The organism is Leptospira yasudae, assembly GCF_003545925.1.
GTDB classification, from domain to species: Bacteria; Spirochaetota; Leptospiria; order Leptospirales; family Leptospiraceae; genus Leptospira; species Leptospira yasudae.
The window spans coordinates 325,858-441,200 of the sequence record NZ_QHCU01000004.1 but is presented as its reverse complement, the minus strand read 5'-3'; the positions used below and the strand labels follow the sequence as shown (position 1 = coordinate 441,200).

Annotated in this window: 98 protein-coding genes (2 of these 98 only partly in view); 49 read left to right on the top strand and 49 right to left on the bottom strand. The window is 46.8% G+C overall.

Translation table 11 applies throughout. The annotated features are described in order from the left end of the window. Positions 1–377 carry the 5' portion of an LA_2490 family SGNH/GDSL-type esterase gene (locus DLM76_RS13615; protein ID WP_118965517.1) on the bottom strand. Its footprint begins 988 nt before the window's first position, so the window shows 377 of its 1,365 coding nt (coding positions 1–377); the start codon lies at positions 375–377; its stop codon lies off the left edge, out of view. A gap of 321 nt (positions 378–698) precedes the next feature. Between DLM76_RS13615 and trxB the strand changes: the two genes are divergently transcribed. Further along, positions 699–1,646 (top strand): thioredoxin-disulfide reductase, encoded by a 948-nt coding sequence (gene trxB / locus DLM76_RS13610; RefSeq protein WP_118955776.1) that lies wholly within the window; start codon positions 699–701, stop codon positions 1,644–1,646. A gap of 163 nt (positions 1,647–1,809) precedes the next feature. On the opposite strand, the gene DLM76_RS13605 is transcribed toward trxB, so the two are convergent. Next, complete coding sequence (locus tag DLM76_RS13605) at positions 1,810–2,562, bottom strand: hypothetical protein (protein WP_118965516.1); 753 nt, start codon at positions 2,560–2,562, stop codon at positions 1,810–1,812. A 53-nt stretch (positions 2,563–2,615) separates the two neighbouring features. Further along, complete coding sequence (locus DLM76_RS13600; protein ID WP_118965611.1) at positions 2,616–3,524, bottom strand: early set domain-containing protein; 909 nt, start codon at positions 3,522–3,524, stop codon at positions 2,616–2,618. Positions 3,525–3,679: 155 nt separating this feature from the next. Between DLM76_RS13600 and DLM76_RS13595 the strand changes: the two genes are divergently transcribed. Continuing rightward, the gene (locus tag DLM76_RS13595; protein ID WP_118965515.1) at positions 3,680–7,396 is read left to right on the top strand and encodes a tetratricopeptide repeat protein; all 3,717 of its coding nucleotides are present in this window, start codon (positions 3,680–3,682) and stop codon (positions 7,394–7,396) included. A 245-nt stretch (positions 7,397–7,641) separates the two neighbouring features. Here the strand turns inward: DLM76_RS13595 and DLM76_RS13590 are convergent, their stop codons facing one another. After that, entirely contained in the window at positions 7,642–8,178 is a 537-nt protein-coding gene (locus DLM76_RS13590) for a hypothetical protein (protein WP_118965514.1), read from the bottom strand. Between the two features lie 147 nt (positions 8,179–8,325). Here DLM76_RS13590 and serA point away from each other — a divergent pair, with 147 nt between their 5' ends. The 4 genes from serA (at position 8,326) to DLM76_RS13570 (ending at position 10,932) form a co-directional block, all read left to right on the top strand. Then, positions 8,326–9,549 carry a phosphoglycerate dehydrogenase gene (gene serA / locus DLM76_RS13585; RefSeq protein ID WP_118955786.1) on the top strand — a complete coding sequence of 408 codons (1,224 nt, stop codon included), beginning with the start codon at positions 8,326–8,328 and terminating at the stop codon, positions 9,547–9,549. 134 nt (positions 9,550–9,683) lie between these two features. Then, a complete protein-coding gene (locus tag DLM76_RS13580) occupies positions 9,684–9,989 on the top strand; it encodes a PilZ domain-containing protein (RefSeq protein ID WP_118955787.1) in 306 nt (101 codons plus the stop codon). Between the two features lie 177 nt (positions 9,990–10,166). Continuing rightward, positions 10,167–10,373, top strand: coding sequence for a hypothetical protein (locus DLM76_RS13575; protein ID WP_118965513.1), 207 nt, complete (start codon positions 10,167–10,169; stop codon positions 10,371–10,373). 109 nt (positions 10,374–10,482) lie between these two features. Next, complete coding sequence (locus DLM76_RS13570) at positions 10,483–10,932, top strand: PaaI family thioesterase (RefSeq protein ID WP_118965512.1); 450 nt, start codon at positions 10,483–10,485, stop codon at positions 10,930–10,932. 117 nt (positions 10,933–11,049) lie between these two features. Here DLM76_RS13570 and DLM76_RS13565 read toward each other — a convergent pair whose 3' ends face one another. The 7 genes from DLM76_RS13565 to DLM76_RS13535 form a co-directional block, all read right to left on the bottom strand. After that, positions 11,050–11,265, bottom strand: coding sequence for a hypothetical protein (locus DLM76_RS13565; RefSeq protein ID WP_010574598.1), 216 nt, complete (start codon positions 11,263–11,265; stop codon positions 11,050–11,052). 101 nt (positions 11,266–11,366) lie between these two features. Continuing rightward, on the bottom strand, positions 11,367–12,677 hold the full coding sequence (locus DLM76_RS13560; protein ID WP_167450769.1) for an LIC11996 family lipoprotein: 1,311 nt from the start codon (positions 12,675–12,677) through the stop codon (positions 11,367–11,369). Positions 12,678–12,686: 9 nt separating this feature from the next. Beyond that, on the bottom strand, positions 12,687–13,532 hold the full coding sequence (locus tag DLM76_RS13555; RefSeq protein WP_429946423.1) for an LA_0442/LA_0875 N-terminal domain-containing protein: 846 nt from the start codon (positions 13,530–13,532) through the stop codon (positions 12,687–12,689). 263 nt (positions 13,533–13,795) lie between these two features. Then, the gene (locus DLM76_RS13550; RefSeq protein ID WP_429946422.1) at positions 13,796–14,839 is read right to left on the bottom strand and encodes a YncE family protein; all 1,044 of its coding nucleotides are present in this window, start codon (positions 14,837–14,839) and stop codon (positions 13,796–13,798) included. 661 nt (positions 14,840–15,500) lie between these two features. Next, complete coding sequence (locus tag DLM76_RS13545) at positions 15,501–16,382, bottom strand: alpha/beta fold hydrolase (protein ID WP_118965511.1); 882 nt, start codon at positions 16,380–16,382, stop codon at positions 15,501–15,503. 1 nt (position 16,383) lies between these two features. After that, positions 16,384–16,848 carry a DUF309 domain-containing protein gene (locus DLM76_RS13540; protein ID WP_118955790.1) on the bottom strand — a complete coding sequence of 155 codons (465 nt, stop codon included), beginning with the start codon at positions 16,846–16,848 and terminating at the stop codon, positions 16,384–16,386. Beyond that, on the bottom strand, positions 16,838–18,373 hold the full coding sequence (locus tag DLM76_RS13535) for an aldo/keto reductase (protein WP_118965510.1): 1,536 nt from the start codon (positions 18,371–18,373) through the stop codon (positions 16,838–16,840). Before DLM76_RS13535 ends, DLM76_RS13540 begins: the two co-directional genes overlap by 11 nt. Positions 18,374–18,645: 272 nt before the next feature. On the opposite strand from DLM76_RS13535, the gene DLM76_RS13530 reads away from it, so the two are divergent. The 4 genes from DLM76_RS13530 (at position 18,646) to DLM76_RS13515 (ending at position 22,696) form a co-directional block, all read left to right on the top strand. Continuing rightward, positions 18,646–19,326, top strand: a complete 681-nt coding sequence (locus DLM76_RS13530) for a succinate:quinone oxidoreductase (protein ID WP_118955792.1) — start codon at positions 18,646–18,648, stop codon at positions 19,324–19,326. Between the two features lie 18 nt (positions 19,327–19,344). Then, on the top strand, positions 19,345–21,258 hold the full coding sequence (locus DLM76_RS13525; RefSeq protein WP_118955793.1) for a fumarate reductase/succinate dehydrogenase flavoprotein subunit: 1,914 nt from the start codon (positions 19,345–19,347) through the stop codon (positions 21,256–21,258). Then, on the top strand, positions 21,258–21,989 hold the full coding sequence (locus DLM76_RS13520; RefSeq protein ID WP_100736761.1) for a succinate dehydrogenase/fumarate reductase iron-sulfur subunit: 732 nt from the start codon (positions 21,258–21,260) through the stop codon (positions 21,987–21,989). The genes DLM76_RS13525 and DLM76_RS13520 overlap by 1 nt, the downstream gene beginning before the upstream one ends. Positions 21,990–22,294: 305 nt before the next feature. Then, a complete protein-coding gene (locus DLM76_RS13515; RefSeq protein WP_147455800.1) occupies positions 22,295–22,696 on the top strand; it encodes a nuclear transport factor 2 family protein in 402 nt (133 codons plus the stop codon). A 199-nt stretch (positions 22,697–22,895) separates the two neighbouring features. Here DLM76_RS13515 and DLM76_RS13510 read toward each other — a convergent pair whose 3' ends face one another. Next, positions 22,896–23,873: a 1-aminocyclopropane-1-carboxylate deaminase gene (locus tag DLM76_RS13510; protein WP_118965508.1), complete on the bottom strand. Its 978-nt coding sequence runs from the start codon at positions 23,871–23,873 to the stop codon at positions 22,896–22,898. Positions 23,874–23,937: 64 nt separating this feature from the next. On the opposite strand from DLM76_RS13510, the gene DLM76_RS13505 reads away from it, so the two are divergent. Next, complete coding sequence (locus DLM76_RS13505) at positions 23,938–24,390, top strand: hypothetical protein (RefSeq protein WP_147455799.1); 453 nt, start codon at positions 23,938–23,940, stop codon at positions 24,388–24,390. Positions 24,391–24,453: 63 nt separating this feature from the next. Here the strand turns inward: DLM76_RS13505 and lepA are convergent, their stop codons facing one another. From lepA to DLM76_RS13490, 3 genes are all read right to left on the bottom strand, one after another. Beyond that, complete coding sequence (gene lepA / locus DLM76_RS13500; RefSeq protein WP_118955797.1) at positions 24,454–26,259, bottom strand: translation elongation factor 4; 1,806 nt, start codon at positions 26,257–26,259, stop codon at positions 24,454–24,456. Between the two features lie 88 nt (positions 26,260–26,347). Continuing rightward, positions 26,348–27,190: a class D beta-lactamase gene (blaOXA, locus tag DLM76_RS13495; protein ID WP_118965506.1), complete on the bottom strand. Its 843-nt coding sequence runs from the start codon at positions 27,188–27,190 to the stop codon at positions 26,348–26,350. Positions 27,191–27,296: 106 nt separating this feature from the next. Next, positions 27,297–28,004, bottom strand: a complete 708-nt coding sequence (locus tag DLM76_RS13490) for a DUF6989 domain-containing protein (protein ID WP_118965505.1) — start codon at positions 28,002–28,004, stop codon at positions 27,297–27,299. Between the two features lie 361 nt (positions 28,005–28,365). Here DLM76_RS13490 and eno point away from each other — a divergent pair, with 361 nt between their 5' ends. The 7 genes from eno to lcpA are packed head-to-tail and all read left to right on the top strand — an operon-like array spanning position 28,366 to position 33,273. After that, positions 28,366–29,664 carry a phosphopyruvate hydratase gene (gene eno / locus DLM76_RS13480; RefSeq protein WP_118955801.1) on the top strand — a complete coding sequence of 433 codons (1,299 nt, stop codon included), beginning with the start codon at positions 28,366–28,368 and terminating at the stop codon, positions 29,662–29,664. Positions 29,665–29,677: 13 nt separating this feature from the next. Then, positions 29,678–30,136 (top strand): septum formation initiator family protein, encoded by a 459-nt coding sequence (locus tag DLM76_RS13475; protein ID WP_118955802.1) that lies wholly within the window; start codon positions 29,678–29,680, stop codon positions 30,134–30,136. Between the two features lie 14 nt (positions 30,137–30,150). Then, complete coding sequence (locus tag DLM76_RS13470) at positions 30,151–30,744, top strand: ATP-dependent Clp protease proteolytic subunit (protein WP_118955803.1); 594 nt, start codon at positions 30,151–30,153, stop codon at positions 30,742–30,744. A gap of 11 nt (positions 30,745–30,755) precedes the next feature. Beyond that, positions 30,756–31,115, top strand: a complete 360-nt coding sequence (locus DLM76_RS13465) for a hypothetical protein (protein WP_118965504.1) — start codon at positions 30,756–30,758, stop codon at positions 31,113–31,115. Between the two features lie 22 nt (positions 31,116–31,137). Beyond that, on the top strand, positions 31,138–32,151 hold the full coding sequence (locus DLM76_RS13460) for a YheT family hydrolase (RefSeq protein ID WP_118965503.1): 1,014 nt from the start codon (positions 31,138–31,140) through the stop codon (positions 32,149–32,151). Positions 32,152–32,162: 11 nt separating this feature from the next. Then, positions 32,163–32,720, top strand: coding sequence for a DUF4416 family protein (locus tag DLM76_RS13455; protein WP_118955806.1), 558 nt, complete (start codon positions 32,163–32,165; stop codon positions 32,718–32,720). Further along, a complete protein-coding gene (gene lcpA, locus DLM76_RS13450; protein ID WP_118955807.1) occupies positions 32,695–33,273 on the top strand; it encodes a complement regulator-acquiring protein LcpA in 579 nt (192 codons plus the stop codon). Before DLM76_RS13455 ends, lcpA begins: the two co-directional genes overlap by 26 nt. A 302-nt stretch (positions 33,274–33,575) precedes the next feature. On the opposite strand, the gene DLM76_RS13445 is transcribed toward lcpA, so the two are convergent. Both DLM76_RS13445 and DLM76_RS13440 read right to left on the bottom strand, forming a co-directional pair. Further along, positions 33,576–34,322, bottom strand: a complete 747-nt coding sequence (locus DLM76_RS13445) for a diacylglycerol/polyprenol kinase family protein (RefSeq protein ID WP_118965502.1) — start codon at positions 34,320–34,322, stop codon at positions 33,576–33,578. Positions 34,323–34,328: 6 nt separating this feature from the next. After that, positions 34,329–34,685, bottom strand: a complete 357-nt coding sequence (locus tag DLM76_RS13440) for an STAS domain-containing protein (protein WP_118955809.1) — start codon at positions 34,683–34,685, stop codon at positions 34,329–34,331. Positions 34,686–34,729: 44 nt separating this feature from the next. On the opposite strand from DLM76_RS13440, the gene DLM76_RS13435 reads away from it, so the two are divergent. The 4 genes from DLM76_RS13435 to DLM76_RS13420 all read left to right on the top strand — a co-directional run bounded on the left by DLM76_RS13435 (position 34,730) and on the right by DLM76_RS13420 (position 37,993). Continuing rightward, positions 34,730–35,371, top strand: coding sequence for a hypothetical protein (locus tag DLM76_RS13435; RefSeq protein WP_118965607.1), 642 nt, complete (start codon positions 34,730–34,732; stop codon positions 35,369–35,371). A 3-nt stretch (positions 35,372–35,374) separates the two neighbouring features. Further along, positions 35,375–35,728, top strand: coding sequence for a hypothetical protein (locus DLM76_RS13430; RefSeq protein WP_118955810.1), 354 nt, complete (start codon positions 35,375–35,377; stop codon positions 35,726–35,728). A gap of 18 nt (positions 35,729–35,746) precedes the next feature. Continuing rightward, positions 35,747–37,225, top strand: a complete 1,479-nt coding sequence (locus tag DLM76_RS13425) for an LIC12015 family putative lipoprotein (protein ID WP_118965501.1) — start codon at positions 35,747–35,749, stop codon at positions 37,223–37,225. A gap of 360 nt (positions 37,226–37,585) precedes the next feature. Next, positions 37,586–37,993 carry a helix-turn-helix domain-containing protein gene (locus DLM76_RS13420; protein WP_118956062.1) on the top strand — a complete coding sequence of 136 codons (408 nt, stop codon included), beginning with the start codon at positions 37,586–37,588 and terminating at the stop codon, positions 37,991–37,993. 214 nt (positions 37,994–38,207) lie between these two features. Here DLM76_RS13420 and clpB read toward each other — a convergent pair whose 3' ends face one another. Next, positions 38,208–40,784, bottom strand: a complete 2,577-nt coding sequence (gene clpB / locus DLM76_RS13415) for an ATP-dependent chaperone ClpB (protein WP_118965500.1) — start codon at positions 40,782–40,784, stop codon at positions 38,208–38,210. 544 nt (positions 40,785–41,328) lie between these two features. Between clpB and DLM76_RS13405 the strand changes: the two genes are divergently transcribed. From DLM76_RS13405 to DLM76_RS13395, 3 genes are all read left to right on the top strand, one after another. After that, on the top strand, positions 41,329–42,936 hold the full coding sequence (locus DLM76_RS13405; protein WP_118965498.1) for a sodium:neurotransmitter symporter family protein: 1,608 nt from the start codon (positions 41,329–41,331) through the stop codon (positions 42,934–42,936). 121 nt (positions 42,937–43,057) lie between these two features. Next, positions 43,058–45,034 carry an ATP-dependent DNA helicase gene (locus DLM76_RS13400; protein WP_118965497.1) on the top strand — a complete coding sequence of 659 codons (1,977 nt, stop codon included), beginning with the start codon at positions 43,058–43,060 and terminating at the stop codon, positions 45,032–45,034. Positions 45,035–45,067: 33 nt separating this feature from the next. Next, positions 45,068–45,937, top strand: a complete 870-nt coding sequence (locus DLM76_RS13395; protein WP_118965606.1) for a TP0624 family protein — start codon at positions 45,068–45,070, stop codon at positions 45,935–45,937. 743 nt (positions 45,938–46,680) lie between these two features. On the opposite strand, the gene DLM76_RS13385 is transcribed toward DLM76_RS13395, so the two are convergent. Both DLM76_RS13385 and asnS read right to left on the bottom strand, forming a co-directional pair. Then, positions 46,681–47,472, bottom strand: a complete 792-nt coding sequence (locus tag DLM76_RS13385; protein ID WP_118965495.1) for a tetratricopeptide repeat protein — start codon at positions 47,470–47,472, stop codon at positions 46,681–46,683. Between the two features lie 132 nt (positions 47,473–47,604). Beyond that, positions 47,605–48,912: an asparagine--tRNA ligase gene (asnS, locus tag DLM76_RS13380; RefSeq protein WP_118965494.1), complete on the bottom strand. Its 1,308-nt coding sequence runs from the start codon at positions 48,910–48,912 to the stop codon at positions 47,605–47,607. Positions 48,913–48,993: 81 nt separating this feature from the next. On the opposite strand from asnS, the gene folD reads away from it, so the two are divergent. From folD to DLM76_RS13355, 5 genes are all read left to right on the top strand, one after another. Further along, positions 48,994–49,848: a bifunctional methylenetetrahydrofolate dehydrogenase/methenyltetrahydrofolate cyclohydrolase FolD gene (folD, locus tag DLM76_RS13375; protein ID WP_118965493.1), complete on the top strand. Its 855-nt coding sequence runs from the start codon at positions 48,994–48,996 to the stop codon at positions 49,846–49,848. A 15-nt stretch (positions 49,849–49,863) separates the two neighbouring features. Beyond that, positions 49,864–50,829 (top strand): acetylxylan esterase, encoded by a 966-nt coding sequence (locus tag DLM76_RS13370; RefSeq protein WP_118955821.1) that lies wholly within the window; start codon positions 49,864–49,866, stop codon positions 50,827–50,829. After that, positions 50,826–52,241: a cysteine--tRNA ligase gene (gene cysS, locus DLM76_RS13365; protein ID WP_118965492.1), complete on the top strand. Its 1,416-nt coding sequence runs from the start codon at positions 50,826–50,828 to the stop codon at positions 52,239–52,241. Before DLM76_RS13370 ends, cysS begins: the two co-directional genes overlap by 4 nt. Then, a complete protein-coding gene (gene rlmB / locus DLM76_RS13360) occupies positions 52,226–52,984 on the top strand; it encodes a 23S rRNA (guanosine(2251)-2'-O)-methyltransferase RlmB (protein WP_118965491.1) in 759 nt (252 codons plus the stop codon). Before cysS ends, rlmB begins: the two co-directional genes overlap by 16 nt. A 345-nt stretch (positions 52,985–53,329) precedes the next feature. Beyond that, the gene (locus tag DLM76_RS13355; RefSeq protein WP_118956064.1) at positions 53,330–54,475 is read left to right on the top strand and encodes an esterase/lipase family protein; all 1,146 of its coding nucleotides are present in this window, start codon (positions 53,330–53,332) and stop codon (positions 54,473–54,475) included. Positions 54,476–54,486: 11 nt separating this feature from the next. On the opposite strand, the gene hisF is transcribed toward DLM76_RS13355, so the two are convergent. The 10 genes from hisF to hisD are packed head-to-tail and all read right to left on the bottom strand — an operon-like array spanning position 54,487 to position 68,842. After that, positions 54,487–55,257: an imidazole glycerol phosphate synthase subunit HisF gene (gene hisF / locus DLM76_RS13350; protein WP_118965490.1), complete on the bottom strand. Its 771-nt coding sequence runs from the start codon at positions 55,255–55,257 to the stop codon at positions 54,487–54,489. After that, entirely contained in the window at positions 55,254–56,717 is a 1,464-nt protein-coding gene (gatA, locus tag DLM76_RS13345; RefSeq protein ID WP_118965489.1) for an Asp-tRNA(Asn)/Glu-tRNA(Gln) amidotransferase subunit GatA, read from the bottom strand. Before gatA ends, hisF begins: the two co-directional genes overlap by 4 nt. Further along, entirely contained in the window at positions 56,714–57,004 is a 291-nt protein-coding gene (gene gatC / locus DLM76_RS13340; RefSeq protein ID WP_118955828.1) for an Asp-tRNA(Asn)/Glu-tRNA(Gln) amidotransferase subunit GatC, read from the bottom strand. Before gatC ends, gatA begins: the two co-directional genes overlap by 4 nt. A 26-nt stretch (positions 57,005–57,030) precedes the next feature. Next, positions 57,031–58,446, bottom strand: coding sequence for an undecaprenyl-phosphate glucose phosphotransferase (locus DLM76_RS13335; protein WP_118955829.1), 1,416 nt, complete (start codon positions 58,444–58,446; stop codon positions 57,031–57,033). 1 nt (position 58,447) lies between these two features. Then, positions 58,448–61,438: an LPS-assembly protein LptD gene (locus DLM76_RS13330; protein ID WP_118965488.1), complete on the bottom strand. Its 2,991-nt coding sequence runs from the start codon at positions 61,436–61,438 to the stop codon at positions 58,448–58,450. Between the two features lie 40 nt (positions 61,439–61,478). After that, positions 61,479–62,327, bottom strand: coding sequence for an undecaprenyl-diphosphate phosphatase (locus DLM76_RS13325; RefSeq protein WP_118965487.1), 849 nt, complete (start codon positions 62,325–62,327; stop codon positions 61,479–61,481). A gap of 6 nt (positions 62,328–62,333) precedes the next feature. Beyond that, positions 62,334–63,065: a lipoprotein LipL31 gene (locus tag DLM76_RS13320; RefSeq protein ID WP_118955832.1), complete on the bottom strand. Its 732-nt coding sequence runs from the start codon at positions 63,063–63,065 to the stop codon at positions 62,334–62,336. 48 nt (positions 63,066–63,113) lie between these two features. Then, on the bottom strand, positions 63,114–66,692 hold the full coding sequence (mfd, locus tag DLM76_RS13315) for a transcription-repair coupling factor (protein WP_118965486.1): 3,579 nt from the start codon (positions 66,690–66,692) through the stop codon (positions 63,114–63,116). Continuing rightward, entirely contained in the window at positions 66,689–67,546 is an 858-nt protein-coding gene (gene panC / locus DLM76_RS13310) for a pantoate--beta-alanine ligase (RefSeq protein WP_118956065.1), read from the bottom strand. The genes mfd and panC overlap by 4 nt, the downstream gene beginning before the upstream one ends. Positions 67,547–67,561: 15 nt before the next feature. Next, positions 67,562–68,842, bottom strand: coding sequence for a histidinol dehydrogenase (gene hisD, locus DLM76_RS13305; protein WP_118955834.1), 1,281 nt, complete (start codon positions 68,840–68,842; stop codon positions 67,562–67,564). A 100-nt stretch (positions 68,843–68,942) separates the two neighbouring features. Here hisD and DLM76_RS13300 point away from each other — a divergent pair, with 100 nt between their 5' ends. Beyond that, positions 68,943–69,704, top strand: coding sequence for an exodeoxyribonuclease III (locus tag DLM76_RS13300; RefSeq protein ID WP_118965485.1), 762 nt, complete (start codon positions 68,943–68,945; stop codon positions 69,702–69,704). A gap of 272 nt (positions 69,705–69,976) precedes the next feature. Here the strand turns inward: DLM76_RS13300 and DLM76_RS13295 are convergent, their stop codons facing one another. Further along, positions 69,977–70,231, bottom strand: coding sequence for a hypothetical protein (locus tag DLM76_RS13295; RefSeq protein ID WP_118955836.1), 255 nt, complete (start codon positions 70,229–70,231; stop codon positions 69,977–69,979). Positions 70,232–70,535: 304 nt separating this feature from the next. On the opposite strand from DLM76_RS13295, the gene DLM76_RS13285 reads away from it, so the two are divergent. Next, the gene (locus tag DLM76_RS13285) at positions 70,536–70,922 is read left to right on the top strand and encodes a DUF302 domain-containing protein (RefSeq protein WP_118965484.1); all 387 of its coding nucleotides are present in this window, start codon (positions 70,536–70,538) and stop codon (positions 70,920–70,922) included. A gap of 69 nt (positions 70,923–70,991) precedes the next feature. Here DLM76_RS13285 and DLM76_RS13280 read toward each other — a convergent pair whose 3' ends face one another. Then, entirely contained in the window at positions 70,992–71,444 is a 453-nt protein-coding gene (locus tag DLM76_RS13280) for a hypothetical protein (protein WP_118955839.1), read from the bottom strand. 298 nt (positions 71,445–71,742) lie between these two features. Between DLM76_RS13280 and DLM76_RS13275 the strand changes: the two genes are divergently transcribed. After that, a complete protein-coding gene (locus DLM76_RS13275) occupies positions 71,743–72,870 on the top strand; it encodes an AraC family transcriptional regulator (RefSeq protein WP_118955840.1) in 1,128 nt (375 codons plus the stop codon). Between the two features lie 103 nt (positions 72,871–72,973). Next, a complete protein-coding gene (locus DLM76_RS13270; protein WP_118965483.1) occupies positions 72,974–73,831 on the top strand; it encodes a sterol desaturase family protein in 858 nt (285 codons plus the stop codon). A gap of 205 nt (positions 73,832–74,036) precedes the next feature. Here DLM76_RS13270 and DLM76_RS13265 read toward each other — a convergent pair whose 3' ends face one another. Further along, positions 74,037–74,927 carry an alpha/beta fold hydrolase gene (locus DLM76_RS13265; RefSeq protein WP_118965482.1) on the bottom strand — a complete coding sequence of 297 codons (891 nt, stop codon included), beginning with the start codon at positions 74,925–74,927 and terminating at the stop codon, positions 74,037–74,039. Positions 74,928–75,181: 254 nt separating this feature from the next. Here DLM76_RS13265 and DLM76_RS13260 point away from each other — a divergent pair, with 254 nt between their 5' ends. Further along, complete coding sequence (locus DLM76_RS13260; RefSeq protein ID WP_118965481.1) at positions 75,182–76,573, top strand: glycerate kinase type-2 family protein; 1,392 nt, start codon at positions 75,182–75,184, stop codon at positions 76,571–76,573. Here the strand turns inward: DLM76_RS13260 and DLM76_RS13255 are convergent. Next, positions 76,570–77,562, bottom strand: a complete 993-nt coding sequence (locus tag DLM76_RS13255; RefSeq protein ID WP_118956066.1) for a GGDEF domain-containing response regulator — start codon at positions 77,560–77,562, stop codon at positions 76,570–76,572. The genes DLM76_RS13260 and DLM76_RS13255 overlap by 4 nt on opposite strands. A 138-nt stretch (positions 77,563–77,700) precedes the next feature. Between DLM76_RS13255 and DLM76_RS13250 the strand changes: the two genes are divergently transcribed. The 3 genes from DLM76_RS13250 to DLM76_RS13240 all read left to right on the top strand — a co-directional run bounded on the left by DLM76_RS13250 (position 77,701) and on the right by DLM76_RS13240 (position 79,091). After that, positions 77,701–78,111 carry a hypothetical protein gene (locus DLM76_RS13250; protein WP_118965480.1) on the top strand — a complete coding sequence of 137 codons (411 nt, stop codon included), beginning with the start codon at positions 77,701–77,703 and terminating at the stop codon, positions 78,109–78,111. Positions 78,112–78,178: 67 nt separating this feature from the next. Then, complete coding sequence (locus DLM76_RS13245; protein ID WP_118965479.1) at positions 78,179–78,646, top strand: four-helix bundle copper-binding protein; 468 nt, start codon at positions 78,179–78,181, stop codon at positions 78,644–78,646. A 13-nt stretch (positions 78,647–78,659) separates the two neighbouring features. After that, a complete protein-coding gene (locus DLM76_RS13240) occupies positions 78,660–79,091 on the top strand; it encodes an LIC13259 family plasminogen/vitronectin/complement-binding protein (RefSeq protein ID WP_118965478.1) in 432 nt (143 codons plus the stop codon). 38 nt (positions 79,092–79,129) lie between these two features. On the opposite strand, the gene DLM76_RS13235 is transcribed toward DLM76_RS13240, so the two are convergent. From DLM76_RS13235 to DLM76_RS13225, 3 genes are all read right to left on the bottom strand, one after another. After that, complete coding sequence (locus DLM76_RS13235) at positions 79,130–80,566, bottom strand: histidine kinase dimerization/phosphoacceptor domain -containing protein (RefSeq protein WP_118965477.1); 1,437 nt, start codon at positions 80,564–80,566, stop codon at positions 79,130–79,132. 18 nt (positions 80,567–80,584) lie between these two features. Beyond that, positions 80,585–81,685 (bottom strand): sensor histidine kinase, encoded by a 1,101-nt coding sequence (locus DLM76_RS13230; protein WP_174714644.1) that lies wholly within the window; start codon positions 81,683–81,685, stop codon positions 80,585–80,587. A gap of 619 nt (positions 81,686–82,304) precedes the next feature. Beyond that, entirely contained in the window at positions 82,305–82,763 is a 459-nt protein-coding gene (locus tag DLM76_RS13225) for a peptidylprolyl isomerase (protein WP_118955848.1), read from the bottom strand. Between the two features lie 191 nt (positions 82,764–82,954). On the opposite strand from DLM76_RS13225, the gene DLM76_RS13220 reads away from it, so the two are divergent. From DLM76_RS13220 to DLM76_RS13205, 4 genes are read left to right on the top strand one after another with little or no spacing between them, the layout of a single operon-like run. Further along, on the top strand, positions 82,955–85,870 hold the full coding sequence (locus DLM76_RS13220; protein WP_118965476.1) for an adenylate/guanylate cyclase domain-containing protein: 2,916 nt from the start codon (positions 82,955–82,957) through the stop codon (positions 85,868–85,870). Beyond that, positions 85,854–87,971: a FecR family protein gene (locus DLM76_RS13215; protein ID WP_118965475.1), complete on the top strand. Its 2,118-nt coding sequence runs from the start codon at positions 85,854–85,856 to the stop codon at positions 87,969–87,971. Before DLM76_RS13220 ends, DLM76_RS13215 begins: the two co-directional genes overlap by 17 nt. Continuing rightward, a complete protein-coding gene (locus DLM76_RS13210) occupies positions 87,961–89,100 on the top strand; it encodes an LIC11435 family protein (protein ID WP_118965474.1) in 1,140 nt (379 codons plus the stop codon). The genes DLM76_RS13215 and DLM76_RS13210 overlap by 11 nt, the downstream gene beginning before the upstream one ends. A 35-nt stretch (positions 89,101–89,135) precedes the next feature. After that, complete coding sequence (locus DLM76_RS13205; RefSeq protein WP_118965473.1) at positions 89,136–91,505, top strand: hypothetical protein; 2,370 nt, start codon at positions 89,136–89,138, stop codon at positions 91,503–91,505. A 15-nt stretch (positions 91,506–91,520) separates the two neighbouring features. Here DLM76_RS13205 and DLM76_RS13200 read toward each other — a convergent pair whose 3' ends face one another. After that, positions 91,521–93,392, bottom strand: a complete 1,872-nt coding sequence (locus DLM76_RS13200; RefSeq protein ID WP_118965472.1) for an ABC-F family ATP-binding cassette domain-containing protein — start codon at positions 93,390–93,392, stop codon at positions 91,521–91,523. A 45-nt stretch (positions 93,393–93,437) separates the two neighbouring features. After that, positions 93,438–94,850 (bottom strand): sensor histidine kinase, encoded by a 1,413-nt coding sequence (locus tag DLM76_RS13195; RefSeq protein WP_118955854.1) that lies wholly within the window; start codon positions 94,848–94,850, stop codon positions 93,438–93,440. 252 nt (positions 94,851–95,102) lie between these two features. Here DLM76_RS13195 and DLM76_RS13190 point away from each other — a divergent pair, with 252 nt between their 5' ends. Continuing rightward, entirely contained in the window at positions 95,103–98,168 is a 3,066-nt protein-coding gene (locus tag DLM76_RS13190; protein ID WP_118965471.1) for a PAS domain-containing hybrid sensor histidine kinase/response regulator, read from the top strand. Between the two features lie 7 nt (positions 98,169–98,175). Here DLM76_RS13190 and DLM76_RS13185 read toward each other — a convergent pair whose 3' ends face one another. From DLM76_RS13185 to DLM76_RS13175, 3 genes are all read right to left on the bottom strand, one after another. Then, positions 98,176–99,117 carry an alpha/beta fold hydrolase gene (locus DLM76_RS13185; protein WP_118965604.1) on the bottom strand — a complete coding sequence of 314 codons (942 nt, stop codon included), beginning with the start codon at positions 99,115–99,117 and terminating at the stop codon, positions 98,176–98,178. 59 nt (positions 99,118–99,176) lie between these two features. Continuing rightward, entirely contained in the window at positions 99,177–99,653 is a 477-nt protein-coding gene (locus DLM76_RS13180) for a Crp/Fnr family transcriptional regulator (RefSeq protein WP_118955856.1), read from the bottom strand. Between the two features lie 87 nt (positions 99,654–99,740). Then, a complete protein-coding gene (locus DLM76_RS13175) occupies positions 99,741–101,057 on the bottom strand; it encodes a sensor histidine kinase (protein WP_118965470.1) in 1,317 nt (438 codons plus the stop codon). 232 nt (positions 101,058–101,289) lie between these two features. Here DLM76_RS13175 and DLM76_RS13165 point away from each other — a divergent pair, with 232 nt between their 5' ends. Genes DLM76_RS13165 through DLM76_RS13155 form a run of 3 tightly spaced genes read left to right on the top strand, consistent with a single transcriptional unit; the run spans position 101,290 to position 103,830 of the window. Beyond that, positions 101,290–102,516, top strand: a complete 1,227-nt coding sequence (locus DLM76_RS13165; RefSeq protein ID WP_118965468.1) for a DUF445 domain-containing protein — start codon at positions 101,290–101,292, stop codon at positions 102,514–102,516. A 7-nt stretch (positions 102,517–102,523) separates the two neighbouring features. After that, a complete protein-coding gene (locus DLM76_RS13160) occupies positions 102,524–102,829 on the top strand; it encodes a hypothetical protein (protein WP_118965467.1) in 306 nt (101 codons plus the stop codon). Next, entirely contained in the window at positions 102,826–103,830 is a 1,005-nt protein-coding gene (locus DLM76_RS13155; protein WP_118965466.1) for an alpha/beta fold hydrolase, read from the top strand. The genes DLM76_RS13160 and DLM76_RS13155 overlap by 4 nt, the downstream gene beginning before the upstream one ends. Before the next feature lie 118 nt (positions 103,831–103,948). Here DLM76_RS13155 and pgsW read toward each other — a convergent pair whose 3' ends face one another. The 7 genes from pgsW to DLM76_RS13120 all read right to left on the bottom strand — a co-directional run bounded on the left by pgsW (position 103,949) and on the right by DLM76_RS13120 (position 110,028). After that, complete coding sequence (gene pgsW / locus DLM76_RS13150) at positions 103,949–105,064, bottom strand: poly-gamma-glutamate system protein (protein WP_429946420.1); 1,116 nt, start codon at positions 105,062–105,064, stop codon at positions 103,949–103,951. Next, on the bottom strand, positions 105,061–105,519 hold the full coding sequence (pgsC, locus tag DLM76_RS13145) for a poly-gamma-glutamate biosynthesis protein PgsC (protein WP_118965465.1): 459 nt from the start codon (positions 105,517–105,519) through the stop codon (positions 105,061–105,063). Before pgsC ends, pgsW begins: the two co-directional genes overlap by 4 nt. Beyond that, positions 105,507–106,667, bottom strand: a complete 1,161-nt coding sequence (gene pgsB / locus DLM76_RS13140) for a poly-gamma-glutamate synthase PgsB (protein WP_118965464.1) — start codon at positions 106,665–106,667, stop codon at positions 105,507–105,509. The genes pgsC and pgsB overlap by 13 nt, the downstream gene beginning before the upstream one ends. Positions 106,668–106,674: 7 nt before the next feature. Continuing rightward, positions 106,675–107,937 (bottom strand): SpoIIE family protein phosphatase, encoded by a 1,263-nt coding sequence (locus tag DLM76_RS13135; protein ID WP_118965463.1) that lies wholly within the window; start codon positions 107,935–107,937, stop codon positions 106,675–106,677. 67 nt (positions 107,938–108,004) lie between these two features. Next, complete coding sequence (locus DLM76_RS13130) at positions 108,005–109,126, bottom strand: PAS domain-containing sensor histidine kinase (RefSeq protein WP_118965462.1); 1,122 nt, start codon at positions 109,124–109,126, stop codon at positions 108,005–108,007. A 117-nt stretch (positions 109,127–109,243) separates the two neighbouring features. Then, complete coding sequence (locus DLM76_RS13125) at positions 109,244–109,633, bottom strand: FKBP-type peptidyl-prolyl cis-trans isomerase (RefSeq protein WP_118955865.1); 390 nt, start codon at positions 109,631–109,633, stop codon at positions 109,244–109,246. Continuing rightward, positions 109,630–110,028, bottom strand: coding sequence for an RNA recognition motif domain-containing protein (locus tag DLM76_RS13120; protein ID WP_118955866.1), 399 nt, complete (start codon positions 110,026–110,028; stop codon positions 109,630–109,632). Before DLM76_RS13120 ends, DLM76_RS13125 begins: the two co-directional genes overlap by 4 nt. Before the next feature lie 116 nt (positions 110,029–110,144). On the opposite strand from DLM76_RS13120, the gene DLM76_RS13115 reads away from it, so the two are divergent. The 3 genes from DLM76_RS13115 to DLM76_RS13105 all read left to right on the top strand — a co-directional run. After that, positions 110,145–111,191: a serine/threonine protein kinase gene (locus DLM76_RS13115; RefSeq protein WP_118965461.1), complete on the top strand. Its 1,047-nt coding sequence runs from the start codon at positions 110,145–110,147 to the stop codon at positions 111,189–111,191. A gap of 159 nt (positions 111,192–111,350) precedes the next feature. After that, positions 111,351–113,645, top strand: a complete 2,295-nt coding sequence (locus DLM76_RS13110) for an inorganic phosphate transporter (RefSeq protein WP_118955868.1) — start codon at positions 111,351–111,353, stop codon at positions 113,643–113,645. 246 nt (positions 113,646–113,891) lie between these two features. After that, on the top strand, positions 113,892–115,343 hold the 5' portion of the coding sequence (locus DLM76_RS13105) for a TonB-dependent receptor family protein (RefSeq protein WP_429945159.1). It continues 1,005 nt past the right edge of the window; only the first 1,452 of its 2,457 coding nucleotides appear in the window; the start codon lies at positions 113,892–113,894; its stop codon lies beyond the right edge, outside the window.

Below are 115,343 nucleotides of genomic sequence, written 5' to 3'. Positions count from 1 at the left end.
CTGCGTCCCCCCTTCAACTCGATTCCGTTGAGTTGATGACAGAACGTGTCCTCATCCGAAACTCCGAATCCCATCACGAGACTGTCTCCCAAACAAGCGAGCTTCGGTTTTTCGGGATCTGCTTCTTCCAATCCGCGCATTCCTAAGGAATTGGTTCTGAATCTTCCTTCCCACTTTCCGGCAAAATGACGGATATAAATGTCCTGATTGGGAGCTAAATCGACGTAATAGATGGGATTGTATCGATGGAGAATCTTCTGATCTCTGTAAAACTGCAAAGAAGGCGCTTTGAGAAGATTGAGAAGTATTTCCGTTCCTAAGAATACAAGGACGAAGAACGCAAGGACTTGCCCTGCCCGGATGAAGAATCCTTTCATGGATACAGGAAAGGTTGGAATAGAAGGCTCGTGTGGCAAGCGAATTCTCCGGTTTTACCAAGGGGTCCGGTGAACGCGCGCCAGAGATTGGAGCGACGCGGAACGCGGTCACTGCGTGACCGCAGCGAAGCGAAGTCGCGAAAAGCTCGGTCCTTTCGATCTTCGATCGAAAGGAGGCGCCCAATGAACCCCGATTTGCTCGGAATCAAAACAGTCTTTTTATAAAAACTTTTAAAATTCTTTCTCAAAAAAAGGATCGTCTTTACAACGGTTGAGTCTAAAAATAAATCAAGTTTAGAATCATTCTAATTCGAGGATACAATGGCCCACAAAATAGTCATTATCGGTTCCGGACCCGCCGGACATACCGCGGCGATTTATGCCGCACGTGCAAATTTGAACCCTGTTATGTACGAGGGCTTTATGGCCGGTGGAATCGCCGCGGGCGGACAACTTACCACCACCACCGAGGTCGAAAACTTTCCCGGCTTTCCCGCCGGAATCGACGGTACACAATTGACCCAACTCTTCCGCGAACAATCCATCAAATACGGAACTACGATTCACACCCAGACCATCACCAAGGTGGATTTTTCTTCCCGTCCGTTTAAACTTTGGTCCGACGACGAACTCATCGAAGCCGAGGCCGTCATCATCGCGACCGGAGCCACTGCGAAGCGGATGCATGTAAGCGGAGAAGATACGTACTGGCAACGGGGTATTTCCGCGTGCGCCGTCTGCGACGGCGCACTCCCGATTTATCGAAACAAAGAACTCGCCGTGGTCGGCGGCGGCGACTCAGCGGTGGAAGAAGCGTCCCACCTGACGAAGTTTGCTTCCAAAGTTTATCTCGTTCATAGAAGAGATTCTTTACGAGCTTCCAAGATCATGCAGAAACGCGCGACCACGCATCCTAAGATCGAAATCATCTGGAACTCGCAAGTGCAGGAAGCGAAAGGAGACGGAAAGAATTTAACCATGCTCACTCTGCAAGACACGGTCAACGGTCAAAAGAAAGAACTCGCCGTGGGCGGTCTTTTTTATGCGATCGGTCACAAACCGAACACGGATATCTTTGAAGGAATTTTGGATCTGGACGAGACCGGTTATATCAAAACCGTTCCCGGAACGACTCAAACCAGCGTTGAAGGCGTGTTTGCGGCCGGAGATGTTCAGGATAAAGTGTATCGTCAAGCGATCACCGCCGCAGGCTCGGGTTGTATGGCCGCGCTCGAAGCGGAACGTTGGCTGGAATCCAGAGAAGAATAAGAATTTTAGAAGATTCTAATCAACAAAAAAGGGAATCCTTTCGGGTTCCCTTTTTTATCGGATCTGGATTTTCTCAAAACGATATATCGACCGCGCTTGCACAATCACGTCGCCGCAAAGCGTCTAACGTAGATACGATCTTCAAAACTTTATGCGATCCGGCTCAAGGCCGATCGACCAACATTCCTCTTCCGTTTCGAATATCATAAATATAGAATGTAATTTCCGGGAGCTTCGGAGCAGCGGACTGTTTTTTCTTTTTCGGTTCCTCTTTTTCCTCTTCGAGGGAAACGATCATCACCAATCGTTCCTTGCCGGAGGAAGGAAGAATTTTTTCCAAGGAATACTTTCTCGGAAGTACCCCGACCAAACTGGCCGAGATCGGATTGTAAACGAAAACCTGTTTGCGGTCTCTTTGATTTAAAAATCCGTCCTTGTTCGTATCCTCGGTCATACCGATCAGAATCAAATTTTTGCCTGTGGAAATTCCGTATGCGAGCACCGAATCCGTTTCGGATTCCTCCGTCGTTTCGCCGATCCCGGCCTCTTTTTCTCGATCCGTTCCGGTGAAGTAATCCCAGATATAGACGTTGCGGTTGAAGAGTTTGCGGGGATTCCCCGATTCAAGATCGATTACGGTGAGATTTCTCGCGTGGTTCAAAGTCTTTCTCGGACCGGCCACGGTTTCTCTGGAAAGTTCGAACGGATAAAAAAGGAAACGTTCCCAAAGAACGACGGAATGATTGAGCAGATCTCCGCTTCGGTCCGCGGGCGTCAAAGGTTCTTCTTTCGAGGAACCGGGTTCGACCAACTCGACCCCGCGATCCAATATGAACCAGCTTTTAGAGAGAGTGAATACGAGAATCCCGACTACGATGATCCCGAACGCATACACTCCCAAGCGGACTTTTTCCATGATGTGTAGAAAAAAGCCCGGGAAAAGCCCCGGTCAATGAAAAAAAGATTCTCTTATTTCGCTTCCAAAGCGTACGAACGTTCGGGAACCGTAAGATACGAAGAAATTTCTCCCGTATCTTCCCGAAGTCTGGTGTTTTGATTGAACGTGTCCAAGATGATCTTTCCGTCTCGAACGAAGTTGTAGAGATAGGTTCCCGGTTTCATCTTCTTGATGAGAGTGAACACGTCCTTTTCTTTTTTAAGAACGTCCTCTTCGGGGTCCCAGTGATTGAAGTCCCCTACCAGCGTAATCATCTCCGCGTCCGGCGCATAAATTCGAAACTCTACGGTTCTATATTCCAATTCTTCAAAGGGAGAATCTTCCAAGATCCTCGTGGTCACGTGTTTGTCCGGACCGGACGGAATCGCAACGAGTCGGGAAACCAAGGAACCGTCCCCGTCTTCCACCGAATCCGAGTTAGACGGGTCGTGCGTAAACAGACCGTCGACTCGGAACTTGTATTCTAAAATTTTCAATTCTTCGCGGATCGTGTCCCTGCTTTCGGGATTGTAGACGGTGTAAAAAACTCCGTGGTCGTTCTTCTTCAGCGGAATACATCTCCAAAGCGAAAAATTTCCGCAGACGGAAACGTCTTCGTTTTCGATTCCTTCAAAGGTGAAAAGAATTCCGCGGTTCAGTAGTTTTCCCGTTTCCAAAGACAAGGATGAATCGATGTAACGGATATAACGCGGAGCCACGGCCCGTTTCAACTTCTCCATTTGCCAATAGTAGTAGATCTTTTCTTTTTCCACCGGCTCCAAGAAGTCCTCGTAGTCTTCGGACGAAAAGGAACCGATCCAATTTCCTGCGTCGTCCGCTCCGATGGCAACGGTGATGGTCAATAGAAGTGCGAGTAAAACTTTTGTAGTAGGGATCGATTTCATTCTGAATAAAAGTTCGATCAGTTTTCGAAAAAGCATAAGGCAAATCCGGAAAATCACTTCCAAAGAAACCGAACCGACCGTGTTATAGGACATAAAACTTTTTTTCGATTCGGGACGTTTTTGAGGGGATTCAGGAAGAGTTTTTTCCTTGGAGAATCGAGAAGCATTCCGATATAATTTATCAGGATATCATGGCAGAGGCGAATTCTACCCCATTGAGCGAAGCGGAATTAGAACAAGTTCGTTCTATTCTCCAGCCTCTTTCCAAAAACCCGGATATTTCGGAAGAACTCAATCCGATGCTTTCCGTTTTCCGTCAGAAGATGGGATACGGATCGCAAATGCCTTCCCTCGACGAGGAAGAAGAAACCGAAGAACCGACTACTCCTACCGCGGAAGCGGGAGACGAAGAATCGGACGAGGATTTTGAAGAACCGCAAAGACCGCAAAAGCCTCCTGCAAAAGTATTCGAAGACGACGATATCGATTTAGACGAACTCTTAGCGGAGCCGAAAGCTGCGGCTCCCGCCGATGATTTTTCCTTTGAGGAAGAATCACCTGCACCTTCCGCGGACGCGGGCGATCCGTTTGCCGACTTCGGAATGGACGCGGAACCCGCTTCTACCGCTTCGGAAGATTCCGACGCGTTCGGTGATTTCGGACTTCCGGAAGAACCCAGTTCCACTCCTTCCGATGATTTTTCTTTCGGAGACGAAAGCCCCGCTCCTTCCGCCGACGCGGGAGATCCGTTTGCGGGCTTAGATGAAATGACCGGAGGAACTCCTTCCTCCGACGATCCGTTCGCGGGAATGGGAGATACGACTTCGGGAGAATCCGATCCGTTCGGCGGTTCCGATTTCGGTTCGACTCCAATGGACGACGACTTCGGTTCAACTCCTTCCAGTTCCGACGCGGACCCGTTCGGAGATATGGACTCCTTTACTTCCACACCGGAACCGAGCGGCGGGGATTCCGATCCGTTCGCAGGAATGGGCGGCCTTGAAACGCAAGGCGGCGGTGAGGGCGACTTCGGACTTTCCGGTTCGGAACCGTCCGGTGGCGGAGATTCTTTCGACGACTTCATGTCTTCTTCCCCAACCCCATCCGGCGGCGGAGACGATGATTTTTTCAGTTCCCCTGCGGACTCCGGTCCTTCTCCGGGAGAATCGGACCCGTTTGCCGACTTCGGCGATATGGGTGCGCCTGCGGGACAAGATCCGTTTTCGGATCTTGCTTCTTCCGCTACGGTTTCGGAAGATCCGTTCGCGGATTTCGTTCCTTCCACCGAAGAAGACACGTTATCCGACATCCCGGCCGGAGGAGATTCTTCCTTTGAATCCTTTAGTCCCGACTTGGACAGCGATGTAGGCGGCGACGATTTCGATTCTGGAAGTTCCTTCGGTCTCGAAGCGGACTTACAAGGCCTTGCCAGCGATGAAAAACAGGACATCGACAAGGGCCTCAAAGACGAAGAACTCGCGATCATTCAAAAGGAAATTCTCCGTTACCCGCCCACTCTGCGCCGCGCGGTCATCGACGCGATCGTTCAAGATCGACTTACGCCGAGAGATCAAAAAGGTCTATTAGAACTTATTAAAATAGAAAGTTCTCCGGAGGAAATCGCGGATTTCCTTTCGGGAGTTTTGGGAGAAACGATTTCCGTTTCTCAGAGAATGAGCGGTTTCTCCAAAGACGGGGTTCCGATCATCTCCACCGATCCTCTCTACACAAAAGAAGGATTACAAAGACAAAGAAAGGCGATCCGCAGAACGATCATCGGGATCGCCGCCGGTATTTTTCTCGTGGTCGGCGGAACGTTATTTTACAGAAATTTCATCATCCCGAATCAGGCGGCTCAGTATTACGAACAAGGTCTGACCTTGATCCGCGAAGCCGGAGCGTATCCGAAAAACAGCGAGTCCCGCAAAAAGAAATTCTTTGAAGCGGAAGAATCCTTTGCGAGAGGAGAAAACATTCTCCCGAACCACCTCAAGTATTTGAACCTCTACGGCGTGGAATATACGCGGGTCGAAGAATACGACCGCGCCTTTGAAAAATTATTCGGTAAGGTCAGCCCCGATTTCGGCGCGGGCGGCGAAGAACCTTCTTCCAACGCTTGGGACAAACGCGAGAAAGTCCCCATCATAACACTTGCCAAAGGTCAGATTTGGGATAACGGAAAACTTCCGATCGCCGGGAAAATCGGAAACGAAAACCGCATGGTTCTCGTCGCTCAAGACGGAATTCAAAGAAAGATCATGAAGGCCGGAGCCTACATCGTGATGCGTCTGGAAAAACAAACGCACGACAATCCTACGTATAAGAATTTGGGAAGATTCCATTCTTCCATTATGCCTTCCTTCACCGAAACTTCTCTCGGAGGCGGAAAGTATAAGAACGATCAACTCGCGATCAACTTTTTCAAACAGGTGTATACGGACGGAAACGAACCGTATGACGAGGAATCCACCGCAGGAATCGCAAAAATCTATTACAACCGGAGAGAATTCGGTAAGGCCGCGTCCTTTTACAACAAGATCGTGGAAATCGATCCTTCCAGTCCCGTCGGCCAAGGCGGCCTCCTCTCCACGTATATCGAAATGTGGAAAGAAGACGGAAATCCTCAGTTCGTCATCAATCATCACAGACAGATCAAGAACAACTTGGACATAGAGAAAAAACTTTCTCTGCACGTCCTTTCCAAACTCGCGTCCTTCTACACCGATCTGAACAAAAAAGAATTACGGATTCGTTATAATATCAATCCGATGGATCAGGTTTCGGGAATGGAAGTCAACGACAACGCCCTCGAGATTTTGGATCTGATCTATCATAAAACGGAAGAAGATCCCGTCACGGGAGTCGAAATCGACGGCTCGGAATACGCGGAAGGTTATTATCAAAGAGGAAGATACTTCGCTTCGATCAAGGAATCGATTCAAGCCAGAAGATTTTTCGAAAAGGCCGCGACGCTCGATCCAGCGCATTATCTCGCTTCCACGGAACTCGCGGAAAACGCGATCCGTCTCGCGAACTTCGGCGAAGCCGACAAACTGTTAAACGAATCCCTCAAACGATTCGAGAATTACAAACAAAGTTACGGCGCGAGAGAAGAAGACGAAACGTTGATTCAAGGAAACGTCGGACGTATTTATTTCGACAAGGCGAGAATCCAATACTTGTCCGCGGCCGGAATTCACGAAAAAGATAAGATCACCGAATTTCCGGGCCGCAAGATCTATCCGTTCCGCGCGAGAGCCGCGATGGACGCGATCGCAAAAACGAGATCCATGGAACTTAAAAATTCTTTGGACGGTTTTTCCAAAGCGGAAGCGGTTCAAACCGACGAAAACGAATTCACTCTCATCCGCAGATGGAGAACTCCGCTCCCTGCCGGAATTCAAAGAGAACTTCGTTACTTCAAAGGTTGGGTGGATTATATGAGCGGAGATTTTGCCGCTTCGCTCAACGAATGGTCCGGTTTCGAAGACGAGGACGAATACAACCATTCCACCCTTCTCATGGGAAAAGCGAACGCGTTTTATTACACCGGTCAATACAAAGCGAGCCTCGGAAATTATCTCAAGGTTCAAGACGACATGGAAGAAAAATTGTTGAATATGGGCCTTCCGAAACCGGATGATCCGTATCACCAAGAAGTCTACCAGACGTTAGTCGCCGCTTACAACAACATCGGAGCGGTTTATGAAAAACAGGGAAACACCGCAGAGGCTCTGAAACATTACTGGAAAGCGATCGAAACCGCGAGAAAGATCAACGAAGTCTCCGAAATAGCGATGTCGAACAAGGACTTAATGTTTAAAAAAGAAGCGATCGGACAAGACCCGCTTCTCGAAGACTGGCTTTCCCCTACGCTCGACAGCGTAAAGAAGTTGGCGAGAGAATAGGAACGTTTACTTGGCTTTTTTTGCGAATCTTTATAACCGTATTCGAGAATTGAAGTCGAGAAGGATTTCGAATCAAAAGAATCGGCTGCGAATTGTTCAAATGTTCCGACAAGAATCCTACTTTTTACTTGCAAAAAGTAGGATTCTTTAGTATAAAAACCATTCCACCGCCACCCCCACCCAAAGTTAGGGTGGGCCAGGTTTTACGGAAAGATCCTCGCAACTGCGAAAAAAAGAATCCTGAATTAAAGATTTAGAATATTCAATTTTGCTTGCGCGTCCAGCTTCTCCCGAAGCGACTTCAAAAGCGATTGGAGCCTTGCGATTTCCCCCTTGCTCAAAAGCTGGTTCGTGGTTTTTTCCCGGGACGAAAAGCTGAACGTGATTTCTTTTGCGGCGAGAATCTTCTCGGAGACGTCGGCGGGAACCAAGGAAGAAATTCTCATGGAATCGGAATAATCGGTTCCCACCTTTCTCAAGTTGAACCAGGTTCCGTCGAGTTTCAGGGAAACCCCGATCGGAAAACTTACCTCGAAGGAACTCAAGAAATAATCCAGGTAAACCGTCTTTTCGCCGTTCGGATTCTTATACACTCCCCGAAACGTAAGGGATTTCGTGTCGCCTTGCGAGCAGAAAACGTGAAATCCGGGACAGAGAGGATCGGAATGAAAGAGAACTTGCTCCAAGGCCGGTTCGGGGGTTTGACGGATGGATTCGCTCGAACAGGCGATTCCCCAAACTACGGCGAAAGAAAGAATGAGTGCGGAAACTGAAATTTTCAAAAAGGATCTCCCGGGATTTTTCCCCCAATTTTTCCGGCCTACCGGAGATTTGAAAGAAAATTCCGATCCTCATCCGCGCTGCCGCGCCGCGGGAAAAATTCAATTTTCAGGGAAGCGCACACTTGAAACCCTGGTTAGGTACTACCTATGATTTCATTTCCAAAAGATAAGATCAACGTCCTCCTTCTTGAGAACGTCCACCAGGACGCACACGATATGTTTAAGAAAGACGGTTTCAACGTCCGTCTTCTTCCCGCGGCTTTTTCGGAAAAAGAGCTTTTGAATGAAATCGAAAACATCCACGTTTTGGGAATTCGAAGCAAAACGAACGTAACCCCTCCGGTTCTGGAAAAGGCGAAACGTCTTTTGACGATCGGCTGTTTCTGCATCGGGACCAATCAGGTGGATCTCGCCGGAGCCGAAAAGAAGGGAATTCCGGTTTTTAACGCGCCATACTCCAACACACGTTCCGTTGCGGAACTCGTCATCTCGGAAGTCATCATGCTCGCGAGAAGAGTTCCCGATCATATACGAAACACTCACTCCGGAATCTGGAATAAGATTTCTAAAAACTGTTTCGAGGTCCGCGGTAAAACCTTGGGAATCGTCGGCTACGGCCATATAGGAAGTCAGGTTTCCGTACTCGCCGAAGCGATGGGAATGAAAGTCATCTATTACGATGTGCAAACCGTTCTTCCTCTCGGGAACGCAACTCCCGCGGACAGTTACGAGGAGCTTTTGAGAAACTCGGACTTCATCTCGTTTCACGTTCCCGAAACTCCGCAGACGATGAATCTGTACGGGAAGAAGGAAATTGAAATCACGAAAAAAGGCGCGTATATGATCAATCTTTCCCGTGGAAAGGTGGTCGATCTGGAAGCGTTAGCCGCCGCGATCAAATCCGGTCATATCGCGGGCGCGGGAATCGACGTGTTCCCCGAAGAACCCGAGTCGAACAACGATCCGTTCCTAACACCGATGCAAAACCTGCCTAACGTGATCCTAACACCGCATATCGGAGGAAGCACGGAAGAAGCGCAAAGAAACATCGGTTCCGAGGTCGCAAGCAAACTGCTCAAGTTCGTAAACAACGGATCAACGACATTCTCCGTAAACTTTCCGAACTTGGAAATCACTCCGTTGCCTACCGGACAGTATAGAATTCTCAACGTACACAAAAATCAACCCGGCTTTTTGAAGGACATCAACTCCATGGTTTCCGAAATCGGAGCGAATATCAGCTCTCAGCACTTGGGAACGAGCGCGGAAATCGGATATTTATCCATGGTGATCGACAAGTCCGTCGGAGACGAACTCAAGGAAAAAATCGAAAAACATCCTTTTTCGATCAAAACTCGGATTCTTTACTGAACATTCTGCCTTTGTGCAAAGCAATTTGCCGAAAAGAAAATATAATGGAAATGTAATATAAAAAACATTCCATTGAGAAAGAATTTTTTGAATTTTGCTTGATTGAATGGAACCGAATTTCGTATTATTGTGCCATGCACTATAACAGAATTCCAAACACAATCACCGTCTACCTGAACGAATTAGCCGATCAGAGCCTGCGATTGGCTGATAACATTCTGAAAGGTCTGCTGCACAGAACCGATTCTCCCGTCGAGCCGGGAACGGTTTTGGAACTGAAACTCGGAACGATCAGTCTCTCCGGAGGAATTCAAATTCCGGTCAAAGTGATTCGCTGCGAGAAAATCTCCGGTTCGGAATACGATCTGTATTTGAATTATACGGAACGGGATTTTAACAAGGTTCAAGAAATCGAAGATCTGATTCGCGATCTTTCTTAAAGAAGAATCTTGATTCTTCTTTAAGAAATGTAGGAACTCATACAAGTCTTGAAATGTAGCACAACGTTTCGATTTGTCGGACCAATCACCGCTTTTAAAAACCAATCGACTTTCTAAAGATTCCGACACGCGAGGACTTCCAATCCTCGTGGAAAACCATGGACCGTCCGAATTTTCATGATTTCCTATCCTGGAATGCATCCTGCAACTCCCCTGATGACTACGATCTTCGCCGGTCTCGGAAGGGAACTTCATTTGTTTACGGAAGAATCGCATGCGATCATTCTCGCGGGGGCCATTCTTTCCATTTTGGTAAACCCTCTTCTTTTTACCGCGTTAGGAAGGATCAACGGAAATCTACCGGCCGATCCCGAATCGGCGTAGAATCAAACGTTCTTCACAGGGATGGAAGCTCAGTCGTTCATTCTCAAAAACGAGTCAATGGGCCGCTCAGTCTTGACAGAAATTCCTCGGCTTCGGAATTTAACGATATATGAACGCATTATTTTTAGAATTACCGGAATCGGATTCTCCCGAATTTGCAGCGTATTTCGGATCCAGGGACCGATTTTCTGAAAAGGTAGGTTACAAAGCTCTCTCCGCCAGTCCCGGTAAAAGTGAATACGAGATCGAAACGGACGAATCCTTTTTCAATCCGGTCGGTTCCCTGCACGGAGGAGTTTTGTTTTCGGCGATGGACAGTTCCGCGGGAGCCGCTGTTGCCGCTTGGATCAAGGCGTCTGGTCGAACGTTTAAGTTTATGGCGACCGCAAGTGCGGAGATCAAATATCTAAAAGGAGTGAAATCCGAAAAGATCAAGATCGTTACGGAAATCACCGAACACAAAGGATCCGTGGTAAAACTGTTATCCAAATCCTTAAACGAACAGGACGAAACCGTCGCGGAACTTCATTCCGTTTGGGTCGTTAAATTCGAAGATTGATTCGGTTTCTTCCGCCGATTCTTCCGGACGCGAAGGTCCTTCGCGTCTTTCTTCCGTTTTTCTAATTTAGAATTTTTGAATCCATCGGAACCGTTGATTCAGACGGATTCGATTTTGTTAAGCGACAAAGAATTCGGCGCGGCTGATGCTCGCGAGTTCCACGGCGCTGCTCAAATTTTTGGAAGGGAAATACACGATCTGCTCCCCGACCATTTTACGATTGCGATCCAATTCCACACGAGAACCGTCTTTAAGATGCAGGACGATATCGATCCCGCGGTAGTTGATATATCTTTCTAACTGACTCTTAAACTTTGCACCCTGTTCTTGCATGGAAACATCCTTAAAAATTGTTGAAAGGATGTTCTAGGAGTACGGAGGAAAGTACAAGCTTTTTTTTACGAATGAGACAAAATTTTTTTATGTGAACCTTTTTATTCCGAAGTCAGCGGGATCGTTTCCTGCAAGGTCCAAGTCGCTCCGTCATCCGTGGAAATATAATGTTTCAAACCGTCCCCTTCGATGTTCACAAAGTTATGCAGCTTGTCTCCTCCGGTTGTCGTCGCATAAAACCCAAGGGCGGCCGTCTGACTCGGAACCGGATCAAACGGATAACCCGGCGCCGGCAAGGCTAAAGATGTCTGACTGAGCTGCGTCCAAGTGGCACCCAAGTCGCTACTTTTAAACGCATAGGGAGTCGAATTTCCGCCCGCGTTGGCGATAAACGTGAGATACGAAAACGACCCGTTTACGAAACCTCGAACCGGGTAGATGGAATCGGTGCTCGAGATCGCAGACAACGCTATCGCTTGTTGATACGAGTTTCCCGGAGAAGTCAATCCCCCCATAGAAGTCAAATCCCCGTACGTAGAAGTGATTCTTACAGTACCGGCCCCGTGTTCGAGATAATGCGATTGAGTCCCGATTGGAGAAAGAAAGAAACTGCTCGGACCGGAATTCGTATAAGCGCCGGTTTTATAGTTGGATACGAGAGCGATCGGAGTCGGTCCGCCAAAGGCCGCAATCCCCCCGTTGGTGGAATAGAACTGATACGTGGTACCGCTGATCGAATCCGCACACCAACCCACGGAACTGTTATTGTAGACGTTGGTGCACGAAGTGGGCACCGGACCCGTAATCGTTTGCAGGTTGGTAAAATCGCTGTTCGTATTGTAGCAGGTGGTCGTACTTCCGGACTTTTGACAAAAGACGAGTTTTTCCACCGCGCCGACGTTAAATGGTCCGAAACCTACGATCGGAGCGTCCGGAACCGGAGGAGTAAACTGCGTAAAGGTCAATTTGGTTCCGGCACCGGGAAGACTCAGGCCGACCCAGTAATAATAATTATGAACGCCCGTTGTCTCCAGAACTTCGAAAAGGATCGCGTATTTGTTCGTGATGTTCCCTGCCGTGTAGCCGTAACCCACCATGCTGGTAATTTGTCCGCCGACCATAGGCACGTTCGTCGGAATCATAATCGTTCCGTTCTGACTAGCGATGATCAGATCGATTCTGCTTCGGGAATCATCCGCACCGAAATTTCTGCGCACATACGAAACGTAGACGTCCAATCCCGCGGGTCGAAACGCGGAATACTGATTGATCATAAAGTTCGTGTAGCCGGTCGCCCCTGAAAACAGCGTCCGCAGAATACTCAAATTCCCCGTAGGATCAAATTGACTCTCTTCGAATTTATAACAGTTCAGAAGAAGAGAAAGCATTAGAATAGAATAATATTTTTTCATACGATCCCCTTAAAAAAACCAGTTGTATCGAGCTTCCGCTCTCCATCCGAGAGCGTTGCCGGAGTTCGCGTTCAACGGATTCATTTCTCTCATCGAGTCCAATTGTAACCCCTTTGTTCGAATTGCGCCATCCGGAGTTACTGCGATTTCCTCCTTTTCCCATTCTACACCCGTAAAATACGAATGAGTGAGCTGAATCAAGTAAATCAGGGCGGTCCCGGCCGCCATGATTTGATAGTCTTCGATCGATTTTTTGTAAGCGGATCGTTTATCGCCTACATAAGCTTCTCCGAACAATAGATTTCCGGAAACCTGTCCGTACAACGACGCCTCGTCGTAGGCCGCCTTTTTACTTTCGATCTGTTTTGCGGCAAGTCCCGTCGCAACCACTCCGGTCCAAAACAAGGCTCCGTAAACGATCGCCGTTTTTTTCCGCTCCGCCTTGTAATGACCCCAACCCGGAAGAACAGCGGATCTCCAAACAAGACTCCAACGGCTTCTCGTTCCCGAGGCATTCACCGGCGGTTTGATGACGACCGCCTCCTCTTCGATTCGTTTTTTTTCTTCGGCCGATTTGGCTTCGCGGATTTTCGTCTCTTCTTCCTGGCGGATTCGTTTCGCTTCGTCTTCGTTTACGTCTCGGTAGATGACCTTGAGAATGCTCCGCTTGGAAATCGTCTGTACGCTTCCGTCTGCGGCTCGTACGGTGATTGCCTTTTCGTTTTGACCGGTGACTTCTCCCTTGAGAGAGGTTCCGTTTTTCAGAAGAATCGTCTGCGCGCTCCAGAGAGGCATCGAAAAAAACAGACAGAGGAAGAGAACGGATCGAAATGAGAAAATTGTGAAGCGCTTCAAAAAAAACTCCGCCGGAAAAATTGGGAAAAGGATCCTCCCCTCTTACAAAGAGAACGGATATTCCTTTCCCGAGAATCTTAACGGAGCATAAAGGTTCTTATCAATAACTTTTTGTAGGCGCCGGGTGGTATTCGTCTAATGATTTGCCGTTTGAGTTTTGAAAATTCTAGCATCCGCGAAAAAGTCAGGTCACTGGCATTCCTATTCCGAAAGTAGAATCGCAAATATCGCCTTTTTTTCGTTCCTACTCCAATCCGCCAGAATCAAGGATTGACTATAGTCAAATTAGGATTCGTTCCTGTAGTAAAACTGGAAGCGGCCAGCGTACCATTGATATAATTTCCGTTCGTTGCATTAAAGTAAGTTACCGTATTACTAAAATAGTTTGCAACGTACAAGATGTTGGCGGACGGATTGTATTCGACCCACTTTGGATTGTTTCCCGTAACGAAACTAGAGGCAGCCAACGTGCCGTTGATATAATTCCCATTTGTCGCATTGAAATAAGTTACCGTGTTACCGGTATTGTTCGTAACGTATAAAATGTTGGCGGTTGGGTTGACTGCGGCGCCCCACGGACCGGCACCCGTAACAAAACTGGAGGCGGCCAATGTGCCGTTAATATAGTTTCCGTTTGTTGCATTGAAGTAAGTTACCGTATTACTACCGGAGTTTATCACGTATAGAATGTTGGCGGAAGGATTGTATAGAACTCGGGTCGGACCTGCTCCCGTAACGAAACTAGAGGCGGCCAACGCACCGTTAATATAATTCCCGTTTGTCGCGTTAAAGTAAGTTACGTTATTACTATTAAAGTTCGTAACATATAAGATGTTGGCGGTTGGATTGACTTCAAGACCCCACGACATTCCTCCTAACTGCGTGGCAAAACTGGAAGCCGCTAAAGAGCCGTTGATATAATTTCCGTTCGTTGCGTTGAAGTAGGTAACCGTGTCCGAAATTCGATTTATGACGTATAAGATATTGGCGGATGGATTGACTGCGACCGACAACGCGCTGTTTCCCGTAACAAAACTGGAAGCGGCCAGGGAGCCGTTGAGATAATCCCCATTCGTTGCATTGAAATAAGTTACCGTATTCGAGTTGATATTCGTAACATACAAGAGGTTCGCGGACGGATTGACCGCGACTCCCCAAGGATTTGCGCCTGTAGTAAAACTGGAGTTTGCCAGAGTTCCGTTGAGATAGCTTCCATTGGTCGCGTTGAAATAGGTTACCGTATTCGAATTTTCATTTGTAGCATACAGTAAGTTGGGGGCAACTGTTCCGGAATTTCTGGCATTCAACAAAATTATATCCAACAACAACGTATGCGGGTTACACATTTCGTCCCAGAGCGAACATTCAAATGAAGAACATCGGGTTGCAAAAATTAGAATACAACAGAATACTAAAACGATTTTCATTTTTATACGATAAAAGATCACTACTTTGTCCTCTTCAATTTCAAAGTTTTTCATCCATTAGATTCAAAAGAAATACAACAAACGAAACAAAAATGTATCGTAAGTCAAAACGTCTTTCGAATCAGCCTTTCTTCGTTCGACAGTGAATTTTAGAGGAAAACCATCAATAGTAAAAAAACTGAAACTTGTTCACCTTTATTCGTCTTTATAAAAAAATGATTATATAACAACATTACCAAAATAGAATAAACTCGTAGAAACTCTTCGAAAACCCAAACCTTTCCTTTTGAAAGCATTCAACTTATCATCTGGAGATCAAAATTTCAAGACGCGTCTCACAATCGGTCTTCCATTTGAGTTTGATCCAATTTTGAAAATAGAAGCGAATAGTTGTATTCCGAGATTACGGCTTAAGAAAATTGATCAATACATTTGCTAAGTATCGGAAGGTTATTAAGGAGAAATTTCACTGGCTGCCATGAGTCCAAATCTTTTCCCTTAAACTTTTTATACCGGTTTTGCCGAGGCTCTTAAAAGCGGTTCAACCGACCGCAATCAATCCGTGTTTCGAATAGAATTCGCTTAACAACGACTCGAGTTTTTCGGGTTGGTCGTGATGCATGTTGTGACCCGCGTTTTCCATCTCGATATATTCAAGATGTCTAAAATGGGAAAGAATTTCCTCCCGATTTTCGGGCATCAAATGCGTTTCCTTTCCGTAGATGATCAAGGTCGGGGAATCGATACATTCCCAGAGATGTCTCGTGAGATACGGTGAAAATACGAAGGGAAATCCGCGTTTGTACAAAGGATCGTTTTTCCATTGATATCCTGAATCCGTTTTTTTGGAAAGATAGACCGCAAGATCGCGAACCTTTTCCAAACTCAAACGCGGATAAACGGGCTTTAAACGAAGAGTCAGTTCGTCCACGCTCGCAAAACTCTTATTCTTTCGTTCCTTGGTTCCGACCTCGTTGTTTTCCAACGTGTCGAGCCAGGCTTTCAGACGTTTCTTTTCGAACTCGGGAGATTGAATCGACATGAAGCCTTCCAAACAAACGATGCTCAAAACCCGTTCCGGATAGATTCCCGCAAAACGCGCTCCGATTCCTCCTCCCATCGAATGACCCAAAATATGAAACGTTTCGGGAAGAAATCGGGAAATGAACGTCTTCACGTCTACGAGCGTTTGGATGAAATGATAATTCCCCTCGCGAAGCCAATCGGAATCCCCGTGACCTCTATAATCAAATCGATATATATCGAAATGTTGGGATAAGAACGGGAACTGATACAGAAACGTATCGGACGCGTCCTGAAATCCGTGGAACAAAAGGATCGCGTTGTTCTTTCCGTTCTTATGGATTTTATAGGAAAGATTGTATCCGCCGGATTGAAAAAAGCCGCTTTCGATTTCGCCCATATCAGCCTCTGAATAATTCCCGCCAGTCTTTCGGAAGCCGAGGAATCCTGAAAGCAGAAACTCTTTCTGCGTGAAGTTCGTCCCCGTCGTAAAGACCCAAAATCGATTCCAGATCGGAAATCAGATCTAACGTTACCTTTTTTCCAAGTCCGTTTAACGCGGAAGAATTTAAAACGGATTCCAATTTTTCCTTCGCCTTTTCCGCCTGCATACGCGAGCCGCGTCCGTTGGGTTTCACGTAAATCTTGTGTAATGAAACGGAAAGCTGGATCAACGCCTGCAAAAAAGTTTTTCGAGGTCCGAAATCCTTTTTCCATTGGAATTCCAAAACCTCGTGCGCCTCGAAATACTTTCCCTCGTGAAACAACCGTTCCGCGTTTTGATAAGCGAAGTCGATCGTGAGTTCGGGATCGTTCGTCGAAGTGATATGTTCGAACAGGGCGACGATTTCGGGATCAAACTTCAAAACGTTTCCAATCCTCGATTCGAATCGCGGAAAGAGCGGCCCCGAACGAAAGAACCGCGTCCTCCACATACGTTTTCTTTCTCATTCCGAGCAGCACCGTTCCTTCCCGCAGCGAAGAATGCAGTAGATGCAACGCGATTCCGGAAAGATTCCAACCTTGATACTGCGGATAGTATTTTAGAATCTTCTCATAAACGGAGGTTCGATCCTGAACGTTCTTCTGGAATACGTATTGCTCCAGGATCGGAAGAGCCCTGTTTAAGATCTCGATGTATTCCCCTTGTTTTGCCGGACCGGAGATCGTTTCCACTTGAGAAATCAGCTGCTGCACGATCGGAATCACTGTGCGTTCTAGAAATTGATTCAGATGATCCTGATTCTGAAACTGATCCAAATACGGCTCCGTAACCGAACGAAACGTATATTTGTACGAACCCGCGGGAAGAAGGGAAAGAATCGTGGCTTCCTGCGCATAAATTCCGTTCAATTCTTCTTTTAAAAGATCGAGAATGCCCTCTCCGCTTTTTTTCGGATCATAAGAAAGTCTGAATATACTTCCCGAGTGCGAAATCGCGTTCAAAGGGCGATTGATCAAGGGAAGAAGTCCGTTTTCCCGAATGATTTCCACAAGGCTTTTGCCCTCGAATTGCGGTTCGAGAAAACCGATTTCCAAAAGATTGGCCGGAAACTGAACGACGGCAAAGCCGGATTCTTCAAGACCGAGTTCGTTTTGCACTTCCTTTGCGATCCGCAGAACGCGCAGCAAGGAAGTCGCCGTATATTTCTGCGGATCTTCCGGAAACGTATTGGAAGAAATTCCGTAATAGAGAATTTTACCTTCCTTTCTTTTTTGTTCCAGGAACCGGAAAGCGTTCTTAATTCTTTCGTAATATTGTTCGATCGCCTTTTCTTTCGGAACGTTATGCTTCTCCCGATCCATCAAAAAGTATTCCGGGTTGTGAAGCAGGAACACGTCCACGGTTTCCAGTCCGAGACGTTTCAAAGAACGTTCGAGTTGATCCTCTAAAAAACCCGGATGAACGCAGTGATAACATCCTTCGGAGTAATACGTGATCTCCGGAAATTCTTTGTTTTGTTTTTCCAGTTCGGTTACGATCTGAAGATTTCTTCCTTGGATATAACCGGCCTTCGTGACGAGGAAAACGTCTTCGCGCTTCAATTCTCCCTTTGCGATTTTTTTACGGAGAACCTTTCCGATTAAACTTTCGCTTTCACCGTTTCCGTAATTGGAGGAAGTGTCGATCACGTTGAATCCCTGAGACAACGAAAGCTCCAAAGCGGATTCGTGTTCGGGAGATTCGAGTCCGACTCGGTAACATCCGAACGCGATTCGGGAAAGGGTTCGTCCCCGAAACGTATAATATGGATTTAAAGTTTTCGTATCGTCCGGATATTTTTTTCGAAGGGGAGAATGCTCCGCAAATTCTTTCGTGGCTTGCGCGTTTGACTCGCCTTTCAATTTGTCTTTTTGATACAATGTTTGGAATGGATCGGATGCGTTCATGATCGTTTCTTTCGATTCTCTCGAAACTCCTTCGTTACGCGATGCACAAAATTCTCAAGGGTGTGAATTGGACACAAGTTGGTTTCTAATTGAGAAGGAATCTTAATAACTTTCGATTCCGGTATCAATTTTTTCCGCTCAAAATAAAAATGCTTTTCGTCCCAACTCGCTTTTTTACCCTAATTTAAGAAAGCGGGCTTCAAATCCCATCTTTCCGAATCATTCTAATTTTTCGATGAATTCTTTCCACCAAACAAACAGGAGAAAATGTAATGGATTTTAAGGCTGGATATCTCCGGTCTTCCATCGGGAGAAAAACTCTCGTGGCAGTGACCGGACTCGTTTATTTCGGCTTTGTGGTTGTTCATATGTTGGGAAATCTTCAGATCTTCCTAGGACAAGAAAAAATCAACGCATATGGCCAATCGCTTAGGGACATCGAACCCCTTCTCTGGGTAGCCAGAATCATTCTGATCGTTAGCTTTATCATACACGTTTACTACGCGATAAAACTCTCAATCGAAAACAAACAAGCTCGCCCGGTCGCCTACGCAAAACAGTACACGGTTCAAGCGTCCCTCGCTTCCAGAACCATGGCGCTGACGGGACTTTTAATTTTTTCCTTCATCGTGTATCATCTTCTCCACTTTACACTCGGAGTCACCAATCCGGATCATTTCGCGATGACCGATTCCAAAGGAAGACACGACGTTTTTACGATGGTAATTCTCGGCTTTCAAAATCCGATCGTCGCGGGTTCTTACATCTTCGCGATGGTGCTTCTCGCTTCCCATATCAGCCACGGAGTCGCGAGCGTGTTTCAAACCTTGGGTTTGAGCACTCCCGAATTGAGCGGCAAGATCAAAGCGGGCGCAATCCTTTTCGCTTTGATCATCTTTATTGGAAACACTTCTATCCCGCTTTCGATTTTGCTGGGATACGTTCACCCGTAATTCTTTGGAGAAACTTTCATGAGTTTAGATTCTAAAATTCCAAACGGCCCGATTGAGAAAAAATGGTCCAATCATAAGGCCGACATCAAGCTGGTTAACCCGGCCAACAAAAGAAAATTCAACATCATCGTAGTCGGTTCCGGTCTTGCAGGAGCTTCCGCTTCCGCGACTCTCGCAGAACTCGGTTACAACGTAAAGACCTTCTGCTTTCAAGACAGCCCTCGTAGAGCGCACAGTATCGCGGCTCAGGGCGGGATCAACGCGGCGAAGAATTATCAGAACGACGGGGACTCCGTTCATCGTTTGTTCTACGATACTGTAAAAGGCGGGGACTTCCGTGCAAGAGAAGCGAATGTTCACCGTTTGGCGGAAGTTTCCGTAAACATCATCGATCAGTGCGTGGCACAAGGCGTTCCTTTCGCGAGAGAATACGGCGGACATCTTTCCAACCGTTCCTTCGGCGGGGCGCAAGTTTCCAGAACCTTCTACGCAAAAGGTCAAACCGGACAACAGCTTCTTTTAGGAGCGTATTCCGCGCTTTCGCGTCAGATCGGACTCGGCGCGGTGAAGATGTATCCTAGAACCGAGATGGTCGAGTTGATCGTAGTCGACGGTCACGCAAAAGGAATCGTGGTTCGCGATCTCGTAACGGGAAAACTTTCCACTCACATGGCGGACGCAGTCGTTCTCGGAACGGGCGGATATGGAAACGTGTTCTTTCTTTCCACAAACGCGAAAGGCTGTAACGTAACCGCGACTTGGAAGGCTCACAAAAAAGGCGCCTTCTTCGCCAACCCTTGTTATACGCAAATTCACCCGACTTGTATTCCTGTCTCCGGAGATCATCAGTCCAAACTGACTTTGATGTCCGAGTCTCTCCGAAACGACGGAAGAATTTGGGTTCCGAAAAAGAAAGGCGATACGCGCAATCCTGCGGACATTCCCGAAAGTGAAAGAGACTACTACCTCGAAAGAAAGTATCCGAGCTACGGAAATCTTTCTCCTCGCGACATCGCTTCCCGCGCGGCAAAAGAAGCCTGCGACGCGGGACTGGGTGTCGGAGAATCCGGTCAAGGCGTGTATCTCGACTTTGCGGACGCGATTCGTCGTCTCGGCGAACCGAAGATCCGCGACCGTTACGAAAACCTCTTCCAGATGTACGAGCAAATTACCGGTGAGAACCCATACAAACAACCGATGAGAATTTATCCTGCGGTTCACTATACGATGGGCGGTCTTTGGGTGGATTACAACCTGATGAGCAACCTCCCCGGTCTGTTCGTAATCGGCGAAGCGAACTTCTCCGATCACGGAGCGAACCGTCTCGGAGCTTCTGCTCTGATGCAGGGTCTTGCGGACGGATATTTCATTCTTCCTTATACGATCGGAAACTATCTCGCAGGAGCGGGCTTCAACTCTCGTCCGAGCGAAGATCATCCGGAAGCGAAGAAGGCTCTTTCCGACGCGGAAGAAACCACGAAAAAACTTCTTTCCATCAACGGAAAAAGAACCGTGGATTCTTTCCATAGACAACTCGGAAAACTGATGTGGGACAAATGCGGAATGGCGCGGAACGACAAGGGTCTGAAAGAAGCGTTAGCCGAAATCCCGAAGATCAGAGAAGAATTCTGGCAAAACGTAAACGTTCCTGGAAGCGGAGCGGAACTCAACCAGTCGCTTGAAAAAGCGGGAAGAGTCGCGGACTTCTTGGAATTCGGCGAACTTCTTTGCCTCGACGCACTTACCAGAGAAGAATCCTGCGGAGGTCACTTCCGCGAAGAATACCAAGAAGAAGGAGAAGCGAAACGGAACGACGATAAGTTCTGTCACGCGACCGCTTGGGAATTCAACGGAGTCGGTAAAAAACCAACCGAACACAGAGAAAAACTGGAGTTCGAAAACGTTCACCTCGCTACAAGGAGTTATAAATAATGGATCTGAAACTCAAAGTCTGGAGACAAAAAAGCGGAGAAGAAAAGGGAAAGATCGTAGACTACGATGCGAAAGATATTTCCCCGAACATGTCCTTTTTGGAAATGCTCGACGTGGTCAACGAAGAACTCATCACAAAGGGAGACGATCCGATCGCTTTCGAACACGATTGTCGCGAGGGAATCTGCGGTTCCTGCAACCTGATGATCAACGGACAAGCGCACGGACCGCACCAAGGTGTGACTTCCTGCCAGTTGCACATGCGTTCCTTCAAAGACGGTGATACCGTTTACGTGGAACCGTGGAGAGCCAAGGCTTTTCCAGTCATCAAGGATCTCGTAGTCGATAGAAGCGCGTTTGATCGAATCATCCAATCCGGCGGATTTATCAGCATCAACACCGGAGGAGCTCCGGACGCAAACGCATTACCGATTCCTAAAGTGGATGCGGACGTTGCGATGGACGCCGCGACTTGTATCGGTTGCGGAGCTTGCGTCGCTTCCTGCAAAAACGCAAGCGCGATGTTGTTCGTTTCCGCAAAGATCACTCACCTCGGATTGTTACCGCAAGGAAAAGTGGAACAAAAAGAGCGCGTGAAAAAGATGATCAACGCGATGGACGCGGAAGGTTTCGGAAACTGCACGAACCAATACGAGTGCGAAGCGGTATGTCCGAAATCGATCAAGAGAGATTTTATCCGTACGATGAACCGGGATTACATCCTCTCTTAAACGATCGCAAAAGATTTCGAAAACGGTTTTTAAAGACCTTCCGGTTTTCTTGAAAAAGCAATCCGTTTGCCGCTTCCTGAAAACGAAAGAAGCGGATCTTTAAAAACCAAATTCCGAAAAGCCGCTTTTACAAAGCGGCTTTTTTTATGACGCACAACCCGCCTTGATCGATATAAATGATCTTCCAAAAGAAGAACGAATCGTTCGTTATTCGAAATCATTCATCGGACTGTCAATTTATAGAAACGCGAAACTCCGATTCAAGATTCGGTTGCGATTTTCGGAATCTTTCCGACACTCCGATCATGAATCGATACAGACAAACGATCACGACTTATTTGGATTTACTTTCCAATTTTGCGGTGGAACCGAAGGAATTCGAAAGCGTCCTTCATCCCGAGATATTACAAACGGAATATCCAAACGCTCTCACCAAAAAAGTGACGATCAGCAATTGGGACGACTTATTTCGAAGAATGCCCGCAGGGAAAAATCTCCTAAAACGGCAAATCTTCCGAATACAAAATTATCTCGAAAGCGGCGACACGGTCGTAGTCGAAGCGGATTGGAAAGCTACGATTCGAGCCGACTTAGGACCTTTCAAAGCGGATCAGAATCTCAAGGCGTATTTCTGCATGATCTTCGAATTCAAGGAGAATCAGATCTATCGTCAGAAAAACTACGATTGTTTCGAACCGTTCGCGTAACAAAAGTTAGGACGGCAACGGATTCGAGCGATGAAAACAGAAATTACTTCCACAAAAGAAAATTAAGAAGTCAGCGAGACAAAACGAACCGATCGAAAGAATACCGGAGTCACCGAACTTATCTTTTTTAAGATCGATTCATTCGGTAACGGACCCTCCATCGAGCGAAAAAAAAATTTCGCGATTGCGAGAATCCCCATCAAAACGTTTCGATAAACGGATCTAAAAAATTCAACAGACCGCCTTGATGGATATAAAGCGTGTTTCCTTTCCAGAATCCCGAATCGATTCGTTTTTCAACGGTCAAAAGCGAAATCCCTGAATAGATCGGTTCGATCGGAATTCCTGTCTTCCTGTAAAAAGAATTCGAATATTCTAAAATACGATTGTGCCTAGAACCGAAACCGGAAGAAAATTCCGGGGAAAGAATTTTATCGCCTTCGATCTGAAATCCGTGAAAACCGAGAAATTTCTTCTTTTCTTCGAGCCATTCCATCATCTTCGATCGAGAAAGACCAACGGAGATTCCGTAAATCGGAATCGAATTTCCGAAATACCGGCTTGCTGAAAGCCAAGTCAGCCCCGAACCAAGATCCAAAACGATACGCTCGTACTTCGAAATCTGAATCCGCTCCCAAAGAGAATCGAGACCGATCGCTGCCGCACGGCTGAGCCCGTATTCGGGAATCAAACGAAAGTCCTTCCAAGGAGAATCATTCCGAATGGGAGCTTTGTTTCGCGAATCTTCCTCCGAAAAAAAGTTCTCCGTATCAATCGAATCTGCGGACAGGGCTTTGATTCTCTCTTTCCATTCCCTTCGGGAAGGGAAAATTTCCAATTTGTGAGAATTCCATTTTACGAGGACGGAATTTGCCGTCGTCAAAGACCGATTACGAGCATAAGCGATCGTATGAACCTCATATCCGAAAACGCGAAATAAATAGGAAAATGCGCCGAGCGCGTTGCTATGCAACTCACCCTGAAGTAATACGGAGCGGACTTTTTGTACGTTCAACGCGGAATGAAACCCGAAAAACTTTCGAACCTTGGTTCCGATGCTAAAAGCAAGACGACCGTCGAGCAGGATAAAAAGTCCTTTGCTCAGATCAGGGTCCAATGCGCGGACTTCAATGGGTGAAACGACCGAATCGACAAGAATTTCTTGCAACGTTTTCAAACACGGACATCTTCTTGGGATCCTTCGGCCCTTTCAAAGCGTATTTTATCGATCGGAGATATAAATGAAAAAATATTTACTGCATGTCCCAAAACTTGATTTTACTTCATCACAAAAGTTAAGTTGTACGTTTCTGTATAGGTTCTTAATTCGAAGACTGTTGTTCATGTCCGCAGCGATCTTGGGATTTATAACGGAAGGTTGCATTTCTAAGGAAATCACCCGGCAACAATGTTTGAGATTTGAAATCGGAATGAGCAAAGAAGAAGTCACGAAAATCGTTGGTTTAACGACTACGATCCTTCCGCGATTTGAGGTCATAATCGAGGATTTTTTAAAAGATGAGGGAGGCTCTAACTCCGGAAATTCCCAAATGCACTCCGAACCAGCGGAAATGTGGCGTTTTTCAATCGTTGGACCAAGAATGACCGGATTCGATTCAGAGCCCTTACCTGATCCCGGAATTTGCGAAGTTTTTTTCCAGAACGAAAAAGTTCATCTGATATTGACCTTTTGAGCGACAGCGGGCGTTTCTCTTTCGTCTCAATACCGAACGCCGCTATAAGGACCAATGATATCCTTAATTTCCCGTCTTCAACACGGCCAAGAAGGCTTCTTGCGGGATTTCCACGTTTCCGATCTGCTTCATCCGCTTCTTCCCTTCTTTCTGTTTCTCTAAGAGTTTCTTTTTACGAGTGATGTCCCCGCCGTAACACTTCGCGGTTACGTTTTTGCGAAGCGCTGAAATACTTTCTCGTGCGAGGATCTTTCCACCCACGGCGGCTTGGATCGGAATCATAAACTGATGTCTTGGAATCAGATCCTTCAGCTTTTCGATGATTTCTCTTCCTCTTTGTTCGGCTTTCGTTCTGTGAACGATCATAGAAAGAGCGTCGACGGGTTCTCCGTTTACGAGGATGTCCATCTTCACGAGCTGGGAAGCCTTATAACCGGAAGGTTCGTAGTCAAGAGAAGCGTAACCGCGCGTAAAAGACTTTAGTTTATCATAAAATTCGAAAATAAGTTCGGCAAGAGGAAGTTCGTACGTGAGCTGAACCTTATCCTGAGTCAGATACACCGTATCCAACTGAATCCCCCGTTTGTCCATCGCGAGAGCCATGATGTTTCCCACGTATTCGTTCGGAGTGATGACGGTCGCTTTCACATACGGTTCTTCCGTGGATTCGATCGTGATCGGTTCGGGAAAGCGGGAAGGGTTGTCGATTTCCTCAACGGTTCCATCCTTACTTCGAATGATGTATTTAACCGAAGGAGCGGTCGTGATCAGATCGAGATTGAATTCTCGTTCCAATCTTTCCTGAACGATCTCCATGTGTAAAAGTCCGAGATAGCCCACGCGAAAACCGAATCCGAGCGCGACGGAACTTTCTTTTTCAAACACGAGAGCCGCATCGTTTAACTTGAGTTTTTCGATCGCGTCCACGAGTTCGTCGAACTGTTCTCCGTTGATCGGAAACAAACCGGCAAAAACCATCGGTTTCGCTTCCTTATAACCGGGAATGGATTCCTTCGTCGGATTGGAAAATAACGTAACGGTATCGCCCGTTTTTGCATCGGAAACTTTTTTGATTCCCGCGATGATATATCCCACTTCTCCCGCGCCCAAACTGTCTTTCGGAGTTAAGGTGATTCTGTTGATTCCGACCTCGTTTACCGTGAAGTCTTTGCCCGTGCTCATCATCAAAATCCGATCGCCCTTTTTGATCGAACCGTCAAACACGCGGATCTTAATCACGACTCCCATATACGGATCAAAGTAAGAATCGTAAACAAGAGCTTTGAGAGGTCCGTTCGGATCTCCTTTCGGAGCGGGAATTTCCTTTGTGATCGCTTCTAAAACCGCCTTCACGTTCAGACCGGTCTTTGCGGAAATCGCGACGGCCTTTTCCGAGTCGAGTCCCAGACTCTCTTCGATTTGAACCTTGGTCTTTTCGACGTCGGCCGCGGGAAGATCGATCTTGTTCATCACAGGAAGAATTTCAAGATCCTGCTCCATCGCAAGATATAGGTTCGCCAAAGTCTGGGCTTCCACGCCTTGACTCGCGTCTACGATCAGAAGAACTCCCTCGCAGGCTTTGAGAGAACGCGAAACTTCATACGTGAAGTCCACGTGCCCCGGAGTGTCCAGAAGATTCATGATGTATGTATGTCCGTCGTCTGCGAGATAATCAAAGGTAGCGTTGTTGGCCTTGATCGTGATCCCTCTTTCCCGCTCGATATCCATCGAATCCAAAATCTGATCCTTTTTGGTTCGATCGTTCGTAACTTGACCGATCTCTAAAAGTCGGTCCGCCAAGGTGGATTTACCGTGGTCGATATGCGCGATGATGGAAAAGTTACGGATGAATTGCTGTTTATCAGTCATGAGGGTACAATCCGATGATTTTCGACGAAGGGTTCCCCTGAAAAGCAAAATCCGGGACGGGATTTAAAAATGCGAGGCGATCCAACGATCAGCGAAAACGAATCGAACGATTCGGAATCAAACGCAGGTCCTGCAAGGTTTGTAAAAGAATTTCTTTCCGAAGACGCAAGTCCTCCTGTCCTCGAACGTCAAGATTGAGAGCGAAAAACCAAACGTCGTTTCCATTTTCCAAATACCCCACATACCAACCGACTTGCGGTTCCGTAGTCGCCCAACCGGTTTTCGCATACAGGGAGAATTCGGATTCGTCCGAGACGAGAAAAATCCTTCGAAGGGTTTCGTAGTCTTGCGGTTGAAAGCCCAATTCCTTCCGGTAAAGTCGTTTTAAAAAACGGATCTGCTCCCGAGCGGAAATTCTCAGATCTCTTTCGAGCCAAAACGTACGGACGTTGGTTCCGGTTTTCCCGTTTCCATATTCAATATTTTGCAAGTAGCGATCGTATTTTTTCAGACCGATTTTCTGCGCGAGTTCCTGATAACACCAGACGCAGCTTTTTTGAAACGCGGACAGGAGAGAATGATCCCGGTTCCAATCCTCGAACGGATATTTCGTTCCGTTCCATCGAAACACCGTGGCTCGTTCGTCCGCGACATTCTCCCGGAGGGCGATCAGAGTATTCAAAATTTTGAAAGTGGACGCAGGTAAAAATCTCCGTTCCGAACGTTCCATGTCGTGAATCCATTCCCTGCTTCCATCCAAAGAACTCACGATCAAGGTTCCGGAAATTCCGTGAGAAGCAAAACCTCGATCCACGGGCGGAAGCGTTTTACAAAAACCGAATGGAATCAAAAGAAGAAGAAAGACAAAACTCGGAAAGAAAAAACGGATCGGTCCGCAAATCGGTTTCAAAAAACTGCAAATTTGATTCATACAAACGGAATTAAATAATCAAAATCAAGGGGCGAATTCAATTCGACAAAGCCTCATCCAAGAGTCGGCGAATTTTTTCCAAAAGACTAAGATTCGAACCAACCGTTTAAAGCGGCGCGGCCGACGAGGAAGCGACCTTCGCACTTCCTTCCAACAAAAGAAAGAAAAATCCCAAAGCGCCTAAATAAACGAACATCGTCAAAAACGCCCAAAGGATTTTTTCCGGTAGGGAAGAATACGCGCAAACGTCGTACGCATAACAAGCAAAGACGGCGAGAATGAATTCGGGCGCTAAAACGTAGACCGCCACGTGATCGATCATCCAGACGTTCTTAGCAAACCAAACCGGAATCAGATAGGAAACTTCTTCCGAAACTAAAAAGACGACGAAAGCGACCAAACCGCCTAAAAGATAGCTTTGGAGCGCCGGTCCCTCGGGAAAACGTTTGCGAAATCGAACAGAAACGAATGTGGATCCGAACAACGGAATGACCCAAAGCCCCGCCATATAACCGGAAACCGTTCCGATTTTCGGAAATCCATCCGCGGGAAATTCGACGACTCCGAGAATCTGCGATAAAAACCAATCCGGAAAAATCTGAAGACAACTCAAGGGGAAAAGAAAAAACCAAAGATCGGTCCAGCGTTCGTGCGCCCAGATTCTCGCGAACAAAAGGATTCCCACGTTGTAACCCAAGACGAGCGCGAACATTCTCCAGCCGCTCGAAACGTTTCCCGGAACGAACAAGATGGGAATACTAAGTGCAAAAAATAGAATATGAAATACAAGAGCGTGTTTTTCGGAAAGTTTCATATATCGAGCGATCCTTAGAGAGTGAGATAGCCAACGAACAGCGGAGCGTCGTGAGTTGCTTCCAACAACGTTGGAAAAGCAAGCGATCCCTATCTTGCCAACCTATCTTGCGACCCTTAGGGAGCAAGATTGAGTTTTATTTTTATTCTTTGTGTAAGCAAAGATGAGCGAACACAGAACGAAATCACTGAAAATCCGCGGAGCAAAGAAAATGGAAACCGACCAACAAATCGCGAGCAATCCATTTTTTCGTTTCCCGCTTGATTTCTTAGATACGGACCGTTTAATAACCCTGACTCCGATCGAAATCGCGAACCGCGATTCTCAGACGGAAACCATATAGAGAATCTCAGGAAATAAAATGTCTCATAACTCTCAAATTCAGAAAATTCACGCTCGGGAAATTATCGATTCCCGTGGAAATCCGACCGTTGAGGTGGATGTAACTCTTGCGGACGGTTCCTTTGGTAGAGCCGCAGTTCCTTCCGGTGCATCGACCGGCGAGTACGAAGCAGTGGAACTCAGAGACGGCGACAAACACCGTTATCTCGGAAAAGGCGTTCTCAAAGCGGTCGAACACGTAAATATAAAAATTCAGGAAGTCCTTAAGGGAGAAGACGGACTCGATCAAAATCGAATCGACCAACTGATGCTCGACGCAGACGGAACAAAGAACAAGGGAAAACTCGGAGCCAACGCGATCCTCGGAACTTCCCTCGCGGTTGCCAGAGCGGCGGCGGCTCATTCCAAACTTCCACTCTACCGTTATATCGGCGGGAACTTTGCCCGTGAACTTCCGGTTCCGATGATGAACATCATCAACGGCGGTGCGCACGCGGACAACAACGTGGACTTTCAGGAATTTATGATTCTTCCCGTGGGAGCGAAAAGTTTCCGCGAAGGACTCCGGATGGGAGCGGAAGTATTCCATTCTTTGAAATCCGTACTCAAAGGAAAGAAATTGAATACCGCGGTCGGCGACGAAGGCGGTTTTGCGCCGGACCTGACGAGCAACGTGGAAGCGATCGAAGTCATTCTCCAGGCGATCGAAAAAGCCGGATACAAACCCGAAAAAGACGTTTTATTAGGTCTCGACGCGGCTTCTTCCGAGTTTTACGACAAAAGCAAAAAGAAATACGTACTCGGTGCCGAAAATAATAAGGAATTCTCCAGCGCCGAACTCGTGGATTATTATGCGAACTTGGTTTCCAAGTATCCGATCATCACCATCGAAGACGGTCTGGATGAAAACGACTGGGAAGGTTGGAAACTTCTTTCCGATAAGATCGGCAAGAAAGTGCAGCTCGTAGGAGACGATCTTTTTGTGACGAACATAGAGAAACTCTCCAAGGGAATCGCTTCCGGCGTGGGAAATTCCATTCTGATCAAAGTGAATCAGATCGGTTCCCTTTCGGAAACTCTCGCTTCCATCGAAATGGCGAAAAAAGCGAAGTACACGAATGTCGTGAGCCATCGAAGCGGAGAAACCGAAGACGTTACGATCTCTCACATCGCGGTTGCGACTAACGCGGGTCAGATCAAAACGGGTTCGCTTTCCAGAACGGATCGAATCGCGAAATACAACGAGCTTCTCCGTATCGAAGAAGAACTCGGAAAGTCCGCGGTTTATAAAGGCAGGGACACTTTTTACAACCTGTAAACGGGTAAAATTTATGACTTCTCTTTCGACAAAAGTCTTTTGGTTCTCTTGTTTTCTCGCGGGACTGTTTTATTTCATCGTCCTGGGAGAATCCGGAATCGTCGTGCGTTCCCAACTCGAAGAAACGCTCGCGTCCTTACAGTTGGACGTGGAAAGACTTGCCTATGAGAATAGACAGTTGGAAGAGAAGCAGAAAATTTTAAAAAACGATCAAGCCGCTCTCGAAAGGGAAGCGCGCCGTTTTTATCTTCTGAGCGAAAACGCTCATATCGTAAAATTTCGGGAAATTTCGAACTCGAGCGAACTCAAACCGATCTTGGCTTCCAGACTGAACGCGTTCCGTCCCGGGAAACAATTTCCGGTTCCGCCCATTCATTTTATTCGGATTTTCTACGCAATCTTCGCTAGTTTTACCTGTATTGGAGTTTTCATAAAAATGAGGAAGAAGAAACTGGACTTTACCAACTACTAAGGAAAGGTTCAGGAATGCCAGAAACAGAAAAAATCACGGAAGTATTCGAAGAACTCACAGGAAGTAAAATCTCCAAAAATTTCCTCGACCACAGAAAGATTTTTCTCTGGGGTCCGGTAACCGACGAATCGTCCAAGGACCTTGTCGGGAAACTCCTCTACCTGGAAATGAAAGATCCGGGTAAACCGATCACGTTTTATATCAATAGCCCCGGCGGTGTCGTCACTTCCGGAATGACCGTATTCGATACGATCAAAATGATTACTTCTCCGGTTCACACAGTATGTATGGGAATGGCCGCATCCATGGGATCGGTTCTTCTCGCTGCGGGAAAAAAGGGAGAACGCTCCATTTGGCCGAACGGAAAAGTGATGATTCACCAACCGAGCATCGGCGGACAAATCGTCGCTCCCGCGACCGATTTGAAAATCCACGCGGAAGAAATTCTCAAGACGAAAGCGAAGTTGAATCAGATTCTCGCGGACGCTTGCGGACATCCCGTTTCCAAATTGGAAGAAGATACGGATCGCGACTACTACATGGACGCGGAAGAAGCGATCAAATACGGAATCGTAGATAAACTCGCGACCAAGATCGATTTCAACTAAGCGGTTTTCCCTTGTCCAAAACGATCTCTTTAGAGGCATTCTTAAAAGAATTTTTAGCCTCCCCTCAACCGAAGGGTAGAAATCCGGAAGAGGATCAGAACCTGAGCGACCTCTTCCTGGAATTCTCCTCTCTTTTATTTTTAGAAGGAGAAGAAGAGGAGACCAAGGAAGAAGTTCTCATCAAGGACATCGGCTCCTTCGAACTAGACGAGTTCGTGAATTTTTATCTTTCCGACATGCACCCGGACGATTCAGCGATCGTAAAACGGGGAATCGATTTTTTACGCAGACTTCATAAGTTCGCGAAAAAGACGGTTCATATCAACAAAGAACAAATGGAAGACTGGGACGAATTCTTTAAGGAACTCTAAACTTCACGTTAGTCTTCCTTTTATGAACTCCCACCCTTTCAAACCGAAACGTTTCTTAAAAGGCAAACACCTTCAAACCGTTTATAGCACGTTCTTTCCTCCTGTAAACCGGCTCAGAACCGAATTTTACGTGGAGGATATTCTGCTCGAGCTATCGGACGGATCGGGAGACGCGCTCTGGCTCGAACACAATCCTCCGATCGCAAACTATTCTTCCTCCGGTCCGGCCTGGAACGGAATTTATATCGTGATGATTCACGGGATGGAAGGAACTTCGGACAGTTCGTATTTGGTAAGTCTCGCACAAACCGCGCTTCTGAAAGGATACGGATGCGTTCGGATGAATCTCAGAAACTGCGGACGCGGTCAGGGATTTTCCAAAGGAACGTATAACATCGGTCAGACGAAGGACGTTCAGGATGTGATCGATTTCGTATGGGAAAAACTTTCGCATCGGATTTTCCTCTCCGGCTTTTCTCTCTCCGCGAGTTTGGTGCTCAAGTATTTAGGCGAACGGAGAAACCATAAGGTCGAGGCGTTTTCGTCCACCAACCCTCCTCTCGATCTTTTCAAAGGATGTGAATTCATCGATTCCATCGAAGGAAGATTCTATCGGGATCGATTCGTTTCCGAATTCCGCAAAAAAATCAAAAACAAGGTCATTCAACTTCCCCCGGAACTGGAAAAGAACGCGTTTCAGACGAAAACTTTTTACGAGTTCGACGATCGAGTTACGGCTCCGTTTTTCGGATATAAGGGCGCGGAAGAATACTATCGGGATTGTTCCAGCAACCAATTCATTCCCGAGATTCGACATCCCGGAATCGTGATTCATTCCGAGGATGATCCGGTCGTTCCTCCGTTCGATTGGGAAAAAATTCCTTGGGAAAAACTACCGCATATTCAAACCATTCTCAGCCCGAAAGGCGGGCACGTAGGCTTTTTAACGGACCCGACTCCGGAAATCCCGGACGGAAGATGGTTGAATAAAATTATTCTGGATTATTTCGATTCGAAAGCGAAACCTGGAAGCTGATTTTTAACCCGATGAATTCCTCTAAAAAGAATCCTCCACCCCAAGGAAAATTGACGCGCCCGCCCGGCGCTTCGTTTTTTATCGTGGTCGCTTACGAAGACGCGGAGATGTTCTATTCGATCAAGGCCAAAACCGAAAAGAAATTTTCGGCCACCCTTTATGAAAGCAATCCTATGCCTACTTGGCAAGATCCGGACGCGGATCTATGGAATCAGTTTCCGGGAAGAAACACGAAGATCCTTTCCTTCAAACGAAGAATTCACAGAGAGGAACTTCCTTCGATTCAAAAGGAATGCCTCGCGATCCAAAACGCCGCGGTGGAAAAAGACAGCGGGGTTCGGATCTTTCCCGGATATCTCTGCAATCATTCCGTAGTCGTTTCGAGCATTCAGGACGACTTTCATCGGATCTACCTGTTCAACGGAGTTTATGCGGAAACGATCTACAATTATCAGAAACAGAAGATGGTCGCTCGTGAAACGGCGCCTTCCTTTTTCAAAACTCCGGAAGCGGTCTATTTTTTCACAAGTTTAAGAGAATCCTATGTCCAAAACATCAACAAAAACTAATATTCTATTTTCTGCATTCGTTTCCGCACTGATTGCAACCGGGGCCTGCGCTCCTTCCGCGCTCGAAATCACGACGATCACACTTTGCGACCATTTCAATCGAACGGGAGAATGTCTCGAACCCGTCGAAAAGAATCATCACTACAAAGTGGAAATCCCGAACAACAGAAAACCCGATACTTGGGAGAAGTTAGCGAACTACCTTTACTTTCACGCAAGGGAAACTCCCGGGTTTATCGTTCGCTTCAATCGAAAGCTGACTCCTTCCGAATCCAAAGCGATCAAGGATTCGTATTACGCGACGATGAGTCTTTCGGGAACCGTGGAACGAATGGAAGGTTTCGAAATGGGAGAAGACTGGGTCGGTTCGTTTCAATACTTAGGTTCGATGATCAAGGACAAACTCAAAAAAGAAAATCGTCTCGGTTCGTTCCCGTATACGAACACGATTTTTCCGGCCGAAGTCGAATTTCGATTTAATTCTTCCTTGTTTGAAGGAAGTGAAAAGACGAAGATCAATTTGAGTTTTACGGTGCTTCCTCCGGAGAAGTGACAGCTCGAGTTCCGGAATTTCGTAGGAACTCCTACAATCTCACAGCAAACGGCTCTTGGAGAAAGAGTTTGCCTCGAATTCCGGTAAGATTTCGTTAGAAATCCAGAATGTTCCGACAGGAATTCTGAATTGTGCTGGAGTTGATGCAGATTTTCTGATATATGAGGATTTGCACGAGGTTTTCCCGCCACCTCTCCCCTCCACCCAAAAACTAGGGTGGGGCCGGTTTGTATCACGAAAAATTCATCCTACAAAGAGCATGTTCTCCTGTGATCTATTTAGGAGGGAACCACGTCGAACCTTCAAATCTTCAAAAACAATTCGGCCGGATTCAAAAAAATCGTGGAAGGTTCCACGCCCAACACAAGCCACGCGGTAAACCCCAGAACGAGCGCGGAAACGGCCGGAATCAAAAGATTGTCGTCGATCAATCCGTTCCAATACGTACCACAATAGAGTTCGGTCACCGCAGAAATCAAAATCGCGGGAACCAAGAAAATTAGGTTATTATAAAATACGAATCCTTCCGCTTTCAGAAAATTCTGTTTCCCGTACGTATCCGAGAGATACATAAACACGAATCCTACGATCGCACAAGCGATGATAAACGCAACGATCCCTTCTACGGACTTACCGTTGGAAAACCTTCTTCTTCCGTAAAACGTTCCCACCCAAGCCGCGGTCGGATCACCGATCACAAGAAACAACATGGAAAGAATGGAAATCTCCGGAGGGAACAAAAAGACCACGAACGTGCAGGAAAGAAAATACGGAAGAGTTCCGTTGAGTCTCGTTTTTTCCTCTTCCTTCATCAGAATCCCCGCGATGGACAAAAAGAACTTCTGAAAACCGGGAAAACGAAACCGAAGATATTCCAGAATCAGAATGATCCCTAGACAAAGAACCAGCACGACCGAAACGACCGCGCGAGTCGCATTCAAAAGTTCGAATGCGCCTTGAAATACGTCCAGATAATAACAGACAGGAACGATCAACCCGAGAAGATGCCAAAGTTTACGAGCGTAATTGAATCGAATCGAATTTGTCACGATTGCCTACCTATTGTTTTTCATCGTCATTTTCAAAGCGGACTCTTCGTCGGGAGCGATTAAAAAAAGTCCGTTGAGCGCCGCCATCTTGATCGCATTCTTAACCGAATCGGTCGGATGGATCAAGACCAATTTGTTACGCGAAGTGAAGCTGAGCTGATTCATTTCCTTCAAAGACTGAATCCCTCGCGAAGAGATCAAACTCACCTCTTCCAGATCCAGAATCACCGGACCGGAACGAATCGACAAAGAAAGCTGTTCTCTGAATTTTTTTTCGGTAAATGAGTTGATCGAACCCTGAAGCTTCATAACTTGAACGTTGTCTATTTTTTCCGTAGAAATGATGATTTCGTTCAGAATCATACTGCTTGGAAAGACAGTCTATGAGCGTTTCATCCGTAAGACAAATGGTTTTTCTTTTCTTATCCGTTCTATTTTTGATTTTGAGGTCCTATTCCTTTCTCTCTCCGGGAGCGGTCATTTTAAGTCTTTCCGTCCTATTCTTCCGCAAAAAAGGAACCGGCTCCGAAACATCGAATCTCGAACTGCCCCTTTCCATTCTCACACTGTTATTTCTCGCCATAGGCGGATTAGACGGTTCCACGCCGGGGGATCTTTTGGATCTGATCTGTATCCACTGCTCCAGAATTCTCGCGCTCAAACGAGACGGAGGCTTTCGAACGGATCTTTCCGAACGAAAACCGCGTTTCACCGAAGGATTCCTCAAGGACCCGAAGTTGTTTCGGGAAGGAATTCTCCTCTTATTCTTTCTAATCGCCGGATTTCGAATCTGGTATCAATGGAACTTCGAGTTTTGGGATGAAATCGGCGTTCTCTATCTTCTCAAAGCGGGACTTTTAACCTGTGCTTTAGGGTTTCTGCATTTTCGTTCGGAAGAAAACCGTCTCAAAACTCTGTTCTTCCTGTTTTTCGTTCTTTGCGCCCTATTCGTTCATCCTTCCCAGGGAATTCTGAATTTTTCCTACTTTCATTTATTTTCATTCTTGCAAACCGACCTGGAATCGAAAAAGATCAACGTTGGGAATTGAAGGATGAAGGTAAAGGTAGCCCATCTTTTTCGTAAGATTGAAGAAGTGGACCGAGACATACTCGAACTGGGCAAGATCCAGGAAAGAATTTCCTCGGATCGGGATTATTCCGGAATTCTAAAGGATTCCATTCAAAAAGAAATGGAAAACCTGGAAGCCGGAAAGGCCGAGATTCTCTCTCTAAAAATCAAAGAAGAACCCGGTAAAACGGGGCTCTTGAAAAATTCCGGAAAATCTTCGCCTGCCGAGATGAAAAATCTATACAGTTCCCGCGAAAAAAATCTGACTCGGGAAATCTCCGTTGAAATCCCGGATCCCAAACCTCAGACAACCCGTAAAACAATTCACAAATACTAAGATTCAAAGACAACTTCCATGAAACAAAAGACTCTATCTCTAACCATTCTTTCCCTACTCGTACTGTTTGCGATCAGCTGCAGTAGAGATTCGGACGTTCTCGCTTCTTTCAAATCGGGAACCATAACCCGCGAGGAACTCAGGGCGTATTACAAACTCCGCGGAGTCGAACCCGATGCGAATAACGCTTCGATCGCGACTCAGGCTAAAATCGTGGAAGAACTCGGAATTCAGAAAATCGCAGAAGCGAACAACAACAATACGAACGTCGTTACGAAAGACGAATACGCGAGAATCATGGCTTTCGTAGAACCTCAGGTTCTGTTCAACGACTATAGAAAACAATTCTCCGAAAAATTGATGAACTCCGGAATGCTTCAATTCGCGTTCGGAAGAATTCTTTTCGTAAAAGCGACTCCGGACGCTGCGGCAAAAGCGAACGGTCTGCTTCAGCAAATCCAAGCGATTCGATCCGACAAAGAAGTCGCCGAATTCATCTCCAAAAACACGGATGAAGCGCAAAGAAAAGCGATCGGAGGAAGACTCGAACCGCATTGTATCAACTGCGGAGACGATCCTTTTACGGCGATCTTAAAGGAAGCTGCGGATCAAAAAGGAAACTTCATCCTCAAGGAAGCGCAAGGAAATTATTATATTCTCAGAGTGGAAAGAATCGAAAGAATCTATCCTAAGAAGATCGATAAATTCTTCCAAAACGAATTGGATAAACTGAAAACCCTCGCGGTTAAATTCGTTTCCAAAGAAGGAATCAGCGAAGACGAAAAGAACGCGGCGAAATTTTATTCCGACTTAGTCGTGAATGAAAGAGCGAATCAAACCGCGGAACACTACGGAAACCGCTTCTTAAAAGAATCCTGGAAGAAGGAAATGGATGCACTGAGAGAAAAGAGCGGTTTGAAAATCACCGATCTGACTCCCGAGTTCATTAAAACTCTGAAGCCGGATACGATTCTTTTCGAAGACAAAACAGGCGCTAAATTCGCATTCAAAGATCTATTGGTTGAATTCAACAAGATCGCTCCGATCCTTCAAAAACGCAAAGCGACTCCGGAAGAAGAAAAGAACGATCAACTTTCTTTCTATACGCAGATTTATCTTCCGATCAGAATCTCCGCCGAATCCAAAGAAGTGCAGGCTTTAAAGGATACGAAGGAATTCAAAAAGACTCTTCCTCTTCTCGGAAGATCGGTTCTGTTTATGTTAATCCGAAATCGTTCCACCGATGGAGAAGTGAACGTAACCGAAAAAGAGATTCGAGACACGTATGAAGCGGGCAAACTCTATGCGTATTCCAAACCTTCCGCATCCAATCCGAACGAAAGAGTTCCCGAGGATTTCGGCAAAGTTAGGGAGAGAATCAAACAAGAGTTAGTCGAGTCCAGAAAACAGTCCATTTTTCAAGACTATTTGTCAAAGCTGAAGTCGGAAAACGAATTCAAAATCGCTTCCGAAAGTTTAAAAGCGGGACAAATCTAAATATCGAACCCCGGTTTCTCGACGAATGCCGGGGTTTTTTCTTTTCTTTTTCTGGAGTTTTTTTGGAAAAACTAACCGTAGTTAGGGGAACCCCCCTAAAATACATTCAAAAAACATAAAATACAGATCGCCGTTTGCTCCTTCTTTCTCCTAAATTCGAAAGAATTTATTTCCAATCGCAATTCCACAGATAACTACTTTCGCTTATTGTTCGATTTATTGGCAATAACCCTTTCGGATTACTTAATCATAACATCCTAATCTTGTGTTGAGGGGGTATTGGAAATTTTTTCTTGAATTTCCGCTTATTCAAAATACCCTGGTTGATGAGAGGGGAATTGAATGAAAAACCACATTTACATGCTGCGTAAAAAACGAAGCATTAAACAATACGATATGGCGAGAGCGCTCGGAGTTTCTCCAAGCTATCTTTCGAAGATCGAAACGGGAAGCCAGGACCCTACAGAAAAGTTCAAACAAGCCTGTGCAAAATATTTGAAAACCACTCTTGAAAAATTGTTTAACGAGCAAGCCGTAGAAGACGTTTATCCTGAATTTACGGAAGGCCTTACCAACAGACTCTGGGCGAAACGCAGAGAGTTGGGAATTAAACAATACGATATGGCAAAAAAACTGAAGGTATCCACTCCCTTTCTTTCGAAAGTGGAACTCGGACTTTTGGAGCCGCCTGAAGATTTTAAAACGCTGGCGTCCAAAGCATTAAAGATGAAAAAAGAAGAACTTTTCCTTCAAAAAGTCGAATATTAAAAAAGGGTTAAATTCCTAAAGAGAAAGGGAAGCGCCGAGCTTCCCTTTTTTGTGTACGGATCGATCGAATCTGAATTTCGGATTCGTTTATCGTCGCATCGAACTCCTAAGAGAGTCGTCTTTGCGATCGTATCGCAGGTTCCGGCTCCGTTGCGACAAAAAGCCTGATTCGTATCGATGATAGTTTAGAACGCGGGAGGAGCGCCGCCGTTTGTTAAACGACGGTCACCTTTCCTTGTTTGTAATCCACGGTTACGTTTTGACCTTCCGAGAATTCTCCGTTTAAGATATAACGGCTGAGGGCGTTCCCTACTTCTCTTTGGATCAAACGTTTGAGAGGTCTTGCACCGTATTCCGCGTCAAAACCGGCTCTGGAGACGTAGTCCTTGAGTCCGTTCGTAAACGTTACGTTCAATCCGTTCTCCTTCGCTTTCTGACGAAGCGCTTCTAGCTGGATATCCGCGATCTTGTGAATCACCGAATCCGTGATCGAATGAAACAAAATCACTTCGTCGATCCGATTTAGAAACTCCGGTTTGAATTGTTGTTTCAAACGCTGCTCCACCAATCGCTCCTTTTCCTCCGAATTGTATTCGGAAGATCCGAGAATATCCGATCCGATATTGGAAGTAAGAATGATCACAGTGTTCTTAAAGTCCACGTTCCTTCCCTTACCGTCGGTCAGCCGTCCTTCGTCCAAAATCTGCAGAAAGATATTGAATACGTCCGGATTCGCCTTTTCGATCTCGTCGAAAAGAATCAAAGAATACGGCCTTCTTCGAACGGCTTCTGTCAGTTGTCCGCCTTCGTCGTAACCGACGTATCCCGGAGGCGCTCCGATCAATCTCGCAACGGAATGGGCTTCCATGTATTCGCTCATATCGATCCGGTGCATCGCATTCGCGTCGTCGAACAGAAATTCGGCGAGGGCCTTTGCGGTTTCCGTTTTCCCCACACCGGTCGGTCCTAAGAACAAGAAAGTTCCAACCGGTCGGTTCGGGTCCGCGATTCCCGCTCGAGATCTTTGAACCGCTTCGGACACGAGTCGCAAAGCGTGATCCTGCCCGATCACTTTGGTTTTCAACGCGTCTTCCATCAGAAGAAGTTTGGCTCGTTCTCCTTGCAACATTTTGGAAACCGGAATTCCGGTCCAACGAGAGACGATGTTCGCGATGTCTTCTTCGGAAACTTCTTCCTTTAAGAGGCGAGAAGTTCCTTCCTGTTTTTTCAGTTCCTCGTTGGCGGCTTCCATTTCCTTTTGCAGATCGACGAGTTTTCCGTATCGAATTTCCGCGACTCGGTTGATTTCCCCTCTTCGTTCCGCTTCGGCTTCGAGATTCTTATACTTCTCGATCTCTTCCTTGATTTGTTTCAAACGGGAGATTTTCGATTTTTCCAAATCCCATCTCGCTTTCAATGTCTGAAAGGTTTGTTCCTGTTCCGCAAGATCCTTTTCCAAAGTCTTCAATCTTTCTTTGGATGCCGGGTCTTGTTCCTTTTTCAAGGCTTCCCGTTCGATCTTTAAGGATTGAATCCGTTTGCTCGAACGATCCAATTCTTCCGGCATGGAATCGATCTCGATTCTCATCTTGGAAGAAGCTTCGTCGATCAAGTCTACCGCTTTATCGGGAAGAAAACGATCCGCGATATACCGGTTCGAAAGAGTCGCCGCCGCGATCAATGCCGAATCCAAAATTCGAATTCCGTGATGCAGTTCGTAACGACCTTTGAGTCCTCGAAGAATCGTAACGGTTTCTTCGACCGAAGGTTCTTTGACATACACGGGTTGGAATCTTCGTTCGAGGGCCGCGTCCTTTTCGATGTATTTCTGATATTCCTTCAGAGTGGTCGCACCGATACAACGGAGTTCTCCCCGGGCAAGCATAGGTTTGAGCATATTAGAAGCGTCTAATGCACCTTCGGTGGCCCCCGCGCCTACGAGAGTATGAATCTCGTCGATGAAAAGAATCACCTCTCCGTCGCTGGATTTGACCTCGTCGAGAAGAGCCTTCAATCGATCTTCGAATTCTCCTCTGTATTTTGCCCCAGCGATCATAGAACCGAGATCGAGCGTATACAAGGTTTTGTTTTTGATCCCTTCGGGGACTTCCCCCTGAACGATCTTGTTGGCGAGTCCTTCCACGATCGCGGTTTTACCCACACCGGGTTCTCCGATGAGAACCGGATTGTTTTTGGTTCTTCTCGAAAGAACCTGAATCGTTCTGCGGATTTCCTCGTCTCTTCCGATGACCGGATCGAGTTTTCCCTGTTTTGCAAGTTCGTTTAAATTCTTCGCGTATTTCGCGAGCGCGTCCGTTTTTCCTTCCGGTGAATCGTCCATAATCGTTTTTCCTTTCCGATTTTCCAAAGTAATCTTTAGTAATTTAGAATATTCTAATCCTAAGCGGTTGAATTCCTGTTTAAGAGGACCCGTTCCGCTCTTCATCAATCCGAGAAGAATATGATCCGTAGATAAATATTCGTCCTTGAATTCCTTTCTGATTTCATCCGCAGCCTTTAACAGCGCGACCGCGGATCGGGAAAAGCCTACCTCCGCGGAAGAACCCGCGACTTTCGGAAGTCTTCCCAGGGCCTCTTCGGTTCTTGCTAAAAAGGTTTTCGCATTCAGATTGAGTTTAGCCAACAACAGAGGCGCCAGTCCGTCGGATTGATCGAGGACTTCCCGAATGATATGTTCCTCTCCGATCTCAGGGTTCCCCGACTTCTCGGCCAGGGATTGCGCGTTGTGAAGCGCTTCGTTGAGTTTTGCCGTTAGTTTATCGAGTTTCATACGATGATTTTTCCGTTTTTCAGATTTCTGCTCAGTTTAGAATTTAGACGTTTGTTCAGTCGAAAATTCTTATTTTTTCTGCCATATTGACATTTATCAAAGTTTGCTCGCTCAGGAAGCCAATTTCGGGTTGTGGGAACTCCTCCAATTCCATAAACCATCCGATTCTACGGCTTAATCCTTGTAGGAACTCATACGATTGGCCGAACACAGGTTTTTTCATCGCCTGAATTCTTGTGGGAACTCATACGATTCCACCGAACTCCGGTTTTCATCGCCTGAATTCTTGTAGGAACGTGGGAACTCCCACCATTCGTTCCAGGCAATAGCCTCCTGTTTTTCAATTCTACCAGAACTCCCGGAATCTCCTTTTCCTTCTCTTCTTGAATTGTAAAAACGTAGGAACTCCCACATTCTTCTTCATTGCGTTTCCGATTTCTAAAAGCGATGGAGTTCCTACATTTTATGTCCCGTTTTTTACGGATCGCTCCGCTTTTCTTTTGACAGAGAGGAGTTTGGCGTACGTTTTGCAAGAACCGACAGTATGAGCAAGGAACCCCCCAAAGAAAGCTGGAAATCCAGAACCGGATTGATTCTCACCGTGGCAAGCGGAGCAATCGGTCTCGGTAACTTTATCCGATTCCCCGGACAAGCCGTGGCAAACGGCGGAGGGGCCTTTATGGTCCCTTACATCATCAGCTTCATTTTGGTCGGGATTCCCGTCTGCATCACGGAATGGATTATGGGGAGAATGGGAGGTCGCACCGGTCACAGCGCGCCCTTCCTTTTCAAAAGTTTCCTCTCCGGTTTTCCGCTTCGAATCGTCGGAGCGATCGGCGTAACCGTTCCGATTCTCATCTATGTATATTACGTTTTTATTGAGGCTTGGTGTCTCGCCTACTCCTTCGAATTTTTAACGGGACAAATCCGATTCAACGCAAGCGGAAACGTTCCTCAATCCGAAATCATTCAAGCCGCGGGAAATTATTATCTGGATATCACAGGCGCGCGCGCGAACGGAAACGCGATTTCAGGTAAAATTTTTTACGCAACCTTAACCTGCTTCGTATTGAACTTCGCCCTTGTTTACCGCGGCATTTCCAAAGGAATCGAAACCTTCGCCAGGATCGCGGTTCCTCTTATGCTCGTTTGTTCCGCGGTCATTTTAGTTCGAGTTCTAACGTTAGACAATATCGACCTCGGTTTAGGAAAGATGTGGAACCCGGATTGGTCCGCTCTCTTGAAATCGGAAGTCTGGATCGCCGCAGCGGGTCAGATCTTTTTCACGCTTTCCGCCGGTTTCGGAATCGCTCTCGTATTTTCGAGTTATCTAAAACGGGACAACGACGTGGTTCTTTCCTCGTTATCCGCCGCATCGTTAAACGAATTCGTGGAAGTCGCGATCGGAGGAATGGTGACGATCCCGGTCGCCTATCTCTTCTTAGGCGGTTCGATCACTCAGTTCGGTATGTTCGGTATGGGGTTTATCGCGCTTCCTTCCGTATTTTCTCTTATGCCCGGCGGAGAATTCTTCGGAGCGATTTGGTTCTTCGTTCTTTTTCTAGCCGCGATCACGTCCTCCGTCACGATGCTCCAACCCGGAATCATCTTTTTGGAAGAATCCTTCGGTATCCGCAGACATACTTCTACCTTGATCCTATTCTTATTCACCGGAAGCCTTTGTTTTCCGATCTTGTATTTCAACGAAAACTTCCAAGCCTTGGAACTCGCCGACTTTTGGATCGGCACGATTCTAATCTTTATTTTGGCGAGCATTCAGATCTTTATCTTCGGTTGGAAGGTCGGAGCCAAAAAAGGTTTGGAGGATGGAAACGAAGGATCTCATCTCGAACTTCCGAAATTTTTCTGGTTCGTGATCCAATACGTAACTCCCGCGTTTTTGCTCGTGATCTTTATAGCATTTCTCTTCCAAAACCTGCCAGGCCATTTTGACCGAATGAATTCGGATACGATAATCGCCCAAGGAATCGCAAAAGGACAAAGTTTCACTCAGGAAATGGTCGAAGCCGTAAAGTTGCAAGCCTTGATATCGAAATCGGTTTTTTTCGGAATATTGGTCGTTTTTAGTCTGATCGTGCTTCTCGTACACTACGCGTTGGTATATAAAGAAAAGAGAGGACAAACGCAATGATGTTCTTAGCGCAAACGGAGGGCCTAAATTGGCAGGGAATGTCGATTATGATTCTTTCCCTGTTCTTGGTGACGGCGCTTTCCGTTTTTTGCATATTCAAACTTTTTAAAACTCGAAACCATTGAACCGTTCTACGCAATACTTCGATAAGCTTTCCGCGATCTGGGACGATTTCGAGCCCAGAAAGGGACAGATTCAACTTTCGCAAAAAATCGAAGAATCCCTGTTCAACGGAACCCATCTCATCGCCGAGGCGGGAACCGGGGTCGGAAAATCGCTCGCCTATTTGATTCCTGCCGCGCTCGCATCGATCGAACGCGAGGAACCAGTCGTCATTTCCACGGAAACAAAGTCCCTGCAACAACAGCTTTTGTTAAAGGACATTCCGATGGTTTCCCGAATCTTGGGGACCGATCTCCGAGCCGAAGTCGCGATGGGAGCATCCAACTACGTCTGCAAACGAAAGATGAATCACGTTCTTCGAGACGGAACGTTCGGACCGGAGATGATTCCTCATATAGGCGCTTTCAACGAGTGGATCAGAACGACGGAGTCCGGAAGAAAACAGGAATTTACCGGAACGGCTTCGTATGATTTTTGGAATAAGATCACTCGAGAAGCGGACAACTGTCTCGGAAGAAACTGTCCGAACTTTTCCCATTCGTATTATTTTTTGGAACGGGAAAAGTGGAAACGAAGCAATATCCTGATCGTCAACCATCACCTTCTCGCGGCGCATATCGCAAGCGACTTCAACATTCTTCCCGAATTCAGCCGGGTGATTTTGGACGAAGCGCATAACTTTCCGGATATTATCGGTTCCTCCTTTCGTCAGGAAATCCGTTCTCAAGAAATTCAAAAACTTTTACAGCAGATCTGGCTTCCGAATAAGAACACCGGTATCGCAGTTTCTCTTTCGTCGACCGCGCTCAAGGATCTTGTCACCAAAGCGGGAGAAGCTCTGACTACTTTCTTTAACGCGTTATCCGGAGAAGTTCCTCTGAATTTTTACAGCCCGCAGAGAATCAAACGTCCACTCCGTTTGGATCGGGGCGCGTTTGCCGCCGTACTCGCGGAGATTACGGAGATTCTTCAGAAACATCTTTCCAAACTTTCCAAGGACAGCGACGACATCACCGAAAAGGAATCCGCTCTCGTCTTAGAGATGTTAGCCGGCAGAATGGAAGAGATCGCGGTCGGTTTGGAAACCTTCCGTCTCGTGGACGATGCGAGTCTCGTGTATTGGATCGAACCTCCCGATCAAAACTCGAAAGAGATCTATTATAAAATTTGCATGGAACCTCTGAGTCCGGACGAAATCATCCGGGACTTGTTCGCTTCCCGTATGCAATCCGTCGTTTTTACATCGGCGACCCTTTCGACGAGCGGAAGCGATTTTAAATATTTCAAAAAGAAGATCGGGGATCTTCCCACCGCAAACATTACGGTCCCTTCTCCCTTTCCGTATCAAAAGAACGCGCTCTTGTATGTTCCGAGAGAGATCCGAGACCCCGTCGGAGATCCGGACGGGTATCACGCCGACCTTGCAAAACAAATTCTTTGGCTCATCGAGTTGACGCAAGGCAATACGTTCGTTCTTTTTACTTCGTTTAAATCTTTGAAGGTCGTATATGAGGCGATTCGTCCCCATACGAATCTTCCCTTATTCTCTCAATCCGATCTCGGACCGGACGGGGCCAAACAGATGTATCTGGAAACTCCGAACAGCGTGCTTTTCGGGGTCTCGACGTTTTGGCAAGGGATCGACATTCGGGGGGACAAACTCCAATCGGTGATCATCGCCAAACTTCCGTTCCAGGTTCCGAACGATCCCGTTCTCGAAACCAAAAGTGAGAAGCTGAAGGAATCCGGCGGAAATCCGTTCGTCGAGCTGCAGCTTCCGTATGCCTGCACCGTTTTGAAACAAGGGTTCGGCCGTTTGATCCGCTCCGGAACGGATACGGGAATCGTTTCGATTTTGGATCCGAGAATGTTCACAAAGACCTATGGAAAGGATCTTTTGAAGTCCCTTCCGCCCGCGAAACTCGTTCAGAATCGGGAAGATTTAAGCAGAGAATTCGCCAATCTGCCGAAATAAATAGAAGACGCATTTCTATTTTTGAGAACGCAGATGAAGAATTCTTTAACCCGTTTTATTCCGATCCTTCTTCCCTTACTCCTTCCGATCCATACCTCTTTCTCCTTTGAAAGCAGGGATTTTACGGACACGGTCACCGATTGGAAGAAGGGTGAGATTCAGAAAATTCTTTCCTTTAAACTTCCGAAGCTGACCTACTCCGTCGAAGACTCGGATTGGGGTAAGGAGAATACGGCGAGAAATCTCACCGAGGCGAGAAAGAAGGCTTCTTTGCAAGCGGAAGAGGAACTAAAGAAATTTCTTTTCCGAAAGATCGATACGGTCAAGTTGGACGCGGAATTCACTCTTCGTGAAAAGATCAAAGAAGACTCGATGTTTCGCGAAGTCTTCAATCAGATCTACGAAATCGAACCCATCTTTACAACGGTCAACTTCGTCGAAAATCAAGCGGTCGCGAAAGGGGTCATTCGGTTCAAAGGGAAACGCGGAATTCTCAATTACGTTTTTCTTTCGTATGAAACCGAAAGTTTTCCGGAATATCCGGCTCCCACTCTCGCCGCCGAGTTCACGTCTTTGATCGTGGATGCGAGACATTTAAAATTGGAAACGGCTTTGTTTCCGGAGGTTCTTTCCGAAGAAGGAAACAGTTTGTATTCTCCGTATTTCGTTCCAAAGGAAAACGTTGTGCGAAACGGCTATGTGAGTTATATGAAAACTCCCGAGGAAGCGTTTCGTTCTCCGATCGCGGGCACCAAACCGTATTTCGTTACCGCGTTAGGCGTCACCGGCCATTATCCGGTCAATCCGGTGATCGCGGGCGAGGACGCAAGAAAACTTCTGGCTTCTCCGAAAACGAAGACGGCGTTGAAAAATTGTAAGGTGATTATTTTAAAGGATAAGTGAGGATTTTTCGGAGATCCGATTCGAAAATTTTCAAGTGATTTTTAGGATTTGTAGGAGTTCCTACAATGTTCAGATCTGAGAATTTTTCTTGCAAATAGTATGATTTTCTGATATAGGAGATTTGCCGTAATTTTCCCGCAAAGCCCGCCTCCACCACCCGACTTCGGGCGGGGGCGCCCTGCTATCACGAGAAAATCGTCGGAACTACGACAGGGAATTTCGACGCCGAATTTGTTCCCCTCAAAGATTGTTTGTAAATCTTGAGATTCCTTCCCCGATATCGATCTTTAAAAATTTCCAAAAATCGAACGGAATCTCATATCTTGTCCATTCAACCGGGACATCCTCGGCCGAATACGCGCCGGTTCCGTCGCAATCAAGCTTTGCGCGCATTTCTTGTAAAACGACTTCCTCCGATTCGAAAAGACGATACCGAAAATATTCTCCGCAATCTCCCATTCCTCTGTAGATGAAAGTTCATTTCGGATTTGAGTTGAGTGAAGACGTTTTGGAGGACTGAAATTCTCGGATGAAAGAAAAAGAAGAAAGGAAATTATTTTTGGATGGTTGTCCGAACGTTTCTTTCACGAACCAAAAATGAACGATTGAAATTCCGAAAACGATCGGAAGTAAAAAAAGAACCGAGCTTTTATAAAACCAATTCGTTTCATAAAACTCGGTTCTTCGATGCGATTCAAAAAGAAAAAACGTTTCGATCCGTTGTCTTAGTTTGAATCGCTCGTTTAACCGTGAACGGCTACGAGTTCGCTGAAGATCTCTTCCGCCTTTTTGAAGTTTTCGGAAAACAAATACGCGAATCCCAATTCGATTCGTTCTTGAACCGTAAGGCTTTTGCGTTTGGCTTCCATCTTAGGAATGCTTGCGATTTTTTCGGAAAATTCCTTCTTCTTATCGTCGAAGCTCGGAAGTTCTTCGTAACCCGGAATTTTTTCGAGTACGGATTTCGCCTCGTCGAATTTTCCGAGATGAACGAGCGCGAGTCCGAGCGCACCCATCACGTCCCTTTCTTCGGTAAGACGTTTTGCATTCTCCGCAAAAACTTGAATCGATTCCTTGTAGTTTCGGAGATGATAGTTGGAAAAGAATTCCGCCTTGCAGAAGTAATCGTTGGAAAAACGGGCCTTGTAAAGGGAAATCAATTCGAGAACGGTTTTGAAATCGACCGCGTCTTCGCTCGTCAAAATTCCGGTGCGTAAGATCGCGTAAGAAACGGGAACCGATGTCGTTTTAAAATAGGCGTAAAACTTCTTCGCCGCTTCGCGAAACTTTCCCGCTTCCTTCAACAGATAGGCTTCCAAAAGAGGGGAAAGAACGGAGGAACCTTTCAAGAAATAATTGATTCCATGATCGGAACCGGATTCAAAGCCAGCAATTCCACTCAGATGATTTAAAAAAACGTGATTCGGATTATTCTTTGCGATCTCGATCACTTCTTCATAAGAACCCGTTTCGAATAATTCCCAAGCGGACTCTTCAATGGAAGACGGATTGGATACTGCTAAATTCTGACCCATACGATACCTCTCTTTTTCTTATCGGATGGGCGGGGAGAATTCAGCTTAAAAAAAAAGTGAATCGCGTTAACTCAAGCGTCGCTCTCTGAACTCAGCATCTCGCTCCCTACGGGTCGCTCGACAGATCCCGTTTCATGGATAAAGTCGTTCCATCATCCTCGGGAACGGAATACATTCCCGGACGTGCTGCAATCCGCAGATCCAGGCGATCATTCGTTCCGAACCGAGCCCGAATCCGGAATGAGGAACCGATCCGTATTTTCGCAGATCCAGATACCAATCATAGGATTCCACTGGAAGTTTTTCCTCCTGCAGACGATGAACGATGTTTTCGTAATTTTCTTCCCGTTCCGATCCGCCGATGATTTCACCCACTCCGTCCGGCGCGATTAAGTCGGCGTTCAAGACCGTTTTCGGATCTTCGGGATTCACCTTCATGTAAAAGGCCTTCGCTTCTCTCGGATACTTTTGGATGAAAACGGGTCCGCCGAATTCGGTCGTGAGCATCTGTTCTCTTTCGGAATTGATGTCGTCTCCCCAAACGATGTCTTCCCCTTTCGACTGAAGAATTTCGAGCGCCTTCGTATAATCGATCACCGGAAAATCTTTTTCGAGATACGCAAGCAGCGGCGCAGGATCCCGCTCCAATACCTTTAGGTCCTGCAAAGAATTTTGAACGGTCTCTTGGATGATCGTCTTTACGAAGTCTTCCTGCAACTTCAAGTTCTCCGCGTGGCTCGCAAACGCCACTTCCGCTTCCACCATCCAAAATTCCGTCAAGTGTCTGCGCGTCTTACTCTTCTCCGCGCGAAACGTAGGTCCGTAACAAAAGACTTTATTGTGCGCGAAGATCGCCGTTTCCAAATACAACTGTCCGGTCTGCGCAAGATACGCGTTCCCCAAATCGAAATATTCCGTGGAAAACAAAGTGCCCGCGCTTTCTCCCACAGAACCGGTGAGAATCGGAGTATCGATCAAAAGAAATTGTCTTTCATGAAAGTATTTGCGGATCGCGAACGAAAGATTGTCTCTCACGCGAAGGATCGCGAGTTGTTTGGAGGAACGCAACCAGAGATGGCGTTGCGAAATCAAAAAATCGATCCCGTGTTCCTTCGGAGTGATCGGATAATTTTCGGATTCTCCCACGATGCGGATCGAATCCATCACGAGTTCGAAACCGATCGGAGATTTTTCGTTGCGCACGAGTTTGCCCGTAACCGCTACGGAAGTTTCCTGACGGAGATGTTTTACGGTTTGAAAGACTTCTTCGCCGAGGATTTCTTTTTCGGCCAGCACCTGGAGAATTCTTCCGCTGTTTCTTAAAGAGATAAACTGTCTTGCGTTGCTCCCCCGGATTCCGTGAACCCAACCTTGGACGACTACCGTACGATCCACGTATGTTTCTAATTCATGATTACTGACGATCGGTGTTTCAGACATGAACCCATTTTACGGTTTCGGTTGGTTCGGAAAGGATATTTTTTACCTGACAGAGAAGTCGGTTCCGAAATCCTGAGAAGTATGAATCCGGTTCTCTTAGATGGTAAAAAACTCTCCGAAAAAATCAGGGATGGAATTCGTTCCGAGATCGAAGAACGAAAAGCGAAGAATCTTAGAATTCCAAAACTCGCCACGATCCTAGTCGGAAACAACCCCGCTTCCGAAACCTACGTTGCGATGAAGGTCAAAGCCTGTCATTCCGTGGGAATGGGTTCGGAGATGATCCGTTTGGGAGAAACAACCACAACGGAAGAATTACTCGCAGTCATCGATAAACTCAACGCCGACGATAGCGTGGACGGAATCTTACTCCAACATCCTTCTCCTCCTCAGATCGACGAAAGAGCCGCCTTTGATCGGATCGCTCTTCACAAGGATGTGGACGGGGTCACCACTCTTTCTTTCGGAAAACTATCGATGGGAGTAGAAACCTATCTTCCCTGCACTCCGTACGGTATGGTTCTTTTACTGAAGGAATACGGAATCGAGGTCGCCGGGAAGAACGCGGTCGTGGTCGGTCGGTCTCCGATTCTCGGCAAACCGATGGCGATGCTTCTCACAGAGATGAACGCGACGGTTACGCTTTGTCATTCTAAAACCCAAAATCTTCCGGAGATCGTTCGTAGGGCGGATATCATCGTGGGTGCGGTCGGAAAACCGGAATTCATCAAGGCGGATTGGATTTCCAAAGGAGCGGTTCTTTTGGACGCGGGTTACAATCCGGGGAATGTGGGCGATATCGAAATTTCAAAAGCGAAAGACCATTCTTCCCATTACACTCCCGTTCCGGGCGGTGTGGGTCCGATGACGATCGCAGTACTTCTGCTACAGACGCTGTATTCGGCAAAAGAACACTTTACACCACCGGTAAAGTGAAAACGATGTTTCCAGATGGCGATCAGTTTTGACGAATGTTTTCAAACCTATCCGGAGCTTCACAGCCCTAGCGACCTCGACGAATTTTGGGCCGAGGCGATCCGGGATTTAAAAAACTTTCCGATTAAAAAACAATCCAAGGCTCTTCTCAAAGGTTCCATTATCAAGGAAACGATCTACGATATTTCCTTTCAGTCTTGGCAAAACGCGACCTTGAACGGAACCCTCGTCATTCCCCGAAAACGGGGAGATCTTCCCGTCGTGGTTTATTTTCACGATTACGGAAAAGACAGACCCGCAATCATCAAAGGACTTACCGAAACCGGGGTCGCACAACTCATCATCGATCTCCGCGGACACGGTTCGCAACTGGTTCGTCCCGAACTAAAAGAGGGAGAAGTCGCCGATCCGGATTGGACGCCCGGTTATTTTTCCAAAGGTCTCGACGGAAGAGACGCCTTCTTCATGAAAGGTCTCTATCTCGACGTGATCCGCGCCGTGGAATTTTTAAGACTCACGGACGGAATCGACGGCGACAAGATCATCCTCGCCGGAAAATCGATGGGAGCGTCCCTCGCCGCGTTCGGCGCCGCGTTTACGAACCGGATCAAAGGACTCATCTTAGAAACTCCGAACTTCTGTCATATAGACGACAACCAGCTCAAACTCGAAAAAAGCTGGATGAAGGAAGTCAACGCTCAGTTGAACAGTTCGAAAACCAAAAAGAGCGCGATGAAAAAGAGTTTAGCATATTATGATAGTATAAACTTTGCGAAGAAGATTAAGATTCCTACGCTGGTCTCGGTGGGAATGGACGACAAAATCTCGCATCCGAAATCGGTATTCGCATTTTTCAATCATCTCAACAACGACAAAAGAATGCAGGTCTACCCTACCGAAGGAAACGAAGCCGGTCTGAAAGGCGATAAACAGAACGGAGCCAACCTCGAATTCGTGAGGGAAATTTTCTTTCCCGAATGATCGAAGTCTATTTTCACAATTCCCTCTCGGGTAAAAAAGAAAAGTTCTCACCCGTCGATCCCAAACGAGTCACGGTATATTCCTGCGGTCCTACGGTTTACAACTTCGCACATATCGGAAATCTCAGAGCGTTTTTGTTCGTGGACGTTTTGCGCCGCTCTCTAAAACTTTTAGGATACGGCGTCGAAATGACGATGAACATCACGGACATAGACGACAAGATCATCCGTGATTCCATCGCATCCAAAAAAAGCATTCAGGAATTCACCGCTCCTTGGACGCAGGCATTTTTCGAAGATTTAAAAACGGTTTCCGTGGAAACACTCGAACACTATCCGAAAGCCACCGAATCGATTCCGGAGATGATCGACATCATTCAGAAGCTTCAGGCCAAGGGTCTCGTCTATGAGAAGGACGATAGCCTTTACTTCTCCATTCAGAAATTCAACGGATACGGAAAACTGAGCAAGATCGACGTTACCGGCATGAAAACCGGAACCCGTTACGATACGGACGAATACGAAAAAGAAGACGTGCGCGATTTCGTTCTTTGGAAAAGTCCTAAACTCGAAGGAGAAGCATCCTGGGACACGTTAGTCGGCACCGGAAGACCGGGCTGGCATTTGGAATGTTCCGCTATGATCCGCAAGGTGTATCATAGCGGAGTGGACATTCATACCGGCGGAGTGGATCTTTTGTTTCCGCATCACGAAAACGAAATCGCACAATCGGAAGGAGCGTTTCCCGGAGAAACATTCGTGGGAACCTGGCTTCATTCCGAACACCTTCTCGTGGACGGACAAAAGATGTCCAAAAGCAAGGGAAACTTTTACACGTTACGCGATCTTGTCCAACAAGGACTGGACCCGAAGGCGATCCGTTTTCTTCTGATCTCGGCGCACTATCGTTCCAAGTTGAACTTCTCCACGGACCGGATCGCGGAAGCGACCGCAAACATCCGTAAAATCCAGAACTGCCTGGATCGTCTTTTGGATTCGGAAAAAGATACGATCGTCTCCGATTCCTACGTATTCGCTTTGCCGGTAACGCAGGGATGGAAAAGGGAATTCGAAGAATCACTCGCAGACGATCTGAACGTTTCCAAAGCGCTCGCGGTCGTATTCGAATCCGTGCGCCAAATCAATTCCTTTCTGGATACGAACCAGACGGATTCTTCCCAAAGAATCGAATACATTCAACTTTTTGCATATTATGACCGTATTTTCGGTGTTCTCGATTTCTCATCGAAAACGGATCTAATCGATTCCGAAATCGATTCGTTGATCGAGGAAAGACAAACCGCGAGAAAAAACAAGGACTTCGCGCGTTCCGACGCGATCCGCGATCAGCTTTTGGCGCAAGGAATTCTGATCGAGGATACGAAAGACGGAATCCGCTGGAGGCGAAAATAGCCAGACCGGAATACATCTTCGGTAAGAGAACCCTCATCGAACTTACCGAGGCACATCAAGGGAACGAACATTCGTTTCCTTTTATCGAGCTGTTCGTTAAGGAAAACCCCGGAACCGAAATTACGGAGAAGATCATAAACCGGCTTCCTGCGTTCGTAAAAGTCCATAAGGTTTCCGGAAACAAATTGGATTCTCTCGTTCCGGGAAGAAATCATCAAGGAATCGTCGCGCTCAAAGCTCCCGCTCGGCAGACCGCTGACAAAAAGAATCTCGAAGAATTGTTAGCCGAAAAACCCGGAGCCTTCCTCATTCTGGATCGAATCCAAGATCCGGGCAATCTCGGAAATATTTTAAGAACCGCGGAATGTTTCGGAGTAAAGAATATCATTCTTCCCGAACGCGAATCCGCCGGAATCACTCCGGTCGTGGAAAAAGTTTCCTCCGGTGCATTATCTTTTCTTAAAATCTTTACGGTGAAGAATCTCGCGAACACGATCGAACTTTTGAAAGAAAACGGATATTGGATCGTTTCCACAAGCGATCGAGGCACGGAGGATTGGTCCAAACTTCCCGATCTTCAAGAACTCGCTATTTTGATGGGGAACGAAGGAGAAGGAGTCAAACGAATCCTGATGGAAAAATCGGATTTCGTTCTGCGGATTCCGATACACGGAAATCTTTCTTCCTTAAATGTTACGGTTGCGACGGGTGTCGTACTCGACCGAATCGTAAACCGAAAATAATTTCGCAAAAGCGATGCTTCGTCGCATCCTCACCGATCGATTTGCAATCTTGAGATACAACGCTCCATCGGCTCGAAACGATTTTTCCGTTTCAACATCGGTTACAAACAAACCGTTTGCGCTTGGAAAACGAGCATCGGAAACATTCAAATTTCTTAAATAACGAATTTCTTTCCGCCGCGTTCACTCCCGTTTTTCGGTGAAATTTCTTGCCTCGTTCCTTCTTTTGTTTTTGCGCGTTGACCTTCCCTTTTTTATTTACAATAACCTTATAATTCGAAGACCCTTCCTGATTTTATGATTTATCTCTTGCAATTTTCTCTTTTTCGTTTTCACTTGAAAATGATGAAATCATACAAATCCAGTTTCAAACTTCTCGCGTTTTCTCTCTGTTTCGCAATCCTTTCCTCCTGTTCCAATCTCTCCTGGGAAAAGGTGAAGGAGAAACTGAACCTCGCCAAAAAGAAAAGTACGGCGGAGGAAATCCTCGAAGGTCTCACGCTCGCCTTTTGGGGAGAATTCAATCATGAGCTTTATAAATTCGTTCCCGTTCCTTTGATCGTCACCAAAGGTCAAATCACGGCGGATCAATTCGCGGTCGCGACTCCCGAACTCAAAGAAGGAAAACCGAAAATCGTATTGATTCACGGCTGGGACTTTAAGGAAAAGAGTTTCAACCCGCCCACCGATAAGTTTACGAAGGTAAGCAATCTTAGAAGCACTTGGGACGACGCGTTGGAAATGTATTCGCAGAATCTTTCCGGTGTTCAAACGTCGTATGAATTGTATACGTTCACCTATCGCACATCCGATTATGTGGAAAGCAACGGAAAAAGACTGATCGATCGGCTGAACACGGTTTTCACTTCGGAAGACAAGGTGATTTTGCTCGCTCACTCGATGGGTGGATTGGTGAGCCGATCCGCTCTCTATCATACGAATAACACGAAGGATGTGATCGATTTCATCGTTACGTTAGGCACTCCTTACATGGGTTCTCCCTTTGCTTCTTCCAGTTATCAAGGAAACTTCGGAGCGATCGGCGAACTCATCGGATTTATGACGGGAACCGATGGAGGAAAGGACCTCGCCTATACGAACGCGTTGGGAGCTTCGTACCAAGTCCCTTCTCCGAGTGAAGCGATCAGCGGCGCACAGAACGCATATCTCGAACGATTACTTTCGGAATCTTCCAAGGATGGAAGAGTGACCGCGTTTTACGGGGAAATGAGCGTTTGCAACGGGCATCCCGGTTCCGAAGCGATTTATACGATCGCATGCAATATTCTTTCGAACGGAAGTCCGAGCTTTGCGAACAAAAGCGACGGAATTGTGACCTCGACGAGCGGAAAGATGTCCAACAAGATCGCTGCGGGAAAACAAATTTCCAAAGACTTCGACCACGCGCAGCTTTCCTTCCGCAATCACGTGGATAACACTTCGAGAAACACGTTTTTCAACCAAGTGATGACCGTCATCAACGCTCTTTAGAATGCGCTAGCTTATTCCAAACGGACGGCGATTCCCATTTCTTTCATCGCACTTTTTGTTTCTCGGATGGAATATTCTCCAAAATGAAAAATGGAAGCGGCAAGAACGGCGTCCGCTTTTCCGCGGAGAATCGCTTCCACCATGTGCTCCGGATTTCCGGCGCCTCCCGAAGCGATGATCGGAATTTCCAAAGAGGAAGAAAACGTTTTTAAAAGATTGATATCGAATCCGTTTCGTGTTCCGTCCCGATCCATGGAGGTAAGAAGAATTTCCCCCGCACCTTTCGCCGCGGCTTCCTGAGCCCAGTCGAGAGCCTCTCTTCCGGTTTCCGTTCTTCCACCGTGAAGGAAAATCTCGTAACGATCGCGTTCTTTGTGGAACTTTACGTCGATCGCGCACACGATGCACTGCGATCCGTAGATTTCGGAAGATTCTCGGAGTAATTCGGGATTTTGAAACGCGGCGGTGTTGATCGAAACCTTATCCGCTCCTTTTTCTAAAACGGCGCGCACATCCGCAACCGTTCTAATTCCGCCGCCCACCGTAAAAGGAATGAAGATTTTTTCCGCAATTCTTTCCACGAGATGCAGAAGGATTTCCCTTCGATCGGAGGAAGCGGTGATGTCCAAAAAGCAGAGTTCGTCCGCCAAGTTCTCCTCGTAGATCGCCGCGGATTCCACCGGATCCCCCGCGTCCACGAGATTGACAAAGTTCACTCCCTTGACTACTCGTCCGTCCTTGATGTCCAGACAGGGAATGACTCTTGCCGTTAAATTGCTCATCCGATCTTTTCCGGAAATTGAATATTCAGACCTTCTAATTTAGAAATCGCTTGAGCGGCACCGAACAGTTTTCCTTCCTGAAAATGAGGAGCGGTGATCTGCAATCCGATCGGAAGACCTTTCGCGTCGGTTCCCATCGGAACGCTGATCGCGGGAACTCCCGCAAGGTTCACGCTCGTGGTCCATATATCGGCCTTATACATCTGCACCGGATCCTTCGTCTTTTCACCTACCTTAAACGCGGTCGTAGGAGAAGTCGGTTGAAGAATCAAATCCACTTTCTGAAAGAAGGATTCGTATTCTTTACGAATCAAAACCCTCGCCTTTTGCGCGGTACCGTAATACGCGTCGTAATATCCGGCGGAAAGGGAGAATGTGCCGAGCAGAATTCTCCGTTTTACTTCTGGTCCGAAGCCTTCCGTTCTGGAATCGACATAAAGATCTTCGAGCTTTCCCGTATTGTCCTTTCTGGAACCGAAACGAATTCCGTCAAAACGCGAAAGGTTGGAAGAACATTCCGCAGTAGCGATGATGTAATAGATCGGGATCGCAAGGGAGAATTTGGAGAAGTCCAGTTCCACAAGCGTCGCGCCCTTCTCCTTCAATTGAGAGAGAAGTTTTTCGTAAGCTTGTGTGACTTCCGGTTGAATCTCGGGAGTCATTTTGATCACTCCTACTTTCAATCCTTTCAGATCGGGAGCGGAAACGTCGTTCGCGGAAAACGCGGGACGATTTACGGAAGTAGAATCCCTTTCATCCTTTCCGGAAATCACCGAATACAAATCGATACAACCTTGTACGTCCTTGGAGAAAGGTCCGATCTGATCCAGACTCGATGCATACGCGACCAGTCCGTAACGCGAAACGGTTCCATACGTCGGTTTCAGTCCGTAAAGACCGCAAAGAGAAGCCGGTTGACGAACCGATCCTCCCGTATCCGAACCCAATGCGAGTGGAACCATGGAAGCCGCGACTGCGGCTGCGGAACCGCCGCTCGAGCCGCCCGGAATTCTTTCCAAGTCGAACGGATTGCGGGTCGTCTGAAACGCGGAATTCTCCGTGGAAGATCCCATCGCAAACTCGTCCATGTTCGTTCTCGGAAACAGAACGAATCCTTTCGCGAGAAGTTTTTCAACGGCGTTTGCATGAAACGGTGATTTATAATTTTCTAATATTTTAGAAGAACAGGAAGTGATCGAATCCTGAATACAGATATTGTCCTTGATCGCGACCGGCATTCCGTCGAATTCCGAAAGCGGTTTTCCCGCTTTTCTGCGCGCGTCGCTTTCCGCGGCGGCGTCCAAAATTCTTTTTTCGTCGAGGGAAAGAAAGGCTTTTACAGAACCGTCGACTTCTTTGATCCGATCGATGCACGCCTTTGCGAGTTCCGTCGCGGTGATTTTTCCCGAATTCAGGGAGGCTTTGAGATCCGTATAAGAATTCTTTAATATTTCGTTCATGTTTCGATCACCTTAGGAACGACGAAATATCCGTTTTGAAAGGACGGGGCGAACTTTTCGATCTCTTCGCGGGAAAGATGTTTTCCCATCAAGTCCGGACGGATCGCGTTCTCGTGCTGAAAATAGATTTCGTCGTCTCCGATCGAACTTACGTCCAGCCCTTTGACTTGGTCGACGTATTCAAGGATCTTGTTAAAATCCGTAAGCGCGGATTGTTTTTCCTCGGGACGGATTTTCAAACGGGAAAGTTCCGCGATTTTCTGCAAAGAATCTTCGTTCAGGTTCATGATTCTCCCCTTAGGGTCAGAGTGTTTTAGTAGGCGTTTTTGTCCATGATTCCTTTAAACGGAGTCAGGAGAATAATTTTGAGGTCGAGCCAGAGGGACCAATTTTCGATGTAGTAGATGTCGGCGGCGATCCGATCGTCGATCGAAGTGTCTCCGCGCAATCCTTTCACCTGGGCCAATCCGGTGATTCCCGCTTTGACTGCGTGTCTTCTCATATAATGTCTGTGATCGTTTTTGAACTTCTCCACAAAGTGAGGACGTTCCGGTCTCGGTCCGACCACGGACATATCCCCGAAAAGCACGTTGAAGAACTGAGGGGTTTCGTCCAGGGATAGTTTGCGGAGAATTCTCCCCACGCTCGTAACCCTCGGGTCGTTCTGAACCGTCCACGTGGTTTCGGATTGGCTCTTCGCCTGAACCACCATGGTTCGAAACTTGATCATGTTGAACTTCTTATTGTCCAAACCCACGCGTTCCTGATAGTAAAACACGGGACCGGAAGAAGTCAGTTTCACGAGCAAGGCCATGATGAGATAAAACGGAGAGAAAAACAAAATGAATAAAATCGAAAACGCGAGATCGAACGTTCTTTTGATGAACTTGTTGTAACCGAGTCGGATCGGAATGTTTCGGATCGAGATGACGGGAAGACCTTCCATCTCTTCCACTCTTCCGCGCGCTTTGATGAATTCCTGAAAACCGGGAACGATCTTGAGATCGATTCCTTCGTGATCGCAAGCGTCCAAAACTTCCTTGAGATAATCCCCTTCGGAAGGTTCGAGAGTATAAACGACGAGATCGGGTCTTTCCTTTTCCAAAACCTGCGCGATCTTTTCGATCTTGCCGATGACCTTCATGTCCTTACGAACGGGCTTGACTCCCTTGGTCTGAACGAATCCTAAAATCTTATAACCGTAGATTCCGTGTTTGATGACCGCGTCGTTGAAACGTTTGGAGGTTTCCGAAACTCCCACTACCAAAACGCTCCGAAGATTATAACCCCTCTTACGGAGAGTCTGCAATACGATTCGAGCGGTATAGTGTAGAACGCTCGCGGTCAGCGTATTGATCGTCGCAAAGGCAAGAATCACATAACGTGAAAAACGCTCGCTTCCCAGATCCCCCCGAAAGAAGAACAACACCGCAAGAACGAGAACAAGATTGAGAAACACGCCGCTTACGATGGTGAGAAACTCGTCGATGAAAGAAAGTCCTCTTCTTGGATGATAGAGATCGATCGCGATAAACACGATCACCTGAAAGAAAGCCAATAAAACGAATAAAAAGATATAACTTTCGACGTCGACGTAGCGCCGATCCATTCCGTTCTCGTCCAAAAAATAAAACCGGAACAAAAACGCGAGTGCGCCGCTGAAAAGAGCATTCACGAAATCTAATACGGTAAAGATCAGCTTGAACGTTTGACTTCTTTCCTTCAACATATCAAGGGTTCTCCGATGTGATTCCGGCGCGGTCTCCGGCTTGGAACGGACGTTTTCTGAAACGGAACAGACGAACTCTTGTCAGCTCCGAAGAGTCCTGCTGACCCAAAGAGAAGTCCGTGATCGAAATCGAAAAGAATACGGACTGATCGTAAAAGGAAACGAGCCCGTCCGTTCTTCCTCCGGGAACCGCACGCAGATCCATGCTGTAACCGAGACGGAAGTTCGCCGTATGAAGGTTGTATTTGATCGTTCCCATAAAGCGGTTGATATTGAGAGCCGTGTTCTGTCTCGCTCCGTTTCCGTTGACCCCGGTTCCGTCGATCAAGTCTCTCTGCAAATTGGTTCGATCCAAGTTGATCGATGCGACCGAAGTAGTCGGATCGTTTCCATAATAGAACGTATCGTACGTATTTCCAACCTGATTCGTATATCTCCAAGGCTGGCTGACCCTCGAATCGAGTTCCGCTTCGATTCCCAAATGTCTGGTAAAATCCACGTTCGCCTTAACGAACACGCGATAACCGTCCAAGATCGGACTGTTATAAACGTGATACCAGGTTCCCCCGAGTTCCAACTCCCGAATCAAACGAATGAACGGAAGCGTAAATCCGCCCATCTTATACGAAGCGGTAAAGCTGTTGGAAAGAGGTTTCGCTTTCGGGTTATGATGAACGTAGTCGTTGTTGATGAAAAGCCCGGAGTAAAAGCTTCTTTTCTTTTCCAACAGAGAAGCTCGTTTCGGACGGAACCCGTCCAAGAAATCGAAGTAACCGGAAAAACGCGCGACGGTAAAATACCAGCGTTCCGCGTCCGTCGGCTGCGGTTTGTATTCCGGAGAGAAGGTTCTAAGATCGCGAATCGTGCGGATCGAAATTTCGAAATTCTCCAGAGCGTAGCTTTCCAAAGAAAGTTCGAGTTCGTGTTGTCTCGTATTGGCGAGAATCGGATCCTGCAGTTCCGGTTTATACGCCTCCAGTTTCCGATACGTCGCATTAAAAAAGATCAATGGAATCCCGAATCGCAAATTAGTGGAGGTTCTCAGGTATTGATACGATTCGCGCGCAAGATAGCGTTCGAGAGAAGTGAACGAGTTATCCGTAACTCCCGTGACTGCGGCGTTGTTGCGGCTCGTCGCGGATTGTTTTTTCGCTCCGATAAACGCGTTGGGAGTAAAGGTAAGATAACTTCCTAAGTTGAGAGTGGTTCGTAAACCCGATTCACCCTGCGTGAAATACTGGGTCCGTAAAACGTTCTCCCTGTAATTTCCCCAAGGATCCTGATACGAACCGTCGAGAGTCGGGATCTGTAAATTCTCTCGCGTGGGAACGCCGTAATATCGAAGAATCATGTTATTCAAATATACGTCCCAATACACGGCCGAGTTGAAATACGGAATCCTTCCGATTTCGGAAGAATTCCGGATCGTAGTAGTAGGCAACACGTCCACGGTCGGAAAGTATCCGGACTTATCCGCCGGATTGAGAATGTAATACAGAAGATTTCGTTTCATCCCCACGTTGATGGAAAGATCGCCCCTGTTTTCCGTGTAATCGAACTTCCATTCAAGAGTGTTTCGGATAAAACCCTGACGAACGTTTCTCGCGGTATAAAGCGACTGAAGAGTGTTCGCGGGTTCGTAACGGTTCCCGTATTCGTAGTCGAACAATCGGTTGGAGTAATTCTCGTATTGAAAGCTGATGTTTCGCGTAACGTCTTTCTCCGTGTTGTGAAACTTGGAGTTCAGCATGATTCTTCCCTTCCACCAAGGTTCGGTGTCCTGACCGATTCGGCGAAGGGGCGCGTTTGGATCGGCGGAATATAAAGCCCCGCGATCGACTTGGTTCGTGACCGCAGTCGTTCCGATTCCGAAGTTGTGAAAACGATCCTCGTAAGCTCCGGAGATCTGATAATTTCTATGATTCGCGTACGCAACATCGATCAAGTAGTTGAGGAACGGACTTTGTTTCCACATCTCCAAGTGAAACGCTTGTCCGGTCTTTTCGTAAAAATCCGCGCGAACCTTGTATCCCATCGGTGCGAATGCATAGGAAGGCATCACCGACCATTGATACGAGTTCTGTAGGAACAAACCTTGCGTATTGTTCTTACCGGCTTGGGTGACCCATCCGTTTCCTAAGTTGCTGTTGTATAAGAACGGAAGCCAGAGAACGGTCGTACCTCCGACCTGGTAACGAACGTTCGTCGCCATTACGGTTTTATCGTCGTAGATATAAAGACGGTTTACCTTAAAGGAATAATGGGGTTTTTCCGCGTTACAAATCGTAAAGTAACCCATCTCCAAAGCGTAACGTTTGTCGTCCAACTTCTTCAGTTTTTCTCCGATAAAGTGAGCGGGTGCAAACGTTCCCTTGGTTTTATACACGACCCCTTTTTCCAAACGGAAGTCATAGATGAACTTATCCCCTTCCACGATCGCACGGCCGTCTTTGTAGATGATTCCGCCTTCCGCGTAGATCTCCTGGCGTTCGCTGTCTACGGTGATCGTTTCGGCTTCGATCGAACCCGAACGGAGTTTCAGACGAACACGGCCTCGTAAAACGAGAACGCCCGACTTATTCTTATCCACCTGGAGAAGTTCCCCTTCAGACGCGTTTTCGATCGAGATCGGAAGCGCTTTTTTCTGTTGAGGAAGAAGGGTCAAGGGGTCTGCCTGCGTGGGAAGGGATTCTTCCAAAGCGGCGCGAAGTCGTTTTCTTCGGCTGAAAAGAGAACCGTCTCTCGTCAAACCGAGAGATAATAAAAGATCGTCCACTTCTCGATCCGGAAGCGTATCGATGGACTTTCCGAGAAGCCGGTTCTTGGCTCTCAGGATGGCGAGTTTTTTATCCTCTCCGAGCGAAGAAGAAGGACCTTGTTCGGGAGTTCCCGCCCCTCCCGTAATAAACCGGAGCATCTGTTCTTCCGTCTGTGCAAAGATCGGCGTCCCGAGCAGCATTAAAAATAGAATTACAGTTATACGGAGGCGCATTCCGGGTACCGGTGTCAGATTATTCTCGTGAATTCAATTTTCATCTAATAAATTGAGTGAAAACGAGAACGCCGACCCCCAATAGAATTCTATAAACCCCGAAAGCGCTGAACGAATGCTTTTGCAGATACCGCAGAAACCAACGGATCACCAATGTGCAAAGTAGAAAAGAAACGAGAAAGCCGAACGCCAATACGGGAATCGTGTCCCCGTTTAGGATGGAGCGATACTTATACAGTTTATAAAACCCCGCGGCGAGCAAAACGGGAACCGCGAGAAAGAAGGAGAACTCCGCGCTGCTCTTCGTATCTTTTCCTAAAAAGCGCGCGGTGATGATCGTCGCAGCGGAACGGGACATCCCGGGAACGAGAGCCATACACTGAAAGATCCCGATCAGGATCGCATCCTTAAAACCCACCGGTTCGCGTTCCCCGCTTCCTTGTCTTTTATGAAAGAACCATTCCGCGACGAGGATCAGAATTCCTCCGAAAATCCAAGCTCCCGCAAGAATCGACAAAAGATCCGGTCTAGCTTTGATCGTATCCAGAAATTTCTTCGCGACAAAACCCGCCGCCATGATCGGAAACGCGCCGATCAAAATCTGAAGTACGAAATGAAATCCTTCCGGATTGGATTCCTGTTTTGTAATATAACGAAACGAAGAAACGATATGGGAGGAGAATCGTGCCCGATACAAAAACAGAACCGAAAGAATCGCGCCGCTTTGAATAAAGATATCGAAAAGGTCGTCGAACTCGATTCCGAAATGCTCTCCGCTAAACGGAAAGAAGGAACTGAATAGGAACAGGTGTCCCGTGGAGGACACCGGTAGAAATTCGGTGATCGCCTCAATGATGCTTCTCAGAAAGGCGTTCAGATAATGATTCAAGGGAGATTACTGTCCGGTTGTTTTCGGAGTTTCCGTTTTAGGAGCTTCGGTCCCGGTTGCAGGAGCTTCTTCTTTCTTATCGGTAGCGCTCGCTCCGATCTTTCTCTTTAAGAACGCTTCCAGATCGAACTTGTCGTTGTGTTTGATCGAAACTTGTTCTTTGATTCTTTCCAGAACCTTAGGAAGAATTTCCTGAGACTTGTCTTTTTTCAACTTCGCTCTTGCGAAAAGAATACAACGATCGATCGGAAGAGAACCGATTTGAGGTTCTTTCGCGCGGAGTTTCTGACATTCTTCCATCGCTTCTTCTTCGGAGATCTTGATTTTGCTTTCAACGAGGTGCATTACGTACAACTGAGAAACGATCTGCATCTCTTGAAACTTGAGAATCTTTTTGATGTCGTCGCGTTTGGTGAATCCGTCTTTTTCGGCCGCGATCGTAGTGATCATCATATCTCTATACTGATCGTAAAAATTCTTTTTTTGGAACTGATAGTTCAGGGCTCTCATCTGCTCCGGAACTTCGTTGATGTCCTTGGAGATGAACTCGAGAAGATTTTCCTTCTCGATGTTTTGCACGCGGCTCATTGCGTCGATCGCAACGTTGTAAGTATCTTCAAAACTGTTTACAGTGATTTTGTTTCCGTCGAGTGTTTCGATCACTTCGGAGTTGTCTCCGCAGCCCGCAAACGCGGCCGTCAAAAGAGTAATAAAAATAAGAAGTATGTTTTTTTTCATCGGACTTTCGGTTCCTGGTGCAAAGGATAGGATTCGGGGTTGGATCGTCTATACTTTTTTGGAAGGGAGCATTGACGAAAGGAGAAAGATCAAAGTATCGAGTTTTTCCTTTTCTGATTTTTTTCCCGTCTGAAAAATCAGCACGTTCGGCTCTCTCGGATTCAAAGTCAGACCGGTTCTCGCGGAAATCAACTGGATGATCTTTACGTTATCTCCTCGAAAGTATGAACCGGACTTCATCTTAATTTCGTCCTTCATCTCCGCAACGGACTCGAAGCCCAGATTGGATGCGAGGGTTCGGATCTTTTCCAAAAGGATAAAGGTTTTTGCATCTTCGGGAGGTTCGCCGAAACGATCCGTCATCTCTTTGGTTACTTCGTCGATCTCTTCGAGGTCCCTTGCGCCTTCGAACTTTTTATAGAATTCGATCTTCTGTCTTGTGTCTCCGATGTACGTTTCCGGAAGGAAGAAGTTCGTGTTCAACGTCACGGAGGTACGCACTTCCACGGCGACTTCTTCCCCTTTGATTCTCGCGATCGCGTCTTCGAGCATTCGAACATACAGATCGAATCCTACTTCCATAATGTCGCCGGATTGTTCCTTTCCGAGAAGATTTCCCGCTCCTCGGATTTCGAGATCCCGCATAGCGACCTTAAAGCCGGAACCTAATTCCTGATATTCGTAGATCGTGTTCAGACGTTTTTCGGCTTGTTCGGTCACGATTCGATCCTTCGGAAGAAGCATATACGCGAAGGCCTTGCGGTCGCTTCGGCCCACTCTTCCCCGAATCTGATAGAGCTGCGATAAACCGAAGAGATCCGCGCGTTTGACGAACAGAGTATTCACGTTCGGCATATCGATTCCCGATTCGATGATCGTCGTCGTCACCAGAATGTCGTATTTGCGGTTGTAAAAATCGAGAAGGGTTTCTTCGATTTCATCCTCCGTCATTTGTCCGTGAAGAACTCCGATCGAAACCTCGGGAACGATTTCGTTCAGATATTTCGTTTCCTGTTCGATCGTTTCGACGCGGTTGTAGAGATAAAAAACCTGTCCGTCCCTTTGGATCTCGTTTCGGATCGCGTCCGCGATGAGATCCTCGTCCTCTTCGAGAACGTAGGTTTCGACCGACTGACGGTTCTTAGGCGGAGTCGCGATGATGGAAAGCTCCCGGATTCCGGTCAAAGCCATGTGGAGGGTTCTCGGAATCGGAGTCGCGGTCAAAGTCAAAACGTCGACGAGATTTTTGAACTTCTTGATCGCTTCCTTGTGATTGACCCCGAATCTTTGTTCCTCATCAATGATGAGCAAACCTAGATTTTTCGGTTTGAGTTTGGAGGAAAGAATGGCGTGCGTTCCGATGACCATATCGACCTTTCCGAGACTGAAGTCGGAAAGAATGTCCCGCGTTTCGGCGGCGGTTTTGAATCGGGAAACGAGTTCGACGCGGAGCGGATAGTTTTCGAAACGATTCTTAAACGTATTATAATGTTGTAATGCTAAAATCGTGGTGGGCGCGAGCATCATGATCTGACGGCCCGCCATCGCGACCTTGAACGCCGCGCGGATCGCGACCTCCGTTTTACCGTAACCGACGTCGCCGCATACGAGACGGTCCATCGGTCTCGGAGATTCCAGATCCCGTTTGACGGCTTCGATCGCGTCGATTTGATCCGGAGTTTCCTCGTATTCGAACTCCGCTTCGAATTCTTCCTGATAAATCGTGTCGGGCGGAAACGCATATCCCTGCAACTTCAAACGATTGGAATACATCTGCACGAGATCTTCGGCGAGCGCCTCGACCGCTTTTTGAACCCGGTCCTTGGTTTTTTTCCAAGTGCTCTTTCCGAGACTGTCGAGACGCGGAGACTCCGTTCCTCCGATATAACGCTGCACCAAGGAAATCTGATCCAAGGGAACGAAGAGAGAATCGCCTCCCGCGTATTCGAGTTTGAGAAAGTCCCTTTCCTTACCGCCCGCGTTGGTACGTTCGATCTTTAAGAACTTCCCGACCCCGTGATTGATATGAACGATGTAATCGCCTTCCTTTAAGTCGATAAAACTCTGAAGGGCCTTGCTGTTCTGTTTTTTAAAACGGGTTTTGCGTTTGTATTCCCGGCCGAAAATGTCGTTTTCGGAAAGAATTAGAATTTTCTGATGTTCGAATAAAAAACCGTTTCTGAGTTCGGATAACACGAGAAACGCGTCCGACTTGTGTTTTCCCAGATGAAACGGAACCGGCTCGGTCGAGTCTTCGTTTAACAAAACGATCCCTTCTTTTTCGAAAAGACCCTGGAGTCGTTTTGTTTGGGCCTCGAAGGAAGAAGTCAAAACGATCTTCCAACCGCCTTCGTTACGGAGTTCCGCGATCTTTTCTCGGACTTCCCGGATCTTGCCTTTGAACGCGGGAGCTTCCTTCAAAGGAGAAACGAGATCGTTTCCGTTTCGAGGAGGAAGACCGATGAACGATAAACCGATCGATTCCGAAAGAACGCGGTGTTCTTCTCCGAAAGACAAAAGATTTTCGGGAGGCGCGCAAAGAATTTCCTTGGAACGTTTTTCGAACAAGGAAACGTATTCCCGTTCGAGATGAAGGATTCTTTCCTTCACGGAGTTCGGCGATGGAAAGAGAAGCACCGGCGGCTGGGGAAAATAGGAAAGAATTCCGTGATTCTCCCGTACCAAAGGAACGAGTTCTTCGTAATACGTTCCGTAGTTGGCTTCGGGAATTTCGGGAAGATGCAGGGACGGATCGGCGGACTTTAGAAGATTCTGATATTCTTTTTTTTGTTCGTCCGAAAGGATGTATTCGTCCGCGGGAAGAAGGATCGCCTTGTTCAGATCCGCGACGGATCTTTGCGTGTCGGGATCGAAGGTTCGGATCGATTCGATCTCCTCTCCGAACAAATCGATTCGCACGGGTTCCTGCGAATACGAAGAATAAATATCCAAAATACCGCCTTTGAGACTGAACTCGCCGAAGGTTTCGCAAACGTCCGCGCGTTTATAACCGAGATCGATGAGCCCGATGAGAAGAGTTTCGAGATCGATCTCCTTTCCCTTCTCGAGAGTGATCGCCCTTCCCTGCATGGTTTGCACGGGAGGAAGCGTTTTTAAAAAACCGGCGACGGAAGTAAAGATGAGCGCCGGCTCGCCGCTTAGAATTTTGGCGATGGCCTTGATCCGTTCGCGTTTCATCTCCGCCGGATAACGGAGATATTCGTACGGGAGGACTTCCTGACCCGGCAGATAGATCAGATCGGACGCGGGAAGAAAACTCAAGGATTCCCTGTATAAAAACTCGGCGGCGGTATTGTTTTCGGAAACGACCACGATCGTTCGATCCAATCTTCGAAATAAAGAAGAAGCTAATATGGAATGACTTCCCGAAACGACCGAATACACGTTACCCGCAACCGAAAGATCCACGGAAGAATTCTCCGCCGTATTGGAAGATCGGGCTTTTACGGAGGCGCTTTTTGCCGAAGCGGAACCGTCACCGCCGGAAGTTTCGGATTCCTTTTTAGAACCGCCCTTTGTCTTGGAAGCGGCTTTCGCTTTCGAACCCGAGGAAGATTCAAACTGAGAAAATAATTCTTTCCCGATGATCTGCAAAAGATCTTTCATGCGGACGCTACGCTCAGAGTTACGTTGTCGATCAAACGCACGGGACCGAGAAATACGGCGACCGCGAGCAGAATATTTCCTTCCAAGGTTTCCAAAGGTTCCAGAGTATCCGCATTCAAAACTTCTAAATAATCCAGACGGATCTTGGAGGAAGAATCCAAAACGTCCTTCATGATGTCCCGCACCAGAACGGGATCTTTCATTCCGGAAAGAATCTGGGTTTCACCGAGTTTCAACGCCCGTGAAATCAAAAGGGATTCTTCCCTTTCCGCTTCGCTGAGTCTTGCGTTTCTGGAGCTGAGTGCAAGTCCCTTGTCCGAGCGGACCGTGTCGCAGCCGATCACTTGGACCGGAAACGCGAGCGTTTTGCAGAACTCGCGGATGAGCAGATATTGCTGATAATCCTTTTTGCCGAAAAAAGCGAGGTTCGGTTGCACGAAATGAAAGAGTCTCGAAATCACGAGAAGAACCCCTTCGAAATGGCCGGGTCTCGAAACCGCGCATAAGTTTTTCATCAAATGAGGAATCTGTAAGAGTACGTTCGGAATTCCTCCGGGATACATCGTTTCCTGATCGGGAAGAAACACTAGATCCACCTTTTTGGATTCGCAGAGTTTGAGATCGCCTTCCGTGTTGATCGGATATTTCGCGTAATCCTCTGGATCGTTGAACTGAGCGGGGTTTACGAAAATCGAAACGACGGTTTTATCGGCTTTGGAAACCGATTCGTCGAACAAGGTCGCGTGCCCTTCGTGGAGAAATCCCATCGTGGGAACGAAACCGACCGTCAATCCTTCGGCCTTCCATTTGAGGACTTGTGCGGAAACTTCTTCTGGGGTTTTGCAGAGAATCATAAATTTTGAATACAATCAAGTTCTAATTTTTACGGAGGTTCCGTGTTCTTCGTCCAAACCTTCGAACTCGGAAAGAACCTTCACGTGCGGATACAAATCCTTCAAAGAATCCCGCGAAACTTCCTGCCAGGTCACTCGTTTCAAAAACGTGGCAACTCCGAGAGAGGAATAAATCCTCGCGGCGCCCGCGGTCGGAAGGATATGATTGGTTCCGCTGATATAATCCCCCATCGCCACAGGAGAATAATTCCCCAAAAAGACGGAACCGGCGTGATTGATCTTTTTTAGATCCTCCCGGTAATTCTTGGTTTGGATTTCGAGGTGTTCCGGCGCAAAAAGATCGGAAAACGCAAAGCATTCTTCTAAATTAGGAAATACGAATATTCTTCCGTGGTCTTCGATGGACTTGCGTTTCATTTCGCCCCGTTTCGGACGTTCGTGCAGCGCCTTCTCCACTTCTTCCGCTACTTTTTGCGCCAGGGACAAAGAATCGGTGCAGAGAATCGCGACCGAATCCTCTCCGTGTTCCGCTTGCGATAAAAGATCTGCGGCGACCCAGGTCGGATTTGCGGAATCGTCCGCGACGACTAAAACTTCGCTCGGACCGGCGGGAGAATCGATTCCGATCACTCCTTGTCCGCTTAAAAAAACTTTTGCCGCGGTTACGAACTTGCTACCCGGTCCGATGACGAACTCGGAAGCGGGAATCGTTTCGGTTCCGTATGCGACGGCCGCGATTCCCTGCGCGCCTCCCGCTAAGATGATTCGATCCGCGCCCGCGATTTTGGCGGCGGCGATCAGTCCGTCCGGCAATGCGCCTTGTTGCGGAGGAGTAACGATCTGAATGTTTTTTACGCCGGCGAGTTTTGCTGGAATCACTCCCATCAAAATCGTGGAAGGGTACAAAGCCTTTCCGCCGGGAGCGTAAACGGAAACCGATTCGACGGGAGTATGACGAATTCCTAATCGATTTCCGTGGACCGTAATTTCTTTGTCTTCCGGAATTTGAATCTTATGAAAGGCTTGGATGTTTTCCGCTGCCTTTTGAAGGGCAATCTCCAGATCGGAATCGATCTTAGGATGAAGAGAAGAGAGTTCTAAAACGAAAGAATCGGGAACCGTTCCGTCGAACTTGCGTGTGTAATCCCGAAGAGCTGCGTCCCCTCGTTTTTGAACGTCCTCGATGATCGGTTTTACGAGGTTCAACGTGGAACTCAGATCTTCTCGGGCCCGTTTTAAAACCGGGTCCAAAATCGAACGATCCTTTAAACTGACTTGTAGAATTGGAATCGACATCTCTGAAAACCAGAATTTCCGAAAGAACTGTTCCTGCATCTGAAATTTCGCGAAAAAACAATTGCCCGTCCGAAGAATTCGTTCAGTTTACGACTTGCCTATGAAACTCATCTCTCTCAATTGCAACGGAATCCGTTCTTCTTTGGAAAAAGGATTGGCCGATTACATTCAAACTACGAAACCCGACTTCATCTCGTTTCAAGAAACCAAGGCCATGCAGGAACAGGTTTCCCCATTTTGGGAAGAATTGGGTTATACTCCGATCTTTAACAGCGCGGAAAAGAAAGGTTACAGCGGAGTCGCGATTCTTTATAAAAAACCTCCGCAAAAGATCACTCTCGGAATCGGAGATTCTTTTTTCGACAAAGAAGGAAGAAGCATCTATCTCGAATATCCCGGTTTCGCCTTGTGGAACTTATACTTTCCTTCCGGAACGACGGGTGACGTGCGTCAAACCGCAAAGATGAAATTCTTGGACATCTTTCAAAAAGAAGCCGCCAAACGAAGAAAAAAACAACCGAACATCATCGTTTGCGGAGACGTGAACATCGCGCATACTCCGCAGGACATTCACGATCCGAAAGGCAACGCGAAGAGCAGCGGATTCTTACCCGAAGAAAGGGAATGGCTGAGCGGATTTTTAAACCAAGGTTGGGTGGATACGTTTCGGTATTTGTATCCCGATAAACAGGAATATTCGTGGTGGACGTTTCGCGCCGGAGCCCGCGCCAAAAACAAAGGATGGAGAATCGACTATTTCTTTGTTACGGAAGAATTGAAGAAGAACGTAAAGAGCCATTCGATTTACAGAGACAAACCTCTTTCCGATCACGCGCCTTTGGAATTCGAAATCAAACTTTGACGGAAAGGATTCGAACGTCGTCAAGGAAAATGCGCGGATCTTGTCGGAACATTTGAAAAGACCGCGCGAAGTCAGAACGATTTCAGTGAGCTGTGGGAACTACCACAAGATTCGAAACTTTCCGAAGCACTCGAAACGAAAAAACGCTGTGGGAACTACCACAAGATTCGAAATTTTCCGAAATACTCGAAACGAAAGAATGCTGTGGGAACTCCTCCAAACCGGAATATCACGGCAAAACTTGCTCTCCGGTTTTCAAAACGGATCGCAAATTATCTATTTCTACGAGGACGGTCCTTTGTGCGGTTCAAATGATCTTTGCATCCTGCGGAAAGTTGTGCTTCGTTTTTGAGAAGACAATCACGCATGGCCCCTCTTCTGTGATCGACGTCCTTGCAGAATTTTTCATGATCCTCAAAACAAGGACTTCCTTTTTGATTCATTCCTGGACCACCGCCTCCGGATCGTTGCGCCGAAAGACCCCAAACCGAAACAATCAACGAACACAAAATCAAAAACCGTTTCATAGGATTCTCCTGATAAAAAGATCGGATTGAAAAATTGGAAGAAGCCCGCACCGGCCTCTCCGGTCCGTCCCAAAACGTTTCCGAATCGCGAGATGGATTCACGAGTTACGTCGTGAGAAGGAGGATCGGAGAGGAAGCACGGAACCTAAATATGCCTCGAAAAAGAAAGAATGTCAATGGCGAAATCGTCGAAAACCCTTCGACTCGAATTGACATTTATCAATGAAACAAACTCTAAAAGATCAAGTCGGAAGAATGATATGCAGCAATTCTGATATTCTAATCCTAAGAAACGGAGGAAAGAATGAAATACATCGTTGAATCCAAAAAATCCGTAGAAGAATGCGTTCGGGATTTGGAAAAAGAGATCACCGAACGAAAATACGGAGTTCTCCACATCCACAATCTAAAGGAGACGATGAAAAAGAAGGGAGTGGACTTTGCGGAAGAATGCAGGATTTTGGAAGTCTGCAATCCACACAAAGCGAACCAGGTTCTGAGCGAGGATATGGAAATGAATCTTGTACTTCCTTGTCGAATTTCGGTTTATTCAGAAAAGGGAAAAACGAAAATCGGAATGATCAAACCCACTTCTTTGTTGGGTCTTTTTTCGGATTCTCCGAAACTTTCGGAGACTGCAAAACAAGTGGAAGACGATCTCGTAACGATCATCGAACATTCAAAAAATTGAATTCGGTTCCGATTCGTCGCCGATCGTAAAAAAAGGACGCTTGCCCGCGTCCTTTTTTGATTCTTTTACTTACCCCGCTTTTTTCGGGAACTCGGGGATCGTAATCTTCCAATCCTTGAGATCCACGGGAAATTTCGGTAAGAATTTTTTAACTAGTCCGATCGCATCCGATTCGAACAAAAGCACATTATCCGTAATTCTTTCTTGAGACTTGGAACGGACGATTTTCTTTTCGGTAATCGTCCCGTGCAGTAAAATCGGATCCTTCCAAAACGGAATTCTTACTTCTAAGGTTGCGGATTCCCCGACGCTGTCGGAATTGAAACGTCCGAGATTGAGGCTCATGGACGTGCCTTCCCAGCCGCCGATTTCCGCGGAATAATTACCGGTTTTACTATGAACTTCCAAGGGGATGCGAACGGATTTAACCGATTCCTTTACGGAATCCTTGAAATCTTCGATCATTTTTTCGAGCATTTGACGCCTCCCTTCTAAGGAGAAGAGAACATTATTTTGTCCCATTATCTTTTCCTATTAGACGTTGTGCGACGCAACAATAAAACAAAGTTTGTCCAACGATTGCATTTCCCAACGGACCCTTTCTTTCAAAAACAACTGAATTCTTTCTTTTTTTCATTCTTTCGCTTCTTTTTGAACTTAATCGATTTAAACCCCAAACCGAAAGGAGAACATCCCTTTCGATCCGGTTCCAAATCGGTTCGGTTCCATTTTCGGTCGATTCGATCCGTCTTTTTATAGCCCGAAACGATTAGTTTTGCTTTCCATCGGAAATACCTGAGTTATCCTACGAAAAAGTTCCATGCTTGCTAGTTTACCAGGAGATCCAGACATTCATTCCGTTCTTTCCGCCTTTGTCGGTTTTACGTCGGCGCTTTCTTTTCTGTTCGTGTTGGGTGAAATTCCTCTCGCCCTCAAAGGAAGAAGAAACCGGATTCTTTTGATTTTATTCGGCGCCGTGTTTATCTTTCAAATCCACGCGTATCTTTTGATCAGCAAAAACATCCGATTTTTCCCGCATCTGTACGCGGTTCATCTGCCTTTGGCGGTTTTGTTCGGTCCGCTTTTGCGTTCTTACATTTCCAATCTTTGGGAAGAAGAGAATACGATTCCCCTTTTTCGTTGGATGGATCTGATTCCGTTTTTAGGAATTCTCGTTCTCTTGACTCCGTTTTATCTTTCCTCGGAAGAATACAAACTCGAGTGTTTGCGACAATCCGCGGAAGGACATTTTTCTTGGGATATCCGTCTTGGAATCGCGATCATGTCGATCACCCTTCTCGGTTATCTTTTGAACATAAGCTGGAATCTGATTCATAGAATCCGCTGGACCACGATTTATAGCCGTCCAGAAATCCGTTTGATTCTGTTCATTCTCGCGGTCGCGGTTTCCTCTTCGGCTTTGGGTTTGTCCACGAGCATCCAGCAAACCGGAGTCGTCCGGTTGGAAATTTCCTCCATTTTGATCGGAATTCTACTCTGCGGAATCTACATCATCCGTCAGAGCCATCCCGAAATTTTCAGCGCGGTCAAAAAGATCGTAGAGGAAGAACGGAAATACAAAACCACACAGCTTGGATCGGTGGATCTGGAATCCTTGGAACGGAATTTGAACATTCTCATGGAGGAGAAAAAAATTTACAAAGAGGAGAATCTCGGGCTCGCCAAACTCGCCGAAGAACTGGGAATTTCTCCCCACCAGCTTTCGGAATACTTGAATCTCCACGTAAAAAGAAGTTTTTTCCAACTCGTCAACGGATATCGGATCGCGGAAGCGAAACACCTTCTCCTTCATTCTCCGAAAGATACGGTTCTTTCGATTGCGTATCAGGTCGGATTTCAGTCCAAATCCTCGTTCAACGACGCGTTTCGCAAAGAAGCGGGTTTGAGTCCGACGGAATTTCGAAAAAAAGGAAATTCTAAGACCTGATTGATAAGTCAGGTCGTTTTTTTCCGACCGTTTCGACCAAGTCGGACGATTTGATTCGAAAAAAACCGTAAACTAATCCTAAGTCAACAGAGGAGATTCTTTCATGAATCCAGTTCAGTGTGAGTTAGTTCTAGATTGCGTCCAAAAAATCGGACTCTTTCAATTTTCGATGAACGTAGTGCGCTATTACCCGATCGCGGGTTTGGCCTTTTTGATCCTTTACGTTTGGAAGAAGGATTTCTTTCACCGTTTCCGAATCCAATCCGTTTATCCGAAAATGGATAAGATCAAAAACGAATTCAAACAATCCGCAGTCACCCTTTTCGTTTTCACGATCATCGCCACTACGAACATCGTCAGCGCGAGAATGGGTTTGATTCCGAACAACGTGTATTTCGGCGACTACTCGGCTCACGGCGGAATTCCTTATATGATTCTTTCCTTTGTGTTGATTACGATCTGGCACGAAACCTGGTTTTACTGGGCGCACCGGTTTATGCACCATAAGAAAGTGTATTCCAAGGTTCACTCGGTGCATCACCAATCGGTGAACCCTTCTCCGATCGCGGCGTATCACTTTCATTTTCTGGAAGCGTTTTTGGAAGGAATTTACATCGTGTTTTTCGTTACGTTCATTCCGATCCACTTTCACGTGCTCCTCTTCCATACGTTCTACGCGATGATCATGAACATCTGGTGGCACTTGGGATACGAGTTTCTTCCGAAAAACTGGACGAGACATCCGATCTTAAAGTGGATCAACACGTCCACGCATCACAACCTGCACCACCAAAAGTTTCACGGAAACTACAGTCTTTACTTCAACTTTTGGGATCGCGTGATGGGAACGAACTTTCCGTATTACGAAGATTACTTCGAATCGCTCGCGGACAAACGTTCCGAAAAAGGAACAACGTCCAATCCGAAGATTCAATGGTCCGAAACTCCGGCGGGAGGTTAAACAAACCGCCCTTCTACATTCAACCAACTCAAACTTACGAAACACATCTTGCCGCGACCCGCAAAGGCGCGGCTTTTTTTATGTTTACGATCGAAAGAATCCCGGCTTTACGCTACAGACTGCGTCTCCTTGCGTAAGAATTCATTCGTCTTTCGAAACGGATTTTCGCTCGCTTACGATTTTCCGTTTCCGGAATATTCGATTTTTATAATTTTAGAAAAGCGGCGATTTCCTTCGCCACCGGTCCGGCCGCTTCCAAGGGAAGAAAATGTCCCGCCTTCGGAATCGTCTTGAATAAAACACGGGAATAAAATTCAGATTCCAGTCCTTTATAAACCGAAGGAGAAATACATTCGTCTTTTTCGCCGGCGAGAACCAAGGTTGGAACGGAAATTTTATGAAACACCAATTCGCGGCTCGAATTCCAAAGAGCGAGATTTCCCGGGGTCAAAAGTCCACGGTAATACCCGAGCGCGGTCGTCAGATGTTCCGGAATTTTTAGATTCGCGGAAACTTCCCGAAACCGGTCCTCCGGAATTTTCCAGCCCGGACTCCAATCCTCCCAAAGACGGCGTAAGAGATCGTTTTTCAACAAAGCGGATTCCGGAATACCCGCGCGAAGTTGGAAGAACAGAATATACCAGCTTCGTACAATCTGCGAAGGATACAATACCAGATTTTTAAGATACGTGGGAAGCGGAGGAACGGAAAGAGCGACTAACGCGTCGATCGATCTCGGAGAAAGATTGGCGAACGCATACGAAGCGATCGCACCCCAATCGTGACCGACAACGATCGTCTTTGCGGGTTTGTGTTTTGCCTGGAGCGATTCAACGATGAACTTCAAATCTCCCGCGAGTTCCGCGATGCTTACGGTCGTCGAAAACGGAACGTTGGAACCGGGAGAATAACCGCGCATATACGGAGCGATGCATGTGAAATCTTTTTCGGAAAAGAATTCCATCAGTTCCTTCATGGAACCGGCATCGTCCGGAAATCCGTGAAAGAAAAAGATCAGATTCTTTCCTTTCCCCAGACTCAAATATTTGTATTCTCTTTCTCCGTTTTGTAAGGAGGATGTTTTGATTTCCGACATGAAATTCCTCGATGATTCGCGCGCCAATCGCGGCGTCTAACGTTTCCGTGAGGGACTACATTGGGGTTTTGAAATCAGATGTCAACGGAAATCGTTTTGCGGATCGCTTCTTCCGAGCGAGTATTCGCTCGCGCATCGATCGGCAAATTCCACTTCTTCGATCATTTTCGTTTCGATCGATCCACAGGCATGCCTCGTTCTAAAATCGGAAAAATGTTTCTTTTTTCGGAAATCGGTTCAACTTGGAAAATCCTATGCCGACTCTTTCTTGGAACGAAACTCCGAACTTGGATCCGAATTCTCCTCGTTCCGTTTTGTTTCATTTGGGAAGAATCGCGATCCGAAGTTCCTTACCCGGTCCTGCGGTGCGTCGCTTTCTGGAATCCAACCGAACTTCGGGAAGAATCGTTCTTTTTTCGATCGGCAAGGCCGCGGAACCGATGGCGGCTGCCGCTTACGAACTTCTGGAATCTCAGATTTCCGCGGGTTTGATTCTTACTAAATACGGACATTCCTCCGGAAATCAATTTCCTAAACTGGAGATCATCGAAGCGGGACATCCCGTCTTGGATGCGAACAGCATAACCGGTGGAAAAAGAATTTTAGAACTTTGTGCATCCTTGCAACCGGAAGACACGGCGCTCGTTCTTCTTTCCGGAGGAGGTTCGGCCTTGTTGGAAGTCCCCGCTGCGGGGTTTAGTTTGGAAGATTTAATCGTTTGGAACCGACGCCTTCTGGAGAGCGGTGCGGATATCCGCGAAATCAATACGATTCGAATTCTTCTTTCGGAAATCAAAGGCGGCGGACTTCTTTCCAAAATTCTTCCCGCGAAATCGATCACTCTCATTCTTTCCGACGTACTTGGAGACGATCTGTCCAAGGTCGCTTCCGGACCCATGATTCCTTCGGAAATCGATCGAAATTCCATTTTACGAATATTCGAACACTATCATTTACCATCGGATTCAAAAATCGAATCGCTTCTCGAAAGAAAATTCCGGCAATCAAAGGAAACATCCTCCTCCGCAGAATCCGGAAGTTCTTCTCTAAAACCCGATCCGTCTTCCCGCGATTCTTCCTTTTCAAACGAAGAATCTAAGTCACGACCAACACGCAATTCCGTCCATTGCATCGGAAACATCCGACTCGCCCTTGAAGCGGTACAAAACGAATGCAAAAACCGGAATATTCCGGTTTTATTTCTTACTTCCTCTTTGGCGTGCGAAGCGAAAGAAGCGGGATTCTTTTTGGGATCGATCGCAAAGGAAGCCGCTCTTACTGCAAAATCGCCGTTGCTCATTCTCTGCGGAGGTGAAACTACGGTAACTCACGACGGGAAAGGGAAAGGAGGAAGAAATCAGGAACTCGCGCTTGCGTTCGCCAAACAGATCGCAGGCGAATCGGGAATCACTTTTCTTTCTTTGGCGACCGACGGAAGCGACGGGCCGACCGATGCGGCCGGTGCGATCGTGGATGGAACGACTTGGAACGAGATCGCAAAAACGAACGATCCGAATTCCGCTTTGCAAAATCACAATTCGTATGAAGCGCTTCGATCGGCCGATGCCTTGGTGTTTACCGGCCCGACCGGAACCAACGTAAACGACATTCAATTTTTGTGGATTACCCCAAGCGAGAAACGTTAGTCGCCTTGCGGATAAAACCGAAGACAATTCCTTCCTTCTTCCTTTGCGAGATACAAGGCCTTGTCCGCGCGTTCGATCAATTCCGCGATCGAGTTTTCGGGACTCGGACTCAACGTCGCCATTCCGATGCTGAGAGTTACGATCGAATCGGTTTTGGAAGCAGAATGCGGGATCGCGAGTTTTTCCACCTTTTCTAAGATGTTCCTGCTGACGACGACCGCGTTGGATTCGCTCGTTTCCGGAAGAATGATCGCAAACTCTTCTCCCCCGTAACGGGCTGCGACGTCGCCCGCTCTTCTCGCACAATCCCGAATCGCGGCCGAAACCTGCTTCAAACACTGATCCCCGCCTTGGTGACCGTACGTATCGTTGTAGAGTTTGAAATGATCGATGTCCAACATCAAAAGCGCGACGCTGGTTCCCGTTCTCCAACAACGTTTCCATTCCGTCGCGAGAACCTCGTCGAAATATCTTCGATTGTAAAGTCCGGTCAACGCATCCGTTCTCGAAATCGCGACGAGATACGCGTTCACTTCCTGAAGTTGATCGGTGAGTTTTTCCAGCTCCTTCTCCCGTTCCTTTCTGCGAGTCATCTCTTCGAACAAACGAAGAGCGGAACGAACCCGAGCCAAAAGTTCGGTCGCGTCAAACGGCTTGACCACGTAATCAATCGCGCCCGAGTCGAACGCTTCTTGCAGAACGTTCGCCTCTTTAAGGGCGGTAATCATAATGACGGGAATGTCTTTGAGTTCATCCTTTTCACGGATCATCTTGAGAATTTCAAGTCCCGTAATCCCCGGAAGCAGGATGTCCAAAAGAATCAGGGAAAATTCTTTTTTAGGAGGATCATCGCTTTTCAAACTGAGCCAATCGATCACTTCATCGGGAGACTGACTCGTCTGCGTATCCTTGTAGCCGGACTTGCGGAGAATTCCCTGCATCAGCATACAATTCTCTTGAGCGTCGTCTAAAATCAGAATCGAATTCATCACGGATTTTTCTCCTCGGGTTTTCGAAATCAACCGAGCCTGGAAGGATCAAAGCTCCTCCGAATTCGCAATGAAATCAAACGAATTTTTTAAAAACTTCTTGCCGGAAGCTTCGGTTGAAGAAGTCTAAGGGGAGGAATGAACCAAAAAGCGAAACGTTTGGCTGCTTTTTTCGGCGCGACCGGTTTGACCGTCGCCTTGGTTTGTTTTACCGTGATGCTTTCCGGAAATCACTGCCCGGCCTGGGCGAAGACCGCAAATGCAACGGTTCAAAACGATCTTCCTCCTTGTCATCAAACGGAAAAGGCAAAAGATCCGGTTCCTACTACCTGCTCTTCTTGCGACTTGGTCGTTTCGCAGGAATCCATCCATCCTAAATCCCCCGAATTGGATCGAAATTATTTCTCGGTTCTTTCCTCGATTCAGGACGTATTTCGCCCTACGTTCGGAAAGTTTCTCGTTTTTCCCCCGGCCGACTCGGGTGGCTCGAAATACAACGCCCAAAAATCCGTTCTGATCTCGATTTCCTCGGTTCGTCTTCTGATCTGATCCTTCTTTTTCCTGCCCGACTTCGTTTAACAATCGATTCAAATTTTAGAAAAAAGGAATATTCAATATGTTAACTAGAAAAGAACTCATCACACAATCCGCGGCGCTTCTCGCGTTCGCATCCGCCGGATCTCTTTTAGCGAAAGAATCCAGTCACAAACACCACGAAGCTCCTGCAAAGAAGAACGACAAACCGACTTCTAAAAAGGTCGATCGAAAGACCTTGGAAGCCGCAAACAAGTGCATCTTAAACGCGGAAATCTGTCTCGCTCATTGCGAGGAGAATCTTTCCACCGGAGATACGATGCTCGCGGATTGTCTCAAAACGGTAAAGGACACGTTGGCTCTCTGCAAAGCGTTCGTAAGTCTCGGAGCTTCCAATTCTCCGCTTACGAAAGAAGTCGCGGCGATCTGCATCAAAGCTTGCGAAGCCTGCGAGAAAGAATGCAGGGTTCACGAATCCCATCATGAAATCTGCAAGAACTGCGCGGACAGCTGCAAAGAATGTATCGCCGAACTGAAAAAAATCGCGTAAGGAAAGAAATCAGATGAAACAAAAAACAATCCTCTTCTCCTTGATCCTTTTTTTCAGCGCCGCTCTTTTGGATGCGAAGTCGATTTTACCCACGAGACCGACGGTCCTCGCCGAGTTGAATCAGATTCATCAGTCTTTTTTGAACGGCAAAGAAGTCGTCGCGGATAAACTGATCGCGGTCCTGCAACAAGAAGTGGCTCGCGATTCTTCCCTGACTCCCGCGCTCAAAGCCGCCGAAAAACTAAAAAGCGCGACCGAAGAAAAGGCGAAACTGGAAGCGTATTCCGAGCTTTCGGAATCGTTAAAGGATTACATTCAAAAAGATGAATCTACCGGAATGCACGTTTTTTATTGCCCGATGGTGAAAAAGAAATGGATCGCTTCCGGTGACAAGGTGCAAAACCCGTATGATCCTTCCATGAAAGGCTGCGGAAAAAAAATCTAAACGACTCGTCGGTTGCGGAAATCTCCGCAACCGATTCTCTACGTTTGTTCGTGTTCCGGAAACCGGATTTGAAATCGGGTGCCCGGATGCAGTTTTTCCAAATCGAGCTTTCCCTGAATCTGCTTTGTAAGAATCGTAACGAGCTGCAATCCCAAAGTTTCATGATCCGGATTCAAGAATTCCTCCGGAATTCCTTTCCCATTGTCCTCGATCGAAACGGTAATCGTTCCATCCGTCAACCGGGCGGTAAGCTTCAATAAACCTTCGTGGTTTTCGGAGAACGCGTGTTTGATGGCGTTCGTAACAAGCTCGCATACGATCAAACCGAGGGAAATCGCGACGTTCATTCCGAGGATCAACCCCTTCGCGTCGATGGAATGTTGGATCTTAGGATCGACGCCGTAGAGATTCCATAAATTTTGCAGAAGCATATTCAGATAACTTTCAAAATCGACGTGCGAAAGATCCCTGGATTTATAGAGTTCGTTGTGAACCAAAGACATCGAAAATACGCGGCTTTCCGTGTCTTTTAGCAAACCGTAAAGTTCTTTCGAAGTAAGATCGCGAGACATCGCGTTGTCCGCCTGCAGATTCAAAAGAGAAACCATGATCTGCATGTTGTTTTTGACTCGGTGATGGATCTCCTGAATCAAAGTGTCTTTTTCCGCCAAGGACGCAAGAATCGACTCGCGGTTGCGAACCATCTCGGTCACGTCCGTAATCACGGCCAAATCCAGAACCTGATTTCGATAACGGAACTTATACACGGTCGTATCGGCGATCAATTCTTCCCCGTTTTTCTTTTTATGGGTTATCGAAGCGGCGCGGTTGACCCCGAATTGAAAGGAAAGAATTTCCCGTCTTACCGCATCGAAGTTTTTTTCCTCGAAGATATGAAGCACATTTCTTCCGATCAGATCCCTTTCCTCGTAACCGTATTTTTCCAGAACCGCCTGATTCACTTCCAAAATTTCGAACGTATCGTGTTCGAATAAAAACGCCGGATGAGGATTGTATTGAAAGAACAAACGGTATCGTTCTTCGCTTTCCTGTTCGAAGACGTTCTTCTTTTCGAGCTCCAATGCGAGACGATTTCTTTCGTACGCAAAAACCAAGGAACGGCTCAAAGAGTAAGAATCGAATTTTCCTTTGTAAACGTAATCCTGCGCTCCGATCTGCAATGCGTTGACCGTTATTTCTTTGTCTTCCGCTCCGCTGCAGATGATGACAGGAATCTGCGGAAACTTTCGTTTGATTTCGGATAACGCTTCCAAACCCGCTCGGTCGGGAAGAGAAAGATCGAGTAGAACCAGATCCGGGCTTTCTTTGGAAATGCTGGAAAGACCGCCGGAAAAATCCGCACTACGACTGATTTGAAACGAAGGACTCTGAGACTCGCCCAGGTATTCCTGAATCAAACGATAGTCCGCGTTCGAGTCTTCGATCAAAAGGACTGAAAAAGAATCTTTAAACATACGAAGGAAACTCTCTATCTATATTTGTTCTAACTGAAACTCTTTGGGAAACCGAATCAAAACTCCGAAACCTTCCGCTAAACCGGTTTCGATTTCCAAACTTCCTCCGTGAAGTTCGGCGATCCTTTTACAAAAAAACAAACCGGTTCCTTGTCCGGCCGACTCATTCGATTCATGAAAGGTTTTGAATAAGTCGATGGAAATTCTTTGTTCCTTTGATTCGAGTCCGATTCCGTTGTCTCGAACGCGAACCTTGTTCCATCCGTCGTCCATAAAACAAGAAACGGAAAGAATCAAAGCTTCGTTCGGTCGCTTGAATCGAATCGAATTGGAAAGAAGCTGCGTAAAGAGCTCTTGTAAAAGAAAACCGTTACCAACGATCCGAGGAAAGATTCCTTCCACGGATATGTTCGCGTTCGCAGTTTCAAGATCGTCTTTGACCGGATCGAGAGAATTCTTCCAGACTTCTTCCAAAGAAAGAGTTCGAAAGATGTTCTTTTCTTTTTCGATTCGTAAAAACGAAAGAAGAGATTGAATCCGATTCCAAAGACGTTCCCCGCCGTCTCTCGCGATCCGAAGAAATTCCTTTCCTTTTGGATTCAATTCATTTACAAAGCGATCGGAAAGTAATTTTAGAAAGGCATTGTGATTTCGAATCGGTTCTTGGAGATCGTGATACAATCGGGAAATCACCGCGGCAATTTCCTTTTCCTTTAGTTTCGATTTTTTTGATTCCGAAGATTCGGAAATCTCTAAAAACAAAACTTCTTCGTTTCCGGATCGAACCCGAGTCAAAGTACCCCTTAAGTGCAATTCTTCGTGTGAAGAATTCAAGAATTGTTCCCTGAAAAAAATCGGTTTTTCTAATTTAGAATTTTTGAATTCTTCCAAAAGAGAAGGATTTTGAAACTGCAGAACCCGATCGAGAATTTGATTCTTCCAAGCTTCGGAAAAAATTCCCAAACATCGATTTGCAAAAGAAGAATTGCACTTTATAATACGCAATCCATGATCCAAAACGCCGATCGGCGTTTGAAGAGAGGCAACCCATTGAAATTCCGATTCAGTCACTGAGTAGGACTCCTGAAAATCTTCGCCTAAAAAAGACTCCGCGCACATTCAAAAGCCAAACCCTCGGTGCAATTCCAATCTTTGGGAACTACGATTCAAAAGAATTTCCAACCCGATCTTTATTGACGTTAAAAAGTAGATATTTCGATAAAAATGTCAATCCTGGTTTTTTGTTTTCTTTGTTTTTTACGAATTTCAGAATATTCTTTTTTTCGAATTTACGTTCCTCTAAATCGTTGGAAGTAATCCAAACTGCCTAATCGTATGTTTTCCGCGAAACGAGTTGACAAAGCCCGCTTTGTTCCCTTGCAAAATGCGGTTCTAATATAAAACGAAAGGGAAGGATTTTCGGTCAATTTCTTTCAAAAAGAAGCGAAAAACGAAAGAGATTCAATCACTTTATAACGGCAGCATCGATGATAAGATTTCTAAAAAAGGAGCATTGATTAGAGAGGAAGAGCTACGGAGTTTTCAAGAAAACTCCGCAAAAGAAGTAAAGGCAGTTTAAGATCGCCAAAATAAAAGAACAAAAGGCGCCAGATTATAACCGGAACGCACCCAATCCAGGCGCGACCGGAAATAAGTTATAGCATCTTTGAAAGATGCAGTTTTTCTTATTTAAGAAAAATGAAGCTGTGACGCTCTGACCCGGTGCCGGGCCAGAATTTTATTCCGAAACGGTAATCGACTCGATCACGACCGACTTGGTCGGCTTATCTTGAAAACCGGTTTCGGTTTCCGAAATCGTTTCTACGATATCCATTCCCTCGGTAACCTTACCGAACACCGCATGACGATTGTCCAAATAGAAATTATCTCTTACGTTGATAAAGAACTGCGATCCGCCCGTATTCGGTCCGGCATTTGCCATAGAAAGCGTGTATTTCGCGTTTTTGAGATCCTTGTGGAACTCGTCCTGAATTTTGTAACCCGGGCCTCCGGTTCCGTTTCCGGTCGGACAACCGCCCTGAATCATAAAATTTTTGATAACCCTATGAAATGTAAGGCCGTTGTAAAATCCGTCTTTCGCTAATTTGATAAAATTTCCCGCAGTGATTGGAGCCTTTTCCTCGTCCAGATAGACCGAAAAATTTCCATAATTTGTCTTAAATACCGCAGTTGCCATGAGAGTTTTCCTCTATTTTAAGAATTCGTTCCCATTTTCCGAAACTAGAGTATAGCAGAAAGCGATTTCTTGCGAAAAACAAACAAAAACGCCGAATCAAGTAATTATATTATAAAGAGGTTAATGACGGGAGAAAATAGAATATTCCTTACAGTGGAATTATTTTTTCCTGGATCAGAGAGTCTTCGTACATGTTAGAAATCAATCATCGTTATCTTCCATTCGGAACTTCGGGCGCTCTCCTATTTATTTCGGGGGCAAATTCCAAATCCCGGACCGATCTTTCCCTTCTTTCCGAAGAAATCGCAAAGAAAGAAATCGGCACGATCTGCGTCATTTCAAACGATCATTCGATCGATGCGGAAACGTTAGACTCCATTGATCCGCTCGTCACGGTTCTTTCGATTCAGATTCCTCCGGGCCCCGAAACCAACGACTCGGTGTTCGGCACTTTTTTGAAAATTCAAAAATTCTTGAAAAGAGGAAACCTTCTTTTCCTGATCGAACCGGATTGTGAATCCAGATTCCCTCTTTTTCTTTCCAAACTTTTACTCGCGAGCGATCCTTCCCTCACAGATTCCGAACTCGAAAGTCGAGTTTCCCGTTTCGGTTATTCGGCCCCGGATGGAGACCAAGCGGTTTTTCGGAAATTTCTTTCCAGACACAAGGACCCGCATTCCTTTCATGAAATCCCTCCGGGAGAATTTTCGGTTTCTTCCCATCTCGTTCGGGAAGGAAGACGTCCGTCCGCATTGAAGTATAAGATTCAATACGAGCCGGGCGTCGAAAATCTTACGAAGATCAAAGCGGTTCCTCTTACGGAAGAAGACCGTAAAAATCAGAAAATCGGCTTTCAATCTTCTCCTATCCATGCGATCGAAATCGATCATCTGGAAGACGATCAAAAATTAAAAGAGATCTCCGTCGATCCGCCTCCGCATTCTTCTTCCGTCGCTGCGGAAACCTCGCCCTCTTCTTCGATTTCCGATTCGACAACGGTAAATGGGAGCGCTTCTACGACCGCACCGGCTCCGGCAACGAACGGAAAAGAATCCACGAACGGTTCCGCAGCGTCAGCGGCATCGACTGCTCCGCCGGAATCCGCTCAAGAGGCGAGCGTGAACCGAAGCGAAGCTTCTTCGCAAAAGTCGGTCGACAAAACCGATTCTGCAAAAACGAAATCCGCTTCTTCGCAAAATCAAAATTCTCCCGTTGCAAAAAGTCCGGCCGACGATGGCGACAAACAAGCTTCGGGAAGTTCGGCTAAAACGAAACTTCCGCTTCAGATCAAGTTGATGGCGGTGATTTCTCTTTTGATGACGATCACGGTTTCCACGATCATCTTCTTCGCTTCCTCCGCGTTTCGCGGAGACTCCGAAGTTCGAGTGTTGCAAAACAATTTAAATTTAGTGAATATTCTCGGGTTAAAGATCAAAACCGACATCAACGAGATTCTTTCCAACGGAAAACAGATCGTCGGCGCGCTCGCACAGGGAAAAGCCGGTCTTTCGTTTGCGGATATTTTCTTTCAAAACGATCCCGACTTTATCTACGCGGGTTTGTTTCAAATCGAGAACAACACGCCCTCTTCGATCAACGAGTTCTTCAACGAACCGTATTTAAGCGAGGTCAAGGTTTCTCCGAAAGAAATTTCGGATCTGATCGCGGGCCGTCCCGGTTTGATCACGAAGTCCGTTTTGACCGGCGGTAGAATGGAGAATCTCAGCGCGGAATTCAAGGAGCCTATCTTTGCGATCGCGGTCCCTTCCTCCAGTTCCAATCCGAAAGTTCTCGTCTTGATTTTACGTTTGGAAAAATTCCTAAACGCATTCCAAAAACAGGATATTTCCGAAGTATTTCTCGTAAACGGAGAAGGAGATTTGATCGCACACTCCGATCCGAAACTTCTTCAATCCAACACGAACTTCATGAATCTTCCGATCATGGAATCCATGGTCAACAGTTCGGAAAACACCAAACAAACCGAATACAAGGACAAGGAAGGAAAGTCCTGGTTCGGTTCGTTTCAAAAGCTGGGCTTCGGCGGCGGCGCTGTGATCTCCATCGTTCCCGAAGACAAGGCGTTTGAAGCGGTTTATCGAATCCAAAGAACCAATCTTCTCATCATGGGGATCGCCCTTTGTTTGGCGCTGATCATCGTTTTCTTCTTTGCGAAGACGATCACCAAACCTCTGTTAAACCTTTTACACGCGACGACCGAAATCGCACGCGGAAACTTCAAGATCGGAATCAGTTCCACGACCCGGGACGAAGTCGGTCTTCTCACGGATTACTTCGTGGACATGGGCAAGGGTCTGGAAGAACGCGAAAAGGTAAAAGATGCCCTCGGACGTTTCGTAAACAAAGAAATCGCCGAAATGGTTCTGAAACAGGAACTTACCCTCGGTGGAGAACGGAAGATGTGCGCCATTTTCTTCTCGGATATCCGCAGTTTTACGGCGATTTCCGAAAAACTTCAACCGGAAGAAGTCGTCGAATTCTTAAACGAGTACATGACCGAGATGGTTCATTGCGTGAATGAAACACACGGGATCGTCGACAAGTTTATCGGAGATGCAATCATGGCGACCTGGGGAGCTGCGAAAACTTCGGATCAAGACGCGGCCAACGCAGTCACCGGCGCGCTTATGATGAGAGAGGCGCTTCTTCGTTTTAACCAAGGCAGAGGCGGCGATAAAAAGCCGATCATCAAAATCGGCTGCGGTTTAAACTACGGCCCCGTCATTGCGGGTCAGATCGGTTCCGAACAAAGACTCGAATACACAGTGATCGGGGACGCAGTGAACTTGGCTTCCCGCGTGGAAGCGTTGAATAAACCGTTCGGAACGGATATTCTCATTACGCAGGATCTTTTGGATCACGTTCCCGGTCTGTTCAACGTCGAAAAGATGCAGTCCATCAAAGTGAAGGGGAAATCAGAACCTCAGGTGATCTATGCGGTTCTCGGCCGTAAGGACGATCCGAATTGTCCTAAAAACATAGAAGAACTCAGAAACCGAATCGGCATCGTCTGGGAACCTCCTAAAAAAGGAAAATCGGAAGGCGGAGAGCCCGGAGAAGAAGTTAAGTATGAGATACTTGACTGAAGGAAAATACGTCGTCACCTTTCTTACGGGACTCGTAATCCTCTTTAGTATATTATTATACCTTCATATCACTTCGGGTCACAAAAAAGGGACCAACCCGGAGATCGGCAAAATCATATTCAAAAACCGGAAAGCGCAGAGAAAGTTCGATTCGGAAGTGATGTGGGAAGAGATCGAAACCGAGATGAAAGTCCGCAACCGGGACACGGTCCGCACGGAAGACGGAGCCGAAGCGGTTCTTGTTTTAAACGACGGAACCGAAATCAAACTCGATCAAAAGAGCATGATCTTTCTCGACTTCTCCGATAAGAACTTATCCATCGACTTCGCTTACGGATCGGTTTCGGCAAACAAAGACAGCGGCACCGAACTTAAAATCAAAAGCGGCGAAACGACCGTGGAAGTCAACCAGGGCGACCTGAAACTTTCCAAGTCCGAGGACCAAGCGTTGAACCTGGAAGTTTCCAAAGGAAACGCGAAGGTCAAATCCGGAAATCAGGAATCGAACGTTGCGAACAACCAAGCCATCGAACTGAAAAACGGAAAATCGGAAATCCGTTCCTTGTCGATTTCTCTCACTTCTCCATCGGAACGAAAGTTCGTGCAAACTCCGTCGAATGCCGCGGCGATCGCATTCGGCTGGAACAAGGTCGAAGGCGTAAAGGATTATACGTTGGAAATTTCGAATCATCCGAGTTTTACGAAAAACGTAACTCGCTCGAAATCGAATTCGATTTCCCTAAACAAGTCTTTGGAAAAAGGAACGCATTATTGGCGAGTCACCGCGCTCCATCCCGGAACCGATAAACCGGAATACAGCGAGACCCGTTCCTTGACCGTTCTCGGAAATCTACAACCGTCGGTCTTTGCACCGGCACGAGGGGAAGAATTCAAGTTCACTTCTTCTCCCCCGAGCGTCGTCATTCAATGGACTCCCGTGGATCTGAGCAAAAGTTATACTCTCGAACTCGCCAAGGACAAGAATTTCAAAGAATCGATTCTTACCCAGGAAATCCAGGGAACGTTGTATCGCTGGGATAAAACGAAGGAAGGAACGTATTACGCTCGCGTAACTCCGAAATCCTCCATGCCCGATCTGAAAACGTCTACCTCCGAAGCGATTTCGTTTCATATCCGTAAGTTGGAAAAAGCAGAACCTCCTATCTTAAAAAAACCTTCCGATCAGGAGGAGATTTCCCTCCGCAAATTCTCGAAAGAAGGAAGTCTGTTCGTTTGGTCGGGTTCCTCCGATCTGAGCGAATACACTCTTGAAATCGCAAACGACAACGACTTTAAGAACCTTCTTTTCAGCAAAAGAACGAACTCATTCTCCCTAACCTCGAGTCCGATCGCAAACGCGGGAACGTATTTCTGGAGAGTCAGAGCCGCGGCAAAAGAGGGAGATCCGGTCGTATCACCGAGCCGTCAGTTTAAGATCCAGGCGCTCGAATCTTTCGACTTACTTTTCCCTTCAAACGAACAGGAATTGGGTCATCCGGCCAATCAAAAATTGACCTTTCGCTGGCAAAGACCCGAGCCTTCCGGTGTATATAAGTTAGAGATCGCCAAAAATTCTGAATTCAGCGGAAACGTGATTCGGGAGAATTTCCGCGCTTCTTCCGGAACCGTGCAGCTTCCATCCGTCGGTGAATACTTCTGGAAGGTTTCTCTGCTCGGATCCAACGGGGAGAATTTATTGACGAGTAAAACTCAGTCGTTCAAGACTTCGGACAACGCGCCCTTCCTAAGTCAGAACAGCCCGGCGACCGAAGAGACCATCGATATTTCCAATCGGGACAGCATCGACTTCCGTTGGGAAATCGAAGGAAACACGGAATCGGTGGCTCTCGAAATTTTCGAGCTAAGATCGAAAGGAAATAAGTCGATCTGGAAAAGAGAACTGAAAGGAGATTCTTATTCGTTTAAGGATTTTGCAATCTTAGAAGAAGGTAAGTTTCAGTGGAGAATCTCCGCGAAATACAAGGACAAAACCGGTGCGACCAAGTTCACCATTCCGGTTTCCAGAAATTTCGAGATCAAGCTGAGTAAAACGGTCCGACCTCCGGAAATTCTTTCGCCGAAGGAAATTTATGTGGAATAGAATTCATATCATCTTCATTCTTTTGTTCCTTCTCTTACTTCCCGTTTTCGGAGAGGAAGAGAATCAATATTTGGAATGGAAGCCCGTGCCCGAAGCGGGAGGTTATCTCGTAGAAATCAAGGATCCGAGCGGGAGAATCGCGCGAGAAAAAACCAAGTCCACCCGTTTCGAAGTCAATCTTCCGCCGGGAGTTTACGAACACAGGATCGGAGTTCTCAATAAATTCGGAAGGGTTTCCGTGTTTTCGGAATGGATAGCCTTTGAGGTGATTCTTTCCCGCGCGCCCTTTGTGGACCCGGATTCGAACGTCAAACTCGTCAAAGAAAAACTCGGCCCCGTTCTGACCGTAAAGGGAGATAACTTTACCGAAGCGATGAACGTTACGCTTCTTCTTCCTTCCGGAGAAACGATCAAACCCGAATTCGAATACATCAACTCGAAAGAAATCAAAATCAAGATCGACGGTTTGAATCTCAAAAACGGAAGTTATACTCTTTCCTTGGAAAACCCGAGAAACAAGAAGACCGCCAAAAAAGGATTTTTGGTTTTGGCCGATACCGAACAAGAACTTGCGGAAATCGTTAAACGAGGGGAACAGGAAGAACGAGTCGCGAGTCCGGGAATCCAATGGGGACCGGCGATGCAATCCGCGGTTTTACCAGGTTGGGGACAATCCAATCAGGACAAGAAGTATAGAAGTTGGATTTTTCCGATCTTGATCGCGGGAGCGGTCGCTTATTCCGCACAGCAATACGGAGAATATAACTCGAGTTTGGCGACCCTCGATCAAAGCAAGAATCTGAATCAGAGTCTTTTGTTGATGGATAACCCTGCGTTACTCCCCTTTGCAACGTTCAATTACATGCAGGTCCAGTCGGATTACTCGAACGCCGTTTCCCATTACAATCAGTTCAACATTTCCTTAGGGATCGTTGCGCTTCTCTACCTGCTAAATGTGTCAGATGCGGCATTTGTAAGCCCATCCACGACGAAAACGACGGTTTCCGAAACCGACCGAGGATACGTTCCGTATTTCAAAACAAGCACCATCGACGCCGGACAAGGGGGTCGCAGTTCCGGTCAATTTTTTCCGAATTCTTTTGAATTTGGGATGAAAATTTTCCTATAAAACTATGTTATTCCTTATAGATAAGGAATTCTTTTGTGAAAAATGCGACGCGATCAAGCGCTCAGATTCGTTTGTACTCGATCCTGCTTCTTGCGGGAATCTCTTTATCTAACTGTATTCCCAAACCTTCCGGAACGTCCTTTTTAGATACCTTTACATTTGCAAATTTCGTTTCCCTCTCGCAAACCCCCATTCCGCTCAACGTGAAAGTTTCCGGATTGACCGGCGGGGTTCTTGTCCTTTCCAATCAGGACAATGAAACGCTTTCCATCTCCGCAAACGGAGATTACGCTTTCTCGGAAAAGAAAACGCGTTATTCTTCTTACGAGGTTAAGGTAAACAGTCAGCCTTCGACAACCCCTGCCATCGATTGTTCGATTTCCAATCCCAGCGGAATTTTATCTCCGTTTTTCTCATACGTGGAAGTACTCTGTTCCACGAGATCCTATCCTCTTTCCGTACAAGCCTACGGAATCTCATCCACCGTCAGCGGTAGCCTGCAAGTCCGCAGCGGCGGAGTCGATCTGCTCAACATCAGCGCGGACGGAACGTATGCTTTCAATTCTCCGATTCCGGACCAATCGAATTATTCCATTCAAATCATTACAAGCCCTCAGAATCATGTCTGTCAGTTCGAAGTTCCGGCTAACGCGACCGGAGTGATGACCGCGCCCAACACGATTTTGATCAACTGTTTGAGCGTTACGAACGCCAATCCTCCGAATCAGACCGTTTTGCTTCCCGCATCGGATATCATTCTTACGTTTTCTAAAAACGTGAATGCCTGCGTTTTGGATCCGGTCAATACTCCTGCGGGAAACCTCAAGTCGAGCCACCCTGCTTCCGCGCTTTCGTTTCCGACCGCCAATACGGTAAGAATCAACTCGGGCGGAACATGGACGATGGGAGTCAATCAGTATGTCCGTTTAACGGGATGCACCGATCCGGGAACCGGAAAAGCGTATAACAACGGTTTGCCGCTCACGTTTACGTATACGATCGCGAACGAAGTGAAATACACGAGACCCGGCGGTATGGGAGCGGGAGCCTGCAGCACGGCTGCGACCGCCTGCGCTTCGATCCGTTACGCTGTAAGTCTTTGTTCTTCCGTTCCTTGTTTCGTATTGGTTTCCGAAGGAACCTATTCGATTTCGGATAACGCGACCCAAAGAATCGATCTGAAAGACGGAGTGAATCTGTTAGGCGGTTTCGATTCCACGTTCACGCAGAGAAATCCCACAACGCATCCTGCCATCATCGAGGATATTTCACCTCCCGGAAACTGCGGCGCCACGGAAGGAGTCACATGCGCTCCGATCTTTGCCGGTCCTCCGTTTACAACGATGACGAGCAATCTGGTCGTCACGATGTTTACGATCAGGACCAATCCGAACAACCCTTGGGCGACAGGGGTGTTTTTGAACGGAATCGCAACCGGAGCTTCTCAATTGATCGTTGCGGGGAACGTCATTCAAGGAGCGGATTCGACGAGCGCCTACACGGCTGGAACGGTTCGTTCGGGAGTGGCCGCGTACGGAATCACTCCGAACCTCAACGTGTCCTACAATTATATCATCGGCGGAAGCGGGAACAGTATCTCGGCGGGAATCTACAACAACGGAAGCTGGGGAGTGATCTACAACAACTGGTTGAACGGAGCTTCGCACGTAGGCTCCTCTGCGGCCGATTTTTCAACGGCGCTTTTGGTTCGAAACCTGACCGGCGCGCAAAATCTCATCGTATCGAACAACGTCGTCAATTCGTATCAGCAAATCGGAAGCCCCGTCGTGACGGCTGCGAACACTTCGGGAATGCGTTTCCAAAGCGTGAACTCCACGAACGTTCACCTCCTCCACAATACGATTTTCGGAGGGGTGGGAACTTCGGAATCATACGGTGTTCATTCCGTCGGCTCCGGCGTGGAAAGTAAGATCGCGAACAATCAGATATTTACGAACGGAACCGCCGCAAGTCGGATTTGTTTGAACTTCGGAGTCGCTCCCGGAGCAAACCTGGAAGTGAAAGGAAACAATCTGTTCAACTGTTCCACCCTCGCACAAACGCCGGTTTTCGGTTTCGGGCTTTGCGCGGGCAACCCCGGACCTTTGCGAAACAACGTTCTTTGTCTAACGAACCTCGCGGCGGTCAACAATCAGAACTTCAGCCATAATCCCGGATTCTTACCGCCAACGAGTCCGCTCACGTATTATCTTATCGGAGCGACTTCGAAATGCGACACGGTCTACGGCGGAGTCGATCCGGCCTATGGAGGGTTTATCACCCTGTATCAAAACGACTTTTTGGGAAATCCTAGAACGTCGGATGTGGCACCCGCCCCGGTTCCGGCCGGTTCCTTCGGATATTCGATCGGAATCAAGGAACACAACGGTTCCTGCGCTCCATAAGAAAATTCTGTTATTCTAAAGCAAACTCTGCAGTTCTTCCCAGCGTTCCATTTTTAAGGGAAGAATGGAATGAATTTCGGTCAGACGTTTTCCAGAAGCGGCTAGTTCCTCCGGTTTTCCGCTTCCCGACTGAAGAAGTTCGGTGAGTTTTCGTTCTTCGTCTTCCAATTCGGAAATCTCCGCTTCCAAGGCCTCGAGTTCTTTCTTCTGGTTGAAGTTCAGCCCTTTTTTGTTTTTGGAGGAATCGGTTTCCTTTTGTCTGACTTCGGGCTCCTTCTTGTCCTTCTGTTTATTTAGATAATTCTTATATTCTAAATATTCGGAATAGTTCCCCGGAAATTTTTCGACGACTCCGTTCCCTTGAAAAACGAACAGATAATCCACGGTTCGGTCCATAAAGTAACGATCGTGGGAAACGACCAGAATACATCCCCCGAATTCGACGAGAAATTCCTCCAAAACCGAAAGGGTTTTGATATCGAGATCGTTGGTTGGCTCGTCCAAAATCAGAAAGTTCGGATTGGTCATCAGAATCGCGACGAGATAAAGTCTTCTTCTTTCTCCTCCCGATAAATTCTTGATAGCGCCCGCCTGCAACCGTCCGTCGAACAAAAAGAGTTCCAGCATATCCGCCGCGCTCAATACGCGATCGTCGCTCATCTTGACGGAAACTCCGCATTCTTTTTTGACATAGTCGATCACTCTCATTTCTCCCGGAAGTTCCTTGGAGATTTGATCGAAGTAACCGAAACTCGTGTTCATTCCGACGCTTACGTCTCCCGAATCGGGTTTTTCGCGTCCGCTGATCAAATTGAGCAGAGTGGATTTTCCGGCGCCGTTCGGACCTACGATTCCGATTCGTTCTCCGTTTTTAAACGTATAAGAAAAACCTGATAGAATCGGTTTGCGAAACGACTTCGTGAGATTTTTTAATTCCAGAATTTTCTTTCCAAGCTTTCTTCCCGAAACGGAAAAATCCAAAACGATTTCCTTTCCCGCTTTTTTTCGGTTCAACACTTCGAGGGCGCGATCGGTTCTTCCCTTTTGTTTGGTTCCTCTGGCCTTCGGTTGTCTGCGCAGCCATTCCAATTCCTTCTTTAGAAATTGTTTTTCCTTGTGCTCGGCCCGTTCCCGATTGGCTTCCAGTTCCGCTTTCTTTTCCAGATAGAATCCGAAGTTTCCCGGAAACGAGGAAAGATTGCCGTTTTCCAATTCGATGATTCGATCCGTGACTTCTTCCAAAAAGTAACGATCGTGTGTGACGAGGATGACTGCCTTTTTCGTTTCGATCAGATAATCCTGAAGCCACAAGATCGTATCTACGTCCAAATGGTTCGTGGGTTCGTCCAAAATCAGAAGATTGGATTCTTCGACGAGGGTTTGAACCAAAGCGACTTTCTTGAGCATCCCGCCCGAAAGGGAACTCATCTTTAAGGAAAGATCGGAAAGATCCAATTCCTTCAAAAGGGAACGAAACCAGGATTCCAGTTCCCATGCACCGAGACGGTCCATCTCCTGCATAAGCCGATTGTATTCTTCCTCGACGTTCGCGTCTCCCGAATCGAGACGGCCGCAAACCGCTTCATAGGCCCGCACCGTTTCCAGAATCGGACTCGGACTGGAAAAGATATGTTCGAGGATATTGTGATCCGGATTGAAGGAAGGCGATTGCGATAAGACGGCGATCTGAAGAATTTTATTTTTCAGAATTTGTCCGCTGTCGGGAACGTCCAAACCCGCGAGCATTTTCAAAAGGGTCGTTTTACCGGAACCGTTGATTCCGAGAATTCCGATCTTCTCCCCTTCGTTGATTCCGAAACTGATTTGATTGAGTAGGACTTTGGCGCCGATCTCTTTCGAGATCTTATCTACGGAGATTAAATTCATAGGACAGTTGCAGGGTCGCGAGCGAAAGGACTGCGGACAAGTGTTTTAAATTTTAAATCGAACTTGGAATTTGGTTCCTTTGCCTTCGTCCGCCGGAACGAACGAAGACTTTCCTCTCAATTGTCTGGAAAGAATTTCGACGAGCCGCAGCCCCAAGGATTCCGATTTGCCGAGATCGAACCCGTTCGGCATACCGATCCCGTTGTCGCTTACTTCCAAAACGGATTCTTCCACGTCGCTTCTGAGTTTAACGGAGATCAGACCTTTCTCTTCGTTCGGGAAGGCGTATTTGAGGGAATTGGTCACGAGTTCGTTTACGATCAATCCCAAAGGAATCGCGGTTTCGATCGAAACGAAATTTGGTTTGGACGAAATCCGGAATTCGATTTTCTTTTCCTTACCGAAAGAATGAAGAAGACTCACGAGAAGAGTGTTTAGATAATCATAAAAATCGATTTTTGTAATATTCTCGGATTGATAGAGTTCCTTGTGGATGAGAGCCATCGATTGGATTCTGCGCTCGCATTCCTTGAGAATCTGAGAGATCTGATCGTTCTCGGAATGTTCCGCCTGCAAACCCAAAAGACTCGCGACTACCTGAAGATTGTTTTTTACGCGATGATGAATCTCCTTCAGCATCACTTCCTTTTCTTCCAAAGTTTTTTTGAGCTTTTCTTCCGCCCGTTTCCGTTCCGTGATGTCGCGAATGATCTGCGTCGCGCCGATTAGATTGTGCGAAGAATCCCGGATCGAACTAAAGCTGATTTCCAGCGTCGCCACATCCTGAACAAAACCGCGCATCGTTCTTTCGATCGTATAAACTTCTCCGCGAAGCGCGCGGCTCCAGTTCTCGATCACGACCGCTCTTTCCAACGGATCCAGAATCATTTCCGGGAGAAGATTTCCGGGCTCGATTTTTTTTCCGTAAAGCCTCCAGAAGTTCAGCTCAAAGGAAGAATTAAACGCGATCACCCGAAAGTTGATGTCCACCGCGCAGATGGAATCTTTGGTTCCTTCGATGACTCCGAGCAAACGCTCCCGAGTCATCTGCAGCTTGGTGCGAAGTCTTTCCAGTTCGAGTTCGGCGCGTTTGCGTGAATTGATGTCGCGCACGATGACCTGCACGAACTGACGCTCTCCTTCGAAAAACGCGCTCGCAACGACTTCGACGAACAAGGTGGAGCCGTCCTTTCGGATGAATTCCTCTTCAAGAACTCCGACGCCCACGCCCTCCTGATTCATCTTTTGGATTCTTTGTTTTACGACATTTTGAGAACGATGATGTACGAATTGAAGAACGGGTTTACCGAGAACCTCTTCCAAGGAATCATAGCCGAGCATCTTTACGAGAGCATCGTTGGCTCGGAGAATTTTCCCTTCCGAATGGACGGCGACTCCGTCTCTTGAAAGATCGAAAAGCAGACGATAACGTTCTTCTGTAATGGGAAGCGGTTCCATTCGTTTAACAATACGTTGATAAAGGCATCCTAAAGAGTAGGATCGGAAAGTCAATCAAACCCGGTTAACGACAAATTAGCGTTTTATCAAAAAGAACCGAACTCCCTCCCTTTTCCCCGAAATCGTTTCCTTCGCGGGAAAGGAATTGTTACAAAAGTTTTGCGTTCCAAAGCTATTTTCGATTTTTATTTTGCTTGTTTGGGAATTGAATACAGGAAATTATAAAACCCTTCGTCTTGATTATAGGAAGAAATGACCGCATTACGATCTGATTCTAATTTTCTAATTTTGAATGCAGAGGGGGAAGTTGTAACCTGGAGCTTTTATCCTCCGTTTCAGGATTTCTCCAAGAATTTAGAAAATCAGATTCACCCGTCCCTTTGGAACTGGAAAGAAAAAGGTTCTTGGGAAAAACTATGGAAAGAAGCCCGTTCCTCCAAAGAAAAAGCTCCGTTTTACAAGATCGTATATGGAAATTCGCCAAAGGAAACTTTCGAAATCGAAATTCGGATTCTTCCGTCGGGACAAAATCACATTCTAATATTGTTTTTTACGGATTCTGCATCTTCTTCTCTCGAGCCTCCCAGCCTTTTTTTAAAAGACGCCGAACTCCGTTCGATGATCTTTCAAAAATCCGGGAACGCAATCCTGCTCGTCCATCCGCAGAACGACTCGATTTTGGAGGTCAACCAGACCGCTCTTCAATATTTTGAAATCAAAGCGGCTTCGGAAATCGTAGGCGAGACTTTTATCGATTTGTTAGCGGAAGGATTCTCCCCCGATGAATACGATGTCCGAAAAAGAAAGATCCTGTCGGGCGAACCTTCGTCCTGGGAGATGGAATTCAAAACGTTTCAAAACCGCAAATTCTGGGGAAACGTCTCGTTTCGGATTTTGACCTCGGACCAAAACGAAATCATTCTCGTTCAGATCAAAGATATCACGGATAAAATCCAAGCGAGAAGATCTCTGGTGGAACAGTCCAGAATCATCGCGGAACACGAAGCGAACTTAAATGCGATCATAGAGAATTCCGAAGCGATGATCTGGTCCCTCGATAAAGATTATAAATTACTAATATTCAATTCTCAATTCAAAACCGTGATGCGGGATTACTTTCATCGGGAAATTACGCCGGGCCTCAACGTCTTTCAAGCGGAAGTTCCACCCGATATCGTCCTTTACTGGAAAGACTTTTACGATCGAGCGCTTGCCGGAGAACGATTCAGCGTCACCAGATCCAGACCGAATCAGGACGGGACTTTCGTTTTCAGCGAACTTTCCTTTTATCCGATCAGAAATCAAAACGACGAAATCACGGGCGTCAGCGCGATTTCCGTGGACATCACCGACAAAAAACTCGCCGAAGAAAAATTCAGACTTCTTTTCGAACGTTCCAGCGAACCGCACGTTCTGTACGACGATTCGGGAATTTTCGAATGCAATCCCGCAACGCTCAATATGTTGCGTTGTCACGATAAAAAACTCATTTTAGGACAACACCCTTCCCGCTTTTCCGCTGAGGTTCAGGGAGAATCCAAAAAGGAAAGTCTGCACGAATTCGAATCTCTCGCATTAAAACGAGGCTCTTATACGTTCGAGCGCGTTTATAGACGCTTTAACGGCGAGGAATTCTCCACCGAAGTGACTTTGACTCCGATGATGATCCATCAAAAGCGCGTATTCCTCGCGGTCTGGCACGAAATCACGGAACGAAAAGTATATGAGGATTCTCTAAAGCGCGCCAAGGAGACCGCCGAGGCGGCGTCCAAGGCGAAGACCGATTTCTTGGCGATGATGAGCCACGAGATTCGAACTCCTCTCAACGGAGTGATCGGAACCGTGAGTCTTTTGGAAGGAACTTCGCTCAACACGGAACAGAAGGAATATCTGGACATCATCAAATCCAGCGGTCAAAATCTACTCATTTTGTTAAACGACATTCTGGATCTTTCCCGCATCGAGTCCGGTCAGCTCAAACTGGAGATGCAACCGGTTTCCCCGGAAAAACTCAGCGTGGACGTCTGCAATTTGTTCCGCTCCATGGCGGAGGAAAAAGGGCTCGTGATCGAATCGAGGATTTCTTCCCAGGTTCCGGGTTGGATCATCTCCGATCCGTACCGGCTCAGACAGATTCTGATGAATCTGCTCGGCAACTCCGTGAAGTTCACCGAAAAAGGAAAAATCCAACTGAACGTAGAAGCCGAAAAATTTCCGAACGACAAACTCAGATTGATCTTCCGCGTGCAGGACACGGGCATCGGGATCGAAGAGGAAAAGCTCGAACTTCTTTTCAAAGCGTTCAGCCAAGTGGATTCCTCCACCACTCGGAGATACGGGGGCTCTGGTCTCGGTCTGACCATCAGTAAAAAATTAGCGGAGTTGATGAAAGGCGAAATCATCGTTAAAAGTCAGGTAGGCCGCGGTTCCGAATTTTCCCTTTCGCTGATTACGGAAAGGCTCGATTATAAAATCCCGATGGGGGTTCAGGAACTGCATTCCAAAAACCTCGCGACGACCGCGATCCTTTCGATTCAAGACTACGCGCTTCGGGAACAGATCAAAAAGTTCTGCGAAAGAAACGGTTTTTCCGTTCGGCTCACAAGAACCGCCAAGGAAACGATCAAGACGATCGGAGAAGAGGAACGAATCGGAATTTTTCTCACCGATTTGAATTTTCCGGACATGACCTTACCGGAAGTTTTGGACGAACTCAAAAGTAAGAACCCTTCCCTCAAACTCACGATCATTCTTTTTATGGAAAAAGAACTGAAGGATTCGTATCATCTCGTTACGGAACGTCTGTTCAACCGGCCCGGTTTTAAGATATTTATGATGTTCAAACCCATCCTCTTGGACGAACTCAGTAAAAATTTCGAAAAGGCGTTTCCCACCATGGTTCGTAAGGAGGAAGCGCAGGGAGAAAATAAAAAACCCCTTTCGGAACGGATTCCTCTCAAGATCCTTTTAGTGGAGGATAACGTCATCAATCAGAAGATCGCCCTTCGTCTTTTGGGAAAATTGGGATACAAAGTCGATACTGCGTTAAACGGCGTCGAGGCGATCGACAACCTCAAAAATCAAAACTACGATCTGATCTTTATGGATATTCAAATGCCGGAGATGGACGGCTACGAGGCTACGTTCCATATCCGCAAGGATTTTGTCGAAACGAAACCGGTGATCGTTGCGATGACGGCTAACGCGATGGAAGGAGATAAGGAAAAATGCCTCCGCGCCGGAATGGACGCCTATATTCCGAAACCGATCCAGATCCAGGACATAGAATCCACGATCGTTCTTCTCTTTCAGTCCTGAAAAAGGATCATTCTTCCTTTAGAAATTTCTGATATAGTTCCGCCAATTCGGTCGGACGTTCCAATTGAGGACTATGACCGCAGTCTTTGAGTATCGTTCGTTTGGAATTTTTGATTCCCTTGAGCATCAAGTCGGAAGCGCTGATATGAATCACACGATCCGTGTCTCCCCAGACGATCCAGGTTCTCGCCTGAATTTTTCCGAGTCTTTCTTCAAGAGCGTTCAGCTGCGAACGGATTTCCGAATAAATTTTCGCGTTAAAATCCTGATTGGCGATCGCCTTGTCAGAAAAATAACTTTTTAAAAAACCGGGGATATACGGGGGTTTTACGAAGATAAACTTCATTAGAAAATCGAAATCTTCTTCGTTTTTCGCAACGAGAGGATTCTTCCCTTGCGCGAGATAGGTTCCCAATTCGCTGGTGATCGGAGATTTGACTCCGGCCGAATCGACCAACGCCAAAGTAAGAACTCGCTCCGGATACGTCGCCGAATACACGCCGCTTATGGAACCGCCCATCGAATTTCCAATGATATGAAACTTTTCTAATCCGATCGCCTTCGTGAATTCGTTCAAACGGGAAACCTGCGTTAAGATCGAATATTCATCCTCGGGTTTTCTTTCGTTCTCTCCGAAACCCGGAAGATCGGGGATGATCACGTGATACGAAGGCGTAAGGGTTCGGACAAACCGAGTCCAATTGTCCTTGTCCCCGCCGAAACCGTGAATCAACACGATCGTTTCTCCTTGTCCTCCCTCCAAATACGTCCAACGATAACCGCCGACTTGAATTTCCTTTCTCTCAACGTCGGATTGATTTCTTTCGTAAAAGAGTCCGCCGCCTACGAGCAGTTTGGTGCAAGAGGAAAGAAGAAAAAGAAGTACGAGAAACGAGGGGATGAGTCTGAAGGAAAACAAGAAAGGGAAAGAAGAGAATTTCGATTTCATTTTCAAATTCCTTAGAGAATTGGGAAAACGCCGGATCTTTCGATCCGGCCGCATCGAACTTAGATCGTGAATCGTTTTCTAAGTTCTCTCGCGTATGTCAAATCGTGAGTCAGCATTCGCAAGCGTTTTGCCAAGAAATGGGAAATCGCCTGATAGAATTTCAAGGATGCTTTGGAATCTTTTTCAAAGACCGCTTTGAGATGATCGTATGGAATTCTCAAAAGCTCGGAACGCTCCATCGCTTCGACCGAAGCGGAACGTTTTCCCGGATCCAAAAACGGAAGTTCTCCGAAATGATCTCCGGTTGCGATCGTGGTAACGTTGACGTCATCCCCCTTTTCGGTGGAGGTCAGCACTTTTAAGGTTCCGTAGATGACGACGAAAAATGCTTTCGCCTCGTTGCCTTCGTGGAAGATCGCGTCTCCCTGTTCGTACACTTTGTATTCGGTCTTTTCCGCGATCGCGGCTAATTCGTCTTCCGTAAAATTAGAGAAAAGATAGATCTCTTTTAAAATTTCTTCTTTTGTATGTTGCATAATATTTCCCGAAATGCGAGTGTAAATCTCAGTTTAAATAATGCAAGCAGGTTCCGAAATCGGAAGATCCCCTTCTTAAAAATGTCCTTAGTCTTTCCATCCGGAGAAATGCATTCGGAGAAAAAATCCGTTCTCCGCTTGAAAGAAAAGTTTCGCGTGAAGCTGCATGGAAAGCATGTCGATGAGTTTGAGCCCTAACCCGCTTTGTTTATTTTGCGCCTGATTCAGATTGAATCCGGTTCCCGTGTCCCGGTATTCCAACTCCACGCAGCCGTCCGCGTTTTTCAGATCCAGAAAAATTTCTCCGCGCTCCTGATCTCCGAACGCGTATTTTAAGGAATTGGTAAGAAGTTCGTTGAGAATCAGTCCGATCGGAATCGCACGGTCGATGGAAATAAAGAAAGAATTTTCCAAGTTGTGAAAACGGATTTTTCCGGCCTGCCCGTACACGGAAAGAAGATTGGAGGAAAGAGAAAAACAATAACTCTTCAGATCCACCTTTGCGAGATTGTCCGATCGGTAGAGCTCCTCATGAACCAGGGCCATGGACTTGACCCGAAGTTCGCATTCCCGTAGAACCTTTTGCAGATACGGGTCCTCCTTAAATTCGGAATGAAGACTCAGAAGACTCGAAACGATCTGAAGATTGTTTTTGACTCGATGATGAATCTCCTGCAGCATCAATTCCTTTTCCTTCAAGGATTCCTGCATGCGTTTCTGAGTGAGATTTCGTTCGGTCACGTCGTGTATGATCGAATACAGATGAATTCTTCCGTTGATCGAAATCGGTCCTGAAAATACTTCCACATCGCGAAGTTCCCCCGATTTCAAACGATGAATGAAATTGAAATACAATCGATTTTCGGAACTGGCTTTGAGCATTTCCGCTTTCACTTCTTCCGGATCGAGAATGTTCACGTCGTTGATTTTCAGTTTGAGAAATTCTTCACGGGAATATCCGTAAAATTCGAGAGCCGAGTCGCTCACGTTCACGAGCCTTCCCGTTTCTACGTCGATGATGAGTTTGATCGCCAGGTTCTTATGAAAGATCTGAAAAAATTGTTCCTCCAGTCTTTGCGTAACTTGCGGATCGGAAAAATGAATCAAAATCAGTTCTTCGCTTAACAATTCTGCGGAGGCCGCGAACGGAATTCCCACTTTCCTCGGATCGAGCAGAAACACCGTCCCGTTCCAAGGAAACGTCCGATTTCGAAAAAGATCCCAATGCTCGAAAAGATCCGCTCCCGTCAGCCGATGAAACGATTCGTAACCGAGTCGTTTTATAATTCCCGAATCGATCGAACGTATTTCCCCGTTTTTGGAAACCAGAATGGAAACGGTGAGAGATCCCTCCGAATCGGGATCGGAATCTTCCGGCGAAGAATTTGCGTTTGGCGGATTCATACGGGCGAACCCATAGGATTGCCGAAATCTCCAAAACTGCAAATGAAATTTACCGGTTTGGAAGTCGGATTCCTGCTTTGTCAAAAAATTTCGCCGCAAATTCCGTTTTAGGAACCGCTCCTGATTTCCGGATTTTATTTGAATCGTTCAAAAAAAATGATTTGCTCTCCCGAAAGCGGGGTCCGAACTTGCAAGAAGTTGAAAAATTATAGCGTTTGCTACAGGAAATTTTATGGAATTTTTAACTGAAAACAAGGAATTGATCGGAATTCTCATGATGCCCGTTACTTACGGGTTTGTCGGTTGGTTTACCAACGTGGTCGCATTGAAGATGACCTTTTACCCGTTGGAGTTTGTAGGAATTCCTCCGTATTTGGGCTGGCAGGGAATCGTTCCTAAAAAGTCCCAAAAACTCGCCTTAAAATCGGTCAATATCATGACCGAACGTTTGATCAAGGTCGAGGATTTCTTTTCCAAGGTCGATCCGGATCAGTTGGAAAAGGAATTTCAGCCCGTTCTCGACAGGCTCGTTCCCGAAGCAACCCGCGAAATCGTCCATCATATCAATCCTTCTTTGCGTTCCAAATTGGAAGGGGATGAAGAAGCGAGAATCATCTCCGGCGTTCAGAAAAAGAGCGAACATACGGTTAAGAATATTATGATACAGGTAAAGGAGAACGTCTCGAGCGTATTCAACTTCCGCTCCCTGGTTCTCCGGAAACTGACCGGACCGAACGTAAAACGAATCGTGGATATTTTTCAGGAAGTCGGTTCGAAAGAATTCAAATTCATCGAACAATGCGGCTGGTATCTCGGAGGTGCGATGGGAATTCTCCAGGCGCTCGCTTGGAATCTCTTCCCGTATTGGTGGACCTTGCCGATCCAGGGAGTCGTGGTCGGTTACATCACGAACTGGGTCGCTCTTACGATGATCTTTCGTCCCCTCTATGAAAAGAAGATGGGACCGATCCGTTATCAAGGACTCTTTTTAAAGCGACAAGAAGACGTTTCCAAAAAGTATTCGAACGTGTTCGCGACTCAAGTGTTGACCGCGAGAAACGTTCTCGAAGAGATTCTTTACAAACGCGCCGCGCGTTCGCTCGTCGAAACCATCCAAACCGAAACGGAAGAAGCAGCGAAACGTCTTCATCTGGGCGGAGGATTGGATTCCGAAACGAGCAACGAGAATTCCGAATTCGAAACCACGAAGAAGGAAGTCATCACAAAGGTTTCCGAAACTCTCGCGAATAGTTCGAACAAACTCGAAACGTATATGGGAAGAGCGATGTCCATCGAGAACAATATGTTCAAACGAATGAAGGACCTTCCGCCGGAAGAATTCGAACCGATTCTCCGTTCCGCGTTTCAAGAAGACGAATACGTTCTCATTCTCATCGGATCGGTGTTAGGCGCCGTTGTCGGTTTGATCCAAGGGCTTTACATGCTCTACATCTCTTAATACGAATATGAAATCGATTCGATTAGCGGAAGATTCTCCCGAACACTTTTTGAAAAAAGTTCAGAAGGCGCTCAACGGAAAGGAATTAGGCAAGATCGTAAGTTTTCAACTCGAAGAGGAAAAACTTACGATCCGTTTTGCGGGTTTGGGAGAATCGAGGATTTGGTATTCCATCCGAAAATCACAAACCGGTTACGAAGCGGTCAAACTCAAGGAGAAGATCGCGTTCACTCATATCGCGTTTCGATCCGGAATCGAATCGGAGTTAAGAAGCTTGATGGAAAGATTCGGAGCGGAAATAACGGACGAATGAAGAATTCAGTCTCCGCTTCCGGTCCCCGATCGATTTCAAAACCGTTACAAATCCCGATCGGAAACGGAGAACACTTGGCCGCCGAAGTCTACGGCAAATTCCCTCTTCCCAAAAATTCTTCCGCTCCCGTGATCTGCATTCACGGGTTGACCGGAAATCTCAAAAACTTCGCTCCTCTCGCGCGCGATCTCGTCAAACAAGGGTTAACCGTAATCGCATACGATTTGAAAGGAAGGGGAAAATCATCAAAACCTCGTTCTCCCTATTCTCACGAATCGCATGCGGACGATTTAAAGTCTATGTTGGATTTTTTGAAAATCGAAAAAGCCAATCTTCTCGCACATTCGCTCGGTTGTTGGATTTCTCTTGCCTTTGGAAAGAAATATCCGGATCAAACCGGAAAACTTTGTCTGATCGACGGAGGCGGACAACTTTCCCTAAAACGAAAACTTTCCAATCTTCTGATGATTCAAGAATCTCTGAAACGCCTGGGAAGAATCTTTCCGTCACGGGAAACGTATCTCCAACTCGCGAAAGAATCCCCGATTCTCGGATCTTGGAACGAAGACGTGGAAACCTTTTTGAACTACGAATTGGAAGAAGTCGACGGAAGCGGCAACGGACGAGCCGGTTTTCAATGCAGCATCCCGAAATACGTGATCGACTCCGAACTTTCCAGCATGGGAGGCGCGATGAATCCTTGGGAGATTCCGATTCGTTTAATCAAGAATCCGATTGCAAGTTTTCGAACATTCAAAAAAGCGAAAGCGCTTCCCTACTCTCAAATCGTCTCTCCCGTGCTTGTGATTCGCGCGGGCAAACCGAATTTCAGAAAGGGAGACGAACTCCTTCCCGATACGGCGATCTCCCTCTTTCAAAAAGAATTAAAATCCTCCGTCTATCTGACGCTTCCGGACAAAAATCATTACGAAGCCATCCTAACTCCCGATCTCAAACGGGACGAGACCATCGCCTGGTTTTTTCGTACATACAAAGGCTAAAATTCCCAATCGAAACCGAGAAATAATCGGAAGAAGCACCGGCGAACAAAAAAATATTTTAGAATTAAAGAATATTCTAAATTCAGAATCAATCCTGATGGATCAAGAACGAAGCGCGTTAGAGAAAAATTTGATTCTCTTCTTTGGAGCCGGAAAGTGAAATCCAAGCCGAAGTTTTCCAAATCAAAGCCGACAACAAAAGCAGAAGAAAACCCGCCAGGATCCGATTGTATTTTTTCGGAAAGATAAGATCGGAGGTTCCGGATTGCGGAATCGATCCGCGTTCGTATTTCATCTTAGATTGACTCGCAATCTTTTCAATCCCGCTGACATGCAGCACCGGAATTTTTCGTTCCAAAAAAAACTTCAAAACGGAATCGGGAAGTTCCGAAACGTCCTCTTCATTCACCACGATTCCTTTCGGAATTTTCTTTTTACCGAGACTGGTTCCGGAAGATACCGTTCCTCCTCCGATATTCACATACAATGCCGCGTTCGATTTTCCGTAGACTTCCATGCGTTTGCGGAGAGAATCCTCGAACGAATCGGATGATAAATACGAATATCCGTTTCTGCGGATCGAAGAAAGAATTTCGTCACGCCCTTCTTTTCCGATACCGATCCCTAAATCGGAAATTCCTCCCGTGGACATATAAATCGATTTTTGGAATATACGGTTTTTCTGATAGAGTTCGTTTTCCAGATCGGGCCAGAGAAAACCGATTCGATTGGCCCCATACTGGGAGGAAGAGACGCTTGCAATCGATACGACCTTCAACCCCATCGCATCGGCCGCGATCCAAAACGAAATATTGAGAGCGGGAAAAGAGCCGGACATTCCTACCGCAATCGTATCTCCTTTTTTTAGATTCGCATTGCGAAATTGTTCCAGAAACCAGGCCGCGAAATCGGGATGCACCGAAGCTTGTTTCGCGGAAAGTTTACCGGCGGAACTCGTAACGGGAGAAAGCTCCGGCCCGATCAAACCCGAACCGGATGGATCCAAGTTCGGAGCGATTGCAAGGTTTTGAGACAAGGCCTTTTCTCGAATTTTCAGAAATGCTTCGTACGTTCTTTGACTGGCGTTGTATTTGATCTCCGCATCGGCAACCGATACGGCGGAAGGAAAAAATTCGACCGCAAACAGACCGAGAATCGATCCGAATGCCAAAAGTAAAATTCCGATCGTAGACCGATCTATCCGCAAACGAATCGACGCCATACAGTCTTTCATCCGCGAATCGCCTCTCCGAACACGAGGATCAAAAACAGACGCACCAAAACGGAAGCCGTTAAGATCGCGGAAGCGGTTCGAAACACGCCTTGTCTTTCCGCAGAAAGAACGATCAGACCGGGAACAATATGGCCTATCGTTCTGGATTCAAATTCCATTGTATTCGAAAAATAGAATGTAACAAGGAAGTCCGAAAACAAAGAAAACAAAATCGAAAGTAAAAGAATAAAAACCGTTTTTCTCTGACCGAAACTCAGAAAGAACGATTCGGAAAGACGATAGACGACGAGCGTTAAAATCGAACTTAAAAACAGAGGAATCAAAACCCAAGGACGATCCAAATACAACGCAATATAACCGGGAACAACCCATCCGCCCGGATGCAGTCCCGTTCTTTCCCAAAGCAAAAAACCGAATAAAATTCCGATTCCGATGGATACGGTTACGAGTTCCATTCGTTCCCCTGAAACGAAGCGAGTTTGTCCGCCGCATCCTGCATCCAAATTCTTCCCTTGCCTTGATAGTTGCCCGCTCCGATCCAAAGATTTGCATCCGACGCAATGTTTTGCGGTTCTAAAATCAACGTTGCGTTTCCTCGATACCGGGATCGAAACAAAGAAAACCAAGGACCCCAAAAAAGAATCTCTTTGATTTCCGTTCGCTGGGAAAGGAAACTTGCAAACTCGACGGTGCGCAACGGTCTTTCCCGTTTCGAATTGAAGACAACGACAACGAAACCGCCGACCGACGTAGCAAGTTGCGCTTTCAAGATTTGTTCCCAAGAGATTGTGTCGTTGGCCGCAAAAGCGAAGACAAAGGTTTTTCTTTCTGCTTCGGTTTTGATCGTTTGGACGCGCAATGCTCCCGGATCGGGCGCACAGCTCGCAATCCCTTTCACAATCGCCTCTTCGGTTACGCCTAACGTTTCGCAAAGCCGGATCGCGATTTCCACATTCTCTTTATGTTCCGGATACCGCATCGTCCGCAAAACGGAGTCGATCCGTTCCGAAGAAAACGAGGAGTCCGCATTCAACATCGAGCTTCGATTTTGTTCCGCGCTTCTTCGTAAAATTTCGTTTTGTTCTAAATTCTTCCCAACGATAAGTACGCCGTCCTTGGGAATCGTATGTGCAAACGAATACAAAGCGGTTTCTTCCGTATCGATCCATTCTCCGTGATCGTTTCGAACGTTCGTGATCACGGAATGCGTTGCGGAAATCAAAATTTCTTCGGATTCCTTTTGATACCTCGGTTGAACGGCCATACATTCCATCACAACCGCGTCCGAATTCTTCCGTGCGGCAAACCGCAAAAAAGATTTTTGTTCCGCGATGGAAATCTTATTTCGAAAGATCCTTCGTTCGCTGCGGTTCGGAAATAACAAACTCGCGGCCGAACCGGTCGTCTTTGCGTAAACGTTCCAACCCGCTTCGACAAGAATCGAATGGACCAATCTCGTAACCGAAGATTTTCCCCTGGTTCCGTTGATATGAATTCGAATCGGAATTCGTTTTTGAATCGAAAGATGATTTCTTTTTTCGATCCAAAGAGCGGCGCAGAAACTCAAAAAGATAAGACTGAAAATCGCGATCGCAAAGGGCATAACAAAGTCAACGTTCGGGCGAATCCAAGGATATTAAAATGGCCGTAATATCGTCTTGTATTTTTTGAGTTCCGAGATGATCCATGAGGCTTTGTAATATCGAAGGGATCGTTTCTTCCATAGGCTCGGTGAATTTTTCCGCGAGAATTTTCTGAACGGCCAGTTCGCCGAATTGTTGTTTGTCGGAGTTGAACTCTTCGTAGATTCCGTCGGTGAGCAGAAACAAACGGTCCCCGTGCTGATAACTCAGTTTAAAAACTCCGTATTGATTGCCCGGGTCCAAACCCAACAAGGAACCTGTCCGATCCAAACCCATAACCAAGTCTTTGGAAAGAAAAAATTGTGGAGGATGTCCTCCCGATGAATACACGATTTTTCTGGCAACCGTATCGATGTCCGCGAGAAAACAGGAAAAGAACATCCCGATATTTCCGAAGTTTCTACAGTATTCCCGGTTGAATTCTCCGAGAATCGTTCCGGGATCGGCTTCTTTCTTTTTGATCGATTCCAAAATCCCTTTCAGAGTCATCGTCAAAAGTGCGGCTTGCACCCCGTGGCCCGTCGCGTCCGCGAGAAAAATACGCAACACACCCGGCCGGATCTCGAAAAAATCGTAGAGATCCCCTCCCACTTCCATCATCGGTAAATACGCGGAATGAATCCGGATTCCCGCGATCGAAGGAATCTCGGGAAGAATTTCCGACTGAAGCCGTTTGGCGAGACTCAATTCTTCCTTCATTCCCTTGTAGTAGTTCGCAAGAAGTCTGGATCGTTGTCTTACCTTCTCCTCCAACCGTTCGAGAAGTTCCTCTTTTTCCCGGTCCATCTTTTTGAGAGTCTGATTGGCCCGTTTCAACTCCATTAGAATTCTATGTTTTTCTGATATATCTCGAATGATGATGTGATATTGATAATCCTCGGGCGGTCCTGTCACGGAAACGGAGACTTCGGAGATCAGAATCGTTTTGTCCTTTCGGATCAAACGGATCGGACCGAACGGTTTTTGTCTTTTTTTATCCGGTAACTTGGCGACGTTCCTGAGAATCCGATAAAATCGGTTTCGAATCCGGAGCGGGAATTGGTGTTCGATGGAATTCCCGAGAAGTTCGGATGCGAGAAAGCCGGACATATTTTCCGCGGCGGGATTGATGAGAAATACGCGGAAATCCTTATCGAGAGAAACGATCGCGTCGATCGCAGAATGAAATAGAATCGAATAACGTTCCTCCGGGTCGTAACTTTTGTGTTCTGATCGCGTGGAACCGGTCATGGCGGGATTCGGGTTTTAAAGAGAGTCTATTAGAATGTCGTGATTCTCCCCTAAAGTCAAGGATCTTTCAGAAAGATTCGGGTAGATCCACGTAAAAGCGGGTGGTTCCGTCCGTGCATTCAAAGGAGAGATCCCCTCCCATTTCGCGGACGAGATTGTAGGAAACGGTCAAACCGAGTCCGGTTCCTTTGCCGATTTCCTTTGTGGTGTAAAACGGATCAAAGAGCTTGTGTCTGTTCTCTTCGGAGATTCCCGGTCCCGTATCTTCGATGATGGTTCGAACGAAATTCCGATCTCCCTTTTTGAACTTCTGCCAATATACGGTGACGGTTTTGTCTTTGGCGGAATCGGGGTTGCTTTCGATCGCGTCCTTTGCGTTCGTCAAAAGATTCAAGTAAACCTGTCTGAGTCTTCCGGCGGAACAAACCGCGTAGATCGGAATGTCGAGCGAAGGCGCGACGGTTTCGATTCCCGCTTTGCGAAACCCGCTCTTTAACAGACCGAAGGTGGAACAGAAGACTGTGGTCAGATCGTGGACCTTCGCTTCTTCCTTTTCCAAACGTGTGAAGGTGAGCATGTCCTTGACGATCTCGGAAATTCGATTGCTTTCCTGCAGAATGATTCCCGCGTATTTGCGGAGAGGATTTCCGGTTTCGATTCCGTTAAAGACCATCTCCGCGTAATTGATCACTCCCATCAAAGGATTGTTGATCTCGTGCGCGACCCCGGCGGAAAGAGTTCCGATCGCTTCCAACTTTTGTTTTTGAACCCAGGAATCGGCGGGTTTTTCCAAATCGTTTCCGAAGCTCGGTCCCACAACTGCATCGTAACGGACAAAGGGTCTTTCTTGAAACTGAGGAGATTCCAAATACGCGAAGATCTGCAGCTCATCCGGATCGAACGCAAAGGAAACCATGAATTCTTTTTTGAATCCGTGTTTGGTGAGAATGAAAACGGAATACGCCGGAGTTTCATCCAGGACGTTTGTGGAAGGCCACAAAGAAGGATCACAGAGATTCGGCTTAGAAGTTTTGAATTCGCAGATTCGGTTCCAATACTCGATTCCCTCTAGTTCCGATTTGGAATAACCGAAGGATCGGGAAAAGGCCGTGTTGACTTTTCGGATGAGAAGCGTCGGCTCTAAGATGCAGGCCGGTACCGGGGAATGTTCGAAGAAGTTGTAAGACATCCGGTTTTAAGCTATCACAGTGGGAAAAGCCCCTCCTTGTATGATAGATTAGAACCGGAAAGCGTTTAGAATCTAACGTCAGAATCCGGTAAATTCTGTTTCAAAAGAATAGAATTCTCAGTACACTTTGAGTAATTCTACTTCAAAAATGAGAGTTGAATTCGGTGGAATCGCGGCCCCCGCTCCTCTCGAACCGTAACCGAGTTCGGGAGGAATGGTCAACTTGCGGATTCCGCCTTCTTTCATACCGCGAACCCCGCGGTCCCATCCTTTGATGACTTCTCCCGCTCCTAGGTTGAACGTGAACGGAGTTCTTCTGTCTCTGGAACTGTCGAACTTCTTTCCGTTTGTAAGAGTTCCCACATAATGAACGGTCACGTTCGAACCGGAGAAGGCTTCCTTCCCTGTTCCGACACGAATGTCCTTGATGACGAGATCTTCCGCGAAGGCCGGAGCCGACACAACGAACAAAATCGCCAGAATCCATAAAGCACTTACTGATTTCATTTTCCTCTTCCTCCGGTTCTTCTTACGGTTGCGCCTCCGGAAAATCCGCCCTTCGACTGATTTCCATGAATCTTACCGGAAGAAGCTCCTCCGCCTTTGAGAGTTTGTTTTTTCTCGAACTCTTTTTTTAATTCTTCAGAATCGACTACGGCGATCTGTTTGCCTTGGATTTCTTTTTTATTCAAAGCCGCGACCGCTTTCGCTCCCGCGGCGTCTTCCATTTCAACGGATCCATAGGACAAGGAACGGCCCGTGGTTTTATCTTTTTTAATATGCGCTTCCTGGACGGTTCCAAACTCCGAAAAAATCTTTTTTAACTCGTCCTCGGTCAACTCCTGAGGCAGATTTCCTACTGATATCTTCATGATTTTTCCTTCTCGGGAATCAATTTGCAAAATCCAATTCTATTGAAAACCAAATTCCAAACCGCGAAAAACAAAACGAACGGGTTTGTATTTCTCTCCCATTAAAGAAATTTCCAAAGAAAGGGGAATCCGGAATCCTGGGGCTTATGGCCGATTTTTTTCAATTGAATCCCGGTGAAATTCTTACCTTAGTCGAAAAAGCGGGATACGAACCCTCCGGTCATTGTATGGCTTTGAACAGTTTGGAGAATCGAGTGTTCGACCTGCGGCTCGAAGACGGCTCTCATATCATCTCCAAATTCTACCGTCCCGGACGATGGAACGACGAACAGATTTTGGAAGAACACGAATTCCTACGGGACTTGCAGGAAGCCGAAATCCCCGTTTGTTGTCCTTTGGCTTTTGAAGACGGAAGCAGCCTGGCTTCGTTTCAAGACGAGATCTATTATTCGTTTTGGCCCCGGGTCGGAGGAAGATCGCCGGACGAACTCAGTCCGGAAAATCTTCGGATTTTGGGAAGGCTTCTCGCGAGAATCCATAACGTCGGTCAGGCGAAACATTTCGAACATAGAATCTCTTTGGATTCTTTGACCTATGGAACCTATCCGTTGGAAACGTTGCTTCGGGGAGAATGGATTCCTTCAAGCTGCAAAAAAGAATACGTAGAAACCGCGAATCGGATCTTCGACCTCTTCCGTGAAAAGATCGAATCGGTTCCCTTGCATCGAATCCACGGAGATTGTCATAAGGGAAATCTTCTCTTCGGAAAGGACGGCTGGTTCTTTGTGGACTTTGACGATTGTTTGAAAGGTCCGGCGGTTCAGGATTTTTGGATGCTTCTTTCCCGAGGAAAAGAAGGCTTGGAAGAAAGAGAACATCTTCTTTCCGGCTACAGAGAATTTCGGGATTTCGAAGAACGGTGGTTTGATCTCGTGGAAATTCTGCGCGCGATGCGCTTCGTACATTATTCCGCCTGGATTTCGAGCCGGTTCACGACCGATCCTTCGTTCCCGGTCGCCTTTCCCCATTTTGCGGAAAACGAATACTGGGAAAAAGAAACCTTAGAACTCAAAGAGCAATACAAACTCATCGTGGATTCCTTAGGGGGGAAACATTTCTTTTCTGTTACAGATTCTCTTCCCGAGGAAGAAGAACTTACCAATAAGGATTTTTTTTGGGATTTGGAAGATTAACCGGTTGATTTTGTAACGGAAAAGTAATAATCACGGATGGGTTTCCGGCAAAATTTCAGTTGTCCGATGCCCCCGATCAAAAAGACTCAAAAGAACTCGAAACAAGAGTCGAAGCGAAAAAAACTGTAGATTCTACAAAACAATAAACGGAAGCGTTTCATGGACTTTTTTTTAATTATCGTTGTTCTCATGGCGATTCTCGGAGTCGGAGATCTCTTAGTCGGAGTTTCGAACGACGCCGTAAACTTTACGAATTCGGCCGTGGGTTCCAAAGCCTCCTCTAAAAGAATCATTCTGGTTGTCGCCGGAATCGGGATTATCCTCGGCGCTCTTTCTTCCACAGGAATGATGGAAGTCGCGAGAAAAGGAATTTTCCATCCGAGCGGATTCGCGCTCCAGGATCTGATGTTCTTATTCTTAGCGGTGATGTTGACGGACATCGTTCTTCTCGATCTTTACAACACGTTAGGACTTCCCACGTCGACTACGGTGTCCCTGGTCTTCGAACTTTTGGGAGCGGCCCTTGCGATCGCGTTCTTAAAAACCGGAACCTTAAACGGAGCGTTTCAGATCATCAACTCGGAAAGCGCCTTGAAGATCATCTTCGGAATCATCACGAGCGTGATCGTGGCGTTCTTTTCGGGAATGATATTGCAGTTCGTTTTCCGATTCATCTTCTCCTTCAATCTGAAGAATTCGATGAAATACTTCGGAGGATTGTTCGGCGGTCTTTCCATGACGACGGTGGCGTTTTTTACGCTTTTATCCGCGATGAAAGGTTCCACCGTAATTCCGCCGGAAATCGTTAAATACATCAACGAAAACTTTACGAACATTCTTTTGGTAACGTTCGCGGGATTTGCGATCATTTTCCAATTCCTAGTATTATTAGAATGGAATATTCTAAAATTCTTAGTTTTAGTCGGAACGGGTTCTCTCGCAATGGCGTTCGCGAGCAACGACTTAGTGAACTTCATCGGGGTTCCTCTCGCGAGTTTCGCGACCTGGACCTTGATCCAAGCGGGAGGCGGAGACGCAAGCGCTCTTGCAACCGGACTGGCAGGAAACGTTCCTACTCCGAACTTCATCCTTTTGGGAGCGGCTTGTGTGATGCTTTTCCCGCTTTGGTTCTCCAAAAAAGCGGAAACGGTGACACAAACCGAAGTAACCCTCGGTTCCCAGGGAGAAACATTAGAAAGTTTTAATACGAGTTTGGTGGCCCGCGTGTTCGTTCAGATCGCTCTCGGAATTTACACTCCGATCAAGGCGATTCTTCCCGCAGGAGTACGCAACTTTATCGGAAAACGTTTCGAACAAAGAAACGGTTTTGCCGAAATCGTAAAAGTTCACGAAACCGAAGCGTTCGACTTGCTCAGAGCTTCCGTAAACATTCAGATTTCCAGCGCATTGATTTTGATCGGAACCCTTTACAAACTTCCTCTTTCGACCACCTTCGTAACCTTTATGGTGGCGATGGGAACGTCTTTGACGGACGGCGCTTGGAACAAGGACAATGCGGTCAATCGAGTGAGCGGGGTTTTGACCGTCGTAGGAGGTTGGTTCTTCACAGCGATCATCGCTTCGGCAACCGCCGGAATCATCGGATCAATTCTTTATATTTTCGGATTTTCTTCCGTGATCGTTCTCGTGCTCGTGGCGGCGCTTTTGATCTTCCTCTTCGGAAGAATCCACAGAAAGCGTCAGGAAACCTACGATGAGAATCTCGAAAAACTCATCACTTTGAAAAAACATCCGGAACGCGCCCTTTCCAGAACGATCTCTTCCATGCTTGCAAGCTTGAGCGTTGCGAGAAAGGCGTTGAACAACGCGTGTGCGGGTTACGTAAACGGTAAAAAGAAGAATTTCAGACAAACCCAGAAACTTCTGAAAGATCTAAAGAAGATGAGAGAGAATTCCCTCTCCAGCTTCTTGTCGATCGCGAATAAACATCTGGAAGAAGACGATCTTTCATCCATTCATCCGATCACCGAGTCGATCAATCATTTGGATCGAATCACCGAAAGCATCTGGAACATCCTGAGAACCTCTTCCAACGGAATCAGCTCCTTCCACGAAGTTTCCAAAGACGAGAAGGAAGAAGTCAAGGAACTCAGAAAGTCCGCTACGAACCTGATGGAACTGCTCGCGGATTCGGATAAGTTCCCGGATCTTTTGGAAAAAGCGAGATCGGAAAAGAAAACCAAAAATCTCGAAAAAATCAAACAGAACATCTACAAGAGTCAGATGAAACGGATCAAGAAGGGAGACAGCAAACTGAAATCCAGCGTTTCCTATTTCGTGATCATCGACGAACTGATCGACATCAACGAAAACCTTCTCTCTCTCGCGGAAGAATTGAGCGTTGCGATTCCTTGGACCGAAAAGAAAAAAATCGAATTGCAAAGCAAATCCCTTCTCGCTCTGAAATCGGAAGAAAAGAAAAAGAAGAAGTAAGTCGATTCTCCCTCTGCTTGCCCCTCGATGCGGACTGGACTTTTGGTCCTGCGCGGGGCAAGTCCCGATTCCGCCGTCTCCGCTTTGAACGAATGTGAAACGCTCGTATTAATGGGGCTTTTCGAAATCTCCAGTGACCCATTTCAAGTCGACAGGTTCCCAAAAATTCGTTAGTTCTTGAAAAAATACCCACATTTTGAATTTTAGTCTCAAAATCAATTTTTTAAAACAGAGTCGAAAATTATGATGAGACAATTTCTTACCGTTCTCCTTGGAGTCCTCTTTTGTACGATCCCGATCGTTTCACAAACGAACCAAGAGCCGAACGAAAATTCCGTTCCGAAAAAGGAACCAAGCAAACAGCAAGGGAATTCGGAAGAAGCTGACGAAACCTCGGAAGAATCCCGCTGGAAAAAAACGGAAATCAGGGTCATAGGGGAAAAAAAGGATCTCAAACGAATTCCTGGCTCGGCTACGATCATCGGTAAAAAATATTTAGAACAAGCCAGACCAATGGACGGAATGGAAGTATTGAGAAGGGTCCCCGGTGCGTCCATCCGCTATCAAGACCCCGCAGGATTGACGATGAACCTGGGCTTTCGCGGAGTTAGTAACGAAGTTTCCAGAAAGGTCCTGATTTTAGAGGACGGTTTATTCACCTCTCTCAATCCATACGGTGAACCGGAAATGTATTATACCCCTTCCATCGAAAGGATGGAAAGAATCGAAGTCGTAAAGGGCTCCGGTTCGATTCTTTTCGGACCGTCCACGATCGGGGGTGTCGTAAATTTCATTACGAGAAGACCTCCTAAAGACCCTACCTTTTCCGTTCAAACCATCGGCGGTGAAAATCGTTACCTTTCGAGTATGATCAATTACGGGGGAACTTTCGGAAACACCGGATTCGACATCAACGTTCTGAGAAAACAAGGTGACGGATTTAGAAATCACCAAGGTTTTTTCGTCAACGAAATGAACCTGAAAACGGTACATCAATTGAACGAAAAACATTCCCTAACGACCAAAGTCGGTTTTCATCAACAGGAATCGCAGGCGACTTATATCGGTTTGACAACGGGGATGTTCCAGCACAATCCCAAAGACAATCCCGCCGAAAACGACAAACGGACCATCGAGCGTTATTCTTTTTCTCTAGGTCACGAATGGAATTTAGGCGATAAGACCAAACTCATCACTAGAATTTATTCCGCTTATACGCAGAGAAACTGGGCAAGACAGGAATACTCCCGAAATTCATCCGCGAGTTCGACCCGCCCCGTGGACACTCTCAACACGTTTGACGGAGAACCGTTTACTTCCCGATACGGTGATACGGTCTGGATGAGAGGTACAAACGCTCACAGAGATAGGACTTATAAATTTGCGGGAATCGAATCCAAACTGGAGACAGAATTCGATACCGGTTCCCTCAAACATGAATTGGATCTCGGAATCCGCTATCACTACGATTCAGCCCGAGCACAACTCCTTACGGGACCTAGAACCTACGACGCGGCTTCGTATCCGAACGGATATCCGAACCCTCCGATTGTTCCGATCGAGTCTCGAACCAGTCTTGCAAAAAGCGGAGATCTAAGGGACGACGAACAGAGAACCGCGAAAGCCCTTTCCGTCTATGTGCAGGATAGAATCCGTTTCACGGAAAAGTTGTCCGTAATTCCCGGCGTACGATACGAG

Coding starts and splice junctions, on each gene's coding strand:
- lepA (WP_118955797.1), bottom strand. CDS start 26,259: ATGACTGATAAACAGCAATTCATCCGTAACTTTTCCATCATCGCGCAT.
- DLM76_RS13580 (WP_118955787.1), top strand. CDS start 9,684: ATGCACTATAACAGAATTCCAAACACAATCACCGTCTACCTGAACGAA.
- pgsC (WP_118965465.1), bottom strand. CDS start 105,519: ATGGAACTCGTAACCGTATCCATCGGAATCGGAATTTTATTCGGTTTT.
- DLM76_RS13230 (WP_174714644.1), bottom strand. CDS start 81,685: ATGTGCGCGGAGTCTTTTTTAGGCGAAGATTTTCAGGAGTCCTACTCA.
- DLM76_RS13215 (WP_118965475.1), top strand. CDS start 85,854: ATGAGATACTTGACTGAAGGAAAATACGTCGTCACCTTTCTTACGGGA.
- DLM76_RS13250 (WP_118965480.1), top strand. CDS start 77,701: ATGAACCAAAAAGCGAAACGTTTGGCTGCTTTTTTCGGCGCGACCGGT.
- DLM76_RS13330 (WP_118965488.1), bottom strand. CDS start 61,438: ATGCGCCTCCGTATAACTGTAATTCTATTTTTAATGCTGCTCGGGACG.
- trxB (WP_118955776.1), top strand. CDS start 699: ATGGCCCACAAAATAGTCATTATCGGTTCCGGACCCGCCGGACATACC.
- hisF (WP_118965490.1), bottom strand. CDS start 55,257: ATGAGCAATTTAACGGCAAGAGTCATTCCCTGTCTGGACATCAAGGAC.
- gatA (WP_118965489.1), bottom strand. CDS start 56,717: ATGAACGAAATATTAAAGAATTCTTATACGGATCTCAAAGCCTCCCTG.
- DLM76_RS13130 (WP_118965462.1), bottom strand. CDS start 109,126: ATGTCTTACAACTTCTTCGAACATTCCCCGGTACCGGCCTGCATCTTA.
- DLM76_RS13135 (WP_118965463.1), bottom strand. CDS start 107,937: ATGACCGGTTCCACGCGATCAGAACACAAAAGTTACGACCCGGAGGAA.
- DLM76_RS13560 (WP_167450769.1), bottom strand. CDS start 12,677: ATGAAAAAATATTATTCTATTCTAATGCTTTCTCTTCTTCTGAACTGT.
- DLM76_RS13255 (WP_118956066.1), bottom strand. CDS start 77,562: ATGAATTCGATTCTGATTTTAGACGACGCTCAAGAGAATTGTATGCTG.
- DLM76_RS13235 (WP_118965477.1), bottom strand. CDS start 80,566: ATGTTTAAAGATTCTTTTTCAGTCCTTTTGATCGAAGACTCGAACGCG.
- DLM76_RS13280 (WP_118955839.1), bottom strand. CDS start 71,444: ATGGGACAAAATAATGTTCTCTTCTCCTTAGAAGGGAGGCGTCAAATG.
- DLM76_RS13605 (WP_118965516.1), bottom strand. CDS start 2,562: ATGGAAAAAGTCCGCTTGGGAGTGTATGCGTTCGGGATCATCGTAGTC.
- eno (WP_118955801.1), top strand. CDS start 28,366: ATGTCTCATAACTCTCAAATTCAGAAAATTCACGCTCGGGAAATTATC.
- DLM76_RS13435 (WP_118965607.1), top strand. CDS start 34,730: ATGGTTTTTCTTTTCTTATCCGTTCTATTTTTGATTTTGAGGTCCTAT.
- DLM76_RS13600 (WP_118965611.1), bottom strand. CDS start 3,524: ATGCTTTTTCGAAAACTGATCGAACTTTTATTCAGAATGAAATCGATC.
- pgsW (WP_429946420.1), bottom strand. CDS start 105,064: ATGAAAGACTGTATGGCGTCGATTCGTTTGCGGATAGATCGGTCTACG.
- DLM76_RS13370 (WP_118955821.1), top strand. CDS start 49,864: ATGGCGATCAGTTTTGACGAATGTTTTCAAACCTATCCGGAGCTTCAC.
- DLM76_RS13175 (WP_118965470.1), bottom strand. CDS start 101,057: ATGAATCCGCCAAACGCAAATTCTTCGCCGGAAGATTCCGATCCCGAT.
- DLM76_RS13275 (WP_118955840.1), top strand. CDS start 71,743: ATGCTTGCTAGTTTACCAGGAGATCCAGACATTCATTCCGTTCTTTCC.
- DLM76_RS13520 (WP_100736761.1), top strand. CDS start 21,258: ATGGATCTGAAACTCAAAGTCTGGAGACAAAAAAGCGGAGAAGAAAAG.
- DLM76_RS13320 (WP_118955832.1), bottom strand. CDS start 63,065: ATGAAAAAAAACATACTTCTTATTTTTATTACTCTTTTGACGGCCGCG.
- DLM76_RS13430 (WP_118955810.1), top strand. CDS start 35,375: ATGAAGGTAAAGGTAGCCCATCTTTTTCGTAAGATTGAAGAAGTGGAC.
- DLM76_RS13295 (WP_118955836.1), bottom strand. CDS start 70,231: ATGAAACGGTTTTTGATTTTGTGTTCGTTGATTGTTTCGGTTTGGGGT.
- DLM76_RS13155 (WP_118965466.1), top strand. CDS start 102,826: ATGAAGAATTCAGTCTCCGCTTCCGGTCCCCGATCGATTTCAAAACCG.
- DLM76_RS13210 (WP_118965474.1), top strand. CDS start 87,961: ATGTGGAATAGAATTCATATCATCTTCATTCTTTTGTTCCTTCTCTTA.
- DLM76_RS13195 (WP_118955854.1), bottom strand. CDS start 94,850: ATGGAACCGCTTCCCATTACAGAAGAACGTTATCGTCTGCTTTTCGAT.
- DLM76_RS13165 (WP_118965468.1), top strand. CDS start 101,290: ATGGAATTTTTAACTGAAAACAAGGAATTGATCGGAATTCTCATGATG.
- panC (WP_118956065.1), bottom strand. CDS start 67,546: ATGATTCTCTGCAAAACCCCAGAAGAAGTTTCCGCACAAGTCCTCAAA.
- DLM76_RS13535 (WP_118965510.1), bottom strand. CDS start 18,373: ATGAACGCATCCGATCCATTCCAAACATTGTATCAAAAAGACAAATTG.
- DLM76_RS13505 (WP_147455799.1), top strand. CDS start 23,938: ATGAAAAAATATTTACTGCATGTCCCAAAACTTGATTTTACTTCATCA.
- DLM76_RS13455 (WP_118955806.1), top strand. CDS start 32,163: ATGAATTCCTCTAAAAAGAATCCTCCACCCCAAGGAAAATTGACGCGC.
- DLM76_RS13115 (WP_118965461.1), top strand. CDS start 110,145: ATGGCCGATTTTTTTCAATTGAATCCCGGTGAAATTCTTACCTTAGTC.
- DLM76_RS13420 (WP_118956062.1), top strand. CDS start 37,586: ATGCTGCGTAAAAAACGAAGCATTAAACAATACGATATGGCGAGAGCG.
- DLM76_RS13525 (WP_118955793.1), top strand. CDS start 19,345: ATGAGTTTAGATTCTAAAATTCCAAACGGCCCGATTGAGAAAAAATGG.
- DLM76_RS13200 (WP_118965472.1), bottom strand. CDS start 93,392: ATGAATTTAATCTCCGTAGATAAGATCTCGAAAGAGATCGGCGCCAAA.
- clpB (WP_118965500.1), bottom strand. CDS start 40,784: ATGAAACTCGATAAACTAACGGCAAAACTCAACGAAGCGCTTCACAAC.
- DLM76_RS13260 (WP_118965481.1), top strand. CDS start 75,182: ATGCCGACTCTTTCTTGGAACGAAACTCCGAACTTGGATCCGAATTCT.
- DLM76_RS13395 (WP_118965606.1), top strand. CDS start 45,068: ATGAAGAATTCTTTAACCCGTTTTATTCCGATCCTTCTTCCCTTACTC.
- DLM76_RS13460 (WP_118965503.1), top strand. CDS start 31,138: ATGAACTCCCACCCTTTCAAACCGAAACGTTTCTTAAAAGGCAAACAC.
- DLM76_RS13160 (WP_118965467.1), top strand. CDS start 102,524: ATGAAATCGATTCGATTAGCGGAAGATTCTCCCGAACACTTTTTGAAA.
- DLM76_RS13110 (WP_118955868.1), top strand. CDS start 111,351: ATGGACTTTTTTTTAATTATCGTTGTTCTCATGGCGATTCTCGGAGTC.
- serA (WP_118955786.1), top strand. CDS start 8,326: ATGATTTCATTTCCAAAAGATAAGATCAACGTCCTCCTTCTTGAGAAC.
- DLM76_RS13425 (WP_118965501.1), top strand. CDS start 35,747: ATGAAACAAAAGACTCTATCTCTAACCATTCTTTCCCTACTCGTACTG.
- DLM76_RS13180 (WP_118955856.1), bottom strand. CDS start 99,653: ATGCAACATACAAAAGAAGAAATTTTAAAAGAGATCTATCTTTTCTCT.
- DLM76_RS13220 (WP_118965476.1), top strand. CDS start 82,955: ATGTTAGAAATCAATCATCGTTATCTTCCATTCGGAACTTCGGGCGCT.
- DLM76_RS13475 (WP_118955802.1), top strand. CDS start 29,678: ATGACTTCTCTTTCGACAAAAGTCTTTTGGTTCTCTTGTTTTCTCGCG.
- DLM76_RS13515 (WP_147455800.1), top strand. CDS start 22,295: ATGAATCGATACAGACAAACGATCACGACTTATTTGGATTTACTTTCC.
- DLM76_RS13285 (WP_118965484.1), top strand. CDS start 70,536: ATGAAATACATCGTTGAATCCAAAAAATCCGTAGAAGAATGCGTTCGG.
- cysS (WP_118965492.1), top strand. CDS start 50,826: ATGATCGAAGTCTATTTTCACAATTCCCTCTCGGGTAAAAAAGAAAAG.
- DLM76_RS13355 (WP_118956064.1), top strand. CDS start 53,330: ATGAAATCATACAAATCCAGTTTCAAACTTCTCGCGTTTTCTCTCTGT.
- DLM76_RS13490 (WP_118965505.1), bottom strand. CDS start 28,004: ATGAAACTTTCCGAAAAACACGCTCTTGTATTTCATATTCTATTTTTT.
- DLM76_RS13240 (WP_118965478.1), top strand. CDS start 78,660: ATGAAACAAAAAACAATCCTCTTCTCCTTGATCCTTTTTTTCAGCGCC.
- DLM76_RS13405 (WP_118965498.1), top strand. CDS start 41,329: ATGAGCAAGGAACCCCCCAAAGAAAGCTGGAAATCCAGAACCGGATTG.
- DLM76_RS13190 (WP_118965471.1), top strand. CDS start 95,103: ATGACCGCATTACGATCTGATTCTAATTTTCTAATTTTGAATGCAGAG.
- folD (WP_118965493.1), top strand. CDS start 48,994: ATGAATCCGGTTCTCTTAGATGGTAAAAAACTCTCCGAAAAAATCAGG.
- DLM76_RS13530 (WP_118955792.1), top strand. CDS start 18,646: ATGGATTTTAAGGCTGGATATCTCCGGTCTTCCATCGGGAGAAAAACT.
- DLM76_RS13335 (WP_118955829.1), bottom strand. CDS start 58,446: ATGTTGAAGGAAAGAAGTCAAACGTTCAAGCTGATCTTTACCGTATTA.
- gatC (WP_118955828.1), bottom strand. CDS start 57,004: ATGAACCTGAACGAAGATTCTTTGCAGAAAATCGCGGAACTTTCCCGT.
- DLM76_RS13270 (WP_118965483.1), top strand. CDS start 72,974: ATGAATCCAGTTCAGTGTGAGTTAGTTCTAGATTGCGTCCAAAAAATC.
- lcpA (WP_118955807.1), top strand. CDS start 32,695: ATGTCCAAAACATCAACAAAAACTAATATTCTATTTTCTGCATTCGTT.
- DLM76_RS13185 (WP_118965604.1), bottom strand. CDS start 99,117: ATGAAATCGAAATTCTCTTCTTTCCCTTTCTTGTTTTCCTTCAGACTC.
- asnS (WP_118965494.1), bottom strand. CDS start 48,912: ATGTCTGAAACACCGATCGTCAGTAATCATGAATTAGAAACATACGTG.
- DLM76_RS13300 (WP_118965485.1), top strand. CDS start 68,943: ATGAAACTCATCTCTCTCAATTGCAACGGAATCCGTTCTTCTTTGGAA.
- DLM76_RS13385 (WP_118965495.1), bottom strand. CDS start 47,472: ATGGGTCAGAATTTAGCAGTATCCAATCCGTCTTCCATTGAAGAGTCC.
- DLM76_RS13565 (WP_010574598.1), bottom strand. CDS start 11,265: ATGCAAGAACAGGGTGCAAAGTTTAAGAGTCAGTTAGAAAGATATATC.
- DLM76_RS13245 (WP_118965479.1), top strand. CDS start 78,179: ATGTTAACTAGAAAAGAACTCATCACACAATCCGCGGCGCTTCTCGCG.
- DLM76_RS13125 (WP_118955865.1), bottom strand. CDS start 109,633: ATGAAATCAGTAAGTGCTTTATGGATTCTGGCGATTTTGTTCGTTGTG.
- DLM76_RS13440 (WP_118955809.1), bottom strand. CDS start 34,685: ATGATTCTGAACGAAATCATCATTTCTACGGAAAAAATAGACAACGTT.
- blaOXA (WP_118965506.1), bottom strand. CDS start 27,190: ATGAATCAAATTTGCAGTTTTTTGAAACCGATTTGCGGACCGATCCGT.
- pgsB (WP_118965464.1), bottom strand. CDS start 106,667: ATGCCCTTTGCGATCGCGATTTTCAGTCTTATCTTTTTGAGTTTCTGC.
- DLM76_RS13225 (WP_118955848.1), bottom strand. CDS start 82,763: ATGGCAACTGCGGTATTTAAGACAAATTATGGAAATTTTTCGGTCTAT.
- DLM76_RS13595 (WP_118965515.1), top strand. CDS start 3,680: ATGGCAGAGGCGAATTCTACCCCATTGAGCGAAGCGGAATTAGAACAA.
- hisD (WP_118955834.1), bottom strand. CDS start 68,842: ATGTCGATTCCAATTCTACAAGTCAGTTTAAAGGATCGTTCGATTTTG.
- DLM76_RS13545 (WP_118965511.1), bottom strand. CDS start 16,382: ATGGGCGAAATCGAAAGCGGCTTTTTTCAATCCGGCGGATACAATCTT.
- DLM76_RS13570 (WP_118965512.1), top strand. CDS start 10,483: ATGAACGCATTATTTTTAGAATTACCGGAATCGGATTCTCCCGAATTT.
- DLM76_RS13265 (WP_118965482.1), bottom strand. CDS start 74,927: ATGTCGGAAATCAAAACATCCTCCTTACAAAACGGAGAAAGAGAATAC.
- mfd (WP_118965486.1), bottom strand. CDS start 66,692: ATGAAAGATCTTTTGCAGATCATCGGGAAAGAATTATTTTCTCAGTTT.
- DLM76_RS13575 (WP_118965513.1), top strand. CDS start 10,167: ATGATTTCCTATCCTGGAATGCATCCTGCAACTCCCCTGATGACTACG.
- DLM76_RS13470 (WP_118955803.1), top strand. CDS start 30,151: ATGCCAGAAACAGAAAAAATCACGGAAGTATTCGAAGAACTCACAGGA.